Raw genomic sequence first — 113240 nt, 5'->3', positions numbered from 1 at the left:
CACCGAGCCAGTCCTGCTTGAGCCATTCGACCCCGAAGCCGGCGCCCAGCCCGAAGTTCGGGTCGAGCAGCGCCTTGTAGGTGATCGAGATGGCCGCCGACGAGAGCAGCAACGGCACGAAGTAAAGAACCGCCAGGAACCCGCGGTACTTCTTGGTGGCGGCCAGGAAGACACCGATCATGATGGAGATCGGCGTCTGCACCAGCCACGACAGGATCATGATTTCGAACGTCACCCAGATGGCGTGCGGCAGCCCCGGGTCCTTCAGGGCCGCCGTCCAGCTGGTCAGGCCACTCGGGTGAATGTCACCGATGCCGTCCCAGGTGGTGAAACTCAGCGCGATGACACCGAGCAACGGGATGATCCCGAACGCGATGAACATCAACAGCGCGGGGATTGCCATCCACACGACGGAGCCGCTCCGCCCGCTTTTGGCGGTCGTTGGCTCCTGCACGCGTACGGCGGGCGGAGCGAGCGTCGTCATTTGCCGATGACCCCGTTCATGTTGTCGACCCACTGCTGCGGGGTGACCTGAAGCTGGAACAGCTTCGCGATGTTGTCCAACAGGGTCTCGGCCGCGGTCGGCGACAGAGCCTGGTCCCACGACTGGGCGAAGGTCTTGGCGCCCGAGGCGATGGTGGACATGTCCTTGAGGAACTGCGCGTCGTCGCCGGTGAACAGGCTGTCGCTGTTCTTCAGCACGGGCACGCCACCGGACTTGACCCAGCCGGCCTTCTCGTCGTCGTCGACAAGCGTCGTCGAGAAGAACTTCTTGGCCGTCTCCTGGTCGGCCGCGCTGGCCTTGGAGGAGATCGACAGGTACTGGCCGGGGTTGCCGACGGTGTTGCTCGGGTCGCCCTTGCCGCCGTCGATCGGCGGGAAGTTCATCCAGCCGAGGCCGCCGTCCTTGACGAAGCTGCCGCCGTCGGCCTTCTGGATGCCGTACGACCAGGAGCCGTGCACCATCATGGCGGCCTTGCCGGTGTAGAGCAGGGCCTGGTCGGCGTTGGAGTCAGCGGTGATCGAGGAGAAGCCCTTGATGAAGGCGTTGCCCTTCACCAGGTCCTGCACCTTGGTCAGCATTTCCAGCACCTGCGGGTCGGACCACGAGCCCGCCTTGCCGGCGAACACGTTGTCGAAGACCTCGGAGCCGGCCTGGCGGTCGAGCATGAACTCGAGCCACATCATGTTCGTCCACCGGGACTGGCCGGCGAGCGAGAACGGCGCGATGCCCTTGGCGTTGAACTTCGGGATGAGAGCAAGAATGTCGCTGTACGACTGGGGCGGCTGCACGCCGACCTTGTCGAAGACCTTCTTGTTGTAGTAGAGGACGATCGGCTGGACGGTCTCGACCGGCAGGGCGTACACCTTGCCGTTGACCGTGCCGGCGCCGAACGACGACGGCAGGATCTTGTCCTTGACCGCCGCGTTCTGGCCGAGCCAGTCGGTCAGGTCGACAACCTGGTTGGCATCGACGTACGACTTGAGGCCGCCACCGCCCCAGCCCCAGATCAACGTCGGGGCCTGGCCGGCACCGATCGCGGTCTTGATCTTCTGCTTGTACGCGTCGTTCTGGAAGAACGTCGGGGTGATCTTGGTGTCGGCGTTCGCCTTGTTGAAGCGGTCGATCGCCGCCTGACGAATGGGCTCGCCGGGCTCGCCGCTCAGCGACCAGTAGGAGGCACTGCCGCTTTTGCTGCCACTGTCGCTGCCGCCCTTGTCGCTCGGGCCGGAGCTGCCACATGCAGCGAGGGCCGCAGCACCGGCGGCCCCCGCGGTCAGACCAATGAAGTTCCGCCGGGAAAAGTTGCTATTGAACACGCTGATCTCCGTACTCGAGTGCCGCGCCCTGCCGCGGCGAGTGGATCGTCGTGGAATCGGGGTAGTCGCCGTCACAAAGCCTGCAACTTTCGAACGACGACCGCAAGTTAACGTGAGGTTTCGTTAACGTAGGGTTTCAGCTTGATCATGTCAAGGGTCTTGCTCTGGTCGCGCTCCCAGCGCAAGAGTGGACCCCAGCGGGCACCCCTGCGTCGCCGTCCGACCGAGCGATAAGTCCTGCTGTGAAAGTACTGAAAGTTTCGGAACATATGAGGAACGTCTTGAGGAGTGTCGCCGTGACCGAAGGACAGGCCCCCCAGCCCTGGCAGGATCCGGCGGTACCGGTTCCGGAGCGCGTCAGACTCCTGCTCGCCGCGATGACCGTCGAGGAGAAGGTGGCTCAGCTCGGCAGCCGGTGGGTCGGGAACGACATGCAGGACTCCGGCGACGAGGCGCCCAGCACCGATCCCGAGGAGACGTTGAACGTCGCCCCGATGCAGGACGTTTTCGCCGCTTCCGGCACCGTACCGCTGTCGGAGGCCAGCCGGAACGGCTTGGGCCACCTGACCCGAGTTTATGGGAGCGTTCCCATGACCGTCGAGGAAGGAGCCGCCGAGATCATCCGGCAACAGCGGGTGGTGCTCGGCAACTCCCGGCTCGGCATTCCGGCGATCGTCCACGAGGAGTGCCTCACCGGCTTCACCTCGTTCGGCGCCACCGTCTACCCGGCCGCGATCGCCTGGGGCGCCACCTTCGACCCCGAGCTGGTCGAGCGGATGGCCGCCTCGATCGGCCGGGACATGGCCGCCCTCGGCATCCACCAGGGCCTGTCGCCGGTGCTCGACGTGGTCCGCGACTACCGCTGGGGCCGGGTCGAGGAGACCATCGGCGAGGACCCCTACCTGGTGGCGCTGCTCGGCGCCGGTTACGTGCGTGGCCTGCAGAGCGCCGGCGTGCTGGCCACACTCAAGCACTTCGCCGGTTACTCGGCCTCGCGCGGCGCCCGCAACCACGGCCCGGTCTCGATGGGCCGGCGCGAGCTGCTCGACGTCATCCTGCCGACCTTCGAGACCGCCATCCGCGAGGGCGGCGCGGCCTCGGTGATGAACTCCTACTCGGACGTCGACGGCGTGCCCGCCGGGGCCGACCCGTGGCTGCTCACCGAGGTGCTGCGCGAGCAGTGGGGCTTCACCGGCACGGTCGTCTCCGACTACTGGGCGGTCCCGTTCCTGGCCACCATGCACCGGATCGCCGACACCATGGACGACGCCGGCCTGCAGGCCCTGGCGGCCGGCATCGACGTGGAACTGCCCGACACGCTGGGCTTCGGCGAGGGCCTGATCGGCAAGGTGCCCGAGGAGCTGATCGACCGGGCGGCCGGCCGGCTGCTCACCCAGAAGATCGAACTCGGCCTGCTCGACCCGGACTGGACTCCCGAGGGCTCGGTGGCCAACGCCGGCCAGGTCGACCTGGACTCCCCCGCCAACCGGGCCCTGGCCCGCGAGATGGCCGATAAGTCGGTGATCCTGCTCGATCCCGGATCATCGCTGCCGCTCGATCCGGAGCTGCGGAAGGTCGCGGTGGTGGGTCCGGCGGCCGCCGATCCGCGTACGTTCATGGGCTGCTACGCCTTCCCCAACCACGTTCTGCCCCGCTATCCCGGGGTGGGCCTGGGCATCGCGGTGCCGACCGCGGTCGACGCGCTGCGCCAGGAACTGGCCGCCGACGTGGTGCACCAGCCCGGCTGCGCGGTCACCGGCGACGACCGGTCCGGCTTCGCGGCCGCGGTCGAGGCGGCCCGCAACGCCGACGTCTGCATCGCGATGGTCGGCGACCTGGCCGGCCTGTTCGGGCACGGCACCTCGGGCGAGGGCTGCGACGCCGACGAGCTGCGCCTGCCCGGCGTGCAGGCCGAGCTGCTCGAGGAACTGCTGAACACCGGCACCCCGGTGGTGGTGGTAGTGGTCTCCGGCCGCCCGTACGCGCTGGGCGAGGTGGCCGGCCGGGCCGCCGCGCTGGTGCAGGCGTTCATGCCCGGCGAGGAGGGCGCCTCGGCCATCGCCGGCGTGCTGACCGGCCGGGTCCAGCCCGGCGCGAAACTCCCGGTGCAGATCCCGAAGACCCCCGGCGGCCAGCCCGGCACCTACCTCCAGCCGGTGCTCGGCGCCGAGAACAGCGGCGTCAGCAACCTCGACCCGACCCCGCTGTTCCCGTTCGGGCACGGCCGCTCGTACACCACGTTCGAGGTCGACGACCTGCGGATCAGCGAGGCACGGGTGCCGACCGACGGCGAGTTCACGGTGACGGTCCGGGTCCGCAACACCGGCGAACGGGCCGGCGACGAGGTGGTCCAGCTCTACCTGCGCGACGTGATCGCCCAGGTCACCCGCCCGGTCAAGCAGCTGACCGGCTTCGCCCGGGTGCCGCTCGAGCCGGGCGAGGCGAAGGACGTCCGCTTCCACGTGCACACCGACCGCACCGCTTTCACCGCCCGCGACCTGCGCCGCATCGTCGAGCCCGGCGAACTGGAGATCATGGTCGGCACCTCGGCCGGCGACCTCCCCTGCCGGGGTTCGGTGACGCTGACCGGCGCCATCCGCGAGACCGGCCGCAACCGGGTGCTGCTCACCCCGGTCGAGGTCGAGAAAGCCTGAGACCCGGGCTCCCTGGCACCGTCCGCCGGGGAGCCCGAACCCAAATCGTTACCCGAACCATGCCCGATCACCCGGCCCCGGATGCCCGATCTTGCCCGTTTCGGCAACCCCGTTCCCCGGCGGCCGGGCGGTCAACTCATGCTTCTTTTTCCCGTACGCACCACAACTACTCCACTGGCACTCAGTCCCGCTGGGCGGTGCTCACCCTCCGCGCGCCCGCGCCGGGCGGGCCCGTCCGGCCACTAGACGTGGCGGTTCAGAAAGTTGATCAGGGTGGAGGCGGCGGTCAGGCGGTGGTCGGACAGCGCGTGGTCGGTGGGGAACGCGTGATGCTCCAGCCGGGCGGTGGCGTAGGCCTCGACCAGCGGGTCGTGGTGGATGGCCTGGACCGACAGGGAGTCGCGCGAGGCGCCGATCAGCAGGACCGGGCGGTTGGCCAGCGCCGGGGCCAGCTCGGGCAGGCTCCACGCGTCGCCGGCTGCTTCCGCCTCCGCGATCAGCGCTTCGCCCGACGTACCCCGCAACGGCAGCAATTCGCCGTCGAAGGCGGTCACCCACTCCGCCCGTACCGCTGCATCGGCGGACGTGGTGGCAGCTAGCGCGGCCAGGTCGAAGCCGGCCAGCGAAGCGACGGCGGCGACCGAAGGGTCGGCGGCGGCCGTGTACAGCGCGGCGAAACCGCCCACGCTGTGCCCGACCACCGCGACTCGGGCGGGATCGAACCGGGGGTCGGAGCGGACCTGGGCGACAACCGCGGCGGCATCGTCGAGGACGTGCTGCCAGGACCAACTGCCGCCGACGCCCCACGAGCCGCGGTAGTGGAAGACCACCGCGGCGTAACCCGCCCGGCGCAGGGCCTGGGCCAGGTCGAAGTTGCGTTCGTTGCCGGGGAAGCCGTGCAGGAGCAGCACTACCGGGAACGGGCCGGGGCCGGCCGGCAGGTGCAGCACGCCCAGCAACTGCTCGCCGCCGCTGGCGAAGGTGATGGCCGGCGTGCTCGCCGCCGGCCATGGCGAGTCGGTCATCGGGCCTCCGAGGGGTCAGGCGGCCGGGGAGATCTCCTCCGGGTAGGCCGCGCCCAGCTCCGAGAAGACCGCACCGTTGAGGCTGAACGCGTGCTGCGCCTCGGCGATGAGGACCGACAGCCGCTCCTCGGGCAGCGGGAGGGCGTCGAGACGCTCACGGTAGGCGATCTTGTAGGACTTCGGGTCGGTGATGTGATCGAAGTCGTAGAACGAGACGCCGCCGCCGCCGCCGGTCAGGCCGTAGGTGGCCGCGACCTTCTTGCCGACCAGCAGGCCGCCGCTCAGGTCGCCCAGGTAGCGCACGTAGTGGTGGGCGATGAAGTGCTCGGGCGAGGTGTGGCAGTGCTCGCGCAGGTGGTCGGCGTACCGCTCGGCGGCCGCGGTCGCCTTCACCGGACCGCCGAGGTACGCCAGGTCGGCCTCCAGCGACGGCACCCGGTTGAGGGCCTCGTCGACGAACGGGGCCGCGATCTCGTTGCCGCGCATGCTCTCCGCCGCCGCCTCCAGCTCGCGGTAGACGATCAGGTACTGGAAAGTCAGCGCAGCGAAGCCCTCCCGGGGCACCGAGCCGGCCAGCAGCCGGGAGATGAACGACCTGGTCTCGGCCTCACGGTGTTCGACCATGGTGGCCTTGCGGAGGCGGGCGGCGAATCCCGTCATGGTGGAGGGCTCCTTCAGTTCGTTGCGGGGCGGGACGAGCGGCGGATCAACCGGAAGGTCAGGTAGAGGAGGGCGGCGCCGAGCACCGCGACCAGGGCCCAGGGCCAGGCCCACACGCCGGTGGCGCGGCTGACGACCGGCAGCTTCGCCTCGAAGCCGGCGGGAACCACGCTCACGTCGGCGGCCAGGCGCACGGTGGGCTGCACACCGACGATCTTCTCCGTCACGGTGATCGAACCGCCGGGCAGAAGTTCGGGAATCTCCATCGGGTCGGTGCGGGCCAGCTCCCAGCCGAACGGGCCGGTGACCTTGACCGAGCCGGTTCCGGTCAGGCGCAGGTTGCCGGTGTTCTTCACCAGGTAGGTGACGGTCATGTCGCCACCGTCGGCCGGGTTCGCGGACTGCGCATACTCCAGTCTGACCCGGTCGATGCTCAAGGTTGGCGCGACGGTGCCGGCCACGGTCAGATAGACCCGGGCCGCGACGCGGCGATCAACCAGCACGGTACGGCCGGAAGCATCCGTCTGTTCCTCGCTGACCGAGGCGATCACGCCGCCGGCATGGTCACCGGGGGTGGCGTCGGCGGGCACGGTGAGGGCGAACGGCACGTCGAGGCGGGTGTTCGCCGGAACGGTGTACTTCGTCGCGCCCAGGGCGATCCAGGAGCCCAGGTCGGTGGGCTGCTGCGCGGCCGGGAGCAGGGCGAACGAGCCGTCCTCGGTGTTGTACGCGTCGGTGCCGTAGACGCTGAAGGTGAGCGGCCGCTGGGTCAGGTTGGTGATCCCGACGTAGTCGCTGATCCGCTCGCCGGCCGCGGCCTTGCGGATGATGTAGTCCCGGCCGTCCGGGCCCTTGGCCGAGGACGGCTGCACCGACCAGCGCACGGCCGAGTCGCTCGGGGCGGCCTGGGCCGGAACCGCGGGCACCAAGAGGAGAGCCGCGACCAGCGCACTCCGGACGATCATGTAACTCCTTACGATAGGGGCGAGCCGGCCGGGAAATGTTGCGGATTTCCCGGCCGGTTCCCCTGTGTGCCTAGAGATCAGGCGAGGGTCAGGGTGAGAACAGCGCTGTACTCACCGGCGGCACTGGACTCGGGAACACCGAGGTTCAGCGCCGCGCCGCACGTGGAGCTGCCGAGGCTGCTTCCCGTTTCGGCACTGCACAGGGTCTTGCTGGCACCCAGGCCGCTGCCCGGGGTGACCGGCCCACCCGGCGTGACGGCGTTCTGCACACCGTTCGCCGCCTTCAGTCCGGTGGCCACGACCGCGGCGGTCGGGGTCCAGCCGAGGTTCGCCGCGGGGATCGTGCCGGCCGCCGACGTGAAGTCGGTGACCTGGCCGACCAGGTCCCACCCGGCGTTGGTGCCGCGCAGGTCGCTGACCGTGACCGCGTTGAGGTTGCCGGTCGCGGTCTGACCCGGGGTGGCCGCCGACAGGTTCACGTCGGAACCAGCGGAGGTCAGGGTCAGCGCGCCGCCGGCCACGGCCGCCTTGATCGTCTGAGCCGTAGAGCCGTTGCCGGGCTCAGTGGGATCGGTCGGATCGGTGGGGTCGGTCGGGCCCGAACCGGACGAAGCCGAGGCCGACGCCGTGATCGGGTCGAGCGCGGCACCGGTGGCGTAGAAGCCGCCGAACACGCTCGCCGAACCGGCCGACAGCTTCGCGGCAAGGTTGGAGAACGTCACGGCACCGTCGGTGACGGTCGGCGCCGTGGTCGTCACGGTGGCCAGCTCGGCCCCGTCGACGTGTGCGCTGGGCTGGGTGGTGGCCGTGAGGTCCACATCGGCCAGCAGCGAGCCCTCGCCGTCACCGTCCACGACGAGCTTCGGGTTCGCGATGGTGATCGTGAACCCGTGCAGCGGGTAGGAGAACACGATCGTTCCCTGGTACTGCACGCTCGCCGTGCCGGCGGCCGCGTCGTAGGTGCCACTGCCGGCCGGGAAGTCGAACGTCCCGTCGGCGTTGATGCTGGCACCGTTGGTGGCGGCGATCGGCGGGGTGCCGTTGCCACCCGACACGTAACCGCGGAACGACGCCTTGAAGCCCCAGTCGAGGCTTCCCCCGGCGACGTCGGCGGAGGCGGCCATCGCGGCGGGCGCGGCCACGATCAGCGCCGCAGCCGTGCTCAGGCCGAGGAGGCCGGCGCGCAGGGCGGCCCGATTCAGGCCGTGGGTTGTGCCCATGCTCTGTGTGTTCCTTCCGGTGAGACGGCGCCCGCTGATGCGGACGCGGTTAGGGTAGCCTCACCTAAACCTCCGGGCAATTCAAGATCCAGTTCCGCCCGGGCGAGGAATATCGGTGGCGGAATCAAGGAGGCACCTGGGTGCGCAACGGCCTGAGAGCTGGGGTAATAGCTCTCGCTCTGCTGACAATCGTGATGACCGGCACTCCCGCTCTGGCCGCCAAAAAGCTTTCGGTATCAAAAAGCAAAGGGCTGGCCAGAAGCGGCGAAACGGTCACCGTCTCCGGCTCCGGCTATGACGTGACCAAGGGCATCTACGTGGCGTTCTGCCTCGACAACGGCGCGGGCGTGCAGCCCTCCCCGTGCGGCGGCGGCGCCGACATGAGTGGTAGCTCGGGCGGCTCCGCGTGGATTTCGTCCAATCCCCCGTCATATGGAGAAGGACTTGCCACGCCGTACGGAAAGAATGGGTCTTTCCGGGTGTCCATTCGGGTCAGTCAGATGATCGGCGATATCGACTGCGCGGTCCGCGGATGCGCGATCGTTACCCGGGCCGACCACACCCGCACCAGTGACCGCTCCCAGGACGTGCGCATCCCGGTCCGATTCGCTGCCGCCGCAACCGGCAGCGCATCGAGCGCGGGGGTCACCGTCACCGCCGCACCAGGAAAAAGCCTGCCCACCGTCAAGCAGAGCAAACCGATCGGGCCGCCGACCGGGAAGCTGGCCACCGAGGCACCGCCGTCGGCCGAGGCCACCGAGCCGGTCGAGCTGCAGGCCTTCGCACCCACGCTGACCAGGACCAGCGCCGCCACTCCCCTGGGTCACTGGTGGGCGATCGGCGGGGCGTTCCTCACCGGACTGCTGCTCGCCGTGGTCGTCGGCCGCTTCCGCCGGAGGTCCCGTTGATCCGCCGCGCGCTACTCGTCTCGGTGCTGTTGCTGACCGGCTGCACCTCGGTCAGCGAGGTCGGCGCGGTGGAGACCACCACCGCCGGCTCCTGCGGCGTCGCCACCGCCAAGCTCGCCTCCGACGACGTCACCCCGCTCGACCCGAAGCCGACTCCCGTCCTGCCGGTCACCGTGGACTCGGCCGACGGCCGGAAGGTCACGGTCAAGAGCGCCGACCGGATCCTCGCCGTCAACCTCTACGGCTCGCTCGGCGAACTCGTCTTCAGCCTCGGCCTGGGCGACCGGGTGATCGGCCGGGACACCTCGACCGCCTTCCCGACGGCGGCCAAGCTTCCGCTGGTCACGCCGCAGGGGCACGATCTGTCGGCCGAGGCGATCCTCAAGCTCAACCCGACCGTCCTGCTCGCCGACGACAGCATCGGCCCGGCCACCGTGCTCGACCAGATCCGCGCGGCCGGCATCCCGGTGGTCATCGTCGACGACACCCAGAACCTCGAGGCCGTGCCCGAGCACATCCGGGCGGTGGCCGCCGCGCTCGGCGTCACTGAAGCCGGCGAGCGCCTGGTCAAACGGGTCCAGGACGAGATCGACACGGCCCGGAAAAGCGCCCCGGCCGATGGCCGGAAGACCAAGATCGCATTCCTTTATGTACGGGGAACAGCCGGCGTGTTCCTGATCGGCGGAGAGGGCGCCGGCTCGGACGCCATGATCGAGGCGATCGGGGCCACGGATGCCGGCACCGCCGCCGGTCTCAAGAAGTTCCGGCCGCTCACCAGCGAAGGCCTGATCAACACCGCCCCCGACGTGATCCTGGTGATGACCGAGGGCCTGAAATCCGTCGGCGGCGTCGACGGCCTGCTCAAACTGCCCGGCGTCGCGCAGACCCCGGCCGGGATCAACCGGCGCATCGTCGACATGGACGACGGCATCCTGCTGAACTTCGGCGGACGCACCGGCAAGGCCGTCGAGGCGCTCGCCAAGGCGGTCTACGGGCCGTGCTGACCGCGTACAAAAAGATGGGTTTGATCGGGCTCTTGATCGTTGCTCTGGCGGCCGTGTGCGTGCTGGCGGCCGGGCGCGGGCAGGTGCCGATCTCGCCGTCCGAGGTGGCCGGTTCGCTGTTGCACCGGCTCGGCCTCGATCTCGGGCCGATGCCGTCGGCGGTGCAGGGCGAGAACGCGCTGTGGCTGGTCCGGTTTCCCCGGGTCGTCCTGGCGGTGATCGTCGGCGCGTCGCTGGGCTGCGCGGGGGCCCTCATGCAGGGCGTCTTCGGCAACCCCCTGGCCGAGCCGGGCGTGGTCGGCGTCTCGGCCGGCGCGGCCGTCGGCGCGGCTGCGGCCATCGTCAGCGGCGTCACCTTCCTCGGCGGCTGGACCACGGCGGCGGCTGCCTTCGCCGGCGGCATCGTGACCACCTTCATCGTGTACGGGATGAGCCGGGCCGGCGGGCGCACCGAGGTGGTGACCCTGGTGCTGACCGGCGTCGCGGTCAACGCCACCGCCGGGGCCCTGCTCGGCCTGCTGATGTTCCTGACCGACGACGACGGGGTGCGGGCCATCGCGTTCTGGCAGCTGGGGAGCCTGGCCCAGGCGACCTGGGGTGCGGTGGCCGTAGCCGGACCGTGCGCGTTGGCCGGCCTGGCCGTCGCCGTCGCGCTGTCTCGGCGCCTGGACCTGCTCGCCTTGGGTGAACGGCCGGCCCGGCACCTCGGCGTCGACACCGAACGGCTGCGGATCACCGCGATCGTGGTGACCGCACTGCTCACCGCGTCGGCGGTCGCGTTCACCGGGATCATCAGCTTCGTCGGCCTGATCGTCCCGCATTTGATCCGGATGGTGGCCGGGCCGGGACACCGGGTCCTGGTGCCGGCCAGCGCGCTGGGCGGCGCGGTCGTGGTGGTGACCGGTGATCTGATCGCCCGGACCGCGATCGAATATCAGGAGTTGCCGCTCGGCGTGCTTACCGCGGTGGTCGGCGGGCCGGCGTTCTTCTGGCTGCTGCGGCGGACCCGGGCCCGGGCGGGAGGTTGGGGATGAAAGCCACCGGGGTTTCGGTGTCGCTGGGCGGCTCTTCGGTCGTCTCGTCGGTCGACCTGCACGTCTCGCCGGGTGAGGTGGTCGCGCTGGTCGGCCCGAACGGCGCCGGGAAGTCGTCGCTGCTGGGCGCGCTGGCTGGGGATTTGTCGTTTACCGGGGACATTTCGGTTTCCGGGGCGCCGCTGCGGTCCTACAAGCCGGTCGCGCTGGCGCGGCTGCGCGCCGTGCTGCCGCAGAAGGCGGCGCTGTCCTTCCCGTTCACGGTCGGTGAGGTCGTCCGGATGGGCCGGGCGCCGTGGTCGGGGCGGCCCGAGTCCTCTGACGACGAGGACGCGGTCGTCGAGGCGATGGAGGTGACCGAGACGACCGGGTTCGCGGCCCGGCCGTTTCCCGCCCTCTCCGGCGGGGAGCAGGCGCGGGTCGCGCTGGCCCGGGTGCTGGCCCAGCGGACGCCACTGCTGCTGCTCGACGAGCCGACGGCGGCTTTGGACCTGCGGCACCAGGAGCTGGTGCTGTCGGTGGCCCGCGCCCGGGCCGCCGCGGGCACGGCGGTGATCGTCGTCCTGCACGACCTGAGCCTGGCCGCGGCCTACGCCGACCGGGCCTACGTGCTGGCTTCCGGCCGAGTGCGCAGCGAGGGCCCACCGTCGCAGGTCTTCACCTCGGAACTGCTGTCCGACGTGTACCAGCACGACGTGGAGGTGCTTCCCCACCCGCGAACCGGGACGCCGCTGGTGGTGCCTAGACGGCCGTAACCACGCCCAGGCCGTGCACGGGTCCTTCCGTGCCGGGGAGGATCAGCGTGCGGATGCCCAGCGACACCCCGCCGATGTCGTCCCGCGGGCTGTCGCCGACCATCAGGGTCTCGGCCGCCGGGACGCCGAGCAGCTTCAGGGTGTGCGCGAAGATCGCCGGGTCGGGCTTGACCAGGCCCACCTCGAAGGAGAGCACCACCGCGTCGAACAGGTCGCCGATGCCGGCCCGGTCGAGGAAGCCACGGATGTCCAGGCCGATGTTCGAGAGCACGGCGATCTTCGTCCCGCGGGCCTTCAGCTCCCGCAGGACCGGGGGTGTGTCCGCGAAGACCGTCCACTGGTCCGGGATGACGGCATGGAGCGCGGCGATCAGCTCGGGCCGGACGCCCGGGCAGAGCGCGACCGTCCGGGCGAAGACGTCCCGGTGCCGGTCCGCGCTCAGGTCCCGCTCGCTGCCCGGGTCGATCGTGTGGGCGTGCTGCCAGATCCGATCGAGGTGCGCACGCAGGCCCTCGACCTGGGCCGGTTCCTCACCCAGGTGGCGAAAGGCGGACTCGATCCACCGGTCCGAGTCGCCACCACCAACCAGCGTGCCGTGAAAGTCGAAGATGACCGCGTTGATCGGCGCCGGATGCATACGCCCACTCTGCTTTGTTGGTCAGCCTGCGGCCAGCAGGCGGGCGAGTTCCGTTCGGGAGCGGACGCCGAGGCGGGCGAAGACGTTGCGCAGGTGGTGGTCGACCGTGCGGGGGCTCAGGTGCAGTTGCTGGGCCACCTCGCGGTTCGTCGCGCCGTCGGCGACCAGGCCGGCGATGCGTTCCTGCTGAGCCGTGAGCGGCGACGCGGTCATCGCCGGGACCCGGTCGCCGGCCGCTCGCAGCTCGCGGGTGGCCTGCACCGCCCACGGCGCCGCGTCCAGCCGGTGGAACGTTTCCGCGGCCTGGCGCAGGTGGTCGCGGGCCTCCAGGTGGCGACGGCGGCGGCGCAGGTGACTGCCGTACAGCAGCTCGGTGTGGGCCCGCGCGAAACCATGATGATGGCGGCGCAGCGCCTCCCGGAAATGGTCGTCGGCGGCGTCGCCGTCGGTGGTTCGCAGGGCCCGGCAGCGGGCGCGAAGCGCCAGCCAGGACGGCTCGCCGGTGCGGCCCGCCCAGGCGTCGAACGCCTGCAGCGGCGGCGCCGCGGTGCCGGCCGCCTCGACCAGGTGCGGAATCACCGCGACCCGCAGCACCGCCGAGCCCCGGCCGGGTGGCGCCGCGACGATCGCGGCCAGCCGGGTGGCGGCGTCGGCCGGACGGCCTTCGACCAGGTCGAGCAGGGCGTAGGCCCAGTCCGTGAGGTCGCGGGCCTCGTCGTGCCGGGCGGTGGCGTCGGCGGCCCGGCGCTCGGTGGTGGGCCGGTCGCCGACCAGGGCGGCCAGCACGGCGAGCAGCGCGACGTGGGTGTCGGCGAGATCCAGACGGGCGGCCCGCCGGGCCGCGGCCGCGCCATCAAGGGCGGTGTCGGCCGCGGCCGCATAGTTACCGGCGGCCAATTGGGCGTACGCGGCGGCCTCCAACGCCGCCGGCACCAGCGCATGCACTCCCGCCGCGCGGGCCAGCGCGGCCGCCCGGGTGGCGATCTCGGCGCCGCGCCGGTCCTGTCCGATCAGGACACCGGCCATCGCGGCCGGAATCAGCAGCTTCGGATCGTCGACGCCGGGCGCCAGGTGCAGCACCGCCCGGAAGTGGGCGAACGCTTCGTCGTCGGCACCGGACATCAGGTCAGCGAGCCCGGCAACCTGCTGCAACGCCAGCTCCCCGCCAACCTCCAGCTCAGCCTGAGCCCCGGCCCGGGCCTCGGCCTGGCGGGCCAGCGCGGTGAAACGGCCCGGGTCGCCGGCTCGGCCGCACGCCTCGCCGGCCAGCAGCAGTGCGTCGAGGGCTCCCGGGAAGTCGGTGGGGAGCAACTCGGCGGCCACGTCCAGCAGGGTGTCGCGGGCCGAGAGGGGCGCACCGCGCAGGCTCAGTTCGGCGACCAGACTCCGGGCGCGGGCCCGTACCCCGGCCGGCGCCGAGGTCCGGGCGATCCGGCGCAGCAACGGCACCGCGTCCTGCGGGCGTCCCGCCGCCCACGCGGACCGGGCCGCGCCGAGCAGCGGGACGGCCGGGTCGGCGGCGAGCTCCGCCGCGTACCGCAAAGCAAGCGCAGCCTCCGCCGGCGCCGCACCCACCGCGACTTCGCTCAGCTCGCGGGCAAGATCGTCGTCGGGCGCCGCCGCGACGGCGGCGCGATGCAGCAGAGCCGGCAGGCGGCGGCCGCGGGCCGCGAGAATCCGGGCAAGCATCAGGTGGGCCTGCCGGCGGCGCCCGATCGGGGCGTCCTGATAGATCACCGTCCGCAGCACCGGCGGCCGAAACACAACCCCCGCCTCCAGCACTTCGACGAGCCCGGCCCGCTCCGCCGGTTCGAGATCGGCCAGCCCGTCCGTCTCCCGGCCGGGCCGGGTGGACGGCGCGCAGGCCAGGTCGGCTATGCCGGCCTGGGGCGGCGCTGCGGCCAGGAGCAGCATGGCCTGGGTTGCGGGCGGCAGGGCCGCCACGGCGGAGCGGAGGCGGTGGCCGAGGGCGCTCGACGAGGGCAGGCTGGTGGGCGGTGGCGCGTAGCCCCGCCGCTGTTCCGGCGTCAGTGCCTCGCCCAGCTCGACCAGCACCCCGGGGTTTCCGGCCGCCAGTTCGAGGATTCCGGTGGCTACCTCTTCGGCGACGTCCGGCACCACGTGCCGGAGCAGCGCGTGCGCGGCCCGGTCGTCGAGCGGCCCCACCGGCCGGACCATCAGGCCCGACGCCACCTCGCGGCCGATCGGTGAGTCCACCGCGGAGGCGAGCAGCGTCACCGGGGTGCCCGCGAGCCGGCGCATCGCCAGCTTGATCAGCTGCCAGGACGGGAAGTCGAGGAGGTCGGCGTCGTCGATCAGGCAGAGCACCGGGCCCCGGCGGGCCGCCGCGGCCCGCAGCAGGACGGCCACTGACATCCCGATCTGCAGCCGGCAGTCGCCGGGCGCCCGGCCGGCCATCGCCCGGAGGAACCCGGCATGCCGGCCGACCGGCAGGTCGCCCAGCACCGGCTCGAACAACCGCTGCAGCCCCGCGTACGACATTTCCGACTCGTCGGCCAGGCCGGGCGCCGCGAGCACCGTCCCGGCGTGACCGGCCACCGCCCGCAGCAGCGAGCTGCGGCCCATCCCCGGCGAACCGAGGTAGACCAGGCCGCCACCTCGCAGCAGCACCGCCGATCCACTGTCCACCAGCTCGGACCGACCGAACAGGACCGGTTCTTGCACCACCCGTGCATCAACCATGCCCCGCAGTCTTACCGACCGGCAGACCCGGAGAGAAGGGACTTTTCGCCTGACGAATATTTCCCTGCCATTACCCACTTGTTGCCAGCACTGGTGATTTCACCGATGCCTAGACAACAACTGGCCCCAAACACTGGCGGCCATGAACCCCATCCGCCGCTTCCTGGCCGCTGTGGCCGCCGCCGTACTCCTGGCGGTGGCCCCCACCGCGATCGCCTACGCCGCCGACAACCCCTACGAACGTGGCCCGGCCCCCACCACGTCCGCCCTGGACGCCACCCGCGGCCCCTACGCCGTCTCGCAGACGAACGTCTCGTCGCTGGTCACCGGCTTCGGTGGCGGCGTCATCTACTACCCGACAAGCACCGCCGACGGTACGTTCGGCGCGGTCGCCATCTCCCCCGGCTTCACCGCCACCTGGTCCAGCATCGACTGGCTCGGCCCGCGGATCGCCTCGCACGGTTTCGTGGTGATCGGCATCGAGACCAACTCCCTGCTCGACCAGCCGGCCTCGCGCGGCGACCAGCTGCTGGCCGCCCTGGACTACCTGACCAGGCAGAGCTCGGTGCGCACCCGGGTCGACGCGTCACGGCTGGCGGTGGCCGGCCACTCGATGGGCGGCGGCGGCAGCCTGGAGGCCGCCAAGGACCGCCCGTCCCTGCAGGCGGCGGTCCCGCTGGCCCCGTGGAACAGCGACAAGTCCTGGTCCGACGACCGGGTCCCCACCCTGATCATCGGCGGCCAGTCGGACACCATCGCGCCGGTGGCCAGCCACTCCATCCCGTTCTACAACACGATCCCGGCCGCGTCCGAGAAGGCGTACCTGGAGCTGCGCGGCGCCAGCCACTTCTTCCCGCAGACGGTAAACACCCTGACCGGCCGGCTGGCGGTGGCCTGGCTGAAGCGCTTCGTCGACAACGACACCCGCTACGACCAGTTCATCTGCCCCGGCCCGACCGGCACCACCCCGTCCGACTACCGCAGCACCTGCCCCTGACCTGACCCGCTCCGGTGGTACCCGGCCGGACAGCCCCGGCCGGGCACTACCTTGAAGGGTCAGGCGGCGTGGGCGAAGGTGAAGCCGGCGGCGCGCAGTTTGGCTGAGCTGACCGGGACCCGTGGGGTGGCGATCTCGCCTCGGTAGGACAGTTCGGGCCAGCCTGAGTCGGCGCAGATGCCGGCGAAGACCTCGCGGTTGGTGGGTGGGACGGACCCGTCGGGTACGGCGTTGTAGGCGCCTATCAGGTTCCGGGCCACGATGAAGTCGAGGGCCGCGGCGGCATCCCGGTAGTCGATGCGGTGCAGCAGGGCGCTGCCGTCGAACGGGACACTGCCGCCCAGCAGCTCGTGGGCCATTCGCACCCGGCTGGGATAGTCGATGTCGCGGGGATGGCCGTACACGTCGGGGATGCGCAGGACCGCGCCGCGCGGGGTGGCCAGGACCGCGCGCTCGGCCGCGATGAAGTTGCGCGGGGACGCGTCGGGGTCGCCGGTCAGCGGGGTGGACTCCTCGACCGGGTCGGCGGCGCCGGCGCCGTACACCGAGATCGAGCTGGTGAAGATCACCCGGGGATGGACGCTCGCGGCGGTCTTCGCGGTGGCGGTCAGGGTGGTCGCGTATTCCGCCGTGCGGGAACCGGCGTCGAAGGCCCTGGCGATCCGCGGGCTCACCGTGAGGACCACCGCGTCGGCACCGGCCACCGTGCGGGCCAGGGTCTCACGGTCGCTGCCACGCAGCACGGCCACCGTCGTGCACACGGCGGCCACCTCGCCGACCCGCGCGGGGGTCGTGGTGGTGCCGGTGACGCGGTGGCCGGCTGCGGTCCAGCGGCGGGCCAACTCCATGCCTACGTTGCCGCAGCCGACGATCACGAACCGCATCGTATCCCCCTAGGAAACGCCGTTTCCTTCACGAGGATAGATCATCTGGCTCTTCGGGTCACCACCCGCTGCAGGACGATGAAGCCGAACAGCAGCAGGCCGACGATGATGCGGGTCCAGGCCGCGTTCAGGTCGCCCTGGAAGGTGATGATGGTCTGGATCAGGCCGTAGACCATCACGCCCAGCAGGGAACCGAAGACGTACCCGGAGCCGCCGGTCAGCAGCACGCCGCCGATCACGCAGGCGGCGATCGCGTCCAGCTCCAGGCCCTGGCCCTGCAGCGCCCAGCCCGAGGTGGAGTTGATGCTGAACAGCACGCCGCCCAGCGCCGCGCAGAAACCGCTGAGGGTGTAGACCGCGATCTTCGTACGGCCTACCGGCAGGCCCATCAGCAGCGCCGAGTCGGCGTTGCCGCCGATCGCGTAGACGTTGCGGCCGAACCTCGTCCAGGCCAGCACCGCCGCGGCGATCAGCACCACGACGACCGCGGTGACCGAGGTGATCTTGGTGACCACCCCGTCGGCCAGCACGATGCGGTACTCGGACATCGCCTTCCAGAGCTTGTCCCGGATCGGGATCGAGCTCTGGTTGATGAACAGCGCGATGCCACGGGCCAGGAACAGGCCGGCCAGGGTGGCGATGAACGGCTCCACCTTGAAGTAGTGGATCACCGCGCCCATGCCCATGCCGAGCAGCGAACCGAGCAGCAGCACCGCCGGCAGCACGACCAGCGGCGGCCAACCGGCCTGCAGCAGGGTGGCGGTCAGCGTCGTGGTCATCGAGATGACGGCGCCGACCGACAGGTCGATGCCGCCGGTGATGATCACGAAGGTCATCCCGACCGCGACCACGATCAGTACGGCGTTGTCGCGGAACAGGTTGACCACGACGCTGGGCTGGCCGAAGTTCTCGTAGTTGGCCACCCCGGTGAAGTACATGATCAGCAGCAGCGTGAGCGTCGCCAGGATCGGGATGTACTTGGTGTTCGGCAGGTAGACCCGCCGGCGCGGATTGGTCGGCGACGGTGTCTTGTTCGTCGCCGGCGTTGCGTCGATCGTGGTCACGCGGGCACCTCCGCGGTAACGGCGGGACGCGACTTGAAGCGCCCGAATACCTTCTGCCGGAACGTCGTGGACTGGGACAGGCACAGCGCCACCACGATCACGGCCTTGAACAGCAGCGTGGCCTTGCTCGGCACGCCGACGGCCACCACGGTGACCTGCAGGGCCTGGATGAGGATCGCGCCGATGACCGTGCCGGCGATGGAGAACCGGCCGCCGATCAGGGCGGTCCCGCCGATCACCACGGCCAGGATGGCATCGAGCTCGATCAGATTACCGGCCGAGATGCTGTCCGCGCTCTTGATGTTGGCGCTGTAGATCAGGCCGGCCAGACCGGCCAGGCCGCCGGAGACCACGTACACCATGATGGTGATCCGCCGGGCCCGGATGCCGGCCAGCCGGCTGGCGGTCGGGCTGCCGCCGACCGACTCGAGCAGCAGGCCGAGCGCGGTGCGCCGGGTCAGCAGCACGGTCAGCACGACGGCCGCGATCGCGATCAGGAAGGCGATCGGCACCGACAGGAAGTGGCCGGTGGCGATGGCCGCGTACGGGCTGGACTGCACGTTGATGATCTGACCGTCGGTGACCAGCTGGGCCACCCCGCGGCCGGCCACCATCAGGATCAGGGTGGCGATGATCGGCTGAATGCCGACCACCGCGACCAGCGTGCCGTTCCACAACCCGAGCAGCAGCGAGGCACCGATCGCGACCGCCATGATCAGCAGTACCGACCCGACGGCGTTCTGGTTGCCGAGGTCCTTGATCAGCAGGCAGGCCACCGCGCCGGAGATCGCCATCACCGCACCGACCGACAGGTCGATGCCGCCGGTGGCGATCACCAGGGTCATGCCCAGCGCCACCAGCAGCAGCGGCGCGCTGCCGCGCAGGATGTCCGGCAGCACGCCGAACAGGTGCCCGTCGCGGACGGTGATGAACTGGTTGGCGGTGAACATGTTGACGACCAGCAGGGCCACCAGGATGACGCTGGGCCAGAAAAGGCGATGCTTGATGATGGTCATTGCGTTGCTCCGCTGGCGATGGTCTGCATGATGCGGTCGGCGTCGACGCCTTCGGTGTTCTCGAGTTCCTCGACCAGCCGGCGGTCGCGGAGCACCTCGATCTTGTGGCTGAGCCGGAGGACCTCCTCGAGCTCGGCGCTGACGAACAGCACCGCCATCCCGCCGTCGGACAGCTCGGCGACCAGCTTCTGGATCTCCGCCTTGGCGCCGACGTCGATGCCCCGGGTCGGTTCGTCGATGATCAGCAGCCGCGGCTCGGTGATCAGCCACCGCGCGAGCAGCACCTTCTGCTGGTTGCCGCCGGAGAGGTTGCGCACCTCGCGTTCCGGGTCGGCCGGCCGGATCTGCAGCGCCTTGATGTACTTGTCGACGATCTCGTCCTGCTTGCGGCGCGGGATCGGCCTGGTCCAGCCCCGGCTGGCCTGCAGCGCGAGGATGATGTTCTCCCGCACGCTGAGCTCGCCGAGGATGCCTTCGGTGCGGCGGTTCTCCGAGGAGAACGCGATCCCCCGCTTCATCGCGGCCTGCGGACTGCGCAGGGTCACGTCCTTGCCGTCGATCTGCAGGCTGCCGCTGTCGGCGCGGTCCGCGCCGAACAGCAACCGCGCCAATTCGGTACGGCCGGAGCCCAGCAGTCCCGCCAACCCGACCACTTCACCCTGGTGGATGGTGAGGTCGAACGGTGAGATGGCGCCGGTGCGGCCGAGCCCGGTGGCGGCGAGGATCGGCGCGGCGTCGGCGGTCTTGGCCCGGATCCGCTGCGACTTGTCCTCGAGGTCCTCGAGCACCGCGAGTTCCTTGCCGATCATCTTCTCGACCAGCTGGACCTGGGGCAGGTCGGCGGTTTTGTACTCGCCGATGAGCTGGCCGTTGCGCAGCACGGTCAGCCGGTCGGAGATCTCGTAGACCTGGTCGAGGAAGTGCGAGACGAACAGGATCGCCACCCCGTCGTCCTTGAGCCGGCGCATGATGGTGAACAGCTGGGCCACCTCGGAGGCGTCCAGGCTGGAGGTCGGCTCGTCCAGGATGAGCACCCGGGCCGAGACGTCCACGGCGCGCGCGATCGCCACCATCTGCTGGATGGCCAGGGAGTACGTGTCGAGCGTCGCCGACACGTCGATGTTCAGGTCGAGCCGGGCCAGCAGCTCGGCGGCCCGCTTGCGCATCAGTCCCCACTGGATGCGGCCGAACTTGCGGGGCTCGCGGCCGATGAAGATGTTCTCGGCGACCGTCAGGTTGGTGCAGAGGTTGACCTCTTGGTAGACGGTGCTGACCCCGGCCTTCTGCGACTGCAGCGGGCCGGTGAAGTCGACCTGCTCGCCGCCGAGCGTGATCTGGCCGCCGTCGATGTCGTACACGCCGGTCAGCACCTTGATGAGGGTGGACTTCCCGGCGCCGTTCTCGCCCATCAGGGCGTGGATCTCACCCGGAAGCAGCCGGAAATCGACGCCGTCGAGTGCGACGACGCCGGGAAAGACTTTGCGGATGCCGGTCATCTCGAGAACCGGGGAGGGCTCGCCCATTCGTGCTCCGTTTCACGCCCCGCGGGCCGGCCCCGGGATGATCCGGGGCCGGCCGTACGAACAGAAGATCAGTACTGACGGTTCGGGAGCTCGGTCTTGGCCTGCTCCTGGGTGAAGGTCGTCTCCTTGGTGAGGATCCGCTTCTCCGGGGTGCCGCCGCTCTTGACCTGCTTGACGATGTCCATCAGCTGTGGGCCGAGGAGCGGGCTGCACTCCACGATGTAGTTGATCTTGCCCTCGGACAGGGCGGTCATGCCGTCCTTGACCGCGTCGACCGTGATGATCTTGATGTCGGTTCCCGGCTTCTTGCCGGCCGCCTCGATCGCCTCGATGGCGCCGAGACCCATGTCGTCGTTGTGCGCGTACAGCACGTCGATCTTCGGCGTCGACTGCAGGAAGGTCTCCATGACAGTCTTGCCCTGCGCCCGCGTGAAGTCACCGGTCTGGCTCTTCACGACCTTGAGGTTCGGGTCCGACGCGATGGTGTCGGCGAAGCCCTTCTGGCGGTCGATGGCCGGCGCCGCACCCGTGGTGCCCTGCAGCTCGACGATGTTGACCGTGCCGGTCTTGCCCTTGTACTGGTCGACCAGCCACTGGCCGGCCTTCTTGCCCTCCTCGACGAAGTCCGAGCCGAGGAACGACACGTACAGCGAGGTGTCCTGCGAGTCGACCGAGCGGTCGGTCAGGATCACCGGGATGCCGGCGTCCTTGGCCTCCTTGAGCACCGCGTCCCAGCCGGAGGTGACGACCGGCGAGAAGGCGATGACGTCGACCTTCTGGGTGATGAAGGACCGGATCGCCGTGATCTGGTTCTCCTGCTTGCCCTGCGCGTCAGCGAACTTCAGCTCGATGCCGGCCGCCTTGGCCGAGTCCTGGATGGACTTGGTGTTGGCGGTACGCCAGCCGCTTTCCGCGCCGACCTGGGAGAAGCCGAGGACGATCTTGTCATCGGAGCCGGAGCCACTTGACGAGTCGTCACCGCCGCCACAGCCGGCCAGAGCCGAACTGAGCAGCACGGCACCGACCATCGCAACAGACAGTCTCTTGAGCACTACTTCCTCCTTCAAGCGGACCTGGAGCCCATGCGCGGGGTTGTGAACGTTAACAGGGAGAGGTGCCCGCGCATGCGTCAGTTTTAAAAGGGGACCAGCCGGTGGTGGAGACCGGTCTCCACCGCCGTATGCAACCCGGGGCCCGAAGGCGCCTCCGGTTACTGCGTTTCGCGAGTGTTACCGTTCTCAACAGGCGAGTCAAGAGGTGATCGCTCTTTGTTACCGGAAGATTGCATCGATGGCTCCCAGCAGGAGATGGTCGGGCAAGACGCCTTCCGATTCGCCCGGCTGTGAGCGCCAACAGCCCGGACCTGCTGATACGCGGCCACCATGATGGACGGTCCGCCCGCGCGAGCCAGCTGCGCGGCGGGTGATCGAAAATTTTCGGTGATCATGGCAGCGACGAGCAACGATATCGGCACACTCCCGGCAACCTGCGCGTTACTCAAGAGATCGAGCACCATCAACCCCTTGAGATCGTTAACAGAGTTGGCTATCCGGCCCAGTTCAAGATCACGTACCGGAAATGCTCCCGTTACAGCACCGACACCGCCGATCACCTCCTCAAACGTGGTTTTCGCAGGTAAACCCGCGACCCGATGAATGTCACGAACAGATAACGGCGGTGTAGTCGACCCTTGACAGCGCGTCGAGGTGCCAAGCATGTTTGCGTTCACATTTCGCCCGCCAAAAGGGGACAGCCGATGAAGGCCCGTCTACGCCGTGACCGACGAGATGGACCATGAGCGCGGCCTTCCCGCCGCACCGCGGGCCCGTCATGTCCGACGTCGCGGCCCGCGCCGGCGTCTCGCACCAGACCGTCTCCCGGGTGCTCAACGGGCACCCGCACGTGTCCGCGACCACGCGCACCCGGGTCCTCGCGGCCATCGCCGAGCTCGGTTACCGGCGCAACCTGTCGGCCCGGGTGCTGGCCACCGGCCGGTCCAACGTGATCGGCGTGGTCGCCCAGAACACCACGCTGTACGGACCGTCCAGCATGGTGCAGGCGATCGGTGAGGCCGCGCTCGGCGCCGACCTGTCGCTGACCGTCGGGCACGTGGCCGGGTACGACGCCACCGCCGCCTCCCGCCGGATCGTCGAGCGGCTGGTCCAGCAGGGCGCGGCCGGTCTGGTCTTCATAGCGCCGGTGGACGCCGCCGCCGAGGCGATGCGCCTGGTCCCGGAGGGCATTCCGATCGTCACCGTGGACGGCCTGCCCGAATGGCAGGTCGCCAACGTCTCGGTCGACCAGTACACCGGTGGCCTGCTCGCCACCCGGCATCTGCTCGAGGCCGGCCACCGCACGGTCTGGCACGTGGCCGGGCCGGAACAGTGGCACGGCAGCCGGGCCCGCGAGGACGGCTGGCGGGCCGCGCTGGCCGAGGTCGGCGCGGTCGCCCCGCCGATGGCCCGGGCCGGCTGGTCGGCCGCCTCCGGTTACCAGTGCGGGCGGATGCTGGCCCGGATCCCGGACTGCACCGCGATCTTCGCGGCCAACGACCACGTGGCGCTCGGCATCATGCGCGCCATCACCGAGCAGGGCCGCCGCGTCCCGGACGACGTCAGCATCATCGGCTTCGACGACGTGCCCGAGGCCGGGTACTTCCACCCGGCGCTGACCACGATCCGCCAGGAGTTCGGCGACGTGGGCCGCCAGGCGCTGCGGCTGCTGCTCGACCAGCTCGCCACCGGCGTCAAGTCGGCCGAGTCCGCGCTGGTCGAGCCGCTCCTCATCCCCCGCGACACGGTCGCGGCACCGGAAAGGAAACCCTCATGACGTACGTCATCGGCGTCGACTACGGAACGCTGTCCGGCCGGGCCGTCGTGGTCCGGGTCAGCGACGGCGCTGAGCTCGGGTCGGCTGTCCACCCGTACGCCCATGGGGTCCTGGAAACGCACCTGCCGGGGGAAACCGCCCGGCTGTTGCCCCCGGACTGGGCCCTGCAGGTGCCGCAGGATTACCTCGATGTTCTTCGCCACGCGGTGCCGGAGGCGCTGCGGGCGGCCGGGGTCGACGGCGCCGACGTCATCGGGCTGGCCACCGACTTCACCGCCTGCACGGTGTTGCCGACCCTCGCGGACGGCACGCCGCTGAGCGAGCTGCCGGAGTTCGCCGATCGGCCGCACGCCTACCTCAAGCTGTGGAAACACCACGCGGCCCAGCCGCAGGCCGACCGCATCACCGACCTGGCGGCCAAGCGCGGGGAGACCTGGCTGCGGCGGTACGGCGGACTGATCAGCTCGGAGTGGGAGTTCGCGAAGGCGCTGCAGGTTCTCGAGGAGGACCCGGAGGTGTGGGCGGCCACCCGGTACTGGGTCGAGGCGGCCGACTGGATCGTCTGGCGGATGACCGGGGTCTACCTGCGTAACGCCTGCACGGCCGGTTACAAGGGACAGTTCGTGGACGGGGTGTACCCCTCCCCCGCTTACCTGGCCGAACTGAATCCCTCCTTCGCCGACTTCGCCGAGACGCGGCTCGATGCCCCAATCGGTCAACTCGGGCAGGCGGCCGGCACGCTCACCGCCGAAGCCGCCGAGTGGATGGGCCTGCACACCGGGGTCGTCGTCGCGGTGGGCAACGTGGACGCGCACGTGTCCGCCCCCGCCGCGCAGGCGGTCGAACCCGGTCAGCTGGTTGCCATCATGGGGACGTCGACGTGTCACGTGATGAGCTCGGACGTGCTGCGTGAGGTGCCCGGCATGTGCGGGGTGGTCGAGGGCGGCATCGTCCCCGGCTTGTGGGGTTACGAGGCCGGGCAGTCGGGTGTCGGGGACATCTTCGGCTGGTTCGTCGACAACGCGGTGCCGGCTTCCTACCTTTCTAAAGCTGAGGGCGATCTGCACGGTTACCTCAGTGAACTGGCGTCGCAGCAGCCGGTCGGCGCGCACGGGCTGATCGCCCTCGACTGGCACTCCGGCAACCGCTCCCCCCTGGTCGACCACGAACTGTCCGGCGTGATCATCGGGCAGACCCTGGCCACCAAGCCCGAGGATCAATATCGGGCGCTGGTCGAGGCCACCGCTTACGGCACCCGGCTGATCATCGAGACGTTCCGGGCGTCCGGCGTCGAGGTCAACGAACTCATCGTCACCGGCGGTCTGCAGAAGAACCCGTTCCTCATGCAGATCTACGCCGACGTCACCCGGATGCCGATCAGCCTGCTCGACTCCGAGCAGGGACCGGCCCTCGGCTCGGCCCTGCACGCCGCGGTCGCGGCCGGCGCCTACCCGGACATCCGCGCCGCCGCCGCGGCGATGGGCCGGGTCGTCCACGGCGCCTGGACGCCCAGCTCCGACGATGCCGACCGCTATGACGCGCTCTACGCCGAATACCGAACCCTGGTCGACTACTTCGGCCGGCACGGCAACGACGTCATGCGTCGCCTCCGCAAGATCCGCCGGGAGGCGCTCCGATGAGGGATCTGCTCCGCGAGGTCCTGGAGGCCAATCTGCGGATCCCGAAGGAAGGGCTCGCCACCCTCACCTGGGGCAACGTCAGCGGCGTCGACCGTGGCGCCGGCGTCTACGTGATCAAGCCGTCCGGTGTGCCCTACGCCCGGCTGACCGAGGAAGACCTGGTCACGGTGGAGATCGAGACCGGCCGGGTGGTCGGCAGCCGGCTCAAGCCCTCGGTCGACAGCGAGACTCACCGGCTGCTCTACCAGGCGTTCCCGGAGATCGGCGGGATCACCCACACGCACTCCACGCACGCCGTCGCGTTCGCCCAGGCCCACCGGGACATCCCGGTCCTCGGCACCACGCACGCCGACAACTTCAACGGCCCGATCCCGGTCACCCGCGACCTGACCCCGGCCGAGTGCGAGAGCGAGTACGAGCGCAACACCGGGCTGGTCATCCTCGACGTCCTGGACGGCGACGCGGCCTCGGTGCCGGCCGCGCTGGTGGCCAGCCACGGCCCGTTCACCTGGGGCGCGAACGCCACCAAGTCGCTCGAGACGGCGGTCGTCTGCGAGGAGGTGGCCCGGATGGCGATCCACACCCTCGCGCTCAACCCCGCCGCCGAACCGCCCGAGCACCTGATCCGCCGCCACTACACGCGCAAGCACGGCCCCGACAGCTACTACGGCAACGTTTAAGAGGCAGGATGAGCATGAACCCTTTCGACGGCCGCGAGATCTGGTTCCTCACCGGGAGCCAGGGCCTGTACGGCGAGGACACGCTCGCCCAGGTGGCCGCCCAGTCGCAGCAGGTGCTCGCCCAACTCGACGGCTCGCCGGCCATCCCGGTGCCGATCGTCTGGCGGCCGGTGCTCACCGACGCGGCCGGCATCCGGGCCACGATGATCGCGGCCAACGCCGATGACCACTGCATCGGGGTGATCGCCTGGATGCACACGTTCTCGCCGGCCAAGATGTGGATCAGCGGGCTGGAGGCGCTGCGCAAGCCGCTGCTGCACCTGCACACCCAGGCACACCGGGAACTGCCGTGGGCGACCATCGACATGGACTTCATGAACCTGAACCAGGCCGCGCACGGCGACCGCGAGTTCGGGTACGTGCAGACCCGGCTCGGCGTCGCCCGCACCACGGTGGCCGGGCACGCGTCCGAGCCGCGCACGGCCGAGCGGGTGGGGTCCTGGGCGCGGGCCGCGATCGCGGTGGCGACGATGCGCAACCTGCGGCTGGCCCGGTTCGGCGACAACATGCGGGACGTGGCGGTCACCGAGGGCGACAAGGTGGAGGCCGAGCGGCACTTCGGGGTCTCGGTCAACACGTACGGCGTGAATGATCTTGTCAAGGTTGTTGATTCTGTTTCCGAGAAGGCCATCGACGATCTGGTCGAGGAGTACTTCGAGGCCTACGACGTCGTGCCGGCGCTGCATGAGGAGCGGCGCGAGTCGCTGCGCTACGGCGCCCGGATCGAGGCCGGCCTCCGGACCTTCCTGACCGACGGCGGTTTCGGGGCGTTCACCACCAACTTCGAGGACCTCGGCGGGCTGCGGCAGCTGCCCGGGCTCGCGGTCCAGCGGTTGATGGCCGACGGGTACGGCTTCGGCGGCGAGGGCGACTGGAAGACCTCGATGCTGCTCGCCACGCTGAAGGCGGCCGGGCACGGCCTGCCCGGCGGCACCAGCTTCATGGAGGACTACACCTACCACCTGGGCCCCGGCCCGCAGCGGATCCTCGGCGCGCACATGCTCGAGGTGTGCCCGTCGATCGCCGGCCAGAAGCCGCGACTGGAGATCCACCCGCTCGGCATCGGCGGCCGCGAGGACCCCGTACGGCTGAAGTTCTCGGCCGCGCCGGGCCCGGGCGTCGTGGTCGGAATCTGTGACATGGGCGACCGTTTCCGACTCGTCGGAAACGTCATCGACGTGGTCGAACCGGATGCCGAACTGACCGCCCTGCCGGTCGCCTGCGCGGTCTGGGAACCCCACCCCGACCTGGCTACTTCCGCCGAATGCTGGCTGATGGCGGGCGGTCCGCACCACACCGTGCTCTCCACGTCGCTCGACATCGAGACCGTCGACCAGTTCGCCGAGCTGACCCGTACCGAATTGGTCTTGATCGATGAATCAAGCACCCCGAGATCAATCCGCCGAGAGCTGAAGTGGAACGCCGCGTATCAGCTGCTGGCGGGCGGACTGCGGTGACGCGATATCCTGCCCGCAACAGGCGGATGCGGGGGTTTGGTGAGCGTGAAGCGCGGACGGCCGCCGGGCATGATGGACGTCGCCCGGCTGGCGGGGGTGTCCCATCAGACCGTCTCGCGGGTGCTCAACGAGCACAAGAACGTGAGCGAGCAGACCCGGCTCAAAGTGCGAGCGGCGATAGCGGAACTGGGCTACCGGCCCGACCGGGCGGCGCGAGCCCTGGTCACCGGCACGTCCCAGGTGATCGGCGTGGTCGCGCAGAACTCGTCGCTCTACGGACCCGCTTCGTTGCTGACGGCCTTCGAGGAGGCGGCGCAGGCGACCGGCTTCGCGGTGAACGTCGGCAGCGTGCGCAGCCTCGACGAACGCTCGATCACCGAGGCCGTGGAACGCCACCTGGACCAGCGGGTGGCGGGCCTGGTGGTGATCGCGCCGGTGGCGTCGGCCGGTCCCGCGCTGGCGCATCTGCCGGCCGACGTGCCGCTGGTGACGATCGACGGCGACCCCGAGCGGTCCAGCACCCTGGTCACGGTCGACCAGGTGGCCGGCGCGCACGCCGCGACCAAGCGCCTGCTCGACGCCGGGCACCGCACGGTCTGGCACATCTCCGGCCCGAGCGACTGGTTCGACGCGGCCGGCCGGGTGCGCGGCTGGGAGGCCGCGCTGACCGAGGCCGGCGTGGAGATCCCGCCGCTGCTGACCGGCGACTGGAGCGCGGCCAGCGGTTACCGCAACGGCCAGCTGCTGGCCCGGCTGCCGGATGTGACGGCGGTCTTCACGGCCAACGACCACATCGCGCTGGGCCTGCTGCGCGCGCTGAACGAGCACGGCCGCAAGGTCCCCGACGACGTCAGCATCATCGGCTTCGACGACGTGCCCGAGGCGGCCTATTTCACGCCGCCGCTCACCACCGTCCGCCCCGACTTCGCCGCGGTGGCCACGGCCACCCTGGAGCTGCTGATCGCCCAGATCGAGTCGGGCATGTCGGAGATCGGCACCCGGCGCACGATCGCCCCTTCCCTGGTGGAGCGGGACAGCGTCGCCTCTCCGACGACATAGATCTAGGTCGATTCGTTTCGCCGGAATCTTAAGATGGTGTGTCCATCTTGACATCGCTGTTGTGATCGTTAACATTCCATGAAACGAAGATGTAACCGTGAGGTTCATCCGCGGTTTGTGAACGTGAACATCCATCCCCCCTCGGATGTTCGCGCCGGTCCGGTCGCCGGCCCCGGCGTCCGGACCGCGTGGCGTAAGAGACCCCCGCCGGGGCCGTCAGGGGAGTGATGGTCCCGGTGGGTTTTACGCGTACGCTCGTCGCGTGCCGATGCTTCTGGTCCTGGACGGGAACAGCCTCCTGCATCGTGCCTATCACGCGGGCGCCTTCGAGGGCATTACCGCACCCGACGGCTCCCCCATCTGGGCCCTGCGCGGCCTGTTCGGTTATCTGGCCCGGGCCGCCGCCCACGTGCAGCCCGACGCGGTGATCGTCGGCTTCGACTGCCCGCGCACGTCGGCCCGCCGCACTCAGTTCCCCGGCTACAAGGCCCACCGCCCCGACAAGCCGGCCGACCTGACCACCCAGCTGGCCGCGGCCCCCACCCTGCTCACCGAGGCCGGCGTGTGCACGGTGGTGCCGCCCGCCTACGAGGCCGACGACGTTCTCGCCAGCGGCGCCGCCCTGGCCCGCTCGGCCGGTTGGGAATCGGTCCTGATGACCAGCGACCGCGACGCCTTCGCCCTGATCGACGACACCACCACGGTGCTGCGGGTGCGTAACGGCGGCTTCGACGAGGCCGTCCTGGTGGACAGCGAGGCCCTGCCGGCCCTCTACGGCGTCCGCCCGTCCCAATACCGGGATTTCGCCGCGCTGCGCGGCGATCCTTCCGACAACCTTCCGGGCGTACGCCGTTTCGGCGCCACAACCGCAAAGAAGCTGTTAACCGCGTTCGGCACGGTCGAGGCCGCGTGGGAGGCAACGCTCCCAGCGCTGCGCGAGGCCGTGGGCGACCAGGCCGCGACCCACTTCACGGCCCCGTCCGCCCGCCAGACGGTAACCCTCAATCGCACCCTGATGGCCATGCGCAGCGACCTGCCGTTGCCGCCGTTGGCCGGCGCCCGCCTGCCCTTGAATTACGCAACGATGCGCCAGGCCCTGCGAGCCCGGGGCATCAACCTGGGCCCGTCACTGTGGGCGCTGGTAGGCGGCGCTCCCCCACCACCGGCCGCCCCCGGCGAGCCCCCTGCCGACGAGATGCCCGAGCTGCGCCCATGGGTCTTCCGCGGAGGCATGACCGCCCGCCGAGACCCAACCCCAGGCCAACTATCCCTGTTCTAGCGATCATTTCAGGCGCCAAGGTCACCCCAATCTCCAGGGAGTTGGGGTCTCAATCGCGGCGGAGACCCCAGCTTTCCTTCCAATTGGGCCTGCGCGACGACACAGCTCCCTCCTGCGAGGACCTCCCGGGCCGCGGGAGTGCCGCGAGCCGCGGAATGCAACCGCGATCTTGAAGATCTGCTGCTCCCTTCGCGCGGGAGATCGACATGCTCGGGGTTCTGCCGCTGCGGTCGACCCGCGTCGTCCGGTGCCGGCGTTCCTGGCGTCAATCGGCAGGCATGGACTTGCTCCCGCGCCGAAATCGCCAGATCTTGGAACGGTAGAGCAACGGACGGGTATTCAGATCGACAACTTCGCGGTGGGCTTCACCGTCGCGGCGTAGATAAAAGCGGCATGTCGGGTCTTCCCGGCTAGCAGCGCCACTAAGTGGACGCCGGTTCCCGGAATTCGGGAGCTGGGCCGCGATGCATGCTGTGGGCCCAGAATCCGGGAGCTGGCGACCACTATTCGACACAGCCGGCGCCGGCGGGAATCAATCGAAGGGCATTCGCGCGATGAACGACGCGTAGCCCGCGTGCCGAGCGCCCAAGGGCGCTCGGCACGGGCGAGGTTCGGTCGGTTTCTAGAGCAAGCGCAGCGGCGCGACCAGCAGGACGGCGGTGGCCGCGACGGCGAACCAGACCCGGTACCAGCGCAGCCCACGCCACCACGGCAGCGCCCAGAGCACCACCCACAGGATCAGGAAGGCGAAGGTGTGCTGCGCGACCATCCGCAGCACGGTCTCCTCACACCGGTTGTCGGCCAGCGCGCTCCGGCAGATCCCCGGCGAGTCGTCGGTCATCTCGGCCACGAAGAACGTGAGCACCCCGGCCAGGAGCGGCGCAATCAGCAGGGTAGCGATCGGGGTGATCAGCCACCCGGCGATGTCCGGCCGCCGATCAAACCCGGTGACGACCTCGTCCTCGTCGAGATCCTCGTCGAACTCGTCCCCGCCCTCAGGCACCTCGGGGTAAGCCCCGGCAGGCGGAAAGTCGTCGACAACCCCGCGCCCGGTCGGCGCGTGCGCGAAGGCCCCCTCGTTGACCAGAGGCTCAGTAATCCGCTGGTCGTCACCCTCGATGCCAGCGCCCGCCGCATCGGCGTCGGCGTCGGCGTCGATCTCGGTCTCGGCATCCACGTCCGCGTCAGCTCCGCTTTGGGCAGCGACGCTGGCGTCAGCATGGGCGTCCACATCGCCGCTCGCGCCCACATCGGGGTTCCCGGCGACAGCGCTCGCGGCGTCGGCGGCGTCGTCGTCGGTAACCGGGGCAACAGGAGCGGCGTTGTCGGCGTCCTCCGTCTGCGTCTCTGCGGATTCGCTGTTGGCATTGACCGCTGGGCTGGCCGCAGCGGAATCCTCTGCGACGACGGCCGCGTTCTTCGCGTCGGCACCTGGCTTCACGCCATCGCCAGCCGGCAGCTCGGCGTCTGTGTCGGTTGCCGAGTCAGGGCGCGGCCTGCCCGGCTCGCTGTCGGCGCCGACTTCCTCGCCCGCCGCTGCCTGCAACGGGACACCGGCGCCAGGATCGCCGTGGTCCGCGGATGCGGGGACGACGCCCGAGGCGTCCGGCCCGGTCTCGGTGAGCTCCCCGGGGTCGGCCTCCGCAAGCGTTGTCGCGCCCGTCGGGTTCGCACCACTTTCGACAGCGGAGGCCTTACCTGCGGCGTCCGCACCGCCCAAGGCCTTGACAGCCTCAGGCGCGCCAACCGACTCAGTGCCGGACAGAGAAATGCCAGCCTCCGCGGCGGCGAGCGGCGAGGCCGCCGGGATGCCTTGCGACGCAGGCTCCGCGACAGGAGACGACGCGGAATCCGGAACGGCGGGTGACGCGGAATCCGCGACAGCAGGCGACGCAGGCTCCGGAACGGCAGGCGCCACCGACTCCGCCGCAGCGGGTGACGTGGCTTCCGCGACATCAGGCTGCGTGGCTGCCTCGGCAGTGGCAGGCACGGCCTTTGGGGTGGTGGAACGGGGCTTTCGTTTGCGGGGAGTTGCTGCCTTCTTTGGCGGGGTGGCGGGTGGCTTGTCGTTGCTGGCTTCCGCGCCTGATTCCGCGATCTTGTCCCCGGTCATGAGCGAGCACCCTACTGACCGGCGGGCCGGAGCGCAGCCCCCGGGTGGCGGTGCCGGCGAAAGGTGCGCGACCAGGCCGGACGGGCCGAGATCAGAGGCAAAACCCTTGGAGGTACGGGATGACGGCCCGCAAGTCGGTGGCGTCTACCGTGACGTGGGCGGCGGCTCGGGCGGCCGGGGTGCCGTTCAGGGCTATCGCGTGGCCTACCGCGCCGAACAAGGGGACGTCGGAGCGGCCGTCTCCGATGGCGACGCAGTGGGCCGGGTCCAGGTGCAGCGAAGTGGCTACGGCCAGGGCGAAGTCGCGCTTGTCCAGCTCGTCGAACTGGGTGGCCACCTCGCCGGTGTAGCGGCCGTCGCGCACCTCCAGGCTTGGGCCGGACGACCTCGCGAAGCCGAAGCGGGTGCACAGGTGGGTGCCTACTACGTCCCAGGCCAGGGTGGCCAGCACGGGAACCAGGTCGTGCCGGAGGCACCACCGCACGGTCTCGGCTATGCCGTCGATCAGCGGGAGTGACTCCAGGAAGCCGTTCACCTCGGCGGGTGACCAGCCGGCCCAGCCACGGGCGTCGAGGATGGCGCACTCGGCGCTGGTCAGGGAGCCGTCGCCGTACCCGTCCTCGGCCTGTTGATTCAGGTCTTCGTGGCCCAGGGAGGCGGCCAGATGGTGGCCGCTGCTCGTGTGTGGCACCAGGGTGCCGTCCACGTCGAAGAACACCGCCCCGCGGGTCATCGGGCCGGCGCCGAGACCGTTACGACGTCGCGGCGGCGCTGGTCCAGGTACCAGCTCGCGGTCTCGGCCGGGTCGATGGTGTGGCGCAGGACGTCGGGGCGGCCCGGTGGGAGTTCGGCCAGGATCTCGCCTCGCGGGGAGACCAGCATGGTCGGGCAGTGCTGGTCGGGGTGGGCGATGTTGGCGGCGGCCAGGAAGCGCTGGTTCTCGGCGGCGCGGCTGATCAGGTGGCTGCGCCACACGCCGGCCGGTTCGCGGGTGTTGGCCGCGTTGGTCAGGTAGGCGAACAGCTGGACGCCCTGGTCGGCCAGGTGCTGCCACTGTTCGGGGAAGCGGATCTCCCGGCACAGCTGGACGCCCACCGTGAGGTCACCGGCCGGGAAGACCGGGAGTTCGTCGCCGGCGGTGAGCACGCCGCGTTCGTTCATGGCTAGGTTGATCTTCCGGTAGACGCGGCGGTCGCCGGTGGCCGAGAAGTGGATGCCGGCGTTGCACCAGCCATCGCCGACGGGCAGCAGCGAGCCGCAGAAGACCTCCACCTCGTGCCGAACAGCAAGTTTGCCGACCTCATCCACGGCGGCCGAAAGGACAGCGGGGTCCGCCAACAGCAGATCCTCGCCGTAGCCGGAAAGCATGCCCTCGGGGAACACGACCACCTCGCCGGGCCTGGTCTCCGCCAGGACCGCGCGGACCGCCGCCAGGTTGGCCGGCACGTCCCACACCACTTCGAGCTGGGCGATCACCACAGATGTCTTCATCAGCTCGGCATGGTAGCGGCCAATGCCTTGAGGGCCTGGGCGGCGCCGGCGGTGAGGGGCTCGCCGTGGCCGGGCAGGATGGCCTTGATGTCCAGGGCGGCCAGCTTCCGTACGCTCGCGGCGGCCTTGCTCTCGTCGGTGGTGTTCTCGGGGGCCGAACCCTGCAGGGTGCCCTGGTTGCGCAGGGCGTCGCCGGCGATGAGGATGCCGGTCGACGGTTCCAGGACCGAGATGTGCCCGAGGGTGTGACCGGGGGTCTCGACGATCCGCAGGCCGAAGACCTCGTCGCCCTCGTTGAGCGGCTTCAGCGTCTTCTCCGAGATGATCGAGGCCAGGTCGTTGGTGCCGGCGTAGATGGTTCCGTTGATCTTCGGGGCCACGTCGGTCAGGCCGCCCACGTGGTCGCGGTGCAGGTGGGTGAGGATCACGTGCTTGACCTCGCCCCAGCCGGAGCCGGCCGCTTTCAGGCCCTCCTCGATGGCCGAGCCGGAGCCGGGCGTGCCGAGGTCCACGATGGCCGCCTCGCCGCCCCGGACGAGCAGGTAGGCCGACACGAAGGACAGGCTGACCCGGTGCCAGTCGCCGGCCACCGCACCGCCGGCAGCCGCGACCGGAGTCTCGGCAGGCGTCGTCGGGGTAGAAGAAGGAGAGGAGGAGCAGCCGGTCACCGTGGTCAGGACCGTGACGCCGAGGGCGCCGGCACCTCCGGTGAACAGCAGCCTCCGCGAAATGCGTCTCATGCCCAGCGATTATCCGCCGGGCGGTGGTAGCGGGACAGGTCCTCCAGCACCAGGTTGAGGGTGGCGCGGGCGGCTACCGCGTCGGGTGCGGATTCCGGGCCGGACCGGCGCAGGCGGTCGCGGCGGGCTTCGAGCAGGAACGGCAGGTGCTCGGCCGCGTACCGCCGGACCAGCTGGACCCGGCGGGTCAACTCACTGTCGAACATGGTTTTCGCGCGGTCGACGGCCGGGCCCGGATCGTCCCCAGGGCGCCACCAGCCGGTGCAGGCGGCCACGGCGATGCCGGTGGCGACCGCGGCCGAACCGGTCAGCACCGACACCACCGGCGCCGACCCGGTGAGCAGGCCGGTGATGGTGGGCAGCAGGTCGAGGGCGCGGGGCCGGGACGCGTCGGGCGCGCGCAGTCGCAGGTCGAGGTCGCTGCCGGACGGGATCAGCACGTCGTCGCGCAGCCCGTCCCGCAGCGCGTCCAGGACCCGGTCCTGGCACTCGTCCAGCGCGTCGGCGGCCGCTCCGGCCAGCGCCGTGATCAGCCGGGGCGGCCGCTCGCCCACCAGCGCGTCGGCGGCGCTGCCAAATCGATTCACCGCCGCGCGCAGAGCTTCCTCCAGCCGGGTGCTGCCGGGGAGAACAGCGCCCTCCAGGAGGGTGGTCACGGCGGCGACGTCGTCGTTGCGGCGCGCGGCCGGCCCGGTGGACCGGTCGATGTGCAGGAGCAGTTCGCGGGCGATCGTCGCGGTGATCCGGGCCTGGTTGGCGGACCGCAGCCGGGCGGCGCCGTCGCTCGCGTCGTAGAGGAGCCGGTCGGTGAGCGGGCGCACCCCGGCCGCCTCGGTGAGCCGGATCGCGGCGGTGTAGGCCGTCCCGGGTCGCCCGGCCCGGTCGGCCATCTGGGCCGAGACCGCGTGCACCGCGAACCGGGCCAGCTCGGGCCGGTCGCCGAGGCGGCGGCGGGACTCGGCGACGGCCCGGCCGTGCCCGGGAGTGTCGATCTTGTTCAGGGCGATCGCGACGGTCTGCACCCGCTGCGCGGCCTCGATCAGGAAGTCGACCTCGTCGGGGTGGATCGGCCGGGTGGCGTCGCAGACGTACAGCATGGCGTCGGCCTGCCGCAGCGCCGACAGCGTGGCCCGGGTGGGCGCGCCGGGCGTGTCGACAAGCACCAGCTCGCGCAGCACCGGCACGTCGAGCCGTACCTCGGCGCCGATGACCGGGGCGGTGATCCGGGCCTGAGTCGCGTACGCCGGCAGGTCCACCAGGTCGGCGGCGAGCCGCCGCGGAGTGCCGGGGTCGGCCGGGTCGGCCAGCAGGATGGTGGCCGAGTCGGCCGCGCCGTAGCGGAACTCGATCCAGCCGCCGGTCGACGCGGGGCTGAGGCCGGGCCGCCCGAGCAGACTGTTGATCAGGCTGGATTTCCCGGCTCCGGCTCCCCCGGCGACCACGATCCGGGTGCGCCGCATGGTGTCGCGGGCGCCGAGCGGGCCGGGGAGCTGTCCGGCCAGATCGTCCCGGCCGAGCGCGATCGCCTCGGCCCGCACGGTGGCGATCAGTTCGGCGAGCCCCGGAGCCGGTTCGGTCACGTAGCACCTCCACCCGAGCCGGTACCCGTATGCCACGATCGACAAAGCTGTTAGGCAATCGACAACACTGAAATGAAGCCTTTCCGACGCTGGACGGACACGCATCCGCCAGACGGACAGCGAAAGGATCCCGAAGAGCGGTTGGCAAACCGGCATTGCCATTGACCGGGCGTGAACGCCACCATTACCGACGGGTAGTACTCAAGGAGAACGGGATCCAACCGATGAACAGGCGTGTCTCCCGGCGATAGCGCGGCCCGCTCGGCAGAGCTGGACCGCCTGGAGGACTGGACCGGCCTCGATCCCCGTGGCCGGGCGTCCCGCGCCGCCGAGATCGAGCTGTCCGCCGCCACCGCCGGCGACGAGGCGGCCGAGATGCGGGCCCGGCTCATCCAGGCCGACGTGGCCGAGCGCTCCGGTGACCTGAAGGCCTCGACCTCGGTCATGTGGCAGGTCAACGAGTGGGCCCGCCGGAACGATCACCGCTACCTGATCGCCCGCAGTCACCTGCTGCTCGGCCGCACCTACCGGAACATGGGTGACGTCGCGGCGCTGCTCGAGCACGCGGTGGCCGCGGTCGAGCACCTGGACGACACCCTGCCGGCCCGCCGCCGCCTGCCGTACGTGGTGAAGTACGCGGACGCGCTCACCGAGGCCGGCTCGATCGCCGCCGCCCGGGAACGCTACCGGCAGGCGGCCGAGCTGGCCCGGAATTCGCCGGACGTGCGCGACGAGATGATGGTCCTCAACAACCACGCGTACGCCGAATACCTGTCCGGCGAGCCGCAGCGTGCCTGGGAGCTCGTCGAGGAGATGCGCGCGCTCGCGGCGGCCCGGGGTCACCGTCTCGATCCGAACGATCTGGACACCGTGGCCAGCGTGCAGGTCGCGCTGGGGCGGTACGCCGAGGCCGAGCAGACGATCCTGGACGCGATCACCGCGTACCCGGAAGGGCACCAGGAGGCGGACGCCCTGCCGGAGTTTCTGCTGACCCTCGCGATCACGCGGCGCCTGCAAGGCGCCGCGGACGCGGCCCGGCAAACCCTGGCCGAATGCCGGTCACTCTGCGAGGCGCACGGTCACGGTGAGATTTTGGTACGGGTTTTGCAGGAGCAAGCCGAGGTGTACGCGGCGGCCGGCGATTACCAGCGGGCGTACGAGGAGTACAAGCGTTACCACCTCGCCGAGAAGCAGGTGCTCGACGAGCAGCGGGAGGCGCAGGCCCGCACCCGGCAGGCGCTGTTCGAGGTGAACGAGGCCCGGCAGGAGGCCGACCGGTTCCGCGAGCAGGCCCGCCGCGACCCGCTGACCGGGCTGCGCAACCGCCGCTACGTCGACGAGCACCTGCCCGCCCTGATCGACCGGGCCCGCAACGGCGGGAAGCCGCTGTGGGTCGCGGTGCTCGACCTCGACCACTTCAAGCAGATCAACGACCTCTGCTCGCACGAGATCGGCGACCAGGTCCTGGTGATGGTGGCGGCGATGCTGGCCGACACGGTGACCGGCCTGGGCGAGGACTCGGCGATGGCGGCCCGGCTGGGCGGCGAGGAGTTCCTGCTGGTGCTGTGCGGGCGCGGGCACGCCGAGACCCTGGCCGTGCTGGAGCGGCTGCGCCGGCGGATCGCCGCGCACCCGTGGCGGCAGGCGGTCGGCGACCTGCCGGTGACGACAAGCATCGGCGCCGCGCCGGCGGTGGACGGCAGCACCCAGGCGACGTTGCTGGCCCAGGCCGACGCCCAGCTCTACACGGCCAAGCGGGCCGGCCGGAACCGGGTGCGGACGGCCGCTCAGCCGGCCGGGGCGATGCGGTAACCGATTCCCGGCGTGGTGGTGATGACCGGCGGGTCGCCGAGTTTGCGGCGCAGCCGGCCGACGGTGACGGTGACCGTGTTGGTGAACGGGTCGGCGTTCTCGTCCCACACCTGCTCGAGGAGGTCCTCGCTGCTCAGGAACGCGGGGGCGGCCCGCATCAGGGCTTCCAGGACGGCGAACTCCTTGACCGACAGGTGCAGGGCGACGCCGGCCCGGGTGGCGGTGCGGGTGATCGGGTCGAGTTCGAGGCCGGCGACACGCAGGGTGCGGCCCCGGGCGGCCGGGCGGCGGCGGGCCAGGGCCTTGATCCGCAGCACGAGCTCGGGGAAGTGGAACGGTTTAGCAAGGTAGTCGTCGGCGCCGAGGGTGAGGCCGCGGACCCGGTCGTCGGCCGAGCCGGCCGCGGTCAGCATCAGGACCATGGCCCGGTCGCCGTCCCGGTCGGTGATCATCTGGCAGATGGTGTCGCCGTGCAGGCCGGGCAGATCACGATCAAGGACCACCACGTCGTACGCGTTGACGTCGATCTTCGCGGCGGCGGCCAGCCCGTCGAACGCCACATCGACCGCCATGCCCTGGTCGCGCAATCCCTCGGCGACCACCGCGGCGAGGGCGCGGGCGTCCTCGACGACCAGGATTCTCACGCCGGCAGCTCCACGTCGACGCGCAGCCCGCCCTGCTCGCGGGCGGCCAGGGTGACCGAGCCGCCGTGCGCGGCGGCCACCGCCGCGACGATCGACAGGCCCAGTCCGGTGCCGGCGCCGGTGCGGTCGGCGCCCAGTCGCTGGAACGGCCGCCCGAGGCGGCCGACCTGGCCGGGGTCGAGGACCGGCCCGCTCGATTCGACGGTGAGCCGGGCCCGGTCGCCTTCTCTCCGGACGCCGACCCGCACCCATCCACCGGGAACGTTGTGCCGTACCGCGTTGTCGAGCACGTTGCCGACCAGCCGGGCCAGCAGTACCGGGTTTCCCCTGGTCAGCACCTCATTTCCAAGATCACTTTCGACCCGGAGTGAAGAGGGCAACGCGTCCACGACAAGATCGGTGAGCGACACCGACGTCCGGTCGTCCAGCGCGCCGTGCTGCGCCCGGGCCAGCACCAGAAGCCCTTCGAGGAGAGTGTCGGCCTCGTCGAGCGAGCGGCGGACCCGGTCGGCGAGCTGCACGGTGGACGGCGCGACCGGGTCCGGTTTCGCCACCGCGACGTCGATCGTGGCCCGGATCGTGGCGAGCGGGGTGCGTAGCTCGTGCGAGGCGTCGGCGACGAACCGGCGCTGCGCTGCGAACGACTCCTCCAGCCGGGCGAGGAGTTCGTCGATGGTGTCGGCGAGCGCCTTCACCTCGTCGTCCGGCCCGGTGACGGCGAGCCGCTCGTGCAGGCTGTCGGCCGTGATCCGGCGGGTCGCCGAGGTGAGCCGGCGCAGCGGCCGCAGCACCCGGCCGGCCGCCGCCCGGCCCATCACCAGCGCGAACAGCAGCATCACGACAAGTGCGACGCCGACCCCGGCGAACAGCTGCCGGGTGTGCGCGGCGTTGGCGTCGGCGACCGCCCGCTGGACGTCGGCGACCTGCTGGCCGGCCGGCACCGAGACCGTGTTGTTCAGGCTGAACGCGGCGACGATGGCGAGCAGGCCCAGCCCGGACAGTAGGAACAGTCCCCCGTACAGGAGGGTGAAACGCAACCGGACGCCCATCCGCCCAGCATGCCCGCCCGCACCTAACAGCGGAATGACGGCCGGTGTCGCGCCCCGGTTACCCCCGGCCCCGTAGAACTCGTCGCCATGACCGAAACGATCGAAGTCAGCGGATTGCACAAGAGGTTCGGGGCGACCGTCGCCCTGGACGGGATGACGTTCACCGCGCCGCCCGGGACGGTGACCGGGTTCGTCGGCCCGAACGGCGCCGGCAAGTCGACCACGATGCGGGTGATCCTGGGCCTCGACCGGGCCACCGGCGGGACCGCTCTGGTGGGCGGCCATCGTTACCCGGATCTGGACCGGCCGCTCACCCACCTGGGCGCACTCATCGACGCGAACGCCCTGCACCCGGGCCGGTCCGGCCGCAACCACCTGCTGTGGATGGCCCACTCGCAGGGGCTCGGCGCCGGCCGGGTCGACCGGGTGCTGGAGATGACCGGCATGCGGACAGTTGCCCGGCGCCGGGCGGGTGGTTACTCGCTGGGCATGCGGCAGCGGCTCGGCATCTCGGCGGCGATGCTCGGCGACCCACCCGCGCTGATGCTGGACGAGCCGTTCAACGGCCTGGACCCGGAGGGCATCGTCTGGATGCGGTCGCTGCTGCGCGATCTGGCCGCCGAGGGACGTACTGTCCTGGTCTCCAGCCACCTGATGGCCGAGTTGCAGGACATCGCCGGGCACGTGGTGTTCGTCGGCCGGGGCCGGGTGCTGCGAGCCGCGACCAAGGATTCGCTGACCGCCGAGTTCGGCTCCCTGGAAGCCGCCTATCTGGAACTCACCCGCGGCGAAGGAGCCCTGCGATGACCATGCTCCGCGCCGAATGGACCAAACTGCGCAGCGCCACCGGCTGGCTGGCCGGCCTGATCGGAGCGGCCGCGGTCATCCTCGGCCTCGGCGTGCTGGCCGCCTTCGGCGTGACCACCTCCTGCGGCGAGCAGGAGGGCGCCGACTGCCCGCACCCGCCGACCGGCCCCAGCGGCCAGGCCGTCAACGACCACTTCTCCTTCGTCCACCAGCCGCTGACCGGCGACGGCACGATCACCGCGCACGTCGCCGACTTCACCGGCATCATCACCTATCCCCCGCCCGACCACGACCAGATCGTCGAGGGCCTGGTCCCCTGGGCCAAGGCCGGCCTGATCGTCAAGGACGGCACAAAACCCGGCTCGGCCTACGCCTCGGTGCTGGTCACCGGCGCGCACGGCACCCGCATGCAGCACAACTTCACCGAGGACCACTCCGGCCCGGCGGCGGCACGCTGGCTGCGCCTGTCACGCTCCGGAGAAACAATCCGGGGGTACGCGTCTGCCGACGCCGTCGATTGGACCGAAATTCAGTCCGTACGCCTGCCCGGGCTGCCGCAGACCGTCCAGATCGGGCTGTTCGTGGCGTCGCCCAGCAACGTGACGGCCAAGGCCGGCGCGCACGGCGGCAGCATCGTGCAGGCCCGGTTCACCCAGGCCACCGCCGTGTTCGACCAGGTCTCCGCGACCGGCTCGTGGACGTACGACAACGTCGGCGACGAACCGGCCATGCAGACCGACTGGGAGCAGTTCCACCAGGCCGAGGGCTTCACCACCGCGGACGGCCGGCTGACCGTCACCGGCACCGGTGACATCGCGCCGGCCGGTCAGGAGGGCGGCCCGACCATCACCTTCACGCTGGCCGGGTTGATCGCCGCACTGCTGATCGTCATCGTGGTCGCGGTTCTGTTCATCACCGCCGAATACCGGCGCGGACTCATCCGTACCACCCTGGCGGCCATGCCCCACCGCGGCCGCGTGCTGACCGCCAAGGCCGCGGTGATCGGCGCCGCGGTCTTCGTCGCCGGCCTGGTCGCGACGGCGGTGACCCTGCCACTGGCCGGCCATGTGTTGCGGGCCCGCGGCAACTTCCTGCTGCCGGTGCCGACCGGGACGCTGCTGCGGATCATCGTGGGCAGTGCGGTGCTGCTCGCGCTGACGGCCGTCCTCGCGTACGCGATCGGCGCCGTCCTCCGCCGCGGCGTCCCCGCGGTGGCCCTGGCCATCCTCGCGGTGATCGTCCCCTACCTGCTCGCGACGACGTCGGTGCTGCCCACTACGGCCGCCCAGTGGCTGATGCGGGTGACCCCGGCCGCCGCGTTCGCGGTGCAGCAGGCCCTGCCGGCCTATCCGCAGGTCGGCAAGCCCTACACACCCACCGACGGCTACTTCCCGCTGCCGCCCTGGGCCGGCCTGCTGGTCCTGGCCGCCTGGGCGGCCGCCATCCTGGCCTTCGCCGTCATCCGCACCCGGCGAGCCGACGCGTGAGGGCCGCCCTGCACGCCGAGTGGACCAAGCTGATCACCGTCCCGATCTACTACCCGGCGCTGATCGTGCTGCTGACGGTGGGGTTGTCGGTGACCGCGTCGGTATTCGGCGGGGAGGATCCGGTGCAGGTGAGCCTGCTCGGGGTGCAGCTCGGGCAGGCGGTGGTGGCGGCGTGGGCGGTGCAGTTGCTGGCCGGCGAGTTCGGCACCGGCCTGGCCCTGGCCACCTTCACCGCGCTCCCCCGCCGCCTGACCGTGCTCGCCGCCAAGACCGCGCTGCTGCTGACCGGCGTGCTCGGCGCCGCGCTGCTGTCGGTCGGCGCGTCGGTGCTGGCCGGTCGCGCGCTGATCGGCGACTACCCGGCCCTGTCGTCCGGCCCGCTGCTGCGCGCGGCCGGCGGTGCGGTCCTCTACCTGCTGGCGATCGCCCTGCTCGGCCTGGGCGTCGCCGCCGTCCTGCGCAGCCCGGTGGCCGCCACCGGCACCATCCTCGGCCTGCTCTACCTGGCCCCGGTCATCATCGACTTCTTCCACAACCCGGACTGGCAGCGGGCCATCTTCCGATCCATGCCCAGCACGGCCGGCCTGACCGTGCTGTCCACGGTGGACCTCGCATCGCTGCCGGTCCAGCCTTGGCCCGGCCTAGGGGTGGCCGCCACCTGGGCTTTCGTCACTTTCGGGATCGGCGCGGCCGTAATCTGTGCACGAGATGTGTAACCTTTCAGGCTCATGGAAACGACGTCCTCCTACCGCGAGTCCAATCGCGCCCGCCTCCGGCAGGCGTTGATCAGGGCAGCGCGTGACCTGACGGTCGAGCACGGCTGGGAGAGCGTGCGCATGGTCGACGTGGCCACCGCGGTGGGCGTGAGCCGCCAGACGGTCTACAACGAGTTCGACGGCCGGGCCGGCCTGGCCGAGGCCCTGGCGGTCAGCGAGGTGCGGCACTTCGCCCAGCGGATCCGCACCGAGCTGTTCGCCCAGGGCGGCGACATCCGATCGGCCGGTTACGCCGCGATCGTGATGACCCTGGAGGAAGCGTCCCGCAACCCGCTGGTGCGCGCCGTCCTGACCAGCACCCGGGGCGGCGCCGACGAGCTGCTGCCCTACCTGACCACCCGCTCGGAGATAGTCCTGACCGAGGCCGGCGGCGTCCTGCGCGAGTGGGCCGCGGCGTTCCTGCCGGACACCTCCCCCGACGAGGTGGCCCTGGCCATCGACGCGGTGATCCGCCTGACGGTAAGCCACATCATGCTCCCCCGCGACACCCCGGCCGGCACGGCCACCGCCCTCGCCGAGGTCTTCGTCCGCCTCCTGCAGCCGTGAGCTAGAGCCGGCTGGCGGCGTGGACCAGGCCGGCTACCGCGCGGGAGCGGCTGTGCGGGGGCCAGGCGATCACCGTGGTGACCCGGGGGGCGTCCGGGACCGGGACCATGGCCAGGTCGCCGCGCAGCTGGGACCAGGCCGACTCGGGGAGGACGGCGGCGGCTCGGCCCAGGGCGATCAGCTGGAGCAGCTGGGCGTGGTCGCGGACCTCGGGGCCGGGGCCGGACGGATAGCTGCCGTCGGGGCAGGGCCAGCGGGGCAGCGGCAGGCCGGGCATCTCGGCGACCTCGGCCATGGTCAGCGACTTGCGGGTGGTCAGCGGGTGGCCGGCCGGCAGCACCGCCACCTGGCCCTCGGTCAACAGTTCCTCGGTGTCCAGGCCGACCGTCGAGTCGAACGGGCGGTGCAGCAGGGCCACGTCGGCGCGGCCGTCGCGCAGGTGGCGTTCCTGCTCGGCGATGGCGCACAACTGGACGTCGACCGCTACCGCGCCGGGCTCCGCGGCGTACGCGTCAAGCAGTTTGGCCAGAAGCTCGGCCGACGCGCCTGCCTTGGCCACCAGCACCAGGCCGGGGCGGCCGGTCGCGGCCCGGCGGGTGCGGCGCTCGGCCGCCTCCACCGCGTCCAGCGCGGCCCGGGCCTCGCGCAGCAGCACCGCGCCGGCCTCGGTCAGGCTGACGCTGCGGCTGGTGCGTTCCAGCAACACCGCGCCGAGATGCCGTTCGATCTGCTGGATCGCTCGCGACAATGGCGGCTGCGCGATCCCGAGCCGGCTGGCGGCCCGCCCGAAGTGCAGCTCCTCCGCGACGGCGACGAAGTACCGCAACTCCCGCGTCTCCATGCCCGCCAAGCTACTCCGTCAGCGAGAAAGCCGATACCGGTGCGGTATCGACGGGCACCCAAACGGTGTTGGAGCGCCGGGCCGGTCGCGCGAAGGATCGACATCATGAGCGAACAGAAGATCGTGCTGATCACCGGCGCGAACAAGGGCATCGGGTACGAGATCGCGGCCGGGCTCGGCCGGCTCGGCTGGCAGGTCGGGGTCGGCGCCCGCGACGAGCAGCGCCGGGAGTCCGCGGTGGCCAAGCTGCGGGCGGGCGGCGCCGACGCGTTCGGGGTGCCGCTGGACGTGACCGACGACGCCAGCGCGACCGAGGCCGCCCGGCTGATCGAGGAGCGGGCCGGCCGGCTCGACGTGCTGGTCAACAACGCCGGCATCACCGGGGGCATGCCGCAGGCTCCCACCGAGGTCGGCGCGGACACCATGCGGGCCGTGGTGGAGACCAACGTGATCGGGGTGATCCGGGTGACCAACGCGATGCTCCCGCTGCTGCGCCGGTCGGCGTCGCCGCGGATCGTGAACATGTCCAGCACGGTGGGCTCGCTGACCCGGCAGACCGCCGGCACCGGTGACGTCGGGCCGATCTCGGCGGCCTACTCCCCGTCGAAGGCGTTCCTCAACGCCGTGACGGTGCAGTACGCCAAGGAGCTCAAGGACACCAACATCCTGATCAACCTGGGCTGCCCGGGCTTCACCGCGACCGACCTCAACGGCTACCGCGGCCACCGCACCCCGGAGCAGGGCGCGGCGATCGCGATCCATCTGGCCACCCTGCCGGACGACGGCCCGACCGGCGCTTTCTTCGACGACGACGGTCAGATTCCCTGGTGAACAAGGTCAGGCCGAGAGGGCACCGTCCGGGCCGAGAGCGAGGATGACCATCTCGCCGTGGTGATCGGTGGCGGTCAGCCGGTGGTCGTCGAGGCGGGTGAGGGCGGCGATGCCGTACCCGAACTCGCCGATCAGCCGGGGCCCGGCCGGCATCCCGGTCCAGTCGAGGGTCCAGGAGAACAGCCGGAAGTCGTGCGAGGCGGCCACCACGACCGGAGCCTCCGGCGAGCCGAGCACGGCGACCGCCTTGACCGGCTCGGGGGCGTGCAGGGTGATGCCGCGCTCGATGACCAGGTCGTGGTCGGCCACCAGCATGACCCGGACCGCGCGGTAGGCGGCCGACACGATCACCCGGTCGCCGACCGCCGCCACCGCGGCCACCCTGGTGTCGTGTTCCCACAGCGGATGACGTTCGCCCGCCGGGCCGGCGGTCACGATCCGGCCGGTGGCGGCGACCACGCCGCCGCGGAAGGGTGCGGTCGGCTCGGCCGGGGCCTGCCCGCCCCCGCCGCCGAGCGGCTGACCGGTGGACTGCACGAAGAACTGGGGACGGCCGCCGAAGGTCGCGGCGGCCACGGTGCCGCCGGCGGCGGCCAAAGATCGAGGCCATAGGCGTACGTCGGTGTTGCGCCACTGTGGACGCCCGGCGACGTCCAGCGCGACCAGCCCGGGGTCGTAGGTGCCGGCCACGATGGTGCCGCCGTCGGTCGACCAGGTGATGCCGCGCAGCGGTGCGTCGCCGAGCCGGACCGAGCGGATCGGCAGCAGGTCGGCATTCAGCAGCTCCAGCGAGCCGTCGGCCCCGGCCAGCGCGAGCGTGCCACCGTCCGGGGACCAGGCGCAGTCCTCGACGGCGGCGGCCGGCAGGTAGGTGATGCGGCCCGGGTCACGCCAGAGATCACGGACCGCGACCAGGCCGTCCGCACCGACGGTGGCGACCAGGCCGTCGATGCTGACCGCCAGCCGTACGCAATCGGTCAGCTCGCCCAGGTAGGTCTCGCCGAACGCGTTCCACACCGCGGCCCGGTTCTCGGCGATCTGGCAGATCAGGTGCTGCCCGTCCGGCATCCAGGCCACCGAGGTGACCGCGCCCGGGTGTCCGCCGAGAACCTTCATCTGCGACGGCGGCCGGTCGTCGACGACCCGCCACACGGCCGCCGTGCCGTCGGCCGAACCGGTCGCGAGCAGGTCGGCCGCGCCCGGGTTCCAGGCCACCGACAGCGCCGCCGCCCGGTGACCGAACTCGGTCACCATGGCCGGCCGGGCCGGGTCGGTGGTGTCCCAGACGATGACACTGCGGTCGTGGGAGCCACTTGCCAGACGCCCTCCGTCGGCCCGGAAGGCGACACAACTGACCGGGGCGGCGTGAGCCGGCCCACCTGTTCCGACGGTCACCCGGACAATGCTGGACATCAACTCTGCGTGAGTCAATACAGTCGACAGCAGAGATCACTACGTCAAGTGTCAGGAAACTGGCAGAAGCTTCAGCAGGTCCGGTTTGCGGTGCGGCGCGCGGGCCGGCAGCGAGGTGTCGGCGACCGCCTTCTCGATCGCCGCCCGTAGCCGGTTCTCCTCGCCGGTGCGGTCGCGGTACCAGGCGGTTCCCCACACCCGGTGCAGGTTCCAGCCCAGGCCGGCGAGCACCTCGGCGCGCAGCCGGTCGCGGTCGCGGGCGGTGTGGCAGGCGTGGTACATCGGGCCGTCGCACTCGATGCCGATCGCGTAGACCGAGCCCTCGTGCGCCGGGTGCAGCACGCCGAGGTCGAGCCGGTAACCGCCCGACCCGATGCGACTGTGTACGGCGTACCCCCAGGATTCGACCGCGGCCCGGACCGACTTCTCCAGCGCGCCCAGCGACTGGGCCGCGTCGGCCCGGACCAGGCCGTCGCGCTCGGCGAAATCGAGGTACGCGGCCAGGTGCCGGACGCTCTCGTTGGCGCTCTCCGGGATGTCGCGGGCCCGGATGGACGAGACGATCTCGACCCGCTGCCGGGCCCGGGTGATCGCCACATTGAGCCGCCGCCACCCGTTGGGCCGGCTGAGCGCGCCGAAGTTGGTGCTGATCCGGCCCTGCTCGTCGTGCCCGTATCCGATCGAGAAGATCATCACGTCGCGTTCGTCGCCCTGTACCGACTCGAGGCTCTTGACGAAGAACCCGTTGAGCCGGTCGGTGTCGAGCAGCCGGATCAGGCCGGGGTGCTGAGCGGCCGCCCGGTCCAGGGCGGCCTCGATCGCCTCGGCCTGGGCCACCGAGAAGGTGACCACGCCGAGCGACAGGTCGGGCCAGGCGGTCAGCGACGCGACCACCCGCTCGGCGACGATCCCGGCCTCGACCGGGTTGTCCCGGCTGGTGCCGCGCCGGTAGACGCCGCCGGCCGGGATGAAGTGCACGCCGGCGTCCGGGCTGTGCTCGTCGGCGGACGGGAAGGTGACCAGCCGGCCGCCGTAGAAGGCCTGGTTGGCGAAGGCGATGAGGGCCTCGTGCCGGCTGCGGTAGTGCCAGGCCAGGGCCAGGCTCGGGAAGGCGCCGCTGGCCTTGGCCAGCTCCAGGATGGACTGGAAGTCGCTGACGTCGCTGTCGTTCACCGTCTCGAAGAACGAGGTGGGCGGCAGCTGCTTGTCGTCGCCGGCGGCGACCAGCGCGCTCCCCCGGTAGATGCAGTTGATCGCGTCGGCCGGGGTGACCTGCGACGCCTCGTCGAAGATCACCACATCAAACCCGATGTCCGGCGGCAGATATTGACTGACCGCGAGGGGCGACATCAAAAAACAAGGCTTCATGGCGAGTACGGCGGTCCGCGCCCGATCGATCAGATCCCGTACGGCGAGGTGCCGGGTCTCCTTCATGCCCTCCCGCCGCAGCAGTGCCGTCTCCTCGGCCGGCAGGTTCGCGGCCCGGCGCTCGTTGAGCACGGCCGCGATCCGGGCCGGTGCCGACGCGACGAGCGACCGGTCCAGCGCCCGGAACTCCTCGACCAGGTGACTGCGCTCCTCGGCCCGCACCGGGTGCAGGCGCTCGTCGCGGTGCAGCACGTCGTCGGTCCAGGCCCGCAGCACCGCCCGCTCGAGAACCGCCCGCAGCTGATCCGGCGCCACCTTCAGGTCGGCGCAGTAGGCGACGGCCGCGTCCAGCCCGAACCCGGTGAGCACCTCGCGGGCGGCCACGTGGCTGAACCACTCGTCCTGGCCGCCGGCGTCCTCACGCAGCTCCCGCAGCAGCGCCGGCCCGCGCTCGTAGTCCTCCAGGGCCTCGACCAGCCCGGCCCGGCGGGCGGTGCCGAACGCGCCGACCACCGCGTCCCGGGCCTGGGTCCAGGCGGCGGCCCGGGCGGCGAGCCCGCCGGCCGGGCGGGCGGCGTTGAGGGCGGCGGACTGGGCGGCGGTCAGCGGCTTGTCGGCGCTGCCGGTGGCGATCTCCCGGGCCGTGCCGGCCCAGTTGATCGCGCCCTCGTCGAGGTCGACGTCGCCGTCCGCGCCGGCCAGCGCGTCGGCGACGGCCTGCCGCAAGCCGGCCAGGCGTTCGGCGCCGGCCAAATCGAGGGTACGGCCGGTGGCCTCGTCGTACGCGCCGATCAGCCGGGCCGCCGCGGTGAGCGGGGCGGCGTTGGCGCGCAGCCAGGCGATCGCGTCCCGCACCCCGGCCTGCGCGAGTTCCGGCCGGGCCGCCGCCTCGGGCGCCGGGCGCAGGGTGGACTGCCAGCGGGCGATCGCCGCGTTCACCCCGGCCCCGGCGCGCAGCAGCCCGTCGTCCGGCACCGGCGCGCAGACGTGGTCGATGACCGCCGGCACGGCCTGCGGCGGGGTCCACCGCAGCAGCTCGGCCGCGACCTGCAGGGCCTCGTTGAGCGCGGTGAAGTCGGTGGTGGCGCCGCGCCAGAACCGGCCGAGCACGGCGGCGTGGTCCTGTTCCAGGGCGGCCAGTTCGCGGCGCGCGGCCCGCCAGCCGACCGCGGTGCCGAGGTGCGCGACCGCGTCCGAGGAGGAGATCGTGGGCAGCGCGAACGCCGCGACCGCCTCGTAGTCGCGCCGGTACGCGCCGAACAGCTTGCGGAACAGCCCCCGGTGCACCCGGGTGAGCCGGTCGGACAGCTGCTCGACCGGCTGGTCCAGGATCGACTCGTGGAAGTACCGGCGGGCCTGCCCCTCGGCGGCGGTGAGCGCCTCCACGCCCCGGCGCAGCGCGGCCGTGGCGGCGTTGGCCTTGGCCAGCACCCCGGCGCCGAACCAGTACGGTTCCGGCCGGTTGGCCCGCCCGCCCAGCTCGCAGATCGCCACCGCCCGGGCCACGTCGGCGAACGTCCCGGCCGCGGGCAGGGTCAGCGCCGAGGTGATCCGGGTGACGTCCCGCATCCGCTCCTCGAGCAGGGTGGCGTCGTCGTCGAACCGGCGGGCCAGCCCGGCGGCGGCCTCGGCGGTCAGCGGCCCGAGGTCGGCGGCGGCCGGCCGGGTCTCGGCCCGCTTCACCGGCGGCACGTCGCCGGGGGCGGGCAGGTCGTCCCACTCCACTCCGGCCGCGGCCCGGACCGCCTCGCGGGCCTGCCGCACCCCGGCCAGCCGCCGGCCGCGCTCGGTGGCGGCCTTGCGCACCGGGCGCAGGCTGGCCGTGGTCAGCCAGTCGTCGTCCACGCCGGCCGGGCGCCGGGCGGCGTGCTCGGCGAGGGCCGCTAGCGCGGCCGCGCCGGACGGCCGGGCCAGGCCGAACGCGGCGGCCAGGGCGGCGTTGCGACCGGCCGCGCCGGACAGTTCGCGCAGGGCGTGCTCGGCCCGCTGCAGCCGGCCGTCGAGCGGGTCGCGTTCGGTGACCTCGCGCCAGGCGAAGTCGTCGCCGAGCGCGGCCGGCCGCCACGACCGGGCCAGCTGGTCGGCGGCCTCGCGCACCTGACCGAGCGTGTCCGGGGTCAGGGTGACCGGCTCGGGCGCGGGTGCGGCGGGGGCGTCGGCGAGTTCGGCGCAGCGGCCGAGGATGTCGTGCAGGCTGGCGCCGAGCGGTTCCCGTACCTCGTTCATCGCCTCGGCGTACGCGGAAAGGGCCTCGCGGGAAGCTTGCGCACCGCCTGCCTTGTGGGTGGCCGGAACGGCCGGTGGCTTGTCCACCGCCGCGGCCAGGCCGCGGGCCACCTCCTTGCGGGTCGCCTTGTGGCTGTGCAGTTCGAGGAGGTAGTCGTCGAGGCCGGCGTCGGCGAGCCGGTTGCGCACCACCTCGAGCGCGGCCACCTTCTCGGAGACGAACAGGACCCGTTTGCCGGCGTGCAGCAGGCAGCCGATCATGTTGGCGATCGTCTGCGACTTGCCGGTGCCGGGCGGGCCGTCCAGCACGAAGCTGTGCCCCGCGGTGGCCGCCGCGATGCCGGCCCGCTGGGACGCGTCCGCGTCCAGGACCAGCGGCGCCTGTTCGGGCGGGGCCAGCCGGTCGACGTCGGCGGCGGTGATCGGCGCGAAGCCCGGTTCGCCGTCGAGCGACGCCAGGTTCTGGATCACCGGGTGGGCCAGGATCCGGTCCTCGTTGTCGTGCAGGTCCCGGTACATCGCCTCCTTGTGGAAGCTGAAGGTGGACAGCAGCACGGTCTCGTCGACCCGCCAGCCGTCCCGGCCGGCGGTGGCCGCGCGCACCCGGGTGAGGAATTCGGCCAGGTCCAGGTCGGCGAGCGACTCGACGGCCGGCAGCTCGATGCCGAGCAGCCGCAACCGCAGCACCAGGGCCGGGTTGACCACCGGGTCGTCGTCGCGGCCGCGCAGTTTCGGCAGGTCGGCCGGGCCGGCCGCGGTCAGCTCGACCGGCAGCAACAGGAGCGGGCTGCCGTACGAGGCGCCCTCCTCGTCCCGCCAGTGCAGCATGCCGATGGCCAGGTGCAGCGCGTCGACACCCCGGTCGAGGAAGTCCTGCCGGGCCTTGCGCATGAGCCGGCGCAGCACGGTGCCGAGCGCCTGCGGGTCCAGGCCGGTGCGGAAGAACTCGCCCTCACCGGCGAAGCCGTGCTCACCGCCCGAGCGCAGCGCGCCGACGATCACCCCCGGCGGCGGCCCGCCGATCTCCACCATGCCCGTCTCGGACCGCCGGAAGTTGATCATCCGGTTGCCGGCGTCGAGGTTCACCAGGCCGTCGCGCCAGGCCCGCAGTGCGGCCCGTGTCGACTCGGTGGCTGTTTCGGGCGTCATATCCCGATTCCAGCAAGGTTGGTGGTGATTCCGCTGGCGATTCGCGGGAAAGGGTAGAACTTATGAGTACGCGACGATGGGTTACCTACGCGGTGGCGGCCGGCGCCGTGACCGCTACTGCCGTGGCCGGGTCGACGGCGGTGAACACCGGAACACGCTGGTATCGCACCCTGGCGAAGCCGTCCTGGCAGCCGCCGGGCTGGGCGTTCGGGGCCGTCTGGACGCCTCTGTACGCGAGCATCGCGTGGGCCGGCGGGCATGCGGTGCTACGGACGCGCGGGCCGGAGCGCCGGGAGTTGATCACCGCGTTCGGGGTCAACCTGGCCGCCAACGCCGGCTGGAACTGGCTGTTCTTCGGGCGGCGCAGCGTGCTGGGCGGGCTGGCCGGGACGCTCGCGCTGGACGCGAGCAACCTCGACCTGATCCGCCGAACGGCTCGGCACGACCCGGTGGCGGCGCGGGCGCTCGTCCCGTACGCGGCCTGGTGTCTCTTCGCCACCGGCCTGAATGCGGCTATCGCTCAGCGCAACCGCGGTCAGTGGTAGATGTCCTCGTCGGCCTTGCGGTAGGGGCGGATCTCCTGGTCACGGCCGGTGGTGGCGAGGGTGACCCAGTCCGGGTTGGTGATCAGCACGCGGCCCAGGGCGACCAGGTCGGCGTCGTGCTTGGCCAGGTCGGCCAGGCGGGTTTGGTCAAGGCCGACCGAGCCGACCGTGATGGTCGGGAGGCCGGTCAGGCGCTTGGCCCAGCCGGCCAGGTTGGCCGGGTCGCCGGCGAAGGCGGGCTCCCAGAAGCGGCGCTGGGACGCGTGCAGCACATCGGCGCCGGCCTCGGCGAACTTTCCGAGGATGTCGCCGAGCTCGGTCGGCGTGTCGGCGATCCGAGCGGCGTAATCTCGCTCCTTGAACTGGGAGAAGCGGACGATCAGCGGCATGTCCTCCGGGATGTTGTCGCGGACCGTCCGGATCACCTCGGCGGGGAAGGTCGCGCGCTCCTTCGGTCCACCGCCGAATCGGTCGCTGCGGTGGTTCGTGTGCGGCCACAGAAACTCGTCGAGCAAATAGCCGTGTGCGGCGTGGATCTCGACGGCGTCGAATCCGGCGCCGGCGGCGACGCGGGCGCTCTGGGCGTACGCCTGCAGCAGTTGATCGAAGCCGTTGATGTTGATGTTGTCCGGGGTCCAGGCGGTCTCGGCCGGCATGCGCTCGCTGCCGAGGTGCCAGATCTGCGCGGCGATCCGGCCGCCGGCCGCGTGCACCTCGGAGGTGACCAGGCGCCAGCCGTCCTCGGCCGGTCCCGGCGTGAGGCGCGGGACGTCGTCCTCGTGGCTCGCCGACGGGTGGCCGATCAGGGCGCCCTCGGTGATGATCAGGCCGACGCCGTGCTCGGCGCGCCGCCGGTAATAGGCGGCGTTCTCCGCGGTGGGCACGCCGCCGGGTGATCGCTTGCGGGTCATCGGCGCCATGACGAATCGGCTGCTCAGGTCCAGTTTGCCGAGAGTGATGGGCCGGGCGAGGGTGTCCAGTGGAGTGCTCATACCGGTACGGTAAAACTTCACATGGATGTGAGCTTCAAGGGCTTTGCTCAGCTTGTGGCGCGGGAGACATCAATGCGGATCGGGGATTTGTCGGCGGCGACCGGGGCTTCGGCCCGCTCGCTGCGCTATTACGAGGAGCAGGGTCTGCTGTCGTCCACCCGCACCGGCGGCGGCCAGCGGATCTATCCGCCCGGCGCGGTCGAGCGGGTGACGCTGATCCAGTCGCTGCTGGCGGCCGGCCTGAACAGCGTCACCATCGCCGACGTGCTGCCATGCATCAGCGACGCGTCACTGCGCACGCCGTGGCTGGCCGGCCGCCTGCGCGGCGAACTCGACCGGGTGTCAGCCCAGATCGAAAGCTTGAACCAGACCCGCGACATCCTCGCCGGCCTGGTCGATCAGTATTCGGTCACGCCCGCGTCAGCCTGATCACCGGAATCTCCCGGTCGGTCTTCTGCTGATAACCGGCGAATTGCTCAGCCGTGCCGGTGATCAGCTGCCAGGCCGCCGCGTAGTCCTCCCCGTGCAACTGCTCGGCGGTCACCGCCGCGGTCTCCTCACCGATCTGGACCTTGACCTTGTCCGGGTTGGCCTTGAGGTTGTAGTACCAGGCCGGGTTGGCCGAGCCGCCGCCGGCCGACGCGACGATCAGCCAGCCACTCGGATCGGGGAACCAGCGAAGCGGGCTTTGCCGCTCCTCACCGGACTTGCGGCCGACCGTGGTGAGGATGAGCAGGCTGCCGGCCTTGCGCCGGATCTTGCCCATGGTGAGCTTGTTGGCCAGCTTCAACAGCAGCCCGCCAGGCTGCCGAGCCCCACGGGTCCCGTTACGCGCATCGAACGTCATGCACCGACTCTTTCAGAAACCCCGCACCGCAGCGAGGTCAGCACCGCCGTGGTCAACGGCCTGTTTTGTCACTCGACCGGGGCGAGCTACAACCTGACCGTCCTGCCCGGCTCGCCGTAAGGTCGCTCCATGGTGACGCACGGCGATCAACAGACCGGCTGATGGCTCGGCGAGCGCTGCTGGCCGTCGCGCGGTGGCAATATCCGAGCGAGTCGCACGCCTGTGCCAAACACGTCGATGTCGGCCAACTGGCCACTGTCCTGCGGGATCCGAAGATCGGCGGCTTCGACGTCACCATGCTGGTCGCGCCGGGACAGGACGAACTGGACGAGGCAGTCACCCGGACGCACCGCGATGCGCGGCCCGGCGACCTTTCTCTTCTCTACCTCGCGGGGCACTGGGATGGCGCTCCCCTCCTCCAACTCGGTCGGGTGTTGTCCGACCAGGCGGCTGTGCTGTGGCCGGATGCCTTCCTGCCGGGCCCGGAGTCCCGGGGCGTGCAGCACGTCCTGGTCCTCGACTGCTGCGGCGGGCCGGTCGATTGGTCCGCCGACCTCTTGATTCCGCCGGGCGTGGCCATCCTCGAGTCGCAGGCCGAAGACCCGGACCGTCCGGTCCGGCCGTCACTCACCGAGTGTCTGGTGACCGGACTCCGTACCGGTGCCGCCGATCTCGACCACAACGGCGAGATCACCGTCTCCGAGTGGGTCCGGTTCGGCGGGGTCGGGCTGATCAACCCGACCCACGACGGGGACCACACCGTCATCGCCCGCAACGCCTTCTGGTCGGGCGTCGAGGCCCCGGACCTGCTCGCCGACATCGACGAGGTGCTGGAGGACGACCCGGTCGGGTTCGTCCGCGACTTCGTTCAGCGAGAAGCGCCCAGCTTCGAGCAGATGTCCGAGATCGCCGCGGTGGTCGGCGCGCGCCACCGCATTCCACCCGCCGCACTGCGGCGGCTGCTCGCGGGCGATCAGAGCGCGGCGATCCGCGTCGTGAGCGGCTGGCCGGCACTGGCCGGGCTGCTCGACGATCCGTTCGCCGTCGCCCACCTGACTGCCGCACTGCGCCGAGCCGACGACCGTGAGCGGAGTTCGGCCGAGGCCGACCTGCGAACGTCCATCGCGGACGGCGACTGGGAGACCGCCCGGCGGGTGTCCCGCGACGACGCCGACCTGTCGCAACAGACCGGCTTCGTCACGCTGCCGGACCCGGCCCGCGGCATCGTCGCGGGCCTGTGGCGGCGGTTGACCGGTGGTGTGGGCGCCCGCACCACCGCCCACCGCGGGACAGTCGACCTCGACCTCATGACCGCCGAATCGGCCAGCCCACCGGCTGAATCGTTCGTCCCGGCCGATCGCCCCCTCGATAGTGACGAAGCCGTGGTTCGAGCCGTTCTGGATGCCATGGGCCAACGAGTCAGACAGATGGCCGACGCCCTGAACCACGTTTTCGACATGAAAGTCAGCCTCCGCGGTTCCGGTGAGTTCCGGGCACGGGCCCGGACCGGTGCCGCGATGTGCCACGTAATCTTCGACAGCGGCTATGCCGGACTGGGCATCAGCGAGGTGGCCCCGAAGCTGATGAACCGCGAGGCCGAGCTGATCCGGGACGGCATCGATTACCTGATCGTGGCCGCCGCCCAGGGCGCGATCGCCGAGCCACTCCGCCGACAGGCCCTGGCCTGGAACGAGCGCCGCGCCTACCCCTTCACCGTGGTAACCATCGACGGCGACGACGTGGGGACACCAGCAGCCCTGGCCGCGATGCTCCCCGCCCGGCCCCGTCTGCCGCCGGTCTGGCAGGAGTACCTCGACCGTCCGGCCCGGCTCTGCATGGTCGGCGAGGTGCCGGCCACCCTCGACGCCTCGTTCCGGCAGCAGCTGCCGGTGCGTGCCCTCAACGAGTCGGGCTCCCTGCTGGACGGCACGCTGCTCGACCACGTCAACGCCTGGCTGGACGAGGAGCGGGCACCGACGCTGATGCTGCTCGGCGATTTCGGCGACGGCAAGACGTTCTTCACCTACAACCTGGCTCGGCGGCTGTGCGAGGCCGGAGCATCGCGATTCATCCCGATCCGCCTGGCACTGAGCGAGCTGACCGCGGCCGGCAGCGGACGGGAGTTGCTGCGACAGCGGCTCGAATACCTCGGTGCCGACCTGGCGTCCTGGAACCGGCTCGTCGAGGAACACCGCACGCTGGTCATCCTGGACGGATTCGACGAGATGTCCGGTGATCTGTCCTGGTCACAGGTCGCCCGCAACGTCACCCTGCTGCGCGACTGCTGCCACGAATTCAGCCGGTCCAAGGTCCTGATCACCTCCCGGTCGCACGTCTTCGGCGCTGCGGAGGTGCAGCGCGCGGTGCTGGAGCGCATCGAACGCCCACCGGTGTTCCGGCTGGCGCCGATCGAGCGCGCCGAGGTGATCTCGGCCCTGCGCCAGGGTGCCGCCGACCGCCAACTCCGCCAGATCGTCGATCGGCTGCAGGAATTGCACGATCCGGTCGGGCTGGCCACCAAACCGCTGTACTACGAGATGATCCGGGAGATGCTGCCGCGCTTGTCGGGCTCCGAGTTCGACGAGCATCTGCTGTACGAGTCCTACGTGGCCAACTCGCTGCACCGCAAGCTGGAGCTGCTCGAGGACGAACGGCTGCTGGTGCGGCCGGACGAGATCGTCGGCAACCTGCTGAGAATCATGGAGAGCGTCGCGCTCACACTCCACCGCGGCAATGTCCCGTACGTCTATCTGAAGGACTTCGAACAGCGGTTGGGGCGGTCCGGCGGATCCAACCAGGGGTTCGCCCAACTGCTGTGGCGCATGCACGACGGCGACGAGGCTGTCCGGGCCGACGCGGCAGCCCGGGTCCGCATCCGGTCGTTGCTCAAGAGGGCGCCCGGCGACGACGAGGAGCGCTGGCCGGTCGATTTCTTCCACCGGTCGATGCGCGAGTACTTCGTCGCGCGGGCGGTGGCGCAGGCCATCGCGGACGGGCCGGCGCCGGCCGCCGACGTCCTCGGGGACCGGCTGCTCGCACCGGAGATCCTGCACTTCACCGCGCTGATCCTCGCCGGCCGCACCGATCCCGCCGGGCGTGCCACGCTCGAACGGATCGCCCACGAGTCCCGGATCGGCGGATCGGCGGCCGGCGCCAACGCGGCGTCGTTGCTGGTCGCCGCGACCGGTCAGCTGCCCGGCGACGACTGGGCCGGGCTGAACCTCGACGGCGCGTCGCTGGCCGGCGCCGACCTCGGTGGCAAGTCGTTCCGCGGCTCCACCCTGCGTGCCGCCGTGCTGGACAACGCCGACCTGACCGGGACGGACCTGCGCGATGCCGACCTGACCGGGGTGCGATTGCAGGAAACGGCGGCGGTCACCGCCATCACCACCCGCGGCGACGATCGCGTTTACGCCGCGTACGACGACGGAACGATCCGGGAGTGGCGGCTGACGGCACACCGGGCGACCGACACCGTGCTGCACACCCTGCCGTTCCCGGCCGGACGGCTGTGGTTCGTCGCGCCGGAGGTGCTGGGCGCGGCCGGCGACGGCCAGATCGGGATCCTCGGCCAGGAGCAGGGCGAGTGGCGGCCGGTCTCGCTCTTCAAGACCCAGTCGCGCTATCGCTCCCCAGCGTACGAGAAGGAGATGGCCCTGATCGTCGAGGACGGCGGTGCCGTTCACTGGTTCGCCCCGGCGACCGGCGACAGCACGACGCTGCGTCACCCGGGCGCGGTGGCCTGGGCCGTCCACGGCAAGATCGGGTACGCGGTCGCCACCCGATCGGAGCTGATCCTGCACACGCCCGGCCAAGCCTGGTCGACCACGCTGACCGGGGCCCGCTGCATGGCTCTTCGAGCATCCGCGGCGACCGGATTCGAGATCCTCACCGGCCACGAGAACGGTGCGGTTCTGGTGCACCACGTCAATGTCGCGCGGCGCACGCAGCCGGAGCCGCTCCGGCTCCGGCTGCACGACGGCCCGGTCGAATCGGTGTGCTTCCTCGGGCAGGACCGCCTGGTCAGCGGCGGCCGGGACCGGCGCATCTGCCTCGCGCCGCTGGACGACAACGACTCCGGGCCGGTACGGCAGCTCCAAGTGACATTCCGCTGCCGAGGGGTCCGCTACGACGGCGTAGTCGGCCGGCACGAGCAGGAGATGCTCCGGGAACTGTCGGCGGCCCGCCGCTAGCGCTCGATGCCGAGTTCGTACTCGAAGCGGGTCGCCAGCTGCCGTTCCAGGGGCCGCGAGTCGATGTAGGAGATGTACGGCCAGTCGGCGGCGTCGAAGTGGACCTTCGTGCCCTTGCGGGCGATGGTGATCACCTGGCGGCCGAGGGCACGGGCGTAGCCGAGTTCGAAGTAGACGTTGGGACGCTCCAGCGTCAGGTCGGCGACCACCAGCCGGGCCTGGCGGATCATCGCGAGCATCTTGTCGGTGATCCGGTAGTCGCCCGGCACGTCCTTGACCCGCTCGGCGCGCAGGCCGACCGCCTTGGCGGCCTCCGCGATCGCCTCGTAGGCCGGAGTCATATCCTCGGCGAACGAGCAGATGACGAAGACCAGGCCGTCGTCACGCGGCTCACTCGTCACCGTCGGCGGACTGTCACTGAGGACGGAGCTGGTGGCCGGGCCGGCCGATTCGAGGCGCTCCACGATGCGCGAGACGGCGTCGTCGACCAGGCGTTCCACGTCGACTCCCGCGGTCGGCGGCGGCAGGGCGGTCGACGCGCCCAGCGCGTTGACCGAATCGACCAGGCGGCGCAGCCCCCGGAAGTAGTCCTCCTCAGTGAGGCGGACCGCCTGCAGCTGGTGCAACTCCTCCGGCAGTTCGCCGGTGGTGACGCCGTTGACCAGGACCGGGATCACCCGGGCCGAGCGGCCCAGCGCGGTGTCCCACTCGTGCCGCACCCACTTGGACACCAGGCTGGCCGGGCTGATCAGCACGATCACCGCATCGGCCCGTTCCAGCTGGTCGGCGATCAGCGGCTCCCAGCGCTGACCGGCCAGGATGTCCGCGTCGTACCAGATCTGCAGGCCGGCCTTGCGCAGGTCGGTGACCAGGCGGCCGGCCATCTCCGAGTCCTGGCTGGAGTAGCTGAGAAACGCTTGCGCCATCCACCGAGCCTAGTCAGTGCCCGCACCCAGGGCGCGTAGCGCTCGCAGGGTGTTCCAGCGGCTCGGCCGGCCCTCCTCCTCCATCTGGAAGTGGACCTTGCCGGGGTGGGTGTGTTCCAGCAGCCAGGTGCCGTCGGGCTGCCGCTTGTCCCGCAGCACCTGCCGGGCCTCGTCCAGCCGCGGGTCGTCTCGGCCCCGGAAATACTCCAGGCCACGCAGCACGTCGTAGTGCCAGCGCACCGGAAACGACAACCGCAGATAACCCGGATCGACGATCTCGCCGGTGGACCGGCGGCGCAGCAGGCGACGTTCGAGAAGAAATTCCTCGCCTCGGCGGCGGGCCTCGGTCAGCTCCGGCCAGGCGTCCAGCATTTGCTCGTACGCCTGAAGGCCTTCAAGGACGTTGATCGTCGTGTCGAACGAGGAGCGGGGCGAGCCCCAGCAGTTCCAGCCACCGTCATCGAGCTGCTCGCCCAGCAGCCGCCCGACGATCGCCGAGACGTCCCGCCCGAAGTAGACACCGAGCCCGACGACCCGCCCGTTGATGCACGGCTCGGTCTCCCCGTCGAAGAACGGCTGGTTGTCGTTCTCCCACCGGCACCCCTGCGCGATCCGCTCGACGAGCTCCGCCGGCAGCAGCGCCCCGAACTGCCGCAACAGCGTGAGCGTCGACTCGACTCCGGTCCACGGCTGCGGCTCCACGTCCCGATCCCAGCCCTCCCGGGGAAGGAACGCGCCACCGCTCCAGTCCTGCGCGGCCAGCAGCCGAGCCCCCCACCCCGAGGTGGCAACAAGCTCCTGTTCCCCCGACAGCGACTCCGATGCCTGCCAGCGAATCGCGACGTCCCCGCCCAGCAGCCAGTCCAGCACGGTCATCAGGTCAGGTTAGTGCGTTGACCGGGACGGATTCGCGGGGTTCGTTAGGCTCCACAATCGATGTTCGATTCCGCGTCGGCTCCGTTGAGTCCCGAGGGCATGCCGGTGTGGCTGGCGTGGGTCATCGGGATCGGTGGAGCTGCGCTGCTGGCTGCCACCTTGTTCTGGATGTTTCCGCCGGTTTGGCGTCGGGAGGCGATGACTCGGCGGGTCCTGCCGGCGCTGGGGTCTTTCCTGGTCTTCGCGGGCATCGCCGGGCCGTCCTCGGGACAGCTGCTGCTCGGCGGCGGCGGCTTCGCGGTGGGGGCGTTGCCGTTGTTCTGGATGGGCAGGCTTCCCGCCGACCTGCCGGCGGCCGGCGATCCCGGCCGCGGGCGGCATCCCGACTATCGCCGGATCGCCCGGCGGGGGCGGATCGCCGGTGCGGCGCTGGTCGTCCTGGAGCTCGCCTGGATTGTGGCTTGTGTGGTCCTGTCCTGACCTGCCCACCGCAACAATTTGCTACTCGCCGATTGGGCCGCCGGAGAGTTCGGCGACGATGTCCAGGTGGCCGGCGTGGCGGGCGTATTCCTGCACTAGGTGGAACAGGACCCGCTCCAGGGTGGCGGGGTCGGCGCCGTCCCACCGCGGTCCGGGGGCGCCGACCGCATCGAGGTCGGTCCGGGAGACTACGGCCGTCGTGTGGGCGCCCTGCGTGCGCAGCTCGGCCGTCAGCACCGCGAGGGTCTCGTCGGGGGTTACGTGCCAGCGGTCGTCCTGGCGGTCGCCCCATGGGGACGGGACCGGGCTGCCCTCGAAGCCCCACGCGATCCAGCGCAGCTCGACGTACCGCAGGTGTTTCAGCAGCTCCAGTGGGGTCCAACCGGACGGCAGCCGGCTGCTCCGTAGCGCGTCCGGCGGGAGGGAGGTCGCCTTGGCCAGCACGGTCTCGCGGAAGTAGTCCAGGTAGCCGAGGAAGACCTCGGCGCGGCCGGCGGCGGGGATCGTCGGGGACGGGAAAGTCATCCCGGCATTGTGCTTTGGACCGGCGGTGGCGACGGCGAAGGAATCGCCGCCACCGCCGGAGATCCAGAACATAGATTGCATCCTGCATGCGCGTCAATGTTGCCGGGTGGTTAACCGGGCGGCCATTTGGTCACGAAATCGCACCGGGTTGCGGGGGCCGGGGATGATCGATCGGTCGCGGTGGATCGGGGGGCGCGGGCGTGCTGGTGACGATCTCCGGCGGGGCGGGTGCGGGCAAGACCACCCTGGCCACGGCCCTGGCGGGGCAGCGGAACGGCGTGGTCGTTCTGCACCTGGACGACTATTGCCACGAAGCCCGGGATGTCGGGGATCCGAGTTCGGTGGACTTCGCGAACCTCGACGCGGATGTGGCCGGCGCGCTGGCGAGCCAGGCCGTCGTGGTGGCCGAGGGGATGTTCGCGTTCCGGGTCGGGGTGGCGGCCAAACCGGGGGCGCGGTTCGACGTGTTCGCCGATCTGCCGGCCGATCTGCGGCTGGCCCGCAAGATCCGGCGGCAGTGCGTCGAGGGCGAGACCGAGCTCGACCTGCTGCTGACGAACTACGTCACCTACCGCCGCGCCGCCCACGAACGGCACGTGGAACCGGCCCGGCAGATCGCCGACCTGGTGGTCAGCACCGAAAGCCCGGCCGAGCAGCTGGCCGCAGTGATCTGGCAGGCGATCACGAAGAGGCGGCTCAGGTCTTCACCGACTTCGTGAAGCGGGCGCGGTAGGTGGACGCGCTCAACCCGTAGTGCGACTTGAAGCGGCGGGCGAAGTAGTTCTGGTCGGGCCAGCCGACCGATTCGCCGATGCGGCTGATCGGCTGGTCGGTGTGCAGCAGGCGGGTGGCGGCCAGCTCTACGCGGTGCCGGGAGAGATAGGCCATCGGGGGCAGGCCGGTCGCTCCCTTGAACAGTCGCACCAGATAGCCGGGGGCGACGTGCAACCCGGCCGCCAGCTCGGTGAGCGTCCACTGGTAGGCGGGCCGCTCCTCCATCATCCGCATCGCCTCCAGCACCGCGTGGTGGGCGGCGCCGGGCGAGACCGCGACCAGTGCCCGGGCCAGACCGGACAGGAAGAGCGTGAGCCGCCCGACCAGGTCGCCGCGATGCGTGGCCACCGGGGCGCCGCGCAGGTCGTGCAGCGCTTCGAGATGGGTGAGGCAGGCAGCGAACGCGTCGCCGGAGAGATGCCCGGTGAGGATGCCGCGGCGCTGTTCGGCGTACGGGCCGGTCCACAACAGGTGCCCGAGCTGCGGGTCCTCGCGGGTCCAGGCCAGCTCGTTGCGCAGTAACTCGGGCGAGAAACAGCAGTTGTAGAGATCGAGCGCGCGGCAGTCCTCGTAGCCGTGCCAGACGCCCGGCCGCAAGAGCAACACGTCCCCGACGTTCAGCACCTGGCGGCCGGCCAAACTGCGCTGCGCCCCGGATCCGCCCATCACCACGGCGATCTCCACGAAGCTGTGCGTGTGGATCGGATGGGTGTCTTCGTGCAGGTAGTGGCCTGCGAACGCCAGTGACCCGTCGATGAAATGGAGCAGCGTGCGGGTGTTCTCGACGGGGAACTCGTCCATGCCTCACCGTACGGCCAAGGTGAATTTCGTGCTAGGTCCGGTGAACCTCGGGCTATTTAGTGGCGTGGGCCACACCGCAGGATCGGTGCAAGCGAAACGTCTTCGCCATCAAGCCGAAACATTGTGACCCGCGTTCTTGCAAGTGTTCTTGAATCGTTTCACCTCGATGGAGTGTCATGCCTGAGCTCGCCGCCCCGTCCGCCCTCCGCTTCGAACACCACCCCGCCGGTCGCCCGGTGCTGGGTCTCGGCACGGCCACGCCGCGCCTGTCCTGGCAGGTCACGGCGGCCCCGGACGACTACAGCCAGGCACGATACGAGCTGGCGGTGACCCGCGGCAACACCACCGAGAACCACGCCGTCGGCGGCGGCGAACAGATCCTGGTGGCCTGGCCGGGCGCGCCGCTCACGGCCCGCGAGTCGGTGAGCGTACGGGTACGCGTCGGCGACGCCACCACCTGGAGCGAGTGGAGCGAGCCCGCGGTCGCCGAGGCCGGCCTGCTGAACACCTCCGACTGGACCGCCCGGTTCGTCAGCCCCCGCGACATCGCCGGCCTGGAAGCCCCGGCCCCGATCGTGTCGGGCGCGATCGACCTGCCCGGCGAGGTCGTCCAGGCCCGGCTCTACGCCACCGCGCACGGCCTCTACGTGGCCCGGATCAACGGCGAGCGGGTCGGCGACGAGCAGCTCGCCCCGGGCTGGACCGCCTACCGGCACCGGCTGCGCTACCAGACCCACGACGTCACCGCCCTGCTGCACGAAGGCCACAACGACCTGGAGATCCTGCTCGGCAACGGCTGGTTCCGCGGCCGGCTCGGCTTCCAGGGCCGCCGCGCGATCTACGGCGACCGGATCGCCGCCCTGGCCCAGTTGGAGGTCACCCTGGCCGACGGCAGCACGCACGTGCTGAACACCGACGGCGAGTGGACCGCCCGGGAGAGCCGGATCGTCGCCGACGACCTCTACAACGGCCAGCGCACCGACCTCACCCGGGCCGAGGGCGAGCCGACCCCGGTGGACGTCCTGGACGCCGACCTGTCCCTGCTGGTCGCGCCGGACGGCCCGCCGGTCCGGATCACCGAGGTGGTCCCGGCCCAGAGCGTGACGACTTCGCCCAGCGGCAAAACCCTCGTCGACTTCGGCCAGAACGTGGTGGGCTGGGTGCGGCTCAAGGTCCGAAATGCCGGACAAATCACCGTCCGGCACGCCGAGGTCCTGGAGGACGGCGAGCTGGGCGTACGGCCACTGCGCACGGCCGACGCGACGGACACCTGGATCGTCGGCGAGGAGGCCACCCTGGAACCGGAGCTGACGTTCCACGGCTTCCGCTACGCCGAGGTCACCGGCGTCGACGACCTGGCAACCGAAGACATCGAGGCCGTCGTCGTCGGCTCCGACCTGCGCCGCACCGGCTGGTTCGACTCCGACCACGAGCTGCTCAACAAGTTCCACGACAACGTGGTCTGGGGCATGCGCGGCAACTTCGTCGACGTACCCACCGACTGCCCGCAGCGCGACGAACGACTCGGCTGGACCGGCGACATCCAGGTCTTCTCCCCCACCGCCAGCTTCCTGTTCGACACCGCCGGCTTCCTCGGCAGCTGGCTCGCCGACCTGGCCGCCGAGCAGTACAAGGACGGCTCGGTCCCGTACGTCATCCCGGACGTGATCCGCCGCCCCGGCCCGGCCACCGCCGCCTGGGGCGACGCCGCCACCATCGTGCCCTGGGTGATCTACCAGCGCACCGGCGACCGCGACCTGCTGGAGCGGCAGCTGCCCAGCATGCGGCTGTGGGTCGACAAGATGGCCGCCCTGGCCGGGCAGAACCTGCTCTGGGCCGGCGGTTTCCAGTTCGGTGACTGGCTCGACCCGACCGCCCCGCCGGCCGACCCGTTCCGGGCCAAGGCCGACCCGGACGTCATCGCCACCGCCCACCTGGCCCGCTCGGCCGAGGTGGTGGCCCTGGCGGCCGAGGTGGCCGGCGACGCCGACACCACCCGGGAATACGCCGAGCTGGCCGCGAAGGTCCGGGACGCGTTCGCCCGTGAGTACGTCACCCCGGACGGCCGGGTGCTCAGCGACGCGGCCACCACGTACGCCCTGGCTCTGCAGTGGGCTCTTCTCCCGGATGCGGAGCAGCGCCGGCACGCCGGGGACCGGCTCGCCGACCTGGTGCGCACGGCCGGCTTCCGGATCAGCACCGGCTTCGTCGGCACCCCGCTGATGACCGACGCACTGACCGACGCCGGTTACCCCGAGCTGGCCTACCGGCTGCTGCTGCAGACCGGCTGCCCGTCCTGGCTCTACCCGGTGACGATGGGCGCCACCACGGTCTGGGAGCGCTGGGACAGCATGCTCCCGGACGGGAGCATCAACCCGGGCGAGATGACCTCGTTCAACCACTACGCGCTCGGCGCGGTCGCCGACTGGCTGCACCGGCGGGTCGCCGGCCTCGCCCCCGGCGCCCCCGGTTACCAGCTCATCGAGGTGCGGCCGCTGCCCGGCCGGGCGTTGACCCGGGCCGCAGCCCGCCACCTCACGCCGTACGGCGAGGCCGAGGTCGCCTGGCAGCGCGAAGGCGGCGAGCTGCAACTCGATCTCACCGTTCCGGTGGGCGCTACCGCGGTGGTCACCCTCCCCGGTCAGGACCAGACCATCGAGGTACGCCATGGGCGGCACCACTGGACGCTTCCCGACCCGTACGCGCAAGAGGAGCAACCGGCCGCCGAGCCCAGCATCCGGCAGTTGATGGACCACCAGCCCAGCTGGGATCGCATCGTCTCGGCCGCGGCCGAGGCGGGCGTGGCGGCCGACGAGGCCGCCCTGGCCGACCGGCTCAAGCCTTTCCTCGACGCGCCGGCGACGCAGATCGTCGACGCCGCGACCGCCGACGGGTTCATTCCCGGCGCCGATCGCTTCCGCACCCTCCTGGAAAACGCATAATCCCTCTCTTCCCCTCGGAGGACCCGAATGAGAACACGACACATAGCGATCGCCCTGCTCGCCACCGCCTCGATGGCCCTGACCGCGTGCAGCGCGGGCAGCCTCGGCAGCAGTGACGACTCGGGCGGCGACGGCAAGGTCACCATCTCGTTCCTGTACGACAACGGGTCGGAGACGGCGAAGATCGGCGACCAGCTGGTCAAGGACTTCACCGCGAAAAACCCGAACATCACGATCAAGACCGAAACCCGGCCGCAGGGTACGGACGGGGACAACCTGATCAAGACGCGACTGTCGACCGGCGACATGAGCGACGTGTTCATGTACAACTCGGGCTCGCTGTTCCAGGCCCTGGCGCCGGAGAAGAACCTGGCACCGCTCGGCGACACCGAGAACATCGGCAACCTGGACAAGAACTTCACCACCACGGTCACCTCGAACGGCAAGATCTACGGCGTACCGTGGGGCGGCTTCATGGCCGGCGCGATCCTCTACAACAAGGACGTGTACGCCAAGCTCGGCCTGCAGATCCCCAAGACCTGGGACGACTTCATGGCCAACAACTCCAAGATCAAGGCCGGCGGGGTGGATCCGGTGATCCAGACCTACGGCGAGACGTGGACGTCGCAGCTGTTCATCCTCGGTGACTACGCCAACGTGAACACCGCCGACCCGCAGTGGGCCGACAAGTACACGAAGAACCAGGCCAAGTACGCCACCACCCCGGCCGCGCTGGCCGGCTTCCAGCACCTGCAGGACGTGCACGACAAGGGTTACGAGAACAAGGACTTCGCCTCGGCCAAGCTCACCGACGGCCTGCGCTACCTGGCCACCGGCAAGGGCGCTCAGTACCCGATCCTGTCCGCGATGGTCAGCCAGCTGATCGCCGACAACCCGGGCACCGAGGACAAGGTCGGACTGTTCCCGATCCCCGGCACCGACGCGTCGCAGAACAAGCTGACCGTGTGGAGCCCGAACGGCGTCTACATCCCGAGCAGCACCACCGGCGCGAAGCTCGAGGCGGCCAAGAAGTTCCTCGCCTACATCGCCAGCGTCGACGGCTGCAACTCGCAGACCACGGCGTCGACCCCCACCGGGCCGTACGCGGTCAAGGGCTGCACCGTCGGTGACAAGGTGCCGCAGGCGGTCAAGGACATGCAGGGCTACATCGACTCGGGCAGCTCCAGCCTGGCGCTGGAATTCCTCTCCCCGGTCAAGGGCCCGGCGCTCGAGCAGATCTGCGTCGAGGTCGGCTCCGGCATCCGCAAGGCCGACGCGGCCGCCAAGCTCTACGACGAGGACGTCAAGAAGCAGGCTCAGCAACTCGGGCTCGAGGGCTGGTAGGAACTGATCGTGGCAACCACCACCGTGCACCGGTCCGCCCGTACGCGTGAGAACGCGTCCGCGGCGGGCCGGGTACGGGCCCACAGCCCGTACACCAACTGGTTCTATCTCCCGGCGGCCGTGATCTACGGGGTGCTCTTCCTGGTCCCAACGGTGATCGCCTTCTACTTCAGCCTCACCCGGTGGAGCATCTTCGACTCGAAGTTCATCGGCTTCGACAACTACAAGACGTTCTTCCAGGAGCCGGCGCTGGTCAGCAGCCTCTGGCACACCCTGATCTACGCGGTGCTGACCTCCGGCCTGAAGGTCGTCCTGGGTCTGGGCCTGGCCATGCTGCTGACCTCGCAGATCATCGGCCGGGGTTACCTGCGGTCGGTCGTGTTCTTCCCGGTGCTGGTCTCCACGATCGGCGTCGGGCTCACCTTCACGGTGCTGATGAACCCGGAACGCGGCCTGATCAACCAGTCGCTGGACCTGATCGGCATCACCGGCCCGGGCTGGCTGACCGATCCGTCGCTGGCGCTGATCTCGGTCGGGTTGGTCGACGTCTGGAAGGGCATCGGCCTGGCCACCCTGATCTACATCGCCGGCATCGTGTCGATCCCGCAGGAGTACTTCGAGGCGGCCCGGATGGACGGGGCCGGGGCCTGGGACAACTTCCGGCACATCGTTCTCCCGCTGGCCCGGCCGGCCACCGTCACCGTCATCATCCTGTCGCTGATCGGCGGGCTGCGGTCGTTCGACCTGATCTGGGCGATGACCAAGGGCGGGCCCGGCTTCACCTCGGACGTGATCGCCTCGGTGATCTACAAGCAGTACCAGGCCGGCTTCTACGGGCTGTCCACGGCCGGAAACGTCGTGCTGTTCCTGGTGGTCACGGCGATCGTCCTGCCGCTGTCGCGGTTCCTCAACCGCAAGGAGGTCGAGCTCTGATGCCGCGCAAGAACTTCGCGCTCAGCGCCGTCGCGATCGTGCTGTCGATCGTGGTGTTCCTGGTGCCGTTCGCCTTCATCGTGCTCACCGCGATGAAGACCCGACAGGAGGCGTCGCTGCTCGACTTCAGCTGGCCGACCCAGTTCCGCTTCGTGCAGAACTTCATCGACGTGGTGCAGGCCCGCGACTACATGCTGATCATCGCGTTCATCAACAGCACCATCCTGACCGTCGCCAGCGTGACCCTGATGGTGGTGTTCGGGGCAATGGTCGCGTTCACCCTGCAGCGCAAGCGGTCGAAGTGGAACGGCCTGATCAACATGTTCGTGCTGGCCGGCCTGATCATCCCGCCCGCGGTCGTGCCGACCATCTGGGTGCTGCAGAAGGCCGGACTGTTCCGCACGCTTCCCGGCCTGATCCTGGTCGAGATCGCGTTCGGGCTGGCCTTCGTCATCCTGCTGTTCCGGGCGTTCATCGGCACCATCCCCCGCGAGCTCGACGAAGCCGCGGTGATCGACGGCGCCGGCCCCGCCCGGCTGTTCTTCCGAGTGATCCTGCCGCTGCTCAAGCCGGTGATCGTCACGTCGATCGTGGTGCAGTCGGTGGCCGTCTTCAACGACTTCACCAACCCGCTGTACTTCCTGCCCGGCGACCAGAACGCCACCGTGCAGCTGACCCTCTACAACTTCTCCAGCCAGTACAACACCCAGTACAACCTGCTGTTCATGAACATCCTGCTGATCACGATCCCGCCGCTGATCATGTTCCTGTTCTTCAACCGGCAGATCGTCGCCGGCATGACCTCCGGCGCGGTCAAGGGCTGACACCGCTCGGTCCGGGCACTCGGTGCCCGGGCCGCGGCTCTTGGGTCTACCGAGTATCATACTGGGAATGAGCATCCGGCACGCACTGCTCGCCCTCCTCAGCGAGGGCCCGAAATACGGTCTGCAACTGCGCGAGGAGTTCGAGTCGCGCACCGGCGAGGTGTGGCCGCTGAACGTCGGCCAGGTCTACACGACCCTGCAGCGCCTCGAACGCGACCGCCTGGTCGAGTCCGACTCCCCGGAGGCCGATGCCGGCCCGCAGAAGGGCTTCCGGATCACCGACGGCGGCACCGAGGAACTGGCCGCGTGGCTGCGCACGCCGCCCGACCTGTCCTCACCGCCGCGCGACGAGCTGGTCATCAAAGTCCTGATCGCGATCCGGCTGCCCGGCGCGGACGTGCCCGAGATCATCCAGGTGCACCGCCGGCACCTGGTCCAGCTGATGCAGCAGTGGACCCGGCTCAAGGACGAGGAGGGCGACGTCGACCTGGCCCTGGCCCTGGTCGTCGACGCCGAGCTGTACCGGTTGGACTCGCTGGTGCGCTGGCTGGACACCGCGGACGGCCGCCTCAAGCGAGCCCCGGCCTCTCCGCCACGGGAAACCGCCCCGCAGATCGTCCGGCGCCGGACCGGGGTGCGCCGATGAGTGCCGTGCTGGAGTTGCATGAGGTCTCCAAGACCTATCTGGACGGCACCGACGAGGTGCACGCGCTGCGCGAGGTCGACCTGACCGTCGAGCCGGGCCGGATGGTCGCCGTGATGGGCCCGAGCGGCTCCGGCAAGAGCACCCTGCTGACCATCGCCGGCGCCCTGGAAACTCCGACCTCGGGCGGCGTGCGGGTGGCCGGTCAGGCGCTCACCTCGATGTCCCGCGACGACCGGGCCCGGCTGCGGCGGCGCACCATCGGCTACGTCTTCCAGGACTTCAACCTGCTGCCCGGCCTCACCGCCGCCGAAAATGTGGCGCTCCCGCTGGAACTGGACGGCATGTCGGCCGGCAAGGCCCGCGCGGCCGGCCTGCACGTGCTCGACGAACTGGGCCTGGCCGACCGGGCGTCCCGGTTCCCCGACCAGCTCTCCGGCGGCGAACGGCAGCGGGTGGCGATCGCCCGGGCCGTCGTCGGCGACCGCCGGTTGCTGCTGGCCGACGAGCCGACCGGCGCCCTCGACTCGGCCACCGGCGAGGCGGTGATGCGCATGATCCTCAACGCCTGCAAGAGCGGCGTCGGCGCGGTCGTGGTGACCCACGACGCCCAACTGGCCTCCTGGGCCGACCGGGTGGTGTTCATCCGGGACGGCCGGGTGGTCGACCACACCGCGCCGCGGCCCACCCCCGACTCCCTGCTGCCGCGATGAGCGTCGCCGTGCTGGAGAAACCGGCCGCGCCCGGCGGCGGGATGCCGGCCCGCCGGGCCGTGCTGCGCTGGGCCTGGCGGATGTTCCGCCGCGAGTGGCGGCAGCAGTCCATCGTGCTCGGCCTGCTCGCGGTCGCCGTCGCGGTCACCACCGTCGGCCTCGGCGTGGCCGCCAACGCGCCGTCCGACGCGTCCCGCTTCGGCACCGCCAATTACATCCTCACCGTGCCCGGCGACCAGGTCGACGGCCTGCGCGCCACGTTCGGCACGATCGACGTGATCCGGCACGGCGCGAAGATCCCCGCGCCCGGCTCGACCGGCGGCTTCGACCGCCGCGACCAGGACCCCACCGGCCCGTACGGGCGGTCCATGCTCCGCCTCGACGCGGGCCGGTGGCCGCAGGGTGCGACCGAGGTCGCCGTCACCGACCAGGTGGCGGAGGCCTTCGGGCTGCACGTCGGCGACGCCTGGGAGCAGCGGACCGTGACCGGCCTGGTCGAGAACCCGCTCGACCTGCACGACGAGTTCGTCCTCGGGCAGGTCGCCGAGCCGGACCACGTCGACGTGCTGGTGCGCTCGACCGAGGACAAGGTCCTCGGGAATCCGCAGGCGGGCGCCTCGGTCCAGGGCCGCTTCGGCGACGCCGGCACCTCCAGCATCCTGGTGCTGGCGTTAGCCACCATCGGGCTGGTGTTCGCCGGGCTGATGGCCGCGGCCGGCTTCACCGTGCTGGCCCAGCGCCGGCTGCGCGCGCTCGGCATGCTCGGCGCGATCGGCGCGAGCCACCGGCACGTACGCCTCGTCCTGCTGGCCGACGGCCTGGTCATCGGCGCCGCCGGCGCGCTGACCGGCGCGGCCGTGGGGGTGGCGGCCTGGATCGCGTTCAGTCCCCGGCTCGAGGAGCCGCTCGCCCACCGCATCGACCGGTTCCAGCTGCCCTGGACCCCGCTGCTTGTCGCGGTCGGGATGGCCATCGTGACCGCCGTCGTCGCCGCCTGGTGGCCGGCCCGCGCCGCCGCCCGTACCCCGGTGGTGGCCGCCCTGGCCGCGCGCCCGGCCCCGCCGCGCCCGGCCCACCGGTTCGCCGCCCTCGGCGCCATGCTGCTGGTCGCCGGCCTGGCCGCCCTGTGGCAGTCCGAGCACAGCCGGAAGTGGCTGATCCTGATCGGCATCCTGGCCACCGCGGTCGCGTTGCTGCTGCTCGCCCCGGTCGCGGTCGCCGCCATCGGCACCCTCGCGAGTCACCTTCCGCTGGCCTCCCGGCTGGCGCTGCGCGACCTGGCCCGCTACCGCGCCCGGTCCGGCGCGGCCCTGGCCGCGATCGGCCTGGCCGTCGGCATCGCCGCCACGATCGCCCTGACCGCCGGCGTCACGGTGGCGAAGGCGGCCGCGCCCACCGGCGGCAACGTGCCGGCCAACGAGGTCATCGTCTGGCTGTCCCCGGACCGGATGAACGGGACGATCCCCGTCCTGACCGCAGCCCAGCTCGCCGACAAGCGGGCCCAGGTAGACGCGCTGGCCGCCGAGCTGCACGCGGAATCCGTGCTGACCCTGACCGGCGCCGCCATGGCCGACATGCCGCTGGACCACGGCGGCCGGGCGGTGGTGGTGCTGGGCATCCCGGAGCCGGCCCCCGGCCGCCCCGGCATGACCGGGTACAGCGACGAGAAGACGGTCCCGGTCTTCGTCGCCACCCCCGAGCTGAGCACGCACTACGGCCTGAGTCCGGCCGCCGGCACCGACGTGCTCACCCGCAAGGCCAACCTCGACGGGTACGACCTGATCCATCGCAAACGCGGAGCCTGGGACCCGGTTCTGCAGCCGGCCGCCCTGCCCGACTACACGTCGACACCCACCGTGCTGCTCACTGAAGAGGGACTGACCCGGCTGGGGCTGACCGCGATGCCGGTCGGCTGGCTGCTCCAGGCGCCCGGCGCGCTCACCGCGGCCCAGATCGACCGGGCCCAGCAGTCCGCAGCCGCCGCCGGGTTCGGCGTCGAGTCCCGCCCGACCGGAGCCGACGAGGCCCGGCTCGCGGTCTGGGCCACCACGTCCGGGGTCGCGGTCGCACTCGGCGTGCTCGCCATGACGGTCGGCCTGATCCGCAGCGAGACCGCCCGCGACCTGCGCACCCTGACCGCGGCCGGCGCCCGGCGGCGCACCCGGCGGGCGATCACCGCCGCCACCGCCGGGGCACTCGCCCTGGGCGGTGCGGTCATCGGCACCGCCTGCGTCTACCTGGCCCTGCTGGCCTGGTACCGGCATGAGGTGCACTGGCTCGCCCACCCACCGATACCCGAGCTGACCGCGATCCTGGTGGGCCTGCCCCTGGTCGCGTACGCCGGCGGCTGGTTGCTCGCCGGACGGGAGGCTCGGGTGATCGCCCGGCAACCGCTGGACTGACGGGGGTGGTGCTGGTTGCGGCGATTGGGTACTTGTGAGGCATGCGCACACTGCGGATCGGACTGGTGGTGGCGGCGGTAGTGGTCGCCGGGTGTGGGCTGGCGCCCAATAACGACGACAGGACACCGCAGAACGACGCGACCGTTTCGTCCGATGTGGTGACGAAGTCGCTGCAGGACGTCGAACGGTTCTGGAAGGCCACCTACCCCAAGGTCGCCGGCGGGCAGGCGTTCCAGACGATCAAGGGCGGCTTCCACCCGTACACCGAGCGGACTCCCCCGCCCGACTGCGGCGGTCAGCCGTTCGAGTACCAGCCCAACGCGTTCTACTGCCCCGACGGCGATTTCATCGCCTGGGACGCCCAGCAGCTCATCCCGCAATTGCAGGACAATTTCGGGCCGTTGCTGGTCGGGGTGGTGATGGCCCACGAGTACGGGCATGCCGTCCAGGCCCGGCTGGGCGGCACCGACCAGCCGACGGTGGTGCTCGAACAGCAGGCCGACTGCTTCGCCGGCGCGTGGCTGGCGGATGTGCAGGCCGGCCGCTCGACCGCGTTCAAGAAGCCGACCGCCGGCCAGGTCGACAACACGGTGGCCGGCATCCTGATGCTGCGCGACCAGCCCGGCACCCCCGCCCTGGCCGAGGGCGCGCACGGCAACGCGTTCGACCGGGTCCGCGCCCTGCAGGAGGGCGTCGAGCAGGGCGCCGGCAAGTGCGCCGGTTACCGCGAGGGCAACCTGCAGGTCACCGAGGTGCCGTTCAGCACCCGCGAGGAGGCGGCCACCGGCGGCGACCTGCCCTACGACGACGCGATCACCCTGCTCGCCAAGGACGCCCAGGACTACTGGGCCCGCACCTTCCCGACCCTGCCCGGCGGCGGCAACTGGCAGCAGTTGCAGGTCGAGGCGTTCGAGAACGGCGCCCCACCGGACTGCGAGAAGCCCGACGAGTCGGCCGAGGGCGCCGCGTTCTACTGTCCGGCCGGCGACTTCGTGGCGTTCGACAACTCCGACCTGGGGCCGAAGCTCTACCAGCGGATCGGCGACTTCGCCGTCGGCATGCTGCTGGGCGACCTGTTCGCCCGCGCCGCCCAGGACCGCCGCGGCGCCTCCACCAGCGACAAGGCCGGCCAGCTGGCCGTCGACTGCCTGGCCGGCTCGTGGACCAACGACCTGCTCACCCGCGACAACCAGGACAACCAGGGCATCCGCCTCTCCCCCGGCGACCTCGACGAGGCGGTGTCGGCCCTGATCGCCTTCGGCCGGGCCGAGGACAACAAGGGCCCGTCGGCCTTCGACCGCATCGCCGCGTACCGCAAGGGCGCCCTCGAAGGCCTGGGCGTCTGCGTCTAGATTTCGCCCGTGCGGGGTTTCGGGATGACGGCCGGGACGGCCGCGTTGGCGCGGCCGTTCAGCGCGGCCGCGACCAGCCCGAGCAGCACGGTCGCGACGATCGCGTCGAGCCAGTAGTGGTTGCCGGTGACCACGACGACGAACAGCGTGATCGCCGGGTGCGCCAGCCACAGCCACCGCCATTTGCTGCGGGTGATGCCCATCAGCGCGATCGCGATGGCGAGGGCCCAGGCGACGTGCAGCGACGGCATGGCCGCGTACTGGTTGGTCAGCGTGTCGGTGGACGGCGACCCGTAGACGGCCGGCCCGAACACCCGCCCGGTGTCGACCATGCCGATAGCGGTGAGCATCCGCGGCGGCGCCAGCGGCATCAGCAGGTGCACGACCAGGGCAGCTGCGGTAAGCCAGGCGAGCAACCGGCGGGTGGACACATACCGGTCCCGGCGCCAGATGTAGAGAAAGATCAGGCAGGCCGCGGTCGCCGGAAAATGCACGTACGCGTAATAGCAGTTCGCCACCTTGATCAGCCATTCCTGGCCGAGAAACAGTTGCTGCAGGGAGAATTCGCTGGGCAGGTACAGCAACCGTTCCAGGTGCCACACATGCTGGGCGTTGCCGAGCGCCTCACCAACGTGCCCGTTGGCCGCGAGACGCCCGAGCTTGTAAGCGAAGAAAAGCACCGCCACCAGCAGAATCTCCCGAGCCGCCCGCTTGGCTTCCGCCCCGCGTCTGGCCGCCTTCCGGGTTTTCTCGCTGGCCGGAGCGTTCTCCTGCAGCAGGCTCATCCGCATCTCCCCCACGGCCACGGCAGGCGTCCTGGTAACCCCTAGCCCACCGCCCCGCGAAGATCCGAGTCGGTGACCGGCCTGCGATCTTCGCAGACGCGCGCCACCCCCCGGTATGACCCCCTTCACCTGCGATCCGCACGTCGTTAACCAGCACCCGGACGAACCACGTCTATCGTCCGAAGCGGTCATAGCGCCCCGGCGAGCGGAGGCTAGGATCGCCCGGTGCCGGAGATAGTCGAGTTGCTGGCCTCACCGATCCACCGCCTGGAAGGCCGCCCATCCGACGGCCCCGCCCCCGCGCCTCTCGGCGAGTTGGTCGAGTCGGTAAAGATCCGGGCAGGCCTCGGCATAGTCGGCGACCGCTACTTCGCCAAACCGGCCCACCGAGACGCCAGCATCACGCTGATAAGCCAGGAGTCCCTGCCACCAGGCATCGGCCTGACCGAGGTGCGCCGCAACATCCTGGTGGCCGGCCTCCCGGTAGACGACCTGGTAGGCCAGATCCTGACCTTGGACTCAGGCGACGGCCCCATCCGCCTACAGGTAAAACGCCGAGCAAACCCCTGCGCGTGGATGGACGTGACGATCGGCCCCGGCGCATGGAAGGCCTTGCGCGGCAAAGGCGGCATCCGCTGCACCCCCTTGGACGACGGCATCCTGCGAGTAGGCCCACTAACCGCAATTAGCTGAGCGCTTTCCCAAAGCGCAGGCCCGCACATTCCAAATAATGGACCGAAGTCCAGAGAATGGACGACAAGGTCCATTCCGCAGGAATTGGCGCCCGGAAAGACCCGCTATTTCCGATTCGCGTTCCGACGCCCCCTCAAGGTTGAGGTGTTCCTGCTCCCAGCGAACGCCAACTCCCCAAGATCGACCCCAGCCGCACCCGACCAGGCGGCGTGCGCTCTGTTGATCTTCGCGAGGGCGAGGCGGGCGCGAGTCGGGCGCAGGCGCGAGGCCAGGCGCGAGGCCAGGCCGGGCACGGGGGCGGGCGCGGCGCGAGGGCAGGCGCGAGCGCGAGGGCGAGGCCGGTGCGAGCGCGAGGGCAGGCGCGGGCGCGATGCCGGGCGCGGGCGCGAGGGCAGGCGCGAGCGCGAGGCCGGGCGCGGGCGCGAGGGCAGGCGCGAGCGCGAGGGCAGGCGCGAGCGCGAGGGCAGGCGCGGGCGCGAGGGCAGGCGCGAGCGCGAGGGCAGGCGCGAGCGCGAGGGCAGGCGCGAGCGTGAGGGCAGGCGTGGGCGTGAGGGCAGGCGTGGGCGCGAGGGCGGGCGGGGGGCGACAGCCGAGAGGCGAAAGCGAAGGCCTCGCGAGCAGTACCCGGACGCGAAGCCCAGCCCACCCCTGGTTTTGGCTTGGGTGATCTCCTCGCGGCGGCACATCGGGCCCAATCGCGCCGGTGGTCGGTGTGCAAGTGGGGTGTGCTTGCGCGCCGGCCGCCGGTGTGATCGCTTGAAGTGCCGCCGCGAGGAGATCACCCAAGCCCCGCAGTAACCCCACCCATCCCCAAAGGCCGAGCAAACCGGCAGGCAGATCTCCGAGCGCCCGGCCGGGGTCCGGGGCAGCGCCCCGCAAGCTCTAACCGCGAGCACCGGAGGGGGTAACAGGACCCTCACCAGGAAGAAGCGACCGCGATCAGCCCGGCCAGCCCACCAGCGAGAACGTCCAGCCCAGCGTGAAATGCCCCGCCCGGCTCAGCCATATACCAGTCCCGGCGGATCTCGATCATCAGCGACCAAACCCGGTCGTCCACTTGCCAGCGGTCGCTCGGGACGTAGCAACCCGCGAACGGGGTGTTGCAGGCGAACTCGCCGAACGCCGATACGGCGGCGGCGATCAGCGCGGGCGGCGTGTGGAAGTCGTCGGTGCCGAGGCAAACCGGTGGGCGAGGGTCGTCGCCGTGCAACTCGTATGGCAGCGCCCTCGTCGGGTAGGAGTGCACGTCAAGGATCACGGCGCGGCCGGTCGTCGCGATCCGCTCGGCCACCAGGTCGGCCAGGCCCCTCGCGTAAGGGTGATAGTGCGCCTGGAGCGCGGCTTCCGCCCGTACCGGATCATCGTCGCGCAGCTTTCGCCCCGCAAAGCCGTGCGTATAAACGGCCCCCATGCCCACCGCCAGCATTTCCTCGGCCGGCCCGAGGAACCGCTCGGGATCAACCACCAACCGCGACCACCGATTGGCAAAGATCCACGGCCGCACCGCAACAGCCGAAGCCGCCCGCGAAGCAAGCACATCGGTGTGCGCGTCAGTGAGGTGATCCAACTCCGACGTCAGCTCACTGTCGGTTATCAGCAGGCTGTCACGCGCAACCCCGGTGAGCGCCCGGGAAGCGTGCGGAACATGCAGGATCACCGGCGACAACGGATCCCCGGGCTGGAGGTCGAAAACCATTCGAGGAGGGTACGTCTGACCGCTCAGCGGATCCGACCGGCTGCCGAAGAGGTCGAAGCGCGGGGGCTGACGGCGACAGCGGGAAGCCGACAGCAAGGCATGAAGAGGACACGATCATGACAGTGAGCGCCGCTGCGCCGACGCTGCGATGGACGCTGACCCGGAAGCTCGCGGCGCTGCTCGCGGGGGTCGGCATCGGCCTGGTCGTCATTGCCGGGAGTTCACCACCACGATCGCGTCGACGGTGGAGGAGCAGACGGCGACCACCGGCGAGATGAGCCGGACGGTCTCCGAGGCGGCCGGGCACAGCGGCGACGTGGCCCGGGCGGTGTCGGTGGTCGCGGCCTCGACCGCGCAGGCGGCGCAGACCACCCAGCACGCCGCCGGCGAGCTACGTCAGCTCGCCGGCGACATGAGTGCCCTGGTGGGCGGGTTCAGGCACTGAGGCCTTAAACGGCGGCCAGCGCCGAGCAGCAGGTGTTCACGATCAGGCGGGTGACCACGTACGGGTCGCAGTTGGCGTTCGGCCGGCGGTCCTCGAGGTAACCGCGGCCGTCCTTCTCCACCTGCCACGGGATGCGCACCGAGGCGCCCCGGTCGGAGACGCCGTAGCTGTACTTGCTCCACGGCGCGGTCTCGTGCATGCCGGTGAGCCGGTGCTCGATGTCGGCGCCGTAACCGGCGACGTGCTCCTCGACCTTGCCCTCGCCGCCCAGCGACTCGGCGGCGGTGATGATCGCGTCGTAGCTCTTGCGCATCGCGTTGGTGGAGAAGTTGGTGTGCGCGCCGGCACCGTTCCAGTCGCCCTTGACCGGCTTCGGGTCGAGGGTGGCGGACACGTTGTAGTCCTCGGCGATGCGGTAGAGCAGCCACCGGGCGATCCACAGCTCGTCGGCCACCTGCGGGGCGGCGACCGGGCCGACCTGGAACTCCCACTGGCCGGGCATGACCTCGGCGTTGATGCCGGACAGGTGCAGGCCGGCCTCGAGGCACAGGTCCATGTGCGCCTCGACGATGGCGCGGCCGAAGACCTCGTCCGAGCCGACGCCGCAGTAGTAGCCACCCTGCGGGGCCGGGAAGCCGCCGCCGATCGGGAAGCCGAGCGGGCGGCCGTCCTTGAAGAACGTGTACTCCTGCTCGATGCCGAAGATCGGTTCCTGGTCGGCGAACTTCTCCGCGACGGCGGCGCAGGCGGCCCGGGTGTTGGTCGGGTGCGGGGTGCCGTCGATCAGCAGGACCTCGCACATGACCAGGACGTTCTTGCCGCCGCGGATCGGGTCCGGACAGGTGAAGACCGGCTTGAGCACACAGTCCGACTTGTCGCCGGGCGCCTGGTTGGTGCTGGACCCGTCGAAGCCCCAGATCGGCAGCTCGGCACCGTCCTCCACGACCTTGGTCTTGGAGCGCAGCTTGGCGGTGGGCTGGGTGCCATCGACCCAGATGTATTCGGCCTTGAACGGCATGCGTCCGACCTCCTGATCGCGGTGTGCGGAAGTTGCCGGACGGCGCTGGCACGGCGGCGCCTAGGTTAGCGACTCGCCGATCAAGGGCGGAAACCGTGCACGCCCTTTTAACCGCCCCGAAACACCCGTCAGGGATGAGGCCGCCCCGGGAGATCGGCGCTGATGATTCCCGGCATAACCCGCTGAGGGAGGGAGTCCAGCGTGAGCACGAAGGATGTGCCCGCACAACGGTCACCGGCCGGGGCCCGGCCACGACCGATCCACTACATCTCCTGGATCGCGCTGGCGCTGATGACCACCAGTTCGGTGGCGAGCCTGCGCGCCGCACCGACCATGGCCGTCTACGGCTTGGCCTGCATCTTCCTGTACATCGTGCCGGCTATCGTCTTCCTGCTGCCGACCTCGCTGGTCTCGGCCGAGCTGGCGTCCGGCTGGACCGGTGGCGTCTACAACTGGGTCAGCCAGGGACTGTCGAAGCCGATGGGCTTCCTCGCGGTCTGGTGCCAGTTCGCGATGACGATCTTCTATTACCCGAGCCTGCTCGGCTTCGTGGCCAGCACCCTGGCCTACGTCATCAACCCGGACCTGGCCACCAGCGGGCTCTGGACCGCTCTGGTGATCATGGTCTGCTACTGGACCGGGGTCTGGGTGTCGTCCCGCGGAACCGGGTCGGTGGCCGGGCTGGCCAGCGGCGGCCTGATCATCGGGACGCTGATCCCCGGCGTCGTGCTGGTGACGCTGGGCGCGGTCTTCCTCGGTCAGGGCAACGAGTCGGCGGCCCCGATGACGGCGAGCAACCTGCTACCGGCCTGGGCCGGGCTGTCCAGCCTGGTGCTGATCGTCAACAACTTCCTGTCGTACTCCGGCATGGAGATGAACGCCGTACACGTGGGGTCGCTGAAGGAACCCGGCAAGGAGTTCCCGAAGGCGATGTTCCTGTCCATGGGCCTGGTGTTGTTGATCTTCATCCTGCCGGCGCTGGCGATCAGCTGGGTGGTCCCGGCCGATCAGCTGTCGCTGACCGCGGGCGTGATGCAGGCGTTCGACGCCATGTTCGCCCAGTTCGGGTCCACCTGGCTGACGCCGATCGTCGGCATCATGCTGGTTGCGGCGTCGCTGGGCGGCATGCTCACCTGGCTGGCCGGCCCGTCCAAGGGCCTGCTGCTGATCGCCCGCCAGGAGGGCTACCTGCCGCCGTTCCTGCAGCGGCTGAACAAGCACGGCGTGCAGCAGAACATCCTGGTCACCCAGGGTCTGGTGACGACCGTGATCGCGCTGGGCTACGCGTTCATCCCGGACGTGTCCAGCGTGTACTGGATCTTCTCGGTGATCACCACGCAGGTGTATCTGATCGTGTACCTGCTGATGTTCGTGGCGGCCGTGCGGCTGCGCCGCACCCAGCCGGACCACCCGCGTGGCTACCGGGCGCCGATGCTCGTCGGGCTGTGTGGGGTCGGCTTCGCCGCCTCCCTCGCCGCCCTGCTGATCGGCTTCGTCCCGCCGTCGCAGTTCGGCTCCGGCAGTGTCGGGACGTACGTGGCGATCGTCGCGGGCGGCGCGCTCGGGCTCGGCCTGCTCGTGCCGTACCTCTTCTATCGCTTCCGCAAGCCGTCCTGGCGGACCGAGGCCCCGGCCGAGGAGGTGGCGGTGTCATGACCGCGGCGAGCGAACGACGCGTCACCTACGTGGTGCTGGGCCTGATCTTCCTGCTGCTGGTCGGCGTCGGGGTGGCCATTTACCACACCAACAAGGAGAACGACGAGGCCCGGAGGAAGGCGGCGGAGCTCTCGGCCGAGCTGGCCTCGGCCGGGGTACGGGTACCGACCACCAGCCAGATCGTCTCGGTGCTCGGCGATGACGGCGGCGCGGTCTGTCACGACCCCGGCAACGCCCTCGCCAAGGGCATCCTCTACGGACAGCTGACCAACGGGGCGACCGGGCCGGGCCAGCGGCCGGTCATCGCCGACAACAAGGTGGTACACGGCCAGCTGCTGATCATCAAGGTGTACTGCCCGGAGAAGCTGGCCGAGTTCCAGCAGGTCGTCGACGGCCTGAAGCTGGCCGACGTGGCCTGATCAGCCTGGCAGTGCCGAGCCCGGTGGGTCGTTCCCGACCCGCCGGGCTCATCGGTATCGGGACCAGCGCGGACCGACCCGGAGCCACTCCGCCTGCCACGCCCGCAGACGGAAACGGTTCAGCAGGAGGCGGCAGGGTAGCCAGACGAGCAGGATCCCCACCGCGACCAGGATGATCGCGGCGATCGCCACCCCCGCCGCCGAGGTCACCGGGCTGCGGCGCAGCGGTGGACTGGCCGGCGCGCCGTTCTCGTCGACCCAGACGGTCACCCAGGTGCCCGCCACGGACGTCGCCGGGTCGGCGATCACCCGGCCCACCCGCGGCGTGCCGTCCGGGGCCTTCCATCGGGCCTTCGCCGCCGGAGTCGGCGTCTCGAGCAGCATCGCCCACACCTCGAAGCGGTGCTGCCGCTCCCACGCGACCACCCGCGTCTGTTCCCGGTAGGTAGACCGGGAGAGGTGGGCGGCCAGGGTGGAGCCGATCAGGAGGAACGCGAGAAGCAGCACCGCGTTGAGCCACCCCTCGAGCCGATCCTCGCGGCGGCGCAACGGATTCCGGCCCCAGCACAGGCGTGCAGCCAAACGTCGCATGCCATCGAGAGTCATCGGCCGGGCGACCGGTGACGTCATCACGGCGGAGTGAAGTTCGCCGGTCACCCCGGCCGGATGAGGTGATCAAATCCCCTCCGGCGGGACGGTTCACCGGTGGCCCGCCGGGCCCGGAGGGAGTGGATTCGCATGTCCATCGGACCCGTCCAGCTCATCGTGCTGGGCTTCACCCACCCGGACTTCCACGGCGAGGTCATCGCCGAACTGGAGCGGCTGCGCGCGAGCGACGCGGTCCGGGTGATCGACGCGCTCGCCGTCTACAAGGACCCGGACGGCGAGGTCGAGGTCGAGCACCTCAGCAATTTGACCACCGAGGAGGCGGTGGAGCTGGGCAGCAAGGTCGGCGCGCTGATCGGCCTCGGCATCGACGGCGAGGACGGTGCGCAGCTGGGTGCCGCGCTGGGCTCGGTGGCCGCCGCCGACGGCATCCGGCTCTTCGACGACGGCCAGGCCTGGGACGTGCTGAGCGAGATTCCCGACGACAGCGCCGCGGCCCTGCTGCTCATCGAGCACCACTGGGCGGTGCCGCTGCGCGACGCCATCGCCCGGGCCGGCGGCTACCGGCTCACCGACGGCTTCATCAGCCCACTCGACCTGGTCGGCATCGGCCTGGTCTCGGCGGAGGAGGCGGCCGAGCTCGACGAGTTCGAGCGCGCCTCCTCGGCTGCGCCGTGAATCAGCTGACCCGGCTGCGCGACGTCCTGGTGGGTGCCGCGGTGCAGGCCGGCGAGGCCACCGAGCTGACCCTGGCCGCGGTGCAGTTCAGCGCCGTGCACATCGTGGTCACCACCACCGCGTCCACCCGGCAGCGCCTCGCCGACCTCGCCGGCCGGGGCGCCGCCGAGCAGGCCCGGGCGCGGCAGCGGGCGGCCCGGGCCCTGGACACCGCGGTGACCGCGCTGGCCACCTCGGCCATCGTGGATCGGATGGTCGACGCCCAGCTGGAACGGGTACTGCGGCCACTGGTCCAGGGCATCCTCGACGACGTCCTGGCGATGCTGGAACAGGAGCCGGACCGGATCCAGGCACTCGTCCGCGGCCAGCGGGACACCATGGTCGACGAATTGATCGGCCGGATCCGCAGCGGAGCCTCGGCCGGCGATGCCGCGGTCGACCGGATCACCGCCCGAGTGCTGCACCGCGATTCGCTCTGACCGCCCACAAGAATCGAAAATTGTCAACGCAGACTGGAAACTTGGCTTCGCGTAATGAGAGGGTGACTCAGCGCTTAATCCGTTTCGGACGATGCGAAACGCTGTTCCGGCGGACCACGATGATCCAGTCGTTCCACGCCCGTGCCTGCGGAGGGAGCATTGTGACAGCTGAGCTCGTCGTCCCGGCACAGATCTCCGCCCCGGTCAGAGCCCTTGCTACCGGCGGCGATCCGTTGCTGCAGTCGAAATTCGCCATGCCGGAGCCGCCCAGTTTCCTGGTCGCCCGGCCCCGCCTGACCGAACGACTGGCCCGCGGTGTCCGCGAGCCGGTCACCCTGGTGGTCGGCCCGGCCGGAGCGGGCAAGACTCAGCTTGTCTCCGCCTGGGCCGCCCAGGGTTCCCCCGGCTACCCGATCGCCTGGATCACTCTCGAGGCGGAGGACTCGCCGTGGGCGTACATCCTGGAGGCGCTACGCCGCGCCGGGGTGCCCATCGCTTCGTCGCTGTCGGCACCGCCCGGCGTCTCCGCCGAGCGGTCCTTCCTGGTCCGCCTGGCCACCGCGCTCGCCGACCAGCCCACGCCGGTGGTGCTGGTGCTCGACGGGGTGTCCAACCTGGCCGGGCACGAGTGGGCCACCGACCTGGAGTTCGTGCTGCGACATACCGGCCGGATGCTGCGCCTGGTGCTGATCGGCCGGTGGGACCCGCCGCTGCCGCTGCATCGCTACCGGCTGGCCGGTCGTCTCGAGGAGATCCGCAGTGAGGATCTCGCCTTCACCGCCGACGAGGCCGCCGAGTTCCTGGCCCTGCACCGGCTGCCGCTGAGCCGGGACGCGACCGCGTCCCTGCTGCAACACACCGAGGGCTGGGCCGCCGGGCTGCGGCTGTTCGCCATGGCCCTGGCCGACAGCGGGGACGCCGAGAGCCTGGTCGCCACGATCACCGGGAACGAGGCCACCATCGCCGAGTACTTCGTGGACGAGGTGCTGCGCATCCAGCCCGCGCACGTGCGCACCTTCCTGCTGGAGACCAGCATCCTCGACGTGTTCACCCCGGAGCTGGCCGGGGCCGTGACCGGCCGCACCGATGCCCGCTGGCTGCTCACCGCGCTGTGCCGGCAGAACGCGTTCGTGCAGCCGGCCGGCGACGGGCTCACCGCGTACCGGTGTCACCGCCTGTTCGCCGAGCTGCTGCAGGCCCAGCTCAGCCGGGAGGAACCGGAACGCATCCCGGAGTTGCACCGGCGCGCGTCCACCTGGTTCGCGAGTGCCGGGCAGGTGACCGAGGCCGTCGCGCACGCGGTCGCGGCCGGCGACTGGAGTATGGCCGCGGCCGTAGTGGTCGAGGACTTCGCGATCGGACGGCTGCTTCTGGAGGGCCGGACCGGCCGGATCGGCGAGCACCTGTCGGCCCTGCCGGCCGGTATCGACAGCCCCGAGGGCGCGGTTGCGGCGGCCGCACTGGCCCTGTCGGTCCGGGACACCGTCACCTCGGCGGCGCACCTGGACCGGGCCGAGGAGATGATGATGAGCCGGACCAGCGGGTACACCCCGGCACTGGCGGTCGCTCACCTGGTCACCGGCGTGGTGCTGGCCCGGCTGCGGGACGACACCACCGCGGTGCTGCACACCGCCTCCGCCGCCGAGGACCTGCTCGCGCAGATGCCGGCCGGCCGCGCCGACCGGCACCGCGAGCTGCGGGTGCTGGTCCTCGGCGCCAAGGGCGACGCGCAGAGCCGGATCGGGGCGGTCGACGCGGCCGCGGTGACCCTCACCGAGACGGCCAACGCGGCCGACGGAACCTTCGAGAACGTCCGGATCGGAGCGCTCGCCCACCTGGCCCTGATCGAGGCCCATCGGGGCCGGCTGCGGCATGCCGAGAAACTCGCCGACCAGGCCACCGAGCTCGCCGACCGGCTCGGGCTGGGCCCGGCGAGCCGGCCGGTCGGGGCCGAGTTGGCACTCGCCTGGGTCGCGATGGAGCGATACGACATCGACACCGCCGGCCGGCACCTGCGGGTCGCCGACCCCCGCCGGATCCGCCCGGCGGACGGAATGATCCACGCGGCGTTCGCCCTGATCCGCTCCCGCCGCCTGCAGGCGCGCGGCGAACTGCGCAGCGCGCTCACCGCACTCGGCGACACGGTGTCGGTACCGGGCTGGCTGGCCGCGCCGTCCTGGCTCACCCGGCAGCTGACGCTCACCCGGGCCCGGTTGCTGGTCACCATGGGCCAGCCGGAGGAGGCGCTGGAGATCCTCGCCGACCTGGCCGATCCCGGCGCCGACGACGCGGCGGTGGTGACCGCGTCGGCGCTCGCCGCGAACAGCGACGCCGCTCAGGCGCGGGAGATCGTGGAGCCGCTGGCCGGTGCGACAGGGGTGGCCGCACCGGTGAGCCTGGAGGCCTGGTTGGTGCTGGCCACGGCCGCCGCCCGGCAGGGTGAGCTCGACGACGCCCGGGCCGCGCTGCGGCAGGCGCTGCGGGCGGCCACGCCGGAGTCCCAGCGCCGGGTGGTTCAGCAGGTGTGGGCCGACCTGCGCCGGGTGCTGCGCGACGACGACGAGCTCGCCGCGCAGTACCGCCAGCTGCAGGGCATCGCGACCGCCGCCCGGCCGGGTCCGGCCGCGAGCGGAGCGATGGTGGTGTACGAGCAGCTCAGCAAGCGCGAGATGGAGGTACTGGAGGGAATGGCGGCGATGCTGCCGACCGAGGAGATCGCCGCCACCCTGTATGTCTCGGTCAACACGGTCAAGACGCACGTGCGCAGCATCCTGCGGAAGCTGTCCGCGGCGCGGCGCAACGAGGCGGTGCGGCGGGCCCGCGCGCTCGGCCTCATCTGAGACGCCATGCGCTGGCTGCTCGCGTCCTGGCTCGGCCGAAGTCTGCTGCGGTGCCTCGCCGCCGCGCTGCGGGTGCAGATCTTCGACCGGGCCATGACGCTGGCGGCGCAGGCGTTCACCTCGATCTTCCCGCTGCTGATCATGATCGGCTCGATCGCCGGGGCCAAATACGGCGGTGAGCTGGCGGATGCGCTCGACCTGCCGGACTCCTCCCGGCGGCTGCTCACCGAGGCGATCGACGATCAGGGGATCAGCCCGTTCGGGGTGGTCGGCGCGTTGATCGTGGTGGTCTCGGCGACCGGGCTGGCCCGGGCCATGGTGCGCACCTACGCGGCGGTGTGGGACGTGGGCAAGGTGCGCTCCGGGGTGGGTGCGGCGATCCGCTGGGTGGTCACCGTGCTCATGCTCAGCGCGTTCGCGATCCTGAGCAAGCTCGCCGGGCACGTCCCGTTGCCGCAGGTGGCGCTGCTGGCCGCGGACACCGCGATCGCGGTGGCCCTGCCGATGATGCTGCTGGGCGGGGCGGTGCCGGCCCGCCGGCTGATCCCCGGTGGCCTGATCTTCGGGGTGGTCATGCTGTTCCTGCGGCCGGCCGGGCACCTCTACCTGCCGATCGCGCTGCGCACCAGCGACCAGCGGTACGGCACGATCGGGCTCGCCTTCACCTACATCGGCTGGTTGTACGTCATCTCGTTCTGCCTGGTCGCCTCGGCCGTGATCGGTCAGGTGCTGGCGGCCGACCCGGGCGCGGCCGGGCGGGCGATCCGCGGCGAGACCCGGCTGTCAATGGCGGTACGCGGCCGTCAGTTCCCCGCCGTGCACCGCCACCGCGTACACCGAGACCAGGCTGAAGCCGATCGCGACGACCGACCAGACCGGGTAGACCGAGGCGAACGCGAAGTTGATCAGCAAGGCCACGAGGGCCAGCGCGATCGCGGCGAACCGGGCCCAGACCCGGCCCAGGATCAGGGCACCGGCGACCACCATGAGCACGATCCCGAGCACCAGGTGGACCCAGCCCAGCGTGGACAGGCCGACATCCAGCAGCAGGTCTGAACGGGTGCCCTCGAGTGCCTCGGGGCGCCACAGCGCGAGCGTGCCGACCGTGACGTGCGCCCCGCCGAGCAGCAGCAACACCACGCCACCGAACAGGATCCAGGCCACCCAGGCGCTCGCCTCGTTCTTCTCCGAAACCATGGTCCCAGCCTCGCCCGGCGCGGCCCGCAAGCGTTCATCCCACTCGGATGAGGTAGCCGATCGACCCGCGCGCCGATGCTCGAACCCATGACCTCCCCGTACCGACCCGCGGTCAATCCACCGCGTCCTGTGCTGAACGCCGGCCGGCTCTGGGCCGGCGGCGCCGCCACCGCCGTGGTGGCCGGCCTGATCGCCATCGCCGGTGTCCTGTTCGGGCGCGGCATCTTCGACGTCGAGGTCCTCGCCCCCAAGGGCGAGGGCGTGTGGGGCGACGCCTCCACCGGCTGGTACGCGCTGGGCGCCGGCGCCGCCGCCCTGCTCGCCACCGGGCTCGTCCAGCTGCTCATCCTCACCACTCCCCGGCCGATGCGCTTCTTCGGCTGGGTGATCGCGCTGGCCACCGCGGTGGCCATGCTCGCGCCGTTCGTCACCGACGGCGACCGCGGCTCGCGGTTCTACACCGCCGGGCTCAACCTGGTGCTCGGCGTGGCCATCGGCACCCTGGTCGCCGGCGTCGCGAAGAGCGCCCTGCGCCCGGCCATCCCGGCCCCGGCGCCGTACCGGTGATGGCCCAGCACGCCGCGCGGCCCGGCGAAACCACCGGCCTCACCCGCTGGGTCGGATGGATCCTCTTCGTCGGCCTCGTGATGATCATCAGTGGGCTGCTGAGCCTGATCCAGGGTCTGGTGGCGCTGTTCGACGACGACTTCTACCTGGTCACAGCGTCGGGGTTGCCGCTGCCGGTGGACTACAGCTACTGGGGCTGGATCCTGGTCGGGTTCGGCGCCATGCTGATCGGCGGCGGGTACGCCCTGATGTTCGGCCACACCTGGGCCCGGCTGGTCGCCCTGGTCGTCACCGGCCTGCACGCCTTCATCAACCTCACCTTCCTGGCCGCGTACCCGATCTGGTCGGTCCTGGCGATCACGCTCGACCTGATCGCCATCTACGCCATCGCCGTGCACGGCGCCGAGGGCAAACTGCTGCGTCATCGCCAGGAGTGACCGATGTCCGTGCGGATCCGGCTGACCCACGACACCGCCGAGGGCACCGCGGCCGGCATCTACGGGCTCATCGTGACCTCGTCGGTGCTGGTCACGGCGCACGCCCGGACCGCCGCCGCGCTGGACGTGATCGTGCTGATCACGCTGGCCATCTACTGGGTGGCCGAGCGGTACGCGCGGATCGTCGCCGAGCGGATCCACGAGGGACACCGGCCACGCTGGCGTACGGTCCGCCGGCAGCTCACCAGCGGCTGGGAGATCATGAGCGCCTCGGTGCTGCCGCTCGTCGTCCTGCTGCTGGCCCGGGGTGCCGGCGCCAGCCTGGCCGGTGCCGTGCTGGCCGGGCTGGTCTGCAGCACCGTGCTGCTCTGCCTGGCCGGCTGGCGGATGGGTGCGCGGCTGCGGCCGGCCGAGCGGGCGGTGTCCACCCTGGTCGCCGGCACGTTCGGCATCGCCATGATCGTGCTGAAAATCCTCCTCCACTGATGAGGTGCCGCACCGCCCCGCCGGGCCAACATCGGCCGAGGTCAAGGAGGTGCGGACATGTTCGGATCCCGCCGGGTTGCCCGGCGCACCGGGCGCAGAACGGCTCGCCGGGTCTCCCGGCGCCGCCGCTGACGGTGCCGACGGGGTACGGCCGGGACGTGCGACCCGGCCGTACCCCTTTCCTGTTTTCATGTGACGAAGGAGCAGCCGATGGCAACCGTGACCGAGCCCTTCCACGTCCTCACCGTCGCCGAGGCCCTGCAGGTCGAAGAGGTCGACCAGCAGTCCGGCCTGAGCAACGCGGAAGCCGCCCGGCGGCGCGAGCGCTACGGGCCGAACAAATTCGCCGAGGGCCACCAGGAACCCTGGTGGCGCAAATTCCTGCGGCAGTACGCCGACCCGATGCAGATCGTGCTGCTGGCGGCCGGCATCGGCAGCATGGTGCCGCTCAAACAGTGGGGCACCGGCATCCTGCTGATCGCCCTGACCCTGCTGAACGCGGTGCTCGGCCTGCATCAGGAGGGCAAGGCTGCGGCCGCCATCGGCGCCCTGCAGAAGATGATGATCGTCAAGGCGAAGGTACGCCGGGACGGCACCCTGGTCGAACTGCCCGCCGAGGAGCTCGTGCCCGGGGACGTCGTGCAGCTCGAGGCCGGCGACCTGGTGCCGGCCGACGGACGGCTGCTGCGGGCCGCCACCCTGGAGATCGACGAGTCGGCGCTGACCGGCGAGAGCCTGCCGGTCAGCAAGAACGTCGAACCGGTCGGCGCCGTCGAGACCGACCTGGGCGACCGGGCCGATATGGCCTACATGAACACCAACGTCACCCGGGGTGCCGGCGAGCTTCTGGTCACCGCCACTGGCATGGACACCGAGGTCGGCCACATCTCCGGCATGCTGCAGACCGAGAAGGAGGCCGAGACGCCGCTGACCCGGCAGCTCGGCAAGCTCACCAACCAGATCCTGGTGATCTCCGGTCTTGCCCTGCTCGCCTCGGTGCTCCTCAACCTGGCCCGGGGCAACGAGTTCAACGTGGTCTTCACGGCGGCCATCGCGTTCGCCGTCTCGGCCATCCCCACCGGGCTGCCGGCCGTGGTCACCACCATCCTGTCGCTGGGCACCACCACCCTCGCGAAGGCCAACGCGATCGTCAAGCGGCTGCGCTCGACCGAGACGCTCGGCTCCACCTCGGCCATCAACTCCGACAAGACCGGCACCCTGACGCTGAATCAGATGACCGCCACCGAGATGACCATCCCGGGCCGGCGGTACGTGATCTCCGGCAGCGGCTACTCGACCGAGGGCACGATCAAGCGAGTGGCCGGGCAACCGGACGTGCCGCTCGACGACTTCCTGCTGCCGATGGCCCTGGCCTCGGACGCCGTGGTGCGTGACGGCACGATGATCGGCGACCCGACCGAGGGCGCGCTGGTCGTGCTGGCCGAGAAGGGTGGCATCGACGTGGTCGCCACCCGGGAGCACTACCCGCGGGTGGCGGAGCTGCCGTTCGACGCCGCCTACAAGATGATGGCCACCTTCCACGAGATGGACGGCGTGATCCGGGCGTACGTGAAAGGCGCACCCGACCAGCTCCTCGCGCTCAGCACCGTCACCGCCGAGGTGCACGAGCGGTACCTCGCGGAGAACCAGCGGCTCGGCGAGCAGGGCCTGCGGGTGATGGCGACCGGCCGCAAGGATTTCGACCCGGCCACCTTCGACGCCGGCGGTGACCTGCTCGCCGCCCTGGACGGGCTGACCGTGCTCGCCCTGGTCGGCATCGTCGACCCGGCCCGCCCGCAGGCGAAGGCCGCGATCGCCGAGGCGCACGCGGCCGGCATCCAGATCCGCATGATCACCGGGGACCACGCGGTCACCGCGGCCGCGATCGCCGGTCAGCTCGGGATCCGCGGCCGGGCCATCACCGGCGCCGACTTCGCGACGATGACCGACGAGCAGGCCGACGAGCAGATCGACGGCATCGGCGTGATCGCCCGGGTCACGCCCGAACACAAGGTCCGCCTGGTCGAGGTACTCAAACGCAAGGACCACATCGTCGCGATGACCGGCGACGGGGTCAACGACGCTCCCGCGCTGAAGAAGGCCGACATCGGCATCGCGATGGGGATCACCGGCACCGAGGTGAGCAAGGAAGCCGCTGCGATGATCCTCACCGACGACGACTTCGCCACCATCGTCAAGGCCGTCCGGCTGGGCCGGGAGCTCTACGACAACCTGAAGAAGTACATCTTCTTCCAGATGGGCACGCTTGTCGGCATGGTCGTCGCGTTCCTGGCGGCGAGCATCTTCAACATCGCGGCCGGGGTGCCGTTCGTGCCGCTGCAGACGCTGTGGCTCAACTTCACCACCCAGGTGTTCCAGTCGGTCGGCCTCGGTTATGCCAAGGGCGACCCGGACATCATGCAGCGCAGGCCGCGCCGCTCCGACGAGCCGCTGCTCAGCCGGGCCGCGCTCGGCTGGCTCGGCGTCGTCGGCCTGGTCATGGGCATCGCCACGCTGCTGGTGATCTGGTGGGCCGACCGGGAGTGGGGCCTCGACGCGGCCCGCACGATGGGCGTCACCGCGTTCGCGTTCATGAACCTGTTCTTCTCGTTCAGCGTCCGTAGCGACACCCGCTCGGTGTTCAGCCTCGAGACGTTCAGCGACCGCCGGTTCGTCATCACCAGCGCGATGTCGCTGGCGGCCATCTTCCTGGCCACCCAGCTCGACCTGCTCCAGCGGCTGCTCAACACGACCGGTCTCAACGCCGGGCAGTGGCTGATCTGCATCGGCTCGGCGCTGTCGGTCGTGGTGCTCACCGAGATCCGCAAGATCTTCCTGCGCCGGCGCCCGCCGCTCGCGGCCGAAGCAGTGCTGGCCGCCGCAGCAGCATGAGCGGAGTTCCGGCCGGGGCGGTGAGCCGCACGATTGCCTACGTGGTTGACGCCCTCGTCGTGTCGATCGCGGCGGCCGCGGTAGTGACCGGCCTCGGCATGGTGGCGTCGGTGGTCGGCAATGATGCTCGTGACCTGGCCCGGGCGGTGACCGCGGCGTATTTCGTGGTCCTGCCCGGGCTGTTCACTCTCTACTGCGCGATCTTCTGGGCGCTGGCCGGCCGCACACCCGGGATGGCGGTGGCCGGACTGCGGGTCGTGGGCACCGGCCGGCGACGGCTGCACTGGTTGTCCGCGCTGGTGCGGGCGGTGTTGCTGGCCTATTTCCCGATCGGCGCCCTCTGGTTGATCGTGGACCGCCGGCACCAGGCCATCCACGACAAGCTCGCGCGAACCCTCGTCGTCCGGGCCGCAGGACAGCCGGGCCCGCCGGGCCCGCCCGGCGGGGGCGCGCGGAGGGTGAGTCGCGCCCAGCGGAACTGAGTGCCACGGGACTTGTCGCACCGCGTACGGACGAAAAAGCAGCCTCGCCGAAAGCGGCGAGGCTGCCTGGCGCGACGCGGGTTATGTCCCGGATGGGGTGATGATCGTGCCGGCCTTGCCGGTCAGGATGTCGGCGGCGTCGTCGAGGGCGCCGATCGCGGCGATGTTGCCGGTCATCTCGACGAAGCGGCAGACCGCCTCGACCTTCGGGCCCATCGAGCCGGCCGCGAAGCGTTCCCGGCGCAACGCGGCCGGCGTGGTCCGGGAGATCGGCTCCGGGTCCGGGCCGCCGAAGTCCCGCACCACCGCCGGCACGTCGGTGAGCAGCAGCAGCGCGTCGGCGTCGAGGGCCTCAGCGAGGACCGCGGTGGCCAGGTCCTTGTCGACCACCGCCTCCACGCCGGACAGCCGGCCGTCCTCGCCGCGGACCACCGGCACTCCCCCGCCGCCGGCGCAGACCACCACCGCGCCGGTGTAGAGCAGCGAGCGCAGGATGCGGGTTTCGACGATCCGCTGGGGTTGCGGCGACGGGACGACCCGGCGCCAGTATTCGCCGTCCGGGGCGATGTGCCAGCCACGGTCGATGGCCAGCTGATGGGCGGTCGGGCCGTCGTAGACCGGGCCGACGAACTTCTCCGGCGACTGGAAGGCCGGGTCGTCGGCGGCGACCAGGGTCTGGTCGAGCACGGCGACGACCTGGCGGCCGGGCAGCGCGTTCTGCAGCGCCTGCAGCAGCCAGTAACCGATCATGCCCTGGGTCTGGGCGCCGAGGACGTCGAGCGGGTACGGCACCTCGAGGGCCGGGTCGGCCGCACTCTCCAGGGCCAGCATGCCCACTTGTGGGCCGTTGCCGTGGGTCACCACGAGCTCGTGGTCGGCGGCCAGCGGGGCCAGGGCGCGGACCGCCCGGAGCGCGTTGGTCCGCTGGACCTCCGCGTCCGGGCGCTGTCCCCGCTGCAGCAGCGCGTTGCCGCCGATGGCGATGACGATCCGCATGCTCAGCCTCCGAGGGTGGCGACCATGATCGCCTTGATCGTGTGCATCCGGTTCTCGGCCTGGTCGAACACGATGGAGTACGGCGATTCGAACACCTCGTCGGTGATCTCGAGGGCGTCCAGGCCGGTGTGCTCGAAGATCTCCTCGCCGACCTTGGTGCGGCGGTCGTGGAAGGCCGGCAGGCAGTGCATGACCTTGACGGCCGGGTTGCCGGTGGCGCGGACCGTCTCCATGTTGATCTGGTAGGGCTTGAGCAGCGCGATCCGCGCGTCCCACTGGTCCTTGGGCTCGCCCATGGACAGCCACACGTCGGTGTACAGGAAGTCGACGTCGTGCACGCCCTGGGCGACGTCGTCGGTGTGCCGGATCCGGGCGCCGGTGGTCTCGGCGATCTGCCGGGCCTTCTTGATCACGTCGTCGTGGTTCCAGCGGCCCTCGGGCGCCACCATCCGCACGTCCATGCCCATCATTGCGCCGGCGATCAGCAGGGAGTTGCCCATGTTGTTGCGGGCGTCGCCGAGGAACGCGAAGCCGATCTCGTTGTCGTGCTTGACCGTGTGCTCGCGCATGGTGAGCAGGTCGCACAGCGTCTGGGTGGGGTGCCACTCGTCGGACAGGCCGTTCCACACCGGCACGCCCGAGTAACGCGCCAGGGTCTCGATGTTCTCCTGGGCGAAACCGCGGTACTCCAGGCCGTCGTAGAACCGGCCGAGCACCCGGGCGGTGTCCTCGACCGACTCCTTGTGACCGAGCTGGGTGCTGCCCGGGTCGAGGAAGGTGACGTGCGCGCCCTGGTCGTGGGCGGCGACCTCGAACGCGCACCGGGTGCGGGTCGAGGTCTTCTCGAAGATCAGGGCGATGTTCTTCCCGGACAGCCGGGGCACCTCGGTTCCGGCGTACTTGGCGGTCTTCAGCTCCGCGGCGAGCCGCAGCAGGAAGCGCCACTCGGCCGTGGTGAAGTCGAGCTCCTTGAGGAAGCTGCGGTTGCGCAGGTTGAACGACATGGGGAGGCCTCCTAGACGGCGTCGCGCTCGATCGGGCAGGTCATGCAGCGGGGGCCGCCACGGCCGCGGCCCAGCTCGCTGCCGGCGATGGTGATCACTTCGATGCCGTGCTTGCGGAGGTAGGTGTTGGTGGTGACGTTGCGCTCGTAGCCGACGATCACCCCGGGCTCGACGGCCAGGAAGTTGTTGCCGTCGTCCCACTGCTCGCGCTGCGCGGCCCGCACGTCCTCGTCGGCCGCGAGCACCCGGTAGCGGTCGAGCCCGATCGCGTCGGCGATGGCCGGGAACAGGTCGTGGTTGGCGACGACGTCGAGGCCGCCGGCCGCGGCCGGCGTCACGGTCCAGGACCGCAGCGGGCCGGACAGGTACGGGTACCGCACGAACGTGTCCCGGTCGATCATGGTCATCACCGTGTCGAGGTGCATCATCGCGTGCGAGTGCGGCAGCTCCACCGCGATGACCAGCCGGGCCGCCTTCGCGGCGAACAGCCGCAGCGCGAGGTTCTCCACGCCCATCGCGGTGGACCGCTCGCCCAGCCCGATCATCACGACGCCGGCGCCGAGCACGTGGATGTCGCCGCCCTCCAGGGTGGCGGCCCGGTGTGCGTCGTCGCCGTACCAGATCTGGAAGTCGGCCTCGGCGAACAGCGGATGGAACCGGTAGATCGCGGTGGAGTGCACGGATTCGCGCAGCCGGGCCGGCATGGCCATCGGGTTGATGCTGACGCCGCCGTAGATCCAGGCCGAGTTGTCCCGCTGGAACAGGTGGTTGGGCAGCGGGGTGAGGACGAACTCGTCGGCGTTCATCAATTCCCAGCGCAGGCTGTTGACGGTGAAGCCGGCCAGTTCGCTCTTGAGCACCCCGCCGATGAGCAGTTCGGCGAGCCGGGCGCTCTCCGCTTGATCGGCGAGCCGGCGCAGCGGGTCGGCCAGGTTGGGCCCGGCGGTGTCGTCGTTGATGATCCGTTCCAGGACCCAGTCGCGGGCCTTCGGATCGTCGAGCACGTCGGCCAGCAGTTCGGCGAAGTAGTGCACGGTGATCCCGCGTTCGCGCAGCACCGAGGCGAACGCGTCGTGCTCCTCGCGGGCGCGTTTGGCCCACAGGATGTCGTCGAAGAGCAGCGAGTTGATGTTGTCGGGGGTGAGCCGGCTCAGCTCGATGCCGGGCCGGTGCAGGATGACCTGGCGCAGCCGCCCGGTCTCGGAGTCCACGTGGAAGCTCATCGCGGTTTTACATCTCCTTGTTTCATGGACAGGTAGACCGGGATTCCCAGAAGCAACGCGGTGCCGGCCATCAGGAACGGCCCCCAGACCACGTACCAGGCGTCCTGGCCGGTGTTCCGCGAGTACCAGACGAAGAGGATCGAGAAGAACAGGGCGAGTACGGCGATCAGCGCATCGCGCGTGAACCAGGCGCGCCGCCACTTGATCTGGGCCAGGGCCGAGAATCCGTACGGGATGGCGGCGGTTATCCCGGTCATCAGCACGAGCGTGTTGAAGACCGTGGCGCCGCTGCTGCCCGAGTAACTGACCGCCATCGCGATGCTGGCCAGCACCGTCGACGCGATGATGCCGATGGCCGGTACCCCGCGCTGGGAGAGCCGGCCGAACGCCCGTGGGAACAGCCCGTCCTTGGCGGCGGCCAGCGGCATCTCGGCGCAGATCATGGTCCAGCCGTTGAGGGCACCGAAGCCGGAGATGATGACCGCCGCGGCGACCAGGTCGCCGGCCCAGTGCCCGCCGCCGGCCATCACGTTGGCGGCGACCGAGTAGGACGCCTTGTTCTCGTCGAGGGCGAGTTGCCCGGTCGGCACCGTGCCGAAGATCGCCACCATCGAGAGCAGGTAGACGATCGCGCTGGCCAGGGTGCCGTAGACGGTGGCCCGGGGCACGTTGCGTTCCGGGTCGCGCACCTTGGCCGCGGCCACCGCCGCGGTCTCCACGCCGAGGTAGCTGAACAGGCAGATGGCCATGGCGCTGCCGATGGCGGCGACGTTGGTCTGCCCGCTGACGTTCCACGGGGTGAAGTTGCCGGAGCTGATGAACAGCAGCCCGACCGTCGACATGATGGCGAGCGGGATGAACTTGATGATCGTCGTCCACAGCTGGACGGCGCCCATGCTCTTGGTGCCGACCAGGTTGACCAGGGCCGGGATCCAGAGGCCGACCAGCGCGATCACGATCGACCAGCCGGTGATCCCACCCTTGTTGACGAAGTGCTCGACGTAGAACACCCAGCCGGTGACGATGGCGGCGTTGCCGGCCCACGCGGTGATCCAGTAGGACCAGGCGTTGATGAAGCCGGCGCCGTTGCCGAACGCGGCGCGGGCGTACGCGTACGGGCCGCCGTCGGCGGGCATCCGGCGGGACAGCGCGGCAAACATGATCGCCAGGGCGAGAGCGCCCACCGTGGTGAGCGCCATCGAGAAGATGCTGATCGGGCCGATCGCGGCCAGCGAGTACGGCAGGTTGAAGATGCCGACCCCGATGATGCTGCCCAGGATCAGGGCGGTGGCCTGCGGCAGGCCCAGCGAGCGGGGGGCCGCCGCGGTCTTCGGGGTGGACTCCAGATCGGTCATGACGCTCCCTTCGCCGGCTCAGCCTGCGGCTGCGGCGGTTCGGGGCCCATCACCCCGCGCGGATGAACGAGCCACTGGCGCAGCTGGGCGTGGACCGCGTCGGCGCTGTCCAGCTCGATCTCCACCGGCCAGGCCCGCGGATGGACCAGCACCGGCCGGTCCTGCTCACCGCCCAGGCCGCCGTGGCAGCCGACCAGCTCCTCGAACGCGGCCACCTCGCCGGTGTCCGGGTCGAGCAGGCTGTTGACGAGGATGTCGGGCGCGTGGTCGAGCCGGTCGTGGCGGCGCAGATCGCTCGCGGCCCGGTCGCCGAACCCCTGCAGCGGGTCGGTGCCCTCGACCCGGTCGTCGTCGAGGAACCGGCGCCCGCCGCGGCCGAGCACGACCGGACCGTCGGCCTTGGATCGGACCAGGATCCAGCCGATGCCGGGGTGGGCGACGAGCCGGTCGATCAGGCCCGGGTCGTTCTCCTCGACCTCCTCGAGGGTCTGCCGCCCCGGCCGCCGGGCCAGGTAGATCAGGCCGAGGTTGCCCCCGGCGAGGACGACGTACTCGCCGCCGGTGGTCTCGACCGAGCCTCGCACCAGATCCGCCAGGCCGATGCCGTACCGCTGGCGGAACGTGGCGCCCTGGCTCTGGCCGTGATCGGAGAGCACCACGAAGTGGTACGGGCGCGGGCCGGCCGCCGCCACCTCCTCCAGATTGGCGAGAACGCCGTCGATGCCCTCCAGCGCGGCCAGCGACTCGGGCCGGGCCGGGCCGGCGTGGTGCGCGATCTCGTCGTAGTCGACGAAGTCGCAGTAGATGATCGGCGCCCCGCGCATCAGGTGCTCGGCCATGATCGTCAGGTTGAGGTGACGCAGCACCACGTTGGTGACGCCGCGCAGCACCACGTAGGAGGGCGCCCGCCGGATGCGCGGCTCGATCCGGCGCAACCGCTGCCGCCGCGCCTGGAAGAGCTCCTTGACGACCTCCCCGACGGTGATGACGAGCGAGCGGGTCAGGCCGAACGGGTCGAGCAGGTACGTGCTGACGTACCGGGCCGGCCCGCGACCGGCCCGGGCGGTGCTCATCGTGAGCAGGCTGGTCGGCGCGTCCCCGGAGAAGACGTTGCTGACGCTGACCCCGCCGTCGGCGAGCAGCCCCTTGCCGTCGGAGAACCGGGCCTCGACCTCGGCGGCGTCGGCCGGATGGTTCGTCACGATCAGGCGGCCGGCCGGTTTCTCGTACCACCGGAAAGCCGGCACCTGGTCGCTCGCGCCGTGCAGGAGCCCGGCCTGGCTGGCCGGCGTGGTGGCCGGCAGCTGCGCGTGCCACTCGACCAGCGAGTGGCTCCCCGACCGCAGCCACCGGCCCAGCGTGGGCAGGTTGCCGGCCGCGACCGCCCACCTGGCCAGGGGTGCGGAGAGCCCGTCGATCTGCACGATGACCACGCCCGGCACGTCGGACCGCGGCACCTGCCGGCGGAACCGGCGGTTGGCCCAGAGCAGGTGCCGGGTCACCGCCTCGGTCCGGCCGGCGGTGATCAGCCACAGCGCCGCGCTCATCAGCCCGGAGTAGATCCAGGACGCCCAGAACGCGGTCCAGAACCCGTCGACGTGGATCCCCGGAGTCGTCGCGAGCGCCGCGTAGACCAGCGCGGCCTGCGCCAGCAGCCAGCCGCCGAGGACGCCGGCCCAGCCGATCCGGGCCATCAGGGCGGCCACGGCCGGCCGCACCACCAGGCCGAACAGGCTCAGAAGGAGCGCGGCGGCCAGGACCGCCCAGCCGTTGTCGGCGGACAGCCCGGGCAGCAGGGCGACGGTCAGGGCGAGCGCCGCCCAGCCGAGCGGCAGCAGTTTCACCTCAGGCCGGGTGCCGGCGCAGGATGAGGGCGAGTACGACCTCGGAGGCGCCCACCACCAGGCTGCTGACCCCGGCCAGGATCACCAGGGTGGCCAGCGACAGTCCGGGCGTGAAGATGAACACGCAGCCGGCCAGCAGGGCCAGCACCCCGAGCAGGATCAGGGCGATCCGCTCACCGCCGTCGCGCTGGACCCCGATGAGCACCGCGCTCAGTCCGGTAAGGATCCAGGTGATCGCGAAGAGCAGGGCCAGCAGCACCAGCCGGGTGACCACGTTGCGCAGGCAGATGATCCCGGCGACCAGCACGATGATGCCGACCACGCCGGAGAGCACCCGGCCGACGACGCTGACGCCGGTGCCGGGCAGGAACGCCCCGATGATCCGGGCGATGCCGGCCACGAAGAGCCACAGGCCGGCCAGCGCGGCCATGATCCGCAGGCTGATGTCCGGCCAGACCAGCACCGCGATGCCGAACGCGACCCCGAGAAGGCCGGTGATCAGCACGGTCCACCAGGGGAACGGCTGGCTACGTGTCTCGCTGACGGCGGTGTTCCAGAGGCTGGGTGCGGAGGTGTCGGCCATCGGCCTCCCCTTTCCCGTACGAGGTGAGCCTCAGCAAACGCCGCACCACCGCCCCCGGTCCTCATCCCGGTCGGGTGACCGCCTCAGATCAGGCCGATCTGCCGCGCCCGTACCACCGCCTCCCGCCGCCGGGCCGCACCGAGCTTGCGGTAGATCGCCCGCATGTGCGCCTTCACCGTGTTGATCGAGATGTTGAGGTTGCCGGCGATCTCGCCGGCGGTGAGCACGGTCGGCAGGTAGCGCAGCACGTCCCGTTCCCGCTCGCTGAGCACGTCGGCCGGCGGCTGGGCGGACCCGTCCGGGCCCAGCACCCCCTCGCCGGGCAGCTCGTGTTCGTCGAGCCAGCGCCGCCGGTCCAGCAGCGCGGCCATCCGGCGCTCGTCGAACCGGCGGAACGGCCGGCGGATGCCCTCCCGCTCGGCGGCCAGCACGGCGTGCGACAACGCGTCGATCGACCGGTTTCCGTGCCCCTCGGCGTCGGCCGAGAACGCGGTCGCGATCCAGGCCGTCGCCACCGCCACGTGGTTGGTGCCCTGCCGCACCCGGGCCAGCAGTCCCTCGGCCTCCTGGTGGTCGCTGACCGCGAGGTGGGCGCGGGCCAGGCAGACCTGCTCGGCCGGGGTGAGCGTGCCGCGCGCCGGCGCCGGACGGTACCGGGCGATGACCTCGCGCGGGCTGCCGAGGGCCAGGTCGGCCTCCGATTCGGTCAGGGCCACCCAGCGCTCGAGCAGCGGCGCGTTCAGGGTGGGTGGGGCCTCGGCGCGGGCCCGTCCCAGCAGCGCGCGGGCCGCGGCCGGCTCGCCCGACATGATCAGCAGGCCGGCCCGCACCACCGCGGAAACCACGGACAGCGTGGCGGACGGCTCCTCGCCGCCCGCGTGCAGGCCGTTGCGCAGCGCCTCCTGGGCCTCGGCGACCCGGGCGTACTCGAGCTCGATCAGGGCGAGAGTGAGATAGCCGAGGCCGGCCTGGGCGGATGTCTCGAAGCCGGTCCGACGGGCCAGGTCCAGGGCCGAGTTCACGAACTCGGTGGCCTCGCGCAACGAACCCTGCAGGTAGACGAGCAGGGCCAGATGGCTGAGGGCACTGATCTCGATGAGCGTGACGCCCACGCTGCGGGCGGCGGTGGCGGCGGCCCACAGGTAGCGGTCGGCGTGGTCGGGCTGGTCCATCCAGAGCAGGCCGGAGCCCTTCTCGTCGAGCGCGACGGCCCGGAACTGCAGCAGCGAGGGCAGTTCGTCGAGCCGGAACCCGGCGAGCCGGCGCAGCGTGTCGGTGGCGGCGTCGACCAGGCCGGGCATGTCGCCGGGCCGCCACAACCGCAGGCCGGCCTCCATCAGGCGCAACGTCATCCCGGTGGAGGGGCTCAACCCGGACGGCGAGCGGACCAGGGCCATCATCACGGCCGCGCCGCCGCGGTCGCCGCTGTCGTAGCGCACGGCCGCCGCGCAGAGGGCGAGTTCGGGGGTGTCCGCGTGGCGTTCGGCCGGCACCTGACGCAGCACCTCGACCAGGGGACCCCGTTCGCCGGAGAGGATGCCGATCATGGCGTGTTCGACGCAGATCCGGCCGAACAGCGGCCAGTCCCCGGCGGCCGCCGCATGCCGCAGGGCGTCCAGGATCAGCCGTTCCCGGGCGTACCACTGCGCGGCGAGCAGGTGCAGGGCCGGCTCGGTGCCGGGCCCGTCCAGGTCGAGCTGGTGGCGCAGGGCGTCGCGCAGCAGCGGGTGATAGCGGAACCAGCCGGGCCGGGCCGGATCGCGGGTCACGAACGCGTCCGCCCGCTCCAGGCGTTCGAGCAGGGTGCGTCCGGACAGGTCGCCGGTGAGCGCGTCGGCGAGCGGGCCGCAGACCGACTCCGGCACGCTGGTGCGCAGCAGGAACATCCGGGTCTTCACCGGCAGCATGGCCACCACCTCGCGCAGCAGGTAATCGGTGATCGCCCGGATCTCCCCGTTGACCGGTCCGCCATCCTCGGCCAGCACCCCGGCGAGCAGCTGTAGTCCGACCACCCAGCCCTCGCTGCGGTCGAGCAGCTCGGCCAGGTCCAACACCGGCAGCCGCTGGCGGTGCACGACCGGCAACTCGGCGGCCTCGGTGGCCCGGAACGCCAGATGCCGGGCCCGGATCTCGGTGAGGTCCCCGGCGGCCCGGAACCGGTGCAGCGGCAGGCTCGGCTCACCGCGGCTGATCACGACGACCCGCAGCGCGGGCGGCGGGTCGTGCAGCAGCACGGACAGCTCACCGACCACCCGCGGGTCGGTCAGTTCGTGGAAGTCGTCGAGGACCAGGACGACCGGCGCCGGCAACCCGGCCAGGCCGGACCGCAGGTGCGCCGCGTCGAAGCCGGCCTCGTCGACGCCGGCCATCCGCAACGCCATCATGACGTCCGACCAGAACGCCGGCGACTCGTTGTGCTGCGCGCTGAGGGTCAGCCAGGCCACCGGCCCGCTGGCCGCGCGCGCCTCGGCCCAGGACGCGACAAGGGTGCTCTTGCCCCAGCCCGGGCCGGCACACACCAGCGTCACCGCCCGGCGAACCCCGCAGTCGAGCATCTCCACCAGGCGGCGGCGCACGACCATGGGCTGGCGGACCGCCGGGCGGCCGAGCCGGCCCGGAGTGGTGATCCATCCGGTCTCTCTCACGCGACAACCACCCCCGCGGTCGTGGCCCGCCGGCGGCCAAGAGGAAACTCCGAGCGACGACGACCACTCTTACGGAAGGTCATTCCCGCCACCGATTCATCCCTGGTCCGCAGCAGGAATTCACAGCTCGGACATGACTGTACGTAATTGTCGTCCATTGTGTACTGCTTCTTCGCACAACAGCCCAACACAGGACTGATCGGGAACGCAACCGTGTGTCGTTTCATCGGCTCATCCCGCCGGTATGAAGCGACGACCTCCGAAGCGGGCGACCCTCACGTCGTGCCCACTTTCGAGGAGGAATCGTGACGAGGTCCACCGGTGCTCCACCACTGCCCGATCGCCGGCTTCGCCACCCGGTCGAGGTGCCGTTCTTCGCCTTCATGGTGGCGCTCAACGTGCTCATCATCCTGGTGATCCTGAACGCCGCGGCGACGTTGCCGTTCGTGCCGCAGGCGGTCCGCGAGTCGGGCTGGGGTGTCACGATCCGCTCGGCGTTCATCGGGTTGCTCCTGCTCATCCCGGCCCTGGTGATCGTGCGCGAGACGCAGCGGGCGTCGGTGCGCGGCTCCGCGGTCGAGCTGTCGCCGCGCCAGTTCCCGGAGATCTATGCCACCGCCGACGAATTCGCCCACGAACTGGGCCTGCGTCGCCGGCCGGTCATCTATCTGGGCAACGGCAACGGCGCGCTGAACGCGTTCGCGGCCCAGGCGACCGGGCACGACTACGTGGTGCTGTCCAACGAACTGTTCGCGAACCTGTACAACAACAATCGGGACGGGCTGCGGTTCATCCTCGGTCATGAACTCGGCCATATCCGGCTCCATCACGTCGCGCTGTGGTACCAGCTGGCGGTGGCGTACTCGGAGCGCATCCCGCTGCTCGGCCCGGCGCTTTCCCGGCTGCGTGAGTACTCGTGCGACCGGCACGGCGCCCACCTGTGCCCGACCGGCGTGAACGGGCTGATCGTGCTGACCGCCGGCCGGTACGTGGAGAACGACGTCAACGTGGACGAACTGCTCAGCCAGGGCCGGAAGCTGCACGGCTTCTGGACCGGGCTGGCCCAGCTGCCGATGTCGCATCCGTTCACCGTGCGCCGGCTCGAGCACCTGTTCCGGCTGGGCCTGCTGAAGAAGCACCAGGCCGCCCGGACCACCGCCTGACACGGGCAACGCCGGCCGCCGATGGTCTCCCTGCCATCGGCGGCCGGCGTCTCTCACCCCCGGAATCAAGATCCCAGAATCCTCGCCTTCTCCTGCTCGAACTCGGCCTCGCTGAGGACGCCCTGCGCCTTCAGCTCGCCGAGCTGCTGGAGTGCGGCGAGGCGCGACTGCGGGTCGTCCGCCGCCGGCGCCTCCTGCGGCTGCTCTTCCTCGGCCTGCTGGGACCAGCGGCCGTACTGCCGGCGAGACACCCGGTTGGACACGGCGGTGGCGGTGCCCGCGATGACCGCGGTGCGCGCCACTCCCCTGAGCAGTCCCATGGTCAGCTCCTCGCGTAGTCGGTCTCGGAGGCCTCCAGCGCGGCCAGCAGCGCCTGCACCGGGATGCGGCCGCCGGCGACGAGCTGGGCGCCGGCCTGTCGTAGTGTCACGGCCAGCGGTGCGGCCCAGGTGTTCTCGTAGACGATCAGAACCGCGGCGCTGCCCGCTTCCAGGGCGTTCGCCGCCTCGACCAGGTCGTCGTTGCCGAGCATCCCGGACGCGGCGCCCTGGAACAGGGCCAGGCCGTCGCCGATCTGCTCGCCGTCCAGCTCGGCGACCGTGCCGTCCGCGGCCTTGCGCAGGAACCGCAGGTCGAGGATCCGAATGAGGTGCCTCTCCACCAGGTCGACAAGCATCGGCAGGCCGGCACCGGTGCGGCTGCCCGGCGGGAACTCGATGCACAGGTAGTCGACCGGCCCCATCTCCGTCACTTCCACTGATTTCCCCTCTCACGTTCCGGCTCACGTTCCGGCGATGGCGTAGACCTCCTGGACTGCCGGTATGTGCAGCAGTGTCAGGAGGGTGCCGTCGATGGTGGCGACCTTGTCGGCAAGGTCTCTGACCCACAGGTGTTCGACGAGGACGGCGAGCGCGTCGGTCTGCTGGTCGACGAGCGCGCCGACCTCGTCGACGTCGGTCTCGGTGATCAGTCCGGTGGCCAGTCGAACGATGGCCACCGGGTCGACTGCCAGGCCGGGCAGCTCGGAGAGTTCCACCCCACAGGCCCCGCCAACGGCGTCGGTGCGGACGACGAGCACGTCGACCACCCGTACCCCGGGTGCGCTGTCGAGGCGTTCGAGCGTCGCGAGGACGCCGTCGTTGAGGCGGGATGCGGGAAAGCACAGAACGACGAGTTCCAGCGGACCCAATGCCATGTGGTCAGCATCCGCCGCCGTCACCCACCCCGTATCACCCGTGGCGAATGAGCGGGCAGCAGCGGTGCGGTTGTCAGACGGCGGTGACCGCCAGCAGGTGCCGGCCCCACGGGGGCAGGTCGACGTAGAGGCCGTCGCGGGCCAGCTCGCCGCCGTCGCGGTCGAAGACACCCCCGTCGAGCAGGTCGATCAGCCGCCAGGAGCGACCGTCGAGGGCCGGCCAGGGCAGGCTGACCCGGCACTGGCTGGGGTGGTCGGACAGGTTGATCACGGCCAGGTGGTGCGGCACGTCGTCGTGCCAGGTCCAGGCGAGCACGTCGTGGTGGGTCGGGTTGTCCGGCCAGCCCCGGGTCTCCAGCTGGGCCCAGTCGCCGCGCCGCAGGCCGGACACCACGGCCAGCAGGCGGTGGTGGAAGGCACGCAGGTCGGCGTCGACCGGCTCGTCGGGGAACCGGCCCAGGAAGACCGGCAACCGGGTCCGCCGGCCCTCGAACTCGCCGTCGTGCCAGAGCGTCGCCCCGGGCAGGGTGGCGATCGCGACCGCGGCGGCCCGGTCGCGCCCGGCCGGGAAGGCCTCGGCCGCCCGCGGCTCGTCGTGGTTCTCGATGAACCGGATGAGTTTGTCCTGGTAATCACGGCCGGCCGCGACGTGCTTGCGGACCGACTCGGCGTCCTCGTGGGCCAGCCGGTCGTAGAGCCGCTTGTCGTAGCAGTAGTCGAAGCCCTGCTGCTGCAGGGTCCACTCCATGTCCCAGTACGCCTCGGCGATCAGCACCACCCCGGGATGGGCCGGTCGCAACTCCCCGATCACCGACGGCCAGAACTCGGTGGCCGGGGCGGGACCGGCGTGCGCACCCCAGGTGCGGGCGAAGACGTCGGTGGTCAGCAGCATGGCCATGTCGCAGCGGATGCCGTCGCACTGGGTGGCGATCCCGGACAGGGCCCGGACCGCCGCCGCGCGCAGGCCCGGCGCGAACGCGTTCAGCTGGGCGACGTCCGGCCACGGCGGGAAGTACGGGTCCCGGCCGCGGGCGATGATCCGGCCACCGACCCGGAACCAGCCGTCCGGTTCGCGAGCCAGATCGGATTCGTCGCCGTTGACGAACCAATCCGGCTCCTCGGCCACCGCGGGGTGGTCGGGAGCAACATGGTTGGGCACGTAGTCGAGGAACAGCCGCAGGCCGCGGCGGGCCAGCTCGGCCCGGCAGGCGCCGAGCGCGGCCGGCCCACCGAAGTTCTCGTCCACCACATAGCGGCGCACGCAGTACGGGGATCCCACCAGGTCGGACGGCCGCAGGTCGGGCAGGGCCGCGCGGAAGGAACGCTGCAGGTCCTGGTTGGCGCGGGCCACGACCAGACCGGCCGGGCTGCGCTCCCAGACCCCCATCAGCCACACCGCGTCGGTGCCGGGCGGGATCGTCTCGTCCCACACCTCGGCCGGGATGTCGGCGAGGGTGATGTCGTGCCCGAACCGCAGGCGCATCCCGGTCAGCCACGGCCAGGCGTCGATCTCGTACACCACCGGGGCGGTCATTGCGGCTCCTCGTCGTCGATCGCCTGGAAGATCCCGGTCATCCCGTGCTCCAGCAGTTCCGGGCCGGTGACCCGGGCGAACAGCAGCGGGAAGACGGCGGCCAGCCCGGTCCAGCCGGTCTGGTGGGCGGCGCCGAGGCCGGCGCCGTTGTCGCCGTGGAAGTACTCGGAGAACAGAAGCAGATCACGCCAGTGCTCGCGGTCGAACACCTCCTGGCCGCCGAAGCAAGGGCGGCGGCCGTCCGCGGCGGGCAGGAACAGCCGGGTGAGCCGGTCGGAGAGTTCCTTCGCCACGTCGTACAGCGTCATCTTCACGCCGGAGCCGGTCGGGCACTCCACGGTGAACTCGTCGCCGTAGCCGACATAGAGATTGAGCAGGGCCCGGATCATCAGGGCGTTGACCGGGAACCAGACCGGGCCGCGCCAGTTGGAGTTGCCGCCGAACATGCCGCTGTCCGACTCGGCGGGCGTGTAGGCGACCCGGTACCGCGCGCCACCCGCGTCGAATTCGAACGGGTGCTCCTCGTGGTAGCGCGACAGCGAGCGGAGGCCGTACGGGCTGAGGAACTCGTTCTCGTCGAGCATGCGCTCCAGGATCCGGCGCAGCCGGGTCTCGTCGAACAACGCAAGCAGGTGGCTGCCGGGCCGCCCGGCAAAGCGGCCCGGCGGGAACGCGGCGGCGACACTCGGGTGCCGGCCGAGGAACCGGTTGGCCTCGTCGATGAGCTGCGGGAAGCGGGCGCTGACGGCCGAGTCGAAGACGGTCGCGGCGGCCAGCGGCAACAGACCAACCATGGACCGGACCTTCAGCCGTACGGCGGTGCCGTCCGGCAGGCGCAGCAGGTCGTAGAAGAAACCGTCCTCCTCGTCCCACATCGACGCGAGGGCAGGCGCGTTCACGGCCGCCGCGATCCAGGCGAAGTGCTCGACGTAGGACTGCGCCTGCTCGAGGTAGGCCGGGTCGTCCCGGGCCAGTTCCAGCGCGATCTGCAGCATGTTCTGGCAGTACAGGGCCATCCACGCGGTGCCGTCGGCCTGGTCGAGGTGACCGCCGGTGGGCAGCGGCGCGCTGCGGTCGAACACCCCGATGTTGTCCAGGCCCAGGAAGCCGCCCTGGAAGACGTTGCGGCCGTCGACGTCCTTGCGGTTGACCCACCACGTGAAGTTCTTGGCCAGCCGGTGGAAGGCGGTGGTCAGCCAGAGCCGGTCGCCGCCGTCGCCGCGCTGCGCCTTGTCCAGCTCGTAGACCAGATAGGTGGCCCAGGCGTGCACCGGCGGGTTGACGTCGCCGAAGTTCCATTCGTACGCCGGGATCTGGCCGTTGGGGTGCAGGTATCGACGGCTGAGCAGCAGGTCGAGCTGGCGTTTGGCGAAGTCGAGGTCGATCACGCTGAACGCGACAGTGTGGAAGGCGAGGTCCCAGGCGGCGAACCACGGGTACTCCCAGGCGTCCGGCATCGAGATGATGTCGTCGGCGAGCAGGTGGTTCCAGTCACCGTTGCGGATGTCGCCGGCGTCGAGCGGGTCCCGGCCGTGCTGGGTGAGCCAGCGTTCCACGTCGTAGCCGAAGTACTGCTTGCTCCACAGCATCCCGGCCAGGGCCTGGCGGGCGACCTGCCGTTCGCCGTCGGTGAGGTCGCCGCCCAGGCGGTCGGCGTAGAACTCGTCGGCTTCTTGCCGGCGCCGGGTGACGATCTGGTCGAAGCCGGGCGGGGACAGCCGTTCCCGGACCGCTTCGAGCGGAACCGGCTCGTCGGTGAGGCGTAGCCGCAGTACTGCCGACTCGCCGGCACCAATCTCGGCAGTCACGTGGAACGCGGCTTTGGTCCCGGCGGCCGAGGTGTGCACCGCGGTCGTCTCGCCCTCGACCACGAACCGCCCGATGCCGTCCTTCTGGCCGTCCTCGTTGTCGGTGAACAGCAGCGGGTGATCGCCCTCGCAGAGCAGCCACCGCCGGCCGAGCGCCGGATGCCGCGCCTCGAGCACGGCGGCGTCGCGCACCCCGGGCACCTCGAACAGGCTGGGCCGGCCCGCCCCCGAGCCGTTCCACGTGTTGCGGAACCACAGGGTCGGCAGCAGGTGGATGGTGGCGGCGGACGGACCGCGGTTGTGCACGGTGATCCGGCACAGGATGTCCTCCGGCGTCGCCTTCGCGTACTCCACCTCGACGTCGAAATAGCGGTCCTGGTCGAAAACGCCGGTGTCGAGCAGCTCGTATTCAAAGGCGTCGCGCCCGCGACTGCGGTTGGTGGCCACCAGGTCCTCGTACGGAAAAGGGCCTTGGGGGTATTTGTAAATCATCCGCATGTACGCGTGGGAGGGCAGGCCGTCGACGTAGAAGTAGTACTCCTTGACGTCCTCGCCGTGGTTGCCCTCGGCGTTGGTCACCCCGAAGAACCGTTCCTTGAGGATCGGGTCCTGCCCGTTCCACATCGCCAGGGCCAGGCAGAGCTGCTGGTGGTCGTCGCTGAAGCCGGCGATGCCGTCCTCACCCCACCGGTAGGCCCGGCTGCGGGCCGCGTCATGGCTCAGGTAGCCCCAGGCGTCACCGCCCGGACTGTAGTCCTCGCGAACCGAACCCCACTGCCGTTCGCTGAGGTAGGGGCCCCATCGCCGCCAGGGGAACACGTCGGCGAGGCGCTGCTGCTCGACGTTCGTCATGCCCTCATCGTCGGCCCGGGCCGGGTGGCCTGCGTCATTCGAGACGGATGAACGACGCAGGCCGCGGATAGGTCAGACAGTGGCGGCCGCGTCCGAGCCGTGCAGCGCCTCCTGCAACTCGGCCTCGTCCTCCTTGGACAGCGACGACTTGAGTACCGTGCCGCCGTACTTCTTCAGTGCGTCGATCGCCTTGTCCGGGGTGGACTTCTCGACGATCAGGAACAGCGCCGACGTGCCCGGCTGCAGCAGGTCGCGCACCTGATCCTGGAACTGCTTGTTGATCGAGCCCTTGGTCAGCTTGCCCATCAGGGCGCCGAGCCCGGCGCCGACTGCCATGCCGATCACCGGGATGAAGAAGAGCAGCCCGAACAGCAGCCCCCAGAACATCCCCCACGTGGCACCGCCGCCGACGGCGTGGTGGTTCGTGGTCACGTGGTACTTGCCCTCACGATCGCGGATGATCACCGCGATCGCGTCCGGCTGCAGGATCAGGTCCTTGGACAGCCGGTCGGCCTCCAGCGACGCGGCCGTCGCCGTGGTCTCGTCGGGATACCCGATGGCGACCAGTGTTGCCATGATTCACGCCCTTTCTCGGTATGTCGCGATGCCAGCCCAGTCAGCCACACCGCGGCGGCGCCTTCCTCATACCGGGGGAATGAACCGATGCCCTTCATTCGTGCCGGATGACGCCCCCGGGACCCCGCCCGGCGAGCCTGGGAAAGCCGAGTTCAGGGGGCATTGATGACGTACACGGAAGCGCCCGTCGAGATCGAGCGCCTGCGCGCCGAGCTCGCCACCCTCCAGGGTCGTCTCGACGATCGGCGGCGCCGGGAGTTCGCTCTGCTCTCCCTGCGCCGGGTCGCCGCGGCCGTCTTCATCACCATCACCGCGTTCGCGCTTGTCGCGAGCGTCGTCGGGCTGTGGGCCGCGACCACCGTCCTGAGCACCGGCCGCTGGGTGTCCACGGTCGCGCCGCTGCCGAAGGACCCGCAGGTGGCGACCGCGGTCGCGGAGTACACGACCACCCAGGTGTTCGAGGTGCTCGACGTGCAGCGGCGGATCACCGAGGTGCTGCCGCAGCAGGCTGCGTTCGTGGCCGGCCCGATCACCGGGCAGCTGCGGCAGGCGGTCGACCGGACCGTGACGAACGTGCTGCAGAGCGACGGGTTCCAGGGCATTTGGATCGAGCTGAACCGGCGCGCCCACCAGCGGGTGCTGGCCATCGTGGAGGACCGCAGCGAGGTGATCGGCGCGACCGCCGACCATGTCGACATCGACCTGTTGCCGCTGATCAACCAGGTGCTGCGGAACCTGAGCGCCCAGTTGCCCACGCTGTTCGGCAAGCAGATCACCCTGCCCGACCTGAGCAGCGGCGAGATACCGGACAACCTGCGGGCCCGGGTGCAGGACGCGCTCGGCGTCCCGCTGCCGGCGAACTTCGCCCAGTTCACCATCTACGACGCCGGCCGGCTGGCGGCGGTGCAGGAGAGCGTCGCGACCGCGAAGCGGTCCCTCGCCATCTTCGTGACCCTCACGGTCGTCCTTCTCGCGCTCGCGCTGATCATCTCGACCGGCCGCCGCCGGACGATCCTCCAGCTCGGGCTGGGCCTGGTGGTCGCGGCGGTCGCGGTGCGCGCGGTGCTTCGGGGGGTACGGGCGGACGTGCTGGCCGGGGTGCCCGAGGGCGTCTACCGCGACGGCGTGGCCGCGGCCATGACCAGCGTGTTCGGCCTGCTCCGGCTGCGCGGTCAGCAGCTGCTGTGGATCGGCGCGGTGCTGGCCGTGGTGGCGTACCTCGCCGGTCCCGGCCGGGGCGCGGTGTGGCTGCGCTCTCAGGTGCGGCGCGGCGCTCTCCATATCGGCCGGCCCTCGCCCCGCTGGATCGCGGCCCACCTCGACGTGCTGCGGGTGGGCGGGCTGGTGCTGGCTGCGATCGTGGCGCTGCTGTTGTCGTCGTGGACGTCGCTGTTCGTCGTGGTGGTTCTGCTCGCGGTGTACGAGGTGGGCGTGACCCTGCTGGCACGCGACCGTTCACTCCCCTCGCATGACGCGCCGGACGCCCCGGCCGCGGCAGGGTGACGTCATGCGGGAGCGATACGAGATCCGGATCCGCGGCCTGATCGGCCCACTGCTGCGGCGTGTCTTCGGCGATCTGCGGGTCGAGACGCTGCCGGCCCAGAGCACCATCCGGGGCCGGATGTCGCCCGCGGAACTCGACCACCTTCTGCTCCGGCTGCAGGAATCGGGGGTGGAGCTGGTCTTCCTGGAAGGGAAGGGATCATGACCGCGACCAACTACCAGGTGAGGGTGTCCGGCACCATTCCCTCCGAACTCCTGGACGAGCTCGTCGACATGACCGTCTCGGTGGAGCCACCCGAGACGGTGCTGTACGGCGAGTTACCCGACCAGTCGGCGCTGTTCGGGCTGATCTCCCGGATGCACGGCATGGGATTGCGGCTGATCGAGATCCGCCGGCTTCCCTGAGATGCGGGTGTCGCCGTGGTCCCCGGACAGCTACGGGCCGGCCATCCTGCTGATCGCCGCCACCTACGTGATCGGGACGACCGCCGCCGACCGCTGGTCGGTCTCGCTGCTGCTGTTCGCGCAGATCGGCACGGTCTTCTACGCGCTGCGCGTCTCCCGGGCCCGCCCCGCCGTCCGGCTCGGCGCCGCCCTGGTCTTCCTGCTCGCCGTGCTGGCCGCGGTGTGGAACCTGTTCGCGCACGGCCGCACCCTGGTCGGCATCACCTTCCTGGCCGGCACGCTGCTCTACCTGCTCGCCCCGCTGTCCATCCTCGGTGATCTGGGCCGGCGCCTCGACGTCGACCGGGAGCTGCTGATGGGGGCGCTGTCCACCTATCTGATGCTGGGCATGGCGTTCGCGTTCGCGTACAAGTGCGTCGCCGCCTTCCAGGCCGGCCCGTTCTTCGGCGACCACGGCGACGGAACACTCGCCGACGCCCTCTTCTACAGCTTCGTCACGCTCACCACCACCGGGTACGGCGACCTCGTCCCGGCCGGTCAGCCCGGCCGCACCTTCGCCGTCCTCGAGGCCCTGCTCGGCCAGCTGTTCCTGGTCACCGCGGTGGCGAAGGTGGTCAATGTGTGGAGCCCGCGCGGCTGGCGCAACTTTCATTCGCCGGGGATGGCCCCGGCCGACCCGGCACCGACGAGCGTGGTGCCGACCGACCGCTCTAGTGAGGAGTAGGCATGTCCGAGACACGGCAGAGGCCACCGGCCTCCGATTCACCCTATGTTCCGGCGCGGCAGCCACAGCCGACCGCCTGGGCCGGCCTGGTCGTCTTCGGCGGCGTCATGCTGATGATGCTCGGCGGATTCCAGGCGATCGAGGGACTCGTGGGCATCTTCCGCGACGACTACTACCTGGTCGCACCCAGCGGCCTGCTGCTCACCATGGACTTCACCGCCTGGGGCTGGACCCACCTGGTCCTCGGCCTGATCGCGGTGGGCACCGGCATCGGGGTGCTGCTCGGGCAGACCTGGGCCCGGGTCACCGGCATCATCATCGCGGTGTTCAGCGCCCTGGCCAACCTGGCGTTCCTGCCCGCCTACCCGATCTGGGCCACCATCGTCATCGCCCTCGACGTCCTGGTCATCTACGCCCTCGCCGTGCACGGCCGTGAGGTCAGGTACTGAGCCGCCACCGGCCGGCCTGCCGCGCGGGGTCATCGTCCTGCTCGGCACGGCCTGCCTGGTGGTCGTCGTCGGCGGGATGCGAGTCACGGCCGACCTGCTCGGTCCGGTCTTCCTCGCCCTCATGCTCACCGTGACGATCAGCCCGATCGCGGTCTGGATGCGCAGCCGCGGCGTCCCGCTGTGGCTCGCCATGATCGCCAACGTGACCGCCGTCTACCTGCTGCTGGTGTCGCTGGGCACGGCCATGGCGCTGTCGCTGGCTCGGCTGATCGACCTGATGCCGCAGTACCAGGAGCAGTTCACCGACCTGCGCGACCAGCTCACCCGCACGCTGGCGGCGGCCGGCGTCGACCAGGGCCAGGTGCTGGCCGCCCTGCACGAGGCCACCGATCCCGGCTCGGTCGCGCACGTCGTCGAGTTCGTCTTCGGCGGGGTCGCGGCGGCCCTGTCCAACACCGTGTTCCTGCTGGCCGTCCTGCTGTTCATGTGCATCGACGCGGTGGATTTCCCGGCCCGGATGCGGGCCAGCGCGGCCGAGCGGCCGGAGGTGATCGGCGCGCTGCGCTCGTTCGCCTCCGGCACCCGCCGCTACCTGTGGGTGACCACGGTGTTCGGCCTGATCGTGGCGGTGGCCGACACCTTCCTGCTGTGGGCTCTGGGCATCCCGCTGCCACTGTTGTGGGGGCTGTTGTCGTTCATCACCAACTACATCCCGAACATCGGCTTCATCATCGGGGTGATCCCACCGGCGTTGCTGGGGCTGCTGCAGGACGGTGTCGCCGGGATGCTCTGGGTGGTCGCGCTGTACTGCGCGGTCAACTTCGTGATCCAGTCGGTGATTCAGCCCAAGGTGGTGGGCGACGCGGTCGGGTTGTCGGCCAGCGTGTCGTTCCTGTCGCTGGTCTTCTGGGGCTGGGTTCTCGGCCCGCTCGGCGCGCTGCTCGCGATCCCGCTGAGCCTGCTGGCCAAGGGCCTGCTTGTCGACATCGACCCGGCGACCCGGTGGATCAACCCCTTGCTGTCCGGTACGGACAACGCGGAACCGCCGGACCGCCGGGACGAGCGGGTCACGGTGCCGACAGCTGCCGCGAAGCCTCATTGATCTTGCCGGCCGCCGAGACGATCCGGGCCGTGCCGACGAGCGGAGCGAGCTCGATGAGCACGGCCTCGATCGCCTCGGCCTTCATCCCGGCCTCGTCGGCCACCCCGAGGTGGACGAGATAGGACGCGGGCGCCGCGTCCAGCGCGATCAGCGCGGCGATCCGGACCAGCAGCGCGGTCTGCGGTTCGATCCCGGCACCCTGCAGGGCGCCCTGGGACTGCCGGGCCAGCGCCTCGAGCACCGGTCCCCCACCCTCGGCCAGTTCACGTAGGGCATTGTCAAAGATGGCGTCATCCATGGCCGTAGCCAACGCGCCGGCGATCGCCGGGACCTCATCCCGCGCGGATGGTACGCAACACCTGTCCCCCGTACCCATATTTTTCCGATTTATCCCTCTGATGCCGTTCCGACCGTAACGTTGATCGCGTTCGGCGGCGTGCCGATCGGAACGGCCATGGGGGGATTCAGCATGCCTAAGGGGCTCCGGGAGGGCGATTCGCCGATCACCGTGCAGCGCAACGCGTTCGAGGCCCTTCTCGGCGACCGCAGCCTCACCATCAAGACTGTCATCGCGGCGGCCTGTGTGGCGGTGGTGGCGCTGCTCGTGGCGATCCTGTCGATCAACCGGATGTCGCACCTCAACAGCGACCTGCGGGACATGAAGACGAACCACGTGGACACCCTCCAGGAGGTCGCCAACATGCGCGGCCAGGTGGGCTTCATCTTCCGCGGCATGCTCATCTACTACATCGGGAACACCAGCACCGGCGCCGCGGCGACGGCGTCGCACAAGCAGGGCCGCGAGGTTGCCGCCGCCGCCGACACCGCCCTCGACGAGGCCATCACCAAGTACAACTCCCTCACCCAGGGGTCCACCGACCGGCAGGCGAGCCTGACCAAGTTCAGCGACGCGCTGCACTACTACCAGGCACTGCGCAACGCCATCATCTTCGGCGAGCCGCTCGCGGCCGGGTACACGATGCCGGCCACCGATCAGATCCTGAGCGAGTTCAACAAGGCCGAGACCGGGATGAGCGAGGGGGTGGCCGAGATGCAGCAGGTCGAGGACACCGAGTCGGACGCGATGGCCACCCGCGGCACCGCGTCCTACAACAAGGCCAAGATGGTCACGCTGATCGCGCTGATCGTCGGCTTCGTCCTCGCCGCCGGGATCTGCGTCCTGGTCATCCGCCTGATCCGCAACCAGCTCACCACGGTCTCCACCGCCCTCGACGCGGTCGCCGCCGGCGACCTCACGGTGGCCGCCGAGGTCCGCTCCCGGGACGAGCTCGGCGCGATGGCCGGCGCGGTCAACCGGGCCCGGGAGGGCCTGCGCACCTCGGTGCTGGCGCTGACCCGCGGCGCCGAGACCCTCGGGGCCGGCACCCAGCGCCTGACCAGCGTCACCGCCCGGCTCTCCGACCAGGCCCGGCAGGCCTCCGACCAGGCCGGGGTGGTCGCCGGCAGCGCCGGTGACGTCTCCGCCAGCGTGCAGTCGGTGGCGGCCGGCAGCGACCAGATGGGCGCGTCGATCCGGGAGATCGCCGAGAACGCCAACAACGCCGCCCAGGTCGCGTCGAGCGCGGTCGGCGTCGCGCAGAGCACCAACGACACCGTCGCCAAGCTCGGCACCTCGTCCGAGGAGATCGGCAACGTGGTCAAGGTGATCACCCAGATCGCCGAGCAGACCAACCTGCTCGCCCTGAACGCCACCATCGAGGCGGCCCGCGCGGGCGAGGCCGGCAAGGGCTTCGCCGTGGTCGCCACCGAGGTCAAGGACCTCGCCCAGGAGACCGCCAAGGCCACCGAGGACATCTCCCGGCGGGTCGAGGCCATCCAGGCCGACACCAGCAACGCCGTCGAGGCGATCGCCGAGATCTCCCGGATCATCTCGGAGATCAACGACTACCAGGTCACCATCGCGTCCGCGGTCGAGGAACAGACCGCCACCACCAACGAGATGAGCCGCAGCATCGGCGATGCCGCCACCGGCAGCTCGGCGATCGCCGGCAACATCAACTCGGTGGCCGCGGCCGTGCAGGCA

The 113240-nt window shown here is 70.8% G+C and carries 100 protein-coding genes and 1 pseudogene (2 of these 101 running past the window's edge); 52 read left to right on the top strand and 49 right to left on the bottom strand.

Features of this window, described 5'->3' with window-relative positions; translation table 11 throughout:
• A protein-coding gene (locus Ate02nite_RS23550; protein WP_239147626.1) for a carbohydrate ABC transporter permease crosses the window boundary here: on the bottom strand, positions 1–403 show its beginning. 440 nt of this gene lie to the left of the window's left edge; the window shows 403 of its 843 coding nt (coding positions 1–403); its start codon is at positions 401–403; the stop codon falls past the left edge of the window.
• 77 nt (positions 404–480) lie between these two features.
• On the bottom strand, positions 481–1821 hold the full coding sequence (locus Ate02nite_RS23545) for an extracellular solute-binding protein (protein ID WP_203809091.1): 1341 nt from the start codon (positions 1819–1821) through the stop codon (positions 481–483).
• A gap of 296 nt (positions 1822–2117) precedes the next feature.
• Between Ate02nite_RS23545 and Ate02nite_RS23540 the strand changes: the two genes are divergently transcribed.
• A complete protein-coding gene (locus Ate02nite_RS23540) occupies positions 2118–4475 on the top strand; it encodes a beta-glucosidase family protein (RefSeq protein WP_239147625.1) in 2358 nt (785 codons plus the stop codon).
• Positions 4476–4717: 242 nt separating this feature from the next.
• Here Ate02nite_RS23540 and Ate02nite_RS23535 read toward each other — a convergent pair whose 3' ends face one another.
• The 4 genes from Ate02nite_RS23535 to Ate02nite_RS23520 form a co-directional block, all read right to left on the bottom strand.
• Positions 4718–5500, bottom strand: a complete 783-nt coding sequence (locus Ate02nite_RS23535; protein ID WP_203809087.1) for an alpha/beta hydrolase family protein — start codon at positions 5498–5500, stop codon at positions 4718–4720.
• Between the two features lie 15 nt (positions 5501–5515).
• Positions 5516–6160: a biliverdin-producing heme oxygenase gene (locus Ate02nite_RS23530; RefSeq protein WP_203809085.1), complete on the bottom strand. Its 645-nt coding sequence runs from the start codon at positions 6158–6160 to the stop codon at positions 5516–5518.
• A 14-nt stretch (positions 6161–6174) separates the two neighbouring features.
• Positions 6175–7125 (bottom strand): NEW3 domain-containing protein, encoded by a 951-nt coding sequence (locus Ate02nite_RS23525; RefSeq protein WP_203809083.1) that lies wholly within the window; start codon positions 7123–7125, stop codon positions 6175–6177.
• 77 nt (positions 7126–7202) lie between these two features.
• Complete coding sequence (locus Ate02nite_RS23520) at positions 7203–8345, bottom strand: HtaA domain-containing protein (RefSeq protein WP_203809081.1); 1143 nt, start codon at positions 8343–8345, stop codon at positions 7203–7205.
• Positions 8346–8485: 140 nt separating this feature from the next.
• On the opposite strand from Ate02nite_RS23520, the gene Ate02nite_RS23515 reads away from it, so the two are divergent.
• From Ate02nite_RS23515 to Ate02nite_RS23500, 4 genes are read left to right on the top strand one after another with little or no spacing between them, the layout of a single operon-like run.
• A complete protein-coding gene (locus tag Ate02nite_RS23515) occupies positions 8486–9253 on the top strand; it encodes a hypothetical protein (RefSeq protein ID WP_203809079.1) in 768 nt (255 codons plus the stop codon).
• The gene (locus Ate02nite_RS23510; RefSeq protein WP_239147624.1) at positions 9250–10257 is read left to right on the top strand and encodes a heme/hemin ABC transporter substrate-binding protein; all 1008 of its coding nucleotides are present in this window, start codon (positions 9250–9252) and stop codon (positions 10255–10257) included. Before Ate02nite_RS23515 ends, Ate02nite_RS23510 begins: the two co-directional genes overlap by 4 nt.
• 32 nt (positions 10258–10289) lie before the next feature.
• Positions 10290–11291: a FecCD family ABC transporter permease gene (locus tag Ate02nite_RS23505; RefSeq protein WP_239147623.1), complete on the top strand. Its 1002-nt coding sequence runs from the start codon at positions 10290–10292 to the stop codon at positions 11289–11291.
• Positions 11288–12046 (top strand): heme ABC transporter ATP-binding protein, encoded by a 759-nt coding sequence (locus Ate02nite_RS23500; protein WP_203809077.1) that lies wholly within the window; start codon positions 11288–11290, stop codon positions 12044–12046. The genes Ate02nite_RS23505 and Ate02nite_RS23500 overlap by 4 nt, the downstream gene beginning before the upstream one ends.
• Here the strand turns inward: Ate02nite_RS23500 and Ate02nite_RS23495 are convergent.
• Positions 12033–12683, bottom strand: coding sequence for an HAD family hydrolase (locus Ate02nite_RS23495; protein WP_203809075.1), 651 nt, complete (start codon positions 12681–12683; stop codon positions 12033–12035). The two genes, Ate02nite_RS23500 and Ate02nite_RS23495, sit on opposite strands and share 14 nt — an antisense overlap.
• Before the next feature lie 21 nt (positions 12684–12704).
• Positions 12705–15386: a helix-turn-helix transcriptional regulator gene (locus Ate02nite_RS23490; RefSeq protein ID WP_203809073.1), complete on the bottom strand. Its 2682-nt coding sequence runs from the start codon at positions 15384–15386 to the stop codon at positions 12705–12707.
• A gap of 142 nt (positions 15387–15528) precedes the next feature.
• On the opposite strand from Ate02nite_RS23490, the gene Ate02nite_RS23485 reads away from it, so the two are divergent.
• A complete protein-coding gene (locus Ate02nite_RS23485; protein WP_203809071.1) occupies positions 15529–16383 on the top strand; it encodes an alpha/beta hydrolase family protein in 855 nt (284 codons plus the stop codon).
• Between the two features lie 59 nt (positions 16384–16442).
• On the opposite strand, the gene Ate02nite_RS23480 is transcribed toward Ate02nite_RS23485, so the two are convergent.
• From Ate02nite_RS23480 to Ate02nite_RS23455, 6 genes are all read right to left on the bottom strand, one after another.
• The gene (locus Ate02nite_RS23480; RefSeq protein WP_203809069.1) at positions 16443–17267 is read right to left on the bottom strand and encodes an NAD-dependent epimerase/dehydratase family protein; all 825 of its coding nucleotides are present in this window, start codon (positions 17265–17267) and stop codon (positions 16443–16445) included.
• Between the two features lie 41 nt (positions 17268–17308).
• On the bottom strand, positions 17309–18331 hold the full coding sequence (gene yjfF, locus Ate02nite_RS23475) for a galactofuranose ABC transporter, permease protein YjfF (protein WP_203809067.1): 1023 nt from the start codon (positions 18329–18331) through the stop codon (positions 17309–17311).
• Positions 18328–19347 carry an ABC transporter permease gene (locus Ate02nite_RS23470; protein WP_203809065.1) on the bottom strand — a complete coding sequence of 340 codons (1020 nt, stop codon included), beginning with the start codon at positions 19345–19347 and terminating at the stop codon, positions 18328–18330. The genes yjfF and Ate02nite_RS23470 overlap by 4 nt, the downstream gene beginning before the upstream one ends.
• A complete protein-coding gene (locus Ate02nite_RS23465) occupies positions 19344–20870 on the bottom strand; it encodes a sugar ABC transporter ATP-binding protein (protein WP_203809063.1) in 1527 nt (508 codons plus the stop codon). Before Ate02nite_RS23465 ends, Ate02nite_RS23470 begins: the two co-directional genes overlap by 4 nt.
• Positions 20871–20938: 68 nt before the next feature.
• Positions 20939–21898: an ABC transporter substrate-binding protein gene (locus Ate02nite_RS23460; protein ID WP_203809648.1), complete on the bottom strand. Its 960-nt coding sequence runs from the start codon at positions 21896–21898 to the stop codon at positions 20939–20941.
• Between the two features lie 182 nt (positions 21899–22080).
• Entirely contained in the window at positions 22081–22587 is a 507-nt protein-coding gene (locus Ate02nite_RS23455; RefSeq protein WP_203809061.1) for a hypothetical protein, read from the bottom strand.
• A gap of 113 nt (positions 22588–22700) precedes the next feature.
• Between Ate02nite_RS23455 and Ate02nite_RS23450 the strand changes: the two genes are divergently transcribed.
• The 6 genes from Ate02nite_RS23450 (at position 22701) to Ate02nite_RS23425 (ending at position 29874) form a co-directional block, all read left to right on the top strand.
• A complete protein-coding gene (locus Ate02nite_RS23450) occupies positions 22701–23699 on the top strand; it encodes a LacI family DNA-binding transcriptional regulator (RefSeq protein WP_203809646.1) in 999 nt (332 codons plus the stop codon).
• Positions 23696–25339, top strand: coding sequence for a ribulokinase (araB, locus tag Ate02nite_RS23445; RefSeq protein WP_203809059.1), 1644 nt, complete (start codon positions 23696–23698; stop codon positions 25337–25339). Before Ate02nite_RS23450 ends, araB begins: the two co-directional genes overlap by 4 nt.
• On the top strand, positions 25336–26019 hold the full coding sequence (araD, locus tag Ate02nite_RS23440; RefSeq protein ID WP_203809057.1) for an L-ribulose-5-phosphate 4-epimerase AraD: 684 nt from the start codon (positions 25336–25338) through the stop codon (positions 26017–26019). The genes araB and araD overlap by 4 nt, the downstream gene beginning before the upstream one ends.
• An 8-nt stretch (positions 26020–26027) precedes the next feature.
• On the top strand, positions 26028–27536 hold the full coding sequence (araA, locus tag Ate02nite_RS23435) for an L-arabinose isomerase (RefSeq protein WP_203809055.1): 1509 nt from the start codon (positions 26028–26030) through the stop codon (positions 27534–27536).
• 69 nt (positions 27537–27605) lie between these two features.
• Positions 27606–28595, top strand: coding sequence for a LacI family DNA-binding transcriptional regulator (locus Ate02nite_RS23430; RefSeq protein ID WP_203809644.1), 990 nt, complete (start codon positions 27606–27608; stop codon positions 28593–28595).
• Between the two features lie 268 nt (positions 28596–28863).
• On the top strand, positions 28864–29874 hold the full coding sequence (locus tag Ate02nite_RS23425) for a 5'-3' exonuclease (RefSeq protein ID WP_203809642.1): 1011 nt from the start codon (positions 28864–28866) through the stop codon (positions 29872–29874).
• A 622-nt stretch (positions 29875–30496) separates the two neighbouring features.
• On the opposite strand, the gene Ate02nite_RS23420 is transcribed toward Ate02nite_RS23425, so the two are convergent.
• From Ate02nite_RS23420 to Ate02nite_RS23400, 5 genes are all read right to left on the bottom strand, one after another.
• The gene (locus Ate02nite_RS23420; protein WP_203809053.1) at positions 30497–31987 is read right to left on the bottom strand and encodes a hypothetical protein; all 1491 of its coding nucleotides are present in this window, start codon (positions 31985–31987) and stop codon (positions 30497–30499) included.
• Between the two features lie 91 nt (positions 31988–32078).
• Positions 32079–32720 (bottom strand): HAD family hydrolase, encoded by a 642-nt coding sequence (locus tag Ate02nite_RS23415; RefSeq protein WP_203809051.1) that lies wholly within the window; start codon positions 32718–32720, stop codon positions 32079–32081.
• The gene (locus Ate02nite_RS23410) at positions 32717–33478 is read right to left on the bottom strand and encodes a carbon-nitrogen hydrolase family protein (RefSeq protein ID WP_203809049.1); all 762 of its coding nucleotides are present in this window, start codon (positions 33476–33478) and stop codon (positions 32717–32719) included. Before Ate02nite_RS23410 ends, Ate02nite_RS23415 begins: the two co-directional genes overlap by 4 nt.
• Entirely contained in the window at positions 33478–34218 is a 741-nt protein-coding gene (locus Ate02nite_RS23405) for an MBL fold metallo-hydrolase (protein ID WP_203809047.1), read from the bottom strand. The genes Ate02nite_RS23410 and Ate02nite_RS23405 overlap by 1 nt, the downstream gene beginning before the upstream one ends.
• Positions 34215–35798 (bottom strand): dynamin family protein, encoded by a 1584-nt coding sequence (locus tag Ate02nite_RS23400; protein ID WP_203809045.1) that lies wholly within the window; start codon positions 35796–35798, stop codon positions 34215–34217. Before Ate02nite_RS23400 ends, Ate02nite_RS23405 begins: the two co-directional genes overlap by 4 nt.
• Before the next feature lie 234 nt (positions 35799–36032).
• Here Ate02nite_RS23400 and Ate02nite_RS23395 point away from each other — a divergent pair, with 234 nt between their 5' ends.
• On the top strand, positions 36033–37610 hold the full coding sequence (locus tag Ate02nite_RS23395) for a tetratricopeptide repeat-containing diguanylate cyclase (RefSeq protein WP_203809043.1): 1578 nt from the start codon (positions 36033–36035) through the stop codon (positions 37608–37610).
• Here Ate02nite_RS23395 and Ate02nite_RS23390 read toward each other — a convergent pair.
• Positions 37586–38254, bottom strand: a complete 669-nt coding sequence (locus tag Ate02nite_RS23390) for a response regulator transcription factor (protein WP_203809041.1) — start codon at positions 38252–38254, stop codon at positions 37586–37588. The two genes, Ate02nite_RS23395 and Ate02nite_RS23390, sit on opposite strands and share 25 nt — an antisense overlap.
• Positions 38251–39303 (bottom strand): sensor histidine kinase, encoded by a 1053-nt coding sequence (locus tag Ate02nite_RS23385; RefSeq protein WP_203809039.1) that lies wholly within the window; start codon positions 39301–39303, stop codon positions 38251–38253. Before Ate02nite_RS23385 ends, Ate02nite_RS23390 begins: the two co-directional genes overlap by 4 nt.
• Before the next feature lie 87 nt (positions 39304–39390).
• Here Ate02nite_RS23385 and Ate02nite_RS23380 point away from each other — a divergent pair, with 87 nt between their 5' ends.
• From Ate02nite_RS23380 to Ate02nite_RS23365, 4 genes are read left to right on the top strand one after another with little or no spacing between them, the layout of a single operon-like run.
• Complete coding sequence (locus Ate02nite_RS23380) at positions 39391–40110, top strand: ABC transporter ATP-binding protein (protein WP_203809037.1); 720 nt, start codon at positions 39391–39393, stop codon at positions 40108–40110.
• Entirely contained in the window at positions 40107–41597 is a 1491-nt protein-coding gene (locus Ate02nite_RS23375) for an ABC transporter permease subunit (RefSeq protein WP_239147621.1), read from the top strand. The genes Ate02nite_RS23380 and Ate02nite_RS23375 overlap by 4 nt, the downstream gene beginning before the upstream one ends.
• Entirely contained in the window at positions 41594–42313 is a 720-nt protein-coding gene (locus Ate02nite_RS23370; protein WP_203809035.1) for an ABC transporter permease, read from the top strand. Before Ate02nite_RS23375 ends, Ate02nite_RS23370 begins: the two co-directional genes overlap by 4 nt.
• A gap of 12 nt (positions 42314–42325) precedes the next feature.
• Positions 42326–42919: a TetR/AcrR family transcriptional regulator gene (locus Ate02nite_RS23365; RefSeq protein ID WP_203809033.1), complete on the top strand. Its 594-nt coding sequence runs from the start codon at positions 42326–42328 to the stop codon at positions 42917–42919.
• A gap of 1 nt (position 42920) precedes the next feature.
• Here the strand turns inward: Ate02nite_RS23365 and Ate02nite_RS23360 are convergent, their stop codons facing one another.
• A complete protein-coding gene (locus Ate02nite_RS23360) occupies positions 42921–43760 on the bottom strand; it encodes a LysR family transcriptional regulator (protein WP_203809031.1) in 840 nt (279 codons plus the stop codon).
• A gap of 105 nt (positions 43761–43865) precedes the next feature.
• On the opposite strand from Ate02nite_RS23360, the gene Ate02nite_RS23355 reads away from it, so the two are divergent.
• On the top strand, positions 43866–44591 hold the full coding sequence (locus Ate02nite_RS23355) for an SDR family oxidoreductase (RefSeq protein WP_203809029.1): 726 nt from the start codon (positions 43866–43868) through the stop codon (positions 44589–44591).
• A 6-nt stretch (positions 44592–44597) separates the two neighbouring features.
• Here the strand turns inward: Ate02nite_RS23355 and Ate02nite_RS23350 are convergent, their stop codons facing one another.
• Positions 44598–45986 carry a WD40 repeat domain-containing protein gene (locus Ate02nite_RS23350; protein ID WP_203809027.1) on the bottom strand — a complete coding sequence of 463 codons (1389 nt, stop codon included), beginning with the start codon at positions 45984–45986 and terminating at the stop codon, positions 44598–44600.
• 69 nt (positions 45987–46055) lie between these two features.
• Complete coding sequence (locus Ate02nite_RS23345) at positions 46056–50747, bottom strand: PDDEXK-like endonuclease domain-containing protein (RefSeq protein ID WP_203809025.1); 4692 nt, start codon at positions 50745–50747, stop codon at positions 46056–46058.
• 62 nt (positions 50748–50809) lie between these two features.
• On the opposite strand from Ate02nite_RS23345, the gene Ate02nite_RS23340 reads away from it, so the two are divergent.
• Positions 50810–51292: a TspO/MBR family protein gene (locus Ate02nite_RS23340; protein WP_203809023.1), complete on the top strand. Its 483-nt coding sequence runs from the start codon at positions 50810–50812 to the stop codon at positions 51290–51292.
• Here the strand turns inward: Ate02nite_RS23340 and Ate02nite_RS23335 are convergent.
• Positions 51283–52284, bottom strand: coding sequence for an oxidoreductase (locus tag Ate02nite_RS23335; protein ID WP_203809021.1), 1002 nt, complete (start codon positions 52282–52284; stop codon positions 51283–51285). The two genes, Ate02nite_RS23340 and Ate02nite_RS23335, sit on opposite strands and share 10 nt — an antisense overlap.
• Positions 52285–52356: 72 nt before the next feature.
• On the opposite strand from Ate02nite_RS23335, the gene Ate02nite_RS23330 reads away from it, so the two are divergent.
• Complete coding sequence (locus tag Ate02nite_RS23330; RefSeq protein ID WP_203809019.1) at positions 52357–52713, top strand: MerR family transcriptional regulator; 357 nt, start codon at positions 52357–52359, stop codon at positions 52711–52713.
• Here Ate02nite_RS23330 and Ate02nite_RS23325 read toward each other — a convergent pair.
• Positions 52694–53131, bottom strand: a complete 438-nt coding sequence (locus Ate02nite_RS23325; RefSeq protein WP_203809017.1) for a nitroreductase family deazaflavin-dependent oxidoreductase — start codon at positions 53129–53131, stop codon at positions 52694–52696. The genes Ate02nite_RS23330 and Ate02nite_RS23325 overlap by 20 nt on opposite strands.
• Before the next feature lie 161 nt (positions 53132–53292).
• Here Ate02nite_RS23325 and Ate02nite_RS23320 point away from each other — a divergent pair, with 161 nt between their 5' ends.
• A complete protein-coding gene (locus Ate02nite_RS23320; RefSeq protein WP_203809015.1) occupies positions 53293–57324 on the top strand; it encodes a pentapeptide repeat-containing protein in 4032 nt (1343 codons plus the stop codon).
• Here Ate02nite_RS23320 and Ate02nite_RS23315 read toward each other — a convergent pair.
• Together Ate02nite_RS23315 and Ate02nite_RS23310 are read right to left on the bottom strand one after the other, a co-directional pair.
• Positions 57321–58250: a toll/interleukin-1 receptor domain-containing protein gene (locus Ate02nite_RS23315; RefSeq protein WP_203809013.1), complete on the bottom strand. Its 930-nt coding sequence runs from the start codon at positions 58248–58250 to the stop codon at positions 57321–57323. The two genes, Ate02nite_RS23320 and Ate02nite_RS23315, sit on opposite strands and share 4 nt — an antisense overlap.
• Before the next feature lie 9 nt (positions 58251–58259).
• Positions 58260–59126 carry a hypothetical protein gene (locus tag Ate02nite_RS23310; RefSeq protein ID WP_203809011.1) on the bottom strand — a complete coding sequence of 289 codons (867 nt, stop codon included), beginning with the start codon at positions 59124–59126 and terminating at the stop codon, positions 58260–58262.
• Between the two features lie 198 nt (positions 59127–59324).
• Between Ate02nite_RS23310 and Ate02nite_RS23305 the strand changes: the two genes are divergently transcribed.
• Positions 59325–59606 (top strand): hypothetical protein, encoded by a 282-nt coding sequence (locus Ate02nite_RS23305; RefSeq protein ID WP_203809009.1) that lies wholly within the window; start codon positions 59325–59327, stop codon positions 59604–59606.
• A gap of 21 nt (positions 59607–59627) precedes the next feature.
• Here the strand turns inward: Ate02nite_RS23305 and Ate02nite_RS23300 are convergent, their stop codons facing one another.
• Positions 59628–60131, bottom strand: a complete 504-nt coding sequence (locus Ate02nite_RS23300) for a DinB family protein (protein WP_203809007.1) — start codon at positions 60129–60131, stop codon at positions 59628–59630.
• Positions 60132–60331: 200 nt separating this feature from the next.
• Between Ate02nite_RS23300 and Ate02nite_RS23295 the strand changes: the two genes are divergently transcribed.
• Positions 60332–60850 (top strand): uridine kinase family protein, encoded by a 519-nt coding sequence (locus Ate02nite_RS23295; protein WP_203809005.1) that lies wholly within the window; start codon positions 60332–60334, stop codon positions 60848–60850.
• Here the strand turns inward: Ate02nite_RS23295 and Ate02nite_RS23290 are convergent.
• Positions 60828–61706, bottom strand: coding sequence for an AraC family transcriptional regulator (locus Ate02nite_RS23290; protein ID WP_203809003.1), 879 nt, complete (start codon positions 61704–61706; stop codon positions 60828–60830). The genes Ate02nite_RS23295 and Ate02nite_RS23290 overlap by 23 nt on opposite strands.
• A gap of 176 nt (positions 61707–61882) precedes the next feature.
• Here Ate02nite_RS23290 and Ate02nite_RS23285 point away from each other — a divergent pair, with 176 nt between their 5' ends.
• The 8 genes from Ate02nite_RS23285 to Ate02nite_RS23250 all read left to right on the top strand — a co-directional run bounded on the left by Ate02nite_RS23285 (position 61883) and on the right by Ate02nite_RS23250 (position 72859).
• Positions 61883–64648 (top strand): alpha-L-rhamnosidase, encoded by a 2766-nt coding sequence (locus Ate02nite_RS23285; RefSeq protein ID WP_203809001.1) that lies wholly within the window; start codon positions 61883–61885, stop codon positions 64646–64648.
• Between the two features lie 27 nt (positions 64649–64675).
• Positions 64676–65992 (top strand): ABC transporter substrate-binding protein, encoded by a 1317-nt coding sequence (locus tag Ate02nite_RS23280; protein WP_203808999.1) that lies wholly within the window; start codon positions 64676–64678, stop codon positions 65990–65992.
• A 9-nt stretch (positions 65993–66001) separates the two neighbouring features.
• Positions 66002–66925, top strand: a complete 924-nt coding sequence (locus Ate02nite_RS23275) for a carbohydrate ABC transporter permease (protein ID WP_203808997.1) — start codon at positions 66002–66004, stop codon at positions 66923–66925.
• Entirely contained in the window at positions 66925–67749 is an 825-nt protein-coding gene (locus Ate02nite_RS23270; RefSeq protein ID WP_203808995.1) for a carbohydrate ABC transporter permease, read from the top strand. The genes Ate02nite_RS23275 and Ate02nite_RS23270 overlap by 1 nt, the downstream gene beginning before the upstream one ends.
• A gap of 67 nt (positions 67750–67816) precedes the next feature.
• Complete coding sequence (locus tag Ate02nite_RS23265) at positions 67817–68395, top strand: PadR family transcriptional regulator (protein WP_203808993.1); 579 nt, start codon at positions 67817–67819, stop codon at positions 68393–68395.
• Complete coding sequence (locus Ate02nite_RS23260; protein ID WP_203808991.1) at positions 68392–69105, top strand: ABC transporter ATP-binding protein; 714 nt, start codon at positions 68392–68394, stop codon at positions 69103–69105. The genes Ate02nite_RS23265 and Ate02nite_RS23260 overlap by 4 nt, the downstream gene beginning before the upstream one ends.
• Positions 69102–71507 carry an FtsX-like permease family protein gene (locus tag Ate02nite_RS49495; protein ID WP_203808989.1) on the top strand — a complete coding sequence of 802 codons (2406 nt, stop codon included), beginning with the start codon at positions 69102–69104 and terminating at the stop codon, positions 71505–71507. Before Ate02nite_RS23260 ends, Ate02nite_RS49495 begins: the two co-directional genes overlap by 4 nt.
• 41 nt (positions 71508–71548) lie before the next feature.
• Positions 71549–72859: a neutral zinc metallopeptidase gene (locus Ate02nite_RS23250; protein WP_203808987.1), complete on the top strand. Its 1311-nt coding sequence runs from the start codon at positions 71549–71551 to the stop codon at positions 72857–72859.
• Here Ate02nite_RS23250 and Ate02nite_RS23245 read toward each other — a convergent pair.
• Complete coding sequence (locus tag Ate02nite_RS23245; RefSeq protein ID WP_203808984.1) at positions 72856–73644, bottom strand: phosphatase PAP2 family protein; 789 nt, start codon at positions 73642–73644, stop codon at positions 72856–72858. The genes Ate02nite_RS23250 and Ate02nite_RS23245 overlap by 4 nt on opposite strands.
• A 225-nt stretch (positions 73645–73869) precedes the next feature.
• Between Ate02nite_RS23245 and Ate02nite_RS23240 the strand changes: the two genes are divergently transcribed.
• Positions 73870–74337: a molybdenum cofactor biosysynthesis protein gene (locus tag Ate02nite_RS23240; RefSeq protein ID WP_203808982.1), complete on the top strand. Its 468-nt coding sequence runs from the start codon at positions 73870–73872 to the stop codon at positions 74335–74337.
• Between the two features lie 916 nt (positions 74338–75253).
• Here the strand turns inward: Ate02nite_RS23240 and Ate02nite_RS23235 are convergent.
• The gene (locus tag Ate02nite_RS23235) at positions 75254–76033 is read right to left on the bottom strand and encodes an N-formylglutamate amidohydrolase (RefSeq protein ID WP_203808980.1); all 780 of its coding nucleotides are present in this window, start codon (positions 76031–76033) and stop codon (positions 75254–75256) included.
• Between the two features lie 244 nt (positions 76034–76277).
• Between Ate02nite_RS23235 and Ate02nite_RS23230 the strand changes: the two genes are divergently transcribed.
• Positions 76278–76478, top strand: coding sequence for a hypothetical protein (locus Ate02nite_RS23230; protein ID WP_203808978.1), 201 nt, complete (start codon positions 76278–76280; stop codon positions 76476–76478).
• Positions 76479–76482: 4 nt separating this feature from the next.
• On the opposite strand, the gene glnII is transcribed toward Ate02nite_RS23230, so the two are convergent.
• Complete coding sequence (gene glnII, locus Ate02nite_RS23225) at positions 76483–77496, bottom strand: glutamine synthetase (RefSeq protein ID WP_203808976.1); 1014 nt, start codon at positions 77494–77496, stop codon at positions 76483–76485.
• A 201-nt stretch (positions 77497–77697) separates the two neighbouring features.
• Between glnII and gadC the strand changes: the two genes are divergently transcribed.
• Together gadC and Ate02nite_RS23215 are read left to right on the top strand one after the other, a co-directional pair.
• Positions 77698–79152, top strand: coding sequence for a glutamate/gamma-aminobutyrate antiporter GadC (gadC, locus tag Ate02nite_RS23220; protein WP_239147620.1), 1455 nt, complete (start codon positions 77698–77700; stop codon positions 79150–79152).
• Positions 79149–79571, top strand: a complete 423-nt coding sequence (locus Ate02nite_RS23215) for a hypothetical protein (RefSeq protein ID WP_203808974.1) — start codon at positions 79149–79151, stop codon at positions 79569–79571. Before gadC ends, Ate02nite_RS23215 begins: the two co-directional genes overlap by 4 nt.
• 48 nt (positions 79572–79619) lie before the next feature.
• On the opposite strand, the gene Ate02nite_RS23210 is transcribed toward Ate02nite_RS23215, so the two are convergent.
• Complete coding sequence (locus Ate02nite_RS23210) at positions 79620–80162, bottom strand: Rv1733c family protein (RefSeq protein ID WP_203808972.1); 543 nt, start codon at positions 80160–80162, stop codon at positions 79620–79622.
• A 147-nt stretch (positions 80163–80309) separates the two neighbouring features.
• Here Ate02nite_RS23210 and Ate02nite_RS23205 point away from each other — a divergent pair, with 147 nt between their 5' ends.
• The 4 genes and pseudogenes from Ate02nite_RS23205 to Ate02nite_RS23190 all read left to right on the top strand — a co-directional run.
• Complete coding sequence (locus Ate02nite_RS23205) at positions 80310–80855, top strand: hypothetical protein (protein ID WP_203808970.1); 546 nt, start codon at positions 80310–80312, stop codon at positions 80853–80855.
• Positions 80852–81334 carry a hypothetical protein gene (locus Ate02nite_RS23200; protein ID WP_203808968.1) on the top strand — a complete coding sequence of 161 codons (483 nt, stop codon included), beginning with the start codon at positions 80852–80854 and terminating at the stop codon, positions 81332–81334. The genes Ate02nite_RS23205 and Ate02nite_RS23200 overlap by 4 nt, the downstream gene beginning before the upstream one ends.
• A 161-nt stretch (positions 81335–81495) precedes the next feature.
• Entirely contained in the window at positions 81496–84174 is a 2679-nt protein-coding gene (locus Ate02nite_RS23195; RefSeq protein ID WP_239147619.1) for a winged helix-turn-helix domain-containing protein, read from the top strand.
• 6 nt (positions 84175–84180) lie between these two features.
• A pseudogene (locus Ate02nite_RS23190) lies at positions 84181–84900 on the top strand (YhjD/YihY/BrkB family envelope integrity protein); the annotation flags it as partial.
• A gap of 57 nt (positions 84901–84957) precedes the next feature.
• Here the strand turns inward: Ate02nite_RS23190 and Ate02nite_RS50010 are convergent.
• A complete protein-coding gene (locus tag Ate02nite_RS50010) occupies positions 84958–85371 on the bottom strand; it encodes a DUF7144 family membrane protein (RefSeq protein ID WP_438871241.1) in 414 nt (137 codons plus the stop codon).
• An 87-nt stretch (positions 85372–85458) separates the two neighbouring features.
• Between Ate02nite_RS50010 and Ate02nite_RS23185 the strand changes: the two genes are divergently transcribed.
• From Ate02nite_RS23185 to Ate02nite_RS23165, 5 genes are all read left to right on the top strand, one after another.
• On the top strand, positions 85459–85938 hold the full coding sequence (locus tag Ate02nite_RS23185; protein ID WP_203808963.1) for a DUF6069 family protein: 480 nt from the start codon (positions 85459–85461) through the stop codon (positions 85936–85938).
• Complete coding sequence (locus Ate02nite_RS23180; protein ID WP_203808961.1) at positions 85938–86375, top strand: DUF7144 family membrane protein; 438 nt, start codon at positions 85938–85940, stop codon at positions 86373–86375. The genes Ate02nite_RS23185 and Ate02nite_RS23180 overlap by 1 nt, the downstream gene beginning before the upstream one ends.
• A 3-nt stretch (positions 86376–86378) precedes the next feature.
• Positions 86379–86861, top strand: a complete 483-nt coding sequence (locus Ate02nite_RS23175; protein ID WP_203808959.1) for a hypothetical protein — start codon at positions 86379–86381, stop codon at positions 86859–86861.
• Between the two features lie 210 nt (positions 86862–87071).
• Positions 87072–89753 (top strand): cation-translocating P-type ATPase, encoded by a 2682-nt coding sequence (locus tag Ate02nite_RS23170; RefSeq protein WP_203808957.1) that lies wholly within the window; start codon positions 87072–87074, stop codon positions 89751–89753.
• Positions 89750–90235 carry an RDD family protein gene (locus tag Ate02nite_RS23165; RefSeq protein WP_203808955.1) on the top strand — a complete coding sequence of 162 codons (486 nt, stop codon included), beginning with the start codon at positions 89750–89752 and terminating at the stop codon, positions 90233–90235. The genes Ate02nite_RS23170 and Ate02nite_RS23165 overlap by 4 nt, the downstream gene beginning before the upstream one ends.
• Positions 90236–90316: 81 nt before the next feature.
• Here Ate02nite_RS23165 and Ate02nite_RS23160 read toward each other — a convergent pair whose 3' ends face one another.
• The 7 genes from Ate02nite_RS23160 to Ate02nite_RS23130 form a co-directional block, all read right to left on the bottom strand.
• Entirely contained in the window at positions 90317–91231 is a 915-nt protein-coding gene (locus Ate02nite_RS23160) for a carbamate kinase (RefSeq protein WP_203808953.1), read from the bottom strand.
• Between the two features lie 2 nt (positions 91232–91233).
• Complete coding sequence (gene argF, locus Ate02nite_RS23155; RefSeq protein WP_203808951.1) at positions 91234–92235, bottom strand: ornithine carbamoyltransferase; 1002 nt, start codon at positions 92233–92235, stop codon at positions 91234–91236.
• A gap of 11 nt (positions 92236–92246) precedes the next feature.
• Positions 92247–93458: an arginine deiminase gene (locus Ate02nite_RS23150; protein WP_203808949.1), complete on the bottom strand. Its 1212-nt coding sequence runs from the start codon at positions 93456–93458 to the stop codon at positions 92247–92249.
• Positions 93455–94813 carry an amino acid permease gene (locus Ate02nite_RS23145; protein ID WP_203808947.1) on the bottom strand — a complete coding sequence of 453 codons (1359 nt, stop codon included), beginning with the start codon at positions 94811–94813 and terminating at the stop codon, positions 93455–93457. The genes Ate02nite_RS23150 and Ate02nite_RS23145 overlap by 4 nt, the downstream gene beginning before the upstream one ends.
• Complete coding sequence (locus tag Ate02nite_RS23140) at positions 94810–96657, bottom strand: phage holin family protein (RefSeq protein ID WP_203808945.1); 1848 nt, start codon at positions 96655–96657, stop codon at positions 94810–94812. Before Ate02nite_RS23140 ends, Ate02nite_RS23145 begins: the two co-directional genes overlap by 4 nt.
• 1 nt (position 96658) lies before the next feature.
• On the bottom strand, positions 96659–97240 hold the full coding sequence (locus tag Ate02nite_RS23135; protein ID WP_203808943.1) for an HdeD family acid-resistance protein: 582 nt from the start codon (positions 97238–97240) through the stop codon (positions 96659–96661).
• An 83-nt stretch (positions 97241–97323) separates the two neighbouring features.
• Complete coding sequence (locus Ate02nite_RS23130; RefSeq protein ID WP_239147618.1) at positions 97324–99885, bottom strand: winged helix-turn-helix domain-containing protein; 2562 nt, start codon at positions 99883–99885, stop codon at positions 97324–97326.
• Between the two features lie 305 nt (positions 99886–100190).
• Here Ate02nite_RS23130 and Ate02nite_RS23125 point away from each other — a divergent pair, with 305 nt between their 5' ends.
• On the top strand, positions 100191–101048 hold the full coding sequence (locus tag Ate02nite_RS23125; protein ID WP_239147617.1) for a M48 family metallopeptidase: 858 nt from the start codon (positions 100191–100193) through the stop codon (positions 101046–101048).
• 65 nt (positions 101049–101113) lie between these two features.
• Here Ate02nite_RS23125 and Ate02nite_RS23120 read toward each other — a convergent pair whose 3' ends face one another.
• The 6 genes from Ate02nite_RS23120 to Ate02nite_RS23095 all read right to left on the bottom strand — a co-directional run bounded on the left by Ate02nite_RS23120 (position 101114) and on the right by Ate02nite_RS23095 (position 107013).
• Positions 101114–101368: an SHOCT domain-containing protein gene (locus Ate02nite_RS23120; protein WP_203808941.1), complete on the bottom strand. Its 255-nt coding sequence runs from the start codon at positions 101366–101368 to the stop codon at positions 101114–101116.
• A gap of 2 nt (positions 101369–101370) precedes the next feature.
• The gene (locus Ate02nite_RS23115) at positions 101371–101805 is read right to left on the bottom strand and encodes a DUF6325 family protein (protein ID WP_239147616.1); all 435 of its coding nucleotides are present in this window, start codon (positions 101803–101805) and stop codon (positions 101371–101373) included.
• 24 nt (positions 101806–101829) lie between these two features.
• Complete coding sequence (locus Ate02nite_RS23110; RefSeq protein WP_203808939.1) at positions 101830–102243, bottom strand: DUF6325 family protein; 414 nt, start codon at positions 102241–102243, stop codon at positions 101830–101832.
• Positions 102244–102316: 73 nt separating this feature from the next.
• On the bottom strand, positions 102317–103777 hold the full coding sequence (locus Ate02nite_RS23105; RefSeq protein ID WP_203808937.1) for an alpha-amylase family protein: 1461 nt from the start codon (positions 103775–103777) through the stop codon (positions 102317–102319).
• Complete coding sequence (locus Ate02nite_RS23100; protein WP_203808935.1) at positions 103774–106437, bottom strand: MGH1-like glycoside hydrolase domain-containing protein; 2664 nt, start codon at positions 106435–106437, stop codon at positions 103774–103776. Before Ate02nite_RS23100 ends, Ate02nite_RS23105 begins: the two co-directional genes overlap by 4 nt.
• A 72-nt stretch (positions 106438–106509) precedes the next feature.
• On the bottom strand, positions 106510–107013 hold the full coding sequence (locus Ate02nite_RS23095) for a DUF1269 domain-containing protein (RefSeq protein WP_203808933.1): 504 nt from the start codon (positions 107011–107013) through the stop codon (positions 106510–106512).
• Between the two features lie 165 nt (positions 107014–107178).
• Between Ate02nite_RS23095 and Ate02nite_RS23090 the strand changes: the two genes are divergently transcribed.
• From Ate02nite_RS23090 to Ate02nite_RS23065, 6 genes are read left to right on the top strand one after another with little or no spacing between them, the layout of a single operon-like run.
• Positions 107179–108516, top strand: a complete 1338-nt coding sequence (locus Ate02nite_RS23090) for a hypothetical protein (RefSeq protein ID WP_203808931.1) — start codon at positions 107179–107181, stop codon at positions 108514–108516.
• Between the two features lie 4 nt (positions 108517–108520).
• Positions 108521–108721: a DUF8691 family protein gene (locus tag Ate02nite_RS23085; RefSeq protein ID WP_203808929.1), complete on the top strand. Its 201-nt coding sequence runs from the start codon at positions 108521–108523 to the stop codon at positions 108719–108721.
• Positions 108718–108921, top strand: a complete 204-nt coding sequence (locus tag Ate02nite_RS23080) for a DUF8691 family protein (protein ID WP_203808927.1) — start codon at positions 108718–108720, stop codon at positions 108919–108921. Before Ate02nite_RS23085 ends, Ate02nite_RS23080 begins: the two co-directional genes overlap by 4 nt.
• 1 nt (position 108922) lies before the next feature.
• The gene (locus Ate02nite_RS23075; RefSeq protein ID WP_203808925.1) at positions 108923–109645 is read left to right on the top strand and encodes a potassium channel family protein; all 723 of its coding nucleotides are present in this window, start codon (positions 108923–108925) and stop codon (positions 109643–109645) included.
• A gap of 2 nt (positions 109646–109647) precedes the next feature.
• A complete protein-coding gene (locus Ate02nite_RS23070) occupies positions 109648–110094 on the top strand; it encodes a DUF7144 family membrane protein (RefSeq protein ID WP_203808923.1) in 447 nt (148 codons plus the stop codon).
• Positions 110078–111196, top strand: a complete 1119-nt coding sequence (locus Ate02nite_RS23065) for an AI-2E family transporter (RefSeq protein ID WP_239147615.1) — start codon at positions 110078–110080, stop codon at positions 111194–111196. The genes Ate02nite_RS23070 and Ate02nite_RS23065 overlap by 17 nt, the downstream gene beginning before the upstream one ends.
• On the opposite strand, the gene Ate02nite_RS23060 is transcribed toward Ate02nite_RS23065, so the two are convergent.
• The gene (locus Ate02nite_RS23060; protein WP_203808921.1) at positions 111162–111494 is read right to left on the bottom strand and encodes a carboxymuconolactone decarboxylase family protein; all 333 of its coding nucleotides are present in this window, start codon (positions 111492–111494) and stop codon (positions 111162–111164) included. The two genes, Ate02nite_RS23065 and Ate02nite_RS23060, sit on opposite strands and share 35 nt — an antisense overlap.
• Positions 111495–111665: 171 nt before the next feature.
• Between Ate02nite_RS23060 and Ate02nite_RS23055 the strand changes: the two genes are divergently transcribed.
• Positions 111666–113240: the 5' portion of a methyl-accepting chemotaxis protein gene (locus Ate02nite_RS23055; RefSeq protein ID WP_203808919.1), read on the top strand. The gene runs 96 nt beyond the window's last position; 1575 of the gene's 1671 nt are visible here — the first part of the coding sequence; its start codon is at positions 111666–111668; its stop codon lies beyond the right edge, outside the window.

Origin of the sequence: Paractinoplanes tereljensis (assembly GCF_016862435.1) — a bacterium.
GTDB lineage: Bacteria > Actinomycetota > Actinomycetes > Mycobacteriales > Micromonosporaceae > Actinoplanes > Actinoplanes tereljensis.
The sequence above is the reverse complement of the archived record's forward strand: the minus strand, read 5'-3'. Positions and strand labels throughout refer to the sequence as shown.

Bases quoted from the DNA above. Each gene is read 5' to 3' on its own strand.
- Ate02nite_RS23410 (WP_203809049.1), bottom strand. From the start codon at position 33,478: ATGAAGACATCTGTGGTGATCGCCCAGCTCGAAGTGGTGTGGGACGTG.
- Ate02nite_RS23110 (WP_203808939.1), bottom strand. From the start codon at position 102,243: ATGGCATTGGGTCCGCTGGAACTCGTCGTTCTGTGCTTTCCCGCATCC.
- Ate02nite_RS23345 (WP_203809025.1), bottom strand. From the start codon at position 50,747: ATGACGCCCGAAACAGCCACCGAGTCGACACGGGCCGCACTGCGGGCC.
- Ate02nite_RS23290 (WP_203809003.1), bottom strand. From the start codon at position 61,706: ATGGACGAGTTCCCCGTCGAGAACACCCGCACGCTGCTCCATTTCATC.
- Ate02nite_RS23480 (WP_203809069.1), bottom strand. From the start codon at position 17,267: ATGCGGTTCGTGATCGTCGGCTGCGGCAACGTAGGCATGGAGTTGGCC.
- Ate02nite_RS23095 (WP_203808933.1), bottom strand. From the start codon at position 107,013: ATGGCAACACTGGTCGCCATCGGGTATCCCGACGAGACCACGGCGACG.
- Ate02nite_RS23160 (WP_203808953.1), bottom strand. From the start codon at position 91,231: ATGCGGATCGTCATCGCCATCGGCGGCAACGCGCTGCTGCAGCGGGGA.
- Ate02nite_RS23100 (WP_203808935.1), bottom strand. From the start codon at position 106,437: ATGACGAACGTCGAGCAGCAGCGCCTCGCCGACGTGTTCCCCTGGCGG.
- Ate02nite_RS23210 (WP_203808972.1), bottom strand. From the start codon at position 80,162: ATGCGACGTTTGGCTGCACGCCTGTGCTGGGGCCGGAATCCGTTGCGC.
- Ate02nite_RS23495 (WP_203809075.1), bottom strand. From the start codon at position 12,683: ATGCATCCGGCGCCGATCAACGCGGTCATCTTCGACTTTCACGGCACG.
- Ate02nite_RS23405 (WP_203809047.1), bottom strand. From the start codon at position 34,218: ATGAGACGCATTTCGCGGAGGCTGCTGTTCACCGGAGGTGCCGGCGCC.
- Ate02nite_RS23175 (WP_203808959.1), top strand. From the start codon at position 86,379: ATGTCCGTGCGGATCCGGCTGACCCACGACACCGCCGAGGGCACCGCG.
- Ate02nite_RS23310 (WP_203809011.1), bottom strand. From the start codon at position 59,126: ATGACCGTGCTGGACTGGCTGCTGGGCGGGGACGTCGCGATTCGCTGG.
- Ate02nite_RS23455 (WP_203809061.1), bottom strand. From the start codon at position 22,587: ATGCTTGGCACCTCGACGCGCTGTCAAGGGTCGACTACACCGCCGTTA.
- Ate02nite_RS23215 (WP_203808974.1), top strand. From the start codon at position 79,149: ATGACCGCGGCGAGCGAACGACGCGTCACCTACGTGGTGCTGGGCCTG.
- Ate02nite_RS23090 (WP_203808931.1), top strand. From the start codon at position 107,179: ATGACGTACACGGAAGCGCCCGTCGAGATCGAGCGCCTGCGCGCCGAG.
- Ate02nite_RS23315 (WP_203809013.1), bottom strand. From the start codon at position 58,250: ATGGCGCAAGCGTTTCTCAGCTACTCCAGCCAGGACTCGGAGATGGCC.
- Ate02nite_RS23465 (WP_203809063.1), bottom strand. From the start codon at position 20,870: ATGGGCGAGCCCTCCCCGGTTCTCGAGATGACCGGCATCCGCAAAGTC.
- Ate02nite_RS23430 (WP_203809644.1), top strand. From the start codon at position 27,606: ATGATGGACGTCGCCCGGCTGGCGGGGGTGTCCCATCAGACCGTCTCG.
- Ate02nite_RS23450 (WP_203809646.1), top strand. From the start codon at position 22,701: ATGTCCGACGTCGCGGCCCGCGCCGGCGTCTCGCACCAGACCGTCTCC.
- Ate02nite_RS23325 (WP_203809017.1), bottom strand. From the start codon at position 53,131: ATGACGTTCGATGCGCGTAACGGGACCCGTGGGGCTCGGCAGCCTGGC.
- Ate02nite_RS23530 (WP_203809085.1), bottom strand. From the start codon at position 6,160: ATGACGGGATTCGCCGCCCGCCTCCGCAAGGCCACCATGGTCGAACAC.
- Ate02nite_RS23235 (WP_203808980.1), bottom strand. From the start codon at position 76,033: ATGGTTTTCGACCTCCAGCCCGGGGATCCGTTGTCGCCGGTGATCCTG.
- Ate02nite_RS23485 (WP_203809071.1), top strand. From the start codon at position 15,529: ATGAACCCCATCCGCCGCTTCCTGGCCGCTGTGGCCGCCGCCGTACTC.
- Ate02nite_RS23170 (WP_203808957.1), top strand. From the start codon at position 87,072: ATGGCAACCGTGACCGAGCCCTTCCACGTCCTCACCGTCGCCGAGGCC.
- Ate02nite_RS23425 (WP_203809642.1), top strand. From the start codon at position 28,864: ATGCTTCTGGTCCTGGACGGGAACAGCCTCCTGCATCGTGCCTATCAC.
- Ate02nite_RS23145 (WP_203808947.1), bottom strand. From the start codon at position 94,813: ATGACCGATCTGGAGTCCACCCCGAAGACCGCGGCGGCCCCCCGCTCG.
- Ate02nite_RS23185 (WP_203808963.1), top strand. From the start codon at position 85,459: ATGACCTCCCCGTACCGACCCGCGGTCAATCCACCGCGTCCTGTGCTG.
- Ate02nite_RS23300 (WP_203809007.1), bottom strand. From the start codon at position 60,131: ATGACTTTCCCGTCCCCGACGATCCCCGCCGCCGGCCGCGCCGAGGTC.
- Ate02nite_RS23205 (WP_203808970.1), top strand. From the start codon at position 80,310: ATGTCCATCGGACCCGTCCAGCTCATCGTGCTGGGCTTCACCCACCCG.
- Ate02nite_RS23245 (WP_203808984.1), bottom strand. From the start codon at position 73,644: ATGAGCCTGCTGCAGGAGAACGCTCCGGCCAGCGAGAAAACCCGGAAG.
- Ate02nite_RS23070 (WP_203808923.1), top strand. From the start codon at position 109,648: ATGTCCGAGACACGGCAGAGGCCACCGGCCTCCGATTCACCCTATGTT.
- Ate02nite_RS23415 (WP_203809051.1), bottom strand. From the start codon at position 32,720: ATGACCCGCGGGGCGGTGTTCTTCGACGTGGACGGCACCCTGGTGCCA.
- Ate02nite_RS23105 (WP_203808937.1), bottom strand. From the start codon at position 103,777: ATGACCGCCCCGGTGGTGTACGAGATCGACGCCTGGCCGTGGCTGACC.
- Ate02nite_RS23080 (WP_203808927.1), top strand. From the start codon at position 108,718: ATGACCGCGACCAACTACCAGGTGAGGGTGTCCGGCACCATTCCCTCC.
- Ate02nite_RS23305 (WP_203809009.1), top strand. From the start codon at position 59,325: ATGACTCGGCGGGTCCTGCCGGCGCTGGGGTCTTTCCTGGTCTTCGCG.
- Ate02nite_RS23085 (WP_203808929.1), top strand. From the start codon at position 108,521: ATGCGGGAGCGATACGAGATCCGGATCCGCGGCCTGATCGGCCCACTG.
- Ate02nite_RS23375 (WP_239147621.1), top strand. From the start codon at position 40,107: ATGACCATGCTCCGCGCCGAATGGACCAAACTGCGCAGCGCCACCGGC.
- Ate02nite_RS23500 (WP_203809077.1), top strand. From the start codon at position 11,288: ATGAAAGCCACCGGGGTTTCGGTGTCGCTGGGCGGCTCTTCGGTCGTC.
- Ate02nite_RS23270 (WP_203808995.1), top strand. From the start codon at position 66,925: ATGCCGCGCAAGAACTTCGCGCTCAGCGCCGTCGCGATCGTGCTGTCG.
- Ate02nite_RS23385 (WP_203809039.1), bottom strand. From the start codon at position 39,303: ATGGGCGTCCGGTTGCGTTTCACCCTCCTGTACGGGGGACTGTTCCTA.
- Ate02nite_RS23380 (WP_203809037.1), top strand. From the start codon at position 39,391: ATGACCGAAACGATCGAAGTCAGCGGATTGCACAAGAGGTTCGGGGCG.
- Ate02nite_RS49495 (WP_203808989.1), top strand. From the start codon at position 69,102: ATGAGCGTCGCCGTGCTGGAGAAACCGGCCGCGCCCGGCGGCGGGATG.
- Ate02nite_RS23490 (WP_203809073.1), bottom strand. From the start codon at position 15,386: ATGGTTGATGCACGGGTGGTGCAAGAACCGGTCCTGTTCGGTCGGTCC.
- Ate02nite_RS23355 (WP_203809029.1), top strand. From the start codon at position 43,866: ATGAGCGAACAGAAGATCGTGCTGATCACCGGCGCGAACAAGGGCATC.
- Ate02nite_RS23330 (WP_203809019.1), top strand. From the start codon at position 52,357: ATGCGGATCGGGGATTTGTCGGCGGCGACCGGGGCTTCGGCCCGCTCG.
- Ate02nite_RS23075 (WP_203808925.1), top strand. From the start codon at position 108,923: ATGCGGGTGTCGCCGTGGTCCCCGGACAGCTACGGGCCGGCCATCCTG.
- Ate02nite_RS23520 (WP_203809081.1), bottom strand. From the start codon at position 8,345: ATGGGCACAACCCACGGCCTGAATCGGGCCGCCCTGCGCGCCGGCCTC.
- Ate02nite_RS50010 (WP_438871241.1), bottom strand. From the start codon at position 85,371: ATGGTTTCGGAGAAGAACGAGGCGAGCGCCTGGGTGGCCTGGATCCTG.
- Ate02nite_RS23420 (WP_203809053.1), bottom strand. From the start codon at position 31,987: ATGACCGGGGACAAGATCGCGGAATCAGGCGCGGAAGCCAGCAACGAC.
- Ate02nite_RS23260 (WP_203808991.1), top strand. From the start codon at position 68,392: ATGAGTGCCGTGCTGGAGTTGCATGAGGTCTCCAAGACCTATCTGGAC.
- Ate02nite_RS23340 (WP_203809023.1), top strand. From the start codon at position 50,810: ATGAGTACGCGACGATGGGTTACCTACGCGGTGGCGGCCGGCGCCGTG.
- Ate02nite_RS23165 (WP_203808955.1), top strand. From the start codon at position 89,750: ATGAGCGGAGTTCCGGCCGGGGCGGTGAGCCGCACGATTGCCTACGTG.
- argF (WP_203808951.1), bottom strand. From the start codon at position 92,235: ATGTCGTTCAACCTGCGCAACCGCAGCTTCCTCAAGGAGCTCGACTTC.
- glnII (WP_203808976.1), bottom strand. From the start codon at position 77,496: ATGCCGTTCAAGGCCGAATACATCTGGGTCGATGGCACCCAGCCCACC.
- Ate02nite_RS23285 (WP_203809001.1), top strand. From the start codon at position 61,883: ATGCCTGAGCTCGCCGCCCCGTCCGCCCTCCGCTTCGAACACCACCCC.
- Ate02nite_RS23535 (WP_203809087.1), bottom strand. From the start codon at position 5,500: ATGACCGACTCGCCATGGCCGGCGGCGAGCACGCCGGCCATCACCTTC.
- Ate02nite_RS23360 (WP_203809031.1), bottom strand. From the start codon at position 43,760: ATGGAGACGCGGGAGTTGCGGTACTTCGTCGCCGTCGCGGAGGAGCTG.
- Ate02nite_RS23365 (WP_203809033.1), top strand. From the start codon at position 42,326: ATGGAAACGACGTCCTCCTACCGCGAGTCCAATCGCGCCCGCCTCCGG.
- Ate02nite_RS23135 (WP_203808943.1), bottom strand. From the start codon at position 97,240: ATGGCCGACACCTCCGCACCCAGCCTCTGGAACACCGCCGTCAGCGAG.
- Ate02nite_RS23060 (WP_203808921.1), bottom strand. From the start codon at position 111,494: ATGGATGACGCCATCTTTGACAATGCCCTACGTGAACTGGCCGAGGGT.
- Ate02nite_RS23150 (WP_203808949.1), bottom strand. From the start codon at position 93,458: ATGAGCTTCCACGTGGACTCCGAGACCGGGCGGCTGCGCCAGGTCATC.
- araD (WP_203809057.1), top strand. From the start codon at position 25,336: ATGAGGGATCTGCTCCGCGAGGTCCTGGAGGCCAATCTGCGGATCCCG.
- Ate02nite_RS23460 (WP_203809648.1), bottom strand. From the start codon at position 21,898: ATGGTCGGTGCCGTGCTGCTCAGTTCGGCTCTGGCCGGCTGTGGCGGC.
- Ate02nite_RS23250 (WP_203808987.1), top strand. From the start codon at position 71,549: ATGCGCACACTGCGGATCGGACTGGTGGTGGCGGCGGTAGTGGTCGCC.
- Ate02nite_RS23335 (WP_203809021.1), bottom strand. From the start codon at position 52,284: ATGAGCACTCCACTGGACACCCTCGCCCGGCCCATCACTCTCGGCAAA.
- Ate02nite_RS23280 (WP_203808999.1), top strand. From the start codon at position 64,676: ATGAGAACACGACACATAGCGATCGCCCTGCTCGCCACCGCCTCGATG.
- Ate02nite_RS23265 (WP_203808993.1), top strand. From the start codon at position 67,817: ATGAGCATCCGGCACGCACTGCTCGCCCTCCTCAGCGAGGGCCCGAAA.
- Ate02nite_RS23180 (WP_203808961.1), top strand. From the start codon at position 85,938: ATGGCCCAGCACGCCGCGCGGCCCGGCGAAACCACCGGCCTCACCCGC.
- araB (WP_203809059.1), top strand. From the start codon at position 23,696: ATGACGTACGTCATCGGCGTCGACTACGGAACGCTGTCCGGCCGGGCC.
- Ate02nite_RS23320 (WP_203809015.1), top strand. From the start codon at position 53,293: ATGGCTCGGCGAGCGCTGCTGGCCGTCGCGCGGTGGCAATATCCGAGC.
- Ate02nite_RS23470 (WP_203809065.1), bottom strand. From the start codon at position 19,347: ATGACCATCATCAAGCATCGCCTTTTCTGGCCCAGCGTCATCCTGGTG.
- araA (WP_203809055.1), top strand. From the start codon at position 26,028: ATGAGCATGAACCCTTTCGACGGCCGCGAGATCTGGTTCCTCACCGGG.
- Ate02nite_RS23525 (WP_203809083.1), bottom strand. From the start codon at position 7,125: ATGATCGTCCGGAGTGCGCTGGTCGCGGCTCTCCTCTTGGTGCCCGCG.
- Ate02nite_RS23120 (WP_203808941.1), bottom strand. From the start codon at position 101,368: ATGGGACTGCTCAGGGGAGTGGCGCGCACCGCGGTCATCGCGGGCACC.